Source organism: Pseudorhodobacter sp. (assembly GCF_034675685.1).
Classification (GTDB): Bacteria; Pseudomonadota; Alphaproteobacteria; order Rhodobacterales; family Rhodobacteraceae; genus Pseudorhodobacter.
In genome coordinates, this window is sequence record NZ_JAUCDA010000016.1 from 343,287 (window position 1) to 455,264 (window position 111,978).

At 59.7% G+C, this 111,978-nt stretch carries 105 protein-coding genes, 1 tRNA gene, 1 other RNA gene and 7 pseudogenes (2 of these 114 running past the window's edge); 52 read left to right on the plus strand and 62 right to left on the minus strand.

The window, feature by feature from the left end; translation table 11 throughout:
* The 3 genes from VDP61_RS13060 to VDP61_RS13070 form a co-directional block, all read left to right on the plus strand.
* Nucleotides 1-642, plus strand: partial view of a GNAT family N-acetyltransferase gene (locus tag VDP61_RS13060; protein ID WP_323007305.1) — the 3' portion only. Its footprint begins 75 nt before the window's first position; the window shows 642 of its 717 coding nt (coding positions 76-717); the start codon falls outside the window, past its left edge; the stop codon is at nt 640-642.
* A gap of 115 nt (nt 643-757) precedes the next feature.
* A complete protein-coding gene (locus tag VDP61_RS13065) occupies nt 758-1,468 on the plus strand; it encodes a hypothetical protein (protein ID WP_323007306.1) in 711 nt (236 codons plus the stop codon).
* Entirely contained in the window at nt 1,458-1,799 is a 342-nt protein-coding gene (locus VDP61_RS13070) for an OmpA family protein (RefSeq protein WP_323007307.1), read from the plus strand. Before VDP61_RS13065 ends, VDP61_RS13070 begins: the two co-directional genes overlap by 11 nt.
* Before the next feature lie 205 nt (nt 1,800-2,004).
* Here the strand turns inward: VDP61_RS13070 and VDP61_RS13075 are convergent, their stop codons facing one another.
* The 3 genes and pseudogenes from VDP61_RS13075 to VDP61_RS13085 all read right to left on the minus strand — a co-directional run bounded on the left by VDP61_RS13075 (nt 2,005) and on the right by VDP61_RS13085 (nt 4,457).
* A complete protein-coding gene (locus VDP61_RS13075) occupies nt 2,005-2,691 on the minus strand; it encodes an HAD-IA family hydrolase (protein ID WP_323007308.1) in 687 nt (228 codons plus the stop codon).
* Nucleotides 2,688-3,254 carry a 16S rRNA (guanine(966)-N(2))-methyltransferase RsmD gene (rsmD, locus tag VDP61_RS13080; protein WP_323007309.1) on the minus strand — a complete coding sequence of 189 codons (567 nt, stop codon included), beginning with the start codon at nt 3,252-3,254 and terminating at the stop codon, nt 2,688-2,690. The genes VDP61_RS13075 and rsmD overlap by 4 nt, the downstream gene beginning before the upstream one ends.
* A pseudogene (locus VDP61_RS13085) lies at nt 3,254-4,457 on the minus strand (NAD(P)/FAD-dependent oxidoreductase). The gene rsmD and the pseudogene VDP61_RS13085 overlap by 1 nt, the downstream one beginning before the upstream one ends.
* A gap of 115 nt (nt 4,458-4,572) precedes the next feature.
* Here VDP61_RS13085 and VDP61_RS13090 point away from each other — a divergent pair.
* Entirely contained in the window at nt 4,573-5,061 is a 489-nt protein-coding gene (locus VDP61_RS13090) for a peroxiredoxin (protein WP_323007310.1), read from the plus strand.
* A 115-nt stretch (nt 5,062-5,176) separates the two neighbouring features.
* A complete protein-coding gene (rnd, locus tag VDP61_RS13095) occupies nt 5,177-6,334 on the plus strand; it encodes a ribonuclease D (protein ID WP_323007311.1) in 1,158 nt (385 codons plus the stop codon).
* A gap of 104 nt (nt 6,335-6,438) precedes the next feature.
* On the opposite strand, the gene VDP61_RS13100 is transcribed toward rnd, so the two are convergent.
* The 8 genes from VDP61_RS13100 to VDP61_RS13135 form a co-directional block, all read right to left on the minus strand.
* The gene (locus VDP61_RS13100; protein ID WP_323007312.1) at nt 6,439-6,726 is read right to left on the minus strand and encodes a 4a-hydroxytetrahydrobiopterin dehydratase; all 288 of its coding nucleotides are present in this window, start codon (nt 6,724-6,726) and stop codon (nt 6,439-6,441) included.
* Nucleotides 6,723-7,325, minus strand: a complete 603-nt coding sequence (locus VDP61_RS13105; protein ID WP_323007313.1) for a glutathione S-transferase family protein — start codon at nt 7,323-7,325, stop codon at nt 6,723-6,725. The genes VDP61_RS13100 and VDP61_RS13105 overlap by 4 nt, the downstream gene beginning before the upstream one ends.
* A 48-nt stretch (nt 7,326-7,373) precedes the next feature.
* Nucleotides 7,374-8,558: a GNAT family N-acetyltransferase gene (locus VDP61_RS13110; protein ID WP_323007314.1), complete on the minus strand. Its 1,185-nt coding sequence runs from the start codon at nt 8,556-8,558 to the stop codon at nt 7,374-7,376.
* A 56-nt stretch (nt 8,559-8,614) separates the two neighbouring features.
* Nucleotides 8,615-9,385, minus strand: coding sequence for a glycerophosphodiester phosphodiesterase family protein (locus tag VDP61_RS13115; RefSeq protein ID WP_323007315.1), 771 nt, complete (start codon nt 9,383-9,385; stop codon nt 8,615-8,617).
* 122 nt (nt 9,386-9,507) lie between these two features.
* On the minus strand, nt 9,508-9,969 hold the full coding sequence (locus VDP61_RS13120) for a RidA family protein (RefSeq protein ID WP_323007316.1): 462 nt from the start codon (nt 9,967-9,969) through the stop codon (nt 9,508-9,510).
* A gap of 141 nt (nt 9,970-10,110) precedes the next feature.
* Nucleotides 10,111-11,427, minus strand: coding sequence for an HlyD family type I secretion periplasmic adaptor subunit (locus VDP61_RS13125; RefSeq protein ID WP_416236543.1), 1,317 nt, complete (start codon nt 11,425-11,427; stop codon nt 10,111-10,113).
* A gap of 89 nt (nt 11,428-11,516) precedes the next feature.
* Nucleotides 11,517-13,253, minus strand: a complete 1,737-nt coding sequence (locus VDP61_RS13130) for a type I secretion system permease/ATPase (protein WP_323007317.1) — start codon at nt 13,251-13,253, stop codon at nt 11,517-11,519.
* Between the two features lie 167 nt (nt 13,254-13,420).
* On the minus strand, nt 13,421-15,643 hold the full coding sequence (locus VDP61_RS13135) for a PBP1A family penicillin-binding protein (RefSeq protein WP_323007318.1): 2,223 nt from the start codon (nt 15,641-15,643) through the stop codon (nt 13,421-13,423).
* A gap of 322 nt (nt 15,644-15,965) precedes the next feature.
* On the opposite strand from VDP61_RS13135, the gene VDP61_RS13140 reads away from it, so the two are divergent.
* Nucleotides 15,966-17,273, plus strand: coding sequence for an ammonium transporter (locus tag VDP61_RS13140; RefSeq protein ID WP_323007319.1), 1,308 nt, complete (start codon nt 15,966-15,968; stop codon nt 17,271-17,273).
* Nucleotides 17,274-17,346: 73 nt separating this feature from the next.
* Here the strand turns inward: VDP61_RS13140 and VDP61_RS13145 are convergent, their stop codons facing one another.
* Nucleotides 17,347-19,260, minus strand: coding sequence for a bifunctional 2',3'-cyclic-nucleotide 2'-phosphodiesterase/3'-nucleotidase (locus VDP61_RS13145; protein ID WP_416236534.1), 1,914 nt, complete (start codon nt 19,258-19,260; stop codon nt 17,347-17,349).
* Nucleotides 19,261-19,491: 231 nt separating this feature from the next.
* On the opposite strand from VDP61_RS13145, the gene nudC reads away from it, so the two are divergent.
* On the plus strand, nt 19,492-20,448 hold the full coding sequence (gene nudC / locus VDP61_RS13150) for an NAD(+) diphosphatase (RefSeq protein ID WP_323007321.1): 957 nt from the start codon (nt 19,492-19,494) through the stop codon (nt 20,446-20,448).
* 123 nt (nt 20,449-20,571) lie between these two features.
* Nucleotides 20,572-21,045 carry an SRPBCC family protein gene (locus VDP61_RS13155; RefSeq protein WP_323007322.1) on the plus strand — a complete coding sequence of 158 codons (474 nt, stop codon included), beginning with the start codon at nt 20,572-20,574 and terminating at the stop codon, nt 21,043-21,045.
* Between the two features lie 86 nt (nt 21,046-21,131).
* On the opposite strand, the gene VDP61_RS13160 is transcribed toward VDP61_RS13155, so the two are convergent.
* Nucleotides 21,132-21,962 carry a prephenate dehydratase gene (locus VDP61_RS13160; RefSeq protein WP_323007323.1) on the minus strand — a complete coding sequence of 277 codons (831 nt, stop codon included), beginning with the start codon at nt 21,960-21,962 and terminating at the stop codon, nt 21,132-21,134.
* A 120-nt stretch (nt 21,963-22,082) separates the two neighbouring features.
* On the opposite strand from VDP61_RS13160, the gene VDP61_RS13165 reads away from it, so the two are divergent.
* From VDP61_RS13165 to VDP61_RS13190, 6 genes and pseudogenes are all read left to right on the plus strand, one after another.
* Nucleotides 22,083-22,598 (plus strand): cytochrome c family protein, encoded by a 516-nt coding sequence (locus tag VDP61_RS13165; RefSeq protein WP_323007324.1) that lies wholly within the window; start codon nt 22,083-22,085, stop codon nt 22,596-22,598.
* Nucleotides 22,599-22,884: 286 nt separating this feature from the next.
* Nucleotides 22,885-24,737 (plus strand): annotated as a pseudogene (locus VDP61_RS13170) (extracellular solute-binding protein).
* Nucleotides 24,738-24,762: 25 nt separating this feature from the next.
* Nucleotides 24,763-25,839 carry a microcin C ABC transporter permease YejB gene (locus VDP61_RS13175; RefSeq protein ID WP_323007325.1) on the plus strand — a complete coding sequence of 359 codons (1,077 nt, stop codon included), beginning with the start codon at nt 24,763-24,765 and terminating at the stop codon, nt 25,837-25,839.
* A complete protein-coding gene (locus VDP61_RS13180) occupies nt 25,839-26,939 on the plus strand; it encodes an ABC transporter permease (protein ID WP_323007326.1) in 1,101 nt (366 codons plus the stop codon). Before VDP61_RS13175 ends, VDP61_RS13180 begins: the two co-directional genes overlap by 1 nt.
* Nucleotides 26,936-28,543: an ABC transporter ATP-binding protein gene (locus tag VDP61_RS13185; protein ID WP_323007327.1), complete on the plus strand. Its 1,608-nt coding sequence runs from the start codon at nt 26,936-26,938 to the stop codon at nt 28,541-28,543. The genes VDP61_RS13180 and VDP61_RS13185 overlap by 4 nt, the downstream gene beginning before the upstream one ends.
* The gene (locus VDP61_RS13190) at nt 28,543-29,793 is read left to right on the plus strand and encodes a glycosyltransferase (RefSeq protein WP_323007328.1); all 1,251 of its coding nucleotides are present in this window, start codon (nt 28,543-28,545) and stop codon (nt 29,791-29,793) included. The genes VDP61_RS13185 and VDP61_RS13190 overlap by 1 nt, the downstream gene beginning before the upstream one ends.
* 135 nt (nt 29,794-29,928) lie before the next feature.
* Here the strand turns inward: VDP61_RS13190 and hemN are convergent, their stop codons facing one another.
* Nucleotides 29,929-31,284: an oxygen-independent coproporphyrinogen III oxidase gene (gene hemN, locus VDP61_RS13195; RefSeq protein WP_323007329.1), complete on the minus strand. Its 1,356-nt coding sequence runs from the start codon at nt 31,282-31,284 to the stop codon at nt 29,929-29,931.
* 62 nt (nt 31,285-31,346) lie between these two features.
* On the opposite strand from hemN, the gene fnrL reads away from it, so the two are divergent.
* Both fnrL and VDP61_RS13205 read left to right on the plus strand, forming a co-directional pair.
* On the plus strand, nt 31,347-32,093 hold the full coding sequence (gene fnrL, locus VDP61_RS13200) for a transcriptional regulator FnrL (RefSeq protein ID WP_323007330.1): 747 nt from the start codon (nt 31,347-31,349) through the stop codon (nt 32,091-32,093).
* 83 nt (nt 32,094-32,176) lie between these two features.
* A pseudogene (locus tag VDP61_RS13205) lies at nt 32,177-32,275 on the plus strand (PhzF family phenazine biosynthesis protein); the annotation flags it as partial.
* Nucleotides 32,276-32,359: 84 nt separating this feature from the next.
* Here the strand turns inward: VDP61_RS13205 and VDP61_RS13210 are convergent.
* Genes VDP61_RS13210 through VDP61_RS13220 form a run of 3 tightly spaced genes read right to left on the minus strand, consistent with a single transcriptional unit; the run spans nt 32,360 to nt 34,673 of the window.
* Nucleotides 32,360-33,106, minus strand: coding sequence for a lysophospholipid acyltransferase family protein (locus VDP61_RS13210; protein WP_415234656.1), 747 nt, complete (start codon nt 33,104-33,106; stop codon nt 32,360-32,362).
* Nucleotides 33,106-33,981, minus strand: coding sequence for a cell division protein FtsX (locus VDP61_RS13215; RefSeq protein WP_323007550.1), 876 nt, complete (start codon nt 33,979-33,981; stop codon nt 33,106-33,108). Before VDP61_RS13215 ends, VDP61_RS13210 begins: the two co-directional genes overlap by 1 nt.
* Before the next feature lie 20 nt (nt 33,982-34,001).
* The gene (locus VDP61_RS13220) at nt 34,002-34,673 is read right to left on the minus strand and encodes a cell division ATP-binding protein FtsE (RefSeq protein ID WP_323007331.1); all 672 of its coding nucleotides are present in this window, start codon (nt 34,671-34,673) and stop codon (nt 34,002-34,004) included.
* A gap of 195 nt (nt 34,674-34,868) precedes the next feature.
* On the opposite strand from VDP61_RS13220, the pseudogene VDP61_RS17895 reads away from it, so the two are divergent.
* Nucleotides 34,869-34,925, plus strand: a pseudogene (locus VDP61_RS17895) (MJ0042-type zinc finger domain-containing protein); the annotation flags it as partial.
* A gap of 471 nt (nt 34,926-35,396) precedes the next feature.
* Nucleotides 35,397-35,936: a hypothetical protein gene (locus VDP61_RS13225; RefSeq protein ID WP_323007332.1), complete on the plus strand. Its 540-nt coding sequence runs from the start codon at nt 35,397-35,399 to the stop codon at nt 35,934-35,936.
* An 80-nt stretch (nt 35,937-36,016) separates the two neighbouring features.
* On the opposite strand, the gene VDP61_RS13230 is transcribed toward VDP61_RS13225, so the two are convergent.
* The 6 genes and pseudogenes from VDP61_RS13230 to argH form a co-directional block, all read right to left on the minus strand.
* Nucleotides 36,017-38,554, minus strand: coding sequence for a DUF4175 domain-containing protein (locus tag VDP61_RS13230; protein ID WP_323007333.1), 2,538 nt, complete (start codon nt 38,552-38,554; stop codon nt 36,017-36,019).
* A 26-nt stretch (nt 38,555-38,580) separates the two neighbouring features.
* A complete protein-coding gene (lysA, locus tag VDP61_RS13235) occupies nt 38,581-39,846 on the minus strand; it encodes a diaminopimelate decarboxylase (RefSeq protein ID WP_323007334.1) in 1,266 nt (421 codons plus the stop codon).
* 92 nt (nt 39,847-39,938) lie between these two features.
* Nucleotides 39,939-40,257 (minus strand): annotated as a pseudogene (locus VDP61_RS13240) (DUF2834 domain-containing protein).
* The gene (locus VDP61_RS13245) at nt 40,257-40,382 is read right to left on the minus strand and encodes a hypothetical protein (RefSeq protein ID WP_323007335.1); all 126 of its coding nucleotides are present in this window, start codon (nt 40,380-40,382) and stop codon (nt 40,257-40,259) included. Before VDP61_RS13245 ends, VDP61_RS13240 begins: the two are co-directional and overlap by 1 nt.
* 29 nt (nt 40,383-40,411) lie before the next feature.
* On the minus strand, nt 40,412-40,564 hold the full coding sequence (locus tag VDP61_RS13250) for a hypothetical protein (RefSeq protein ID WP_323007336.1): 153 nt from the start codon (nt 40,562-40,564) through the stop codon (nt 40,412-40,414).
* A gap of 115 nt (nt 40,565-40,679) precedes the next feature.
* Complete coding sequence (gene argH / locus VDP61_RS13255) at nt 40,680-42,083, minus strand: argininosuccinate lyase (protein ID WP_323007337.1); 1,404 nt, start codon at nt 42,081-42,083, stop codon at nt 40,680-40,682.
* 23 nt (nt 42,084-42,106) lie between these two features.
* Here argH and VDP61_RS13260 point away from each other — a divergent pair, with 23 nt between their 5' ends.
* Nucleotides 42,107-42,658 (plus strand): TlpA disulfide reductase family protein, encoded by a 552-nt coding sequence (locus VDP61_RS13260; RefSeq protein ID WP_323007338.1) that lies wholly within the window; start codon nt 42,107-42,109, stop codon nt 42,656-42,658.
* A 33-nt stretch (nt 42,659-42,691) separates the two neighbouring features.
* Here VDP61_RS13260 and VDP61_RS13265 read toward each other — a convergent pair.
* Nucleotides 42,692-43,264, minus strand: a pseudogene (locus VDP61_RS13265) (DNA-3-methyladenine glycosylase I); the annotation flags it as partial.
* Between the two features lie 154 nt (nt 43,265-43,418).
* On the opposite strand from VDP61_RS13265, the gene VDP61_RS13270 reads away from it, so the two are divergent.
* The 5 genes from VDP61_RS13270 to VDP61_RS13290 all read left to right on the plus strand — a co-directional run bounded on the left by VDP61_RS13270 (nt 43,419) and on the right by VDP61_RS13290 (nt 47,355).
* A complete protein-coding gene (locus VDP61_RS13270; protein ID WP_415234671.1) occupies nt 43,419-44,240 on the plus strand; it encodes an EAL domain-containing protein in 822 nt (273 codons plus the stop codon).
* A gap of 147 nt (nt 44,241-44,387) precedes the next feature.
* Nucleotides 44,388-45,563 (plus strand): acetyl-CoA C-acetyltransferase, encoded by a 1,176-nt coding sequence (locus VDP61_RS13275; RefSeq protein ID WP_323007340.1) that lies wholly within the window; start codon nt 44,388-44,390, stop codon nt 45,561-45,563.
* A gap of 92 nt (nt 45,564-45,655) precedes the next feature.
* A complete protein-coding gene (phbB, locus tag VDP61_RS13280; protein ID WP_323007341.1) occupies nt 45,656-46,378 on the plus strand; it encodes an acetoacetyl-CoA reductase in 723 nt (240 codons plus the stop codon).
* A 118-nt stretch (nt 46,379-46,496) separates the two neighbouring features.
* On the plus strand, nt 46,497-47,021 hold the full coding sequence (locus tag VDP61_RS13285) for an EamA family transporter (protein ID WP_323007342.1): 525 nt from the start codon (nt 46,497-46,499) through the stop codon (nt 47,019-47,021).
* Nucleotides 46,933-47,355 carry an EamA family transporter gene (locus tag VDP61_RS13290; protein WP_323007343.1) on the plus strand — a complete coding sequence of 141 codons (423 nt, stop codon included), beginning with the start codon at nt 46,933-46,935 and terminating at the stop codon, nt 47,353-47,355. Before VDP61_RS13285 ends, VDP61_RS13290 begins: the two co-directional genes overlap by 89 nt.
* 3 nt (nt 47,356-47,358) lie before the next feature.
* Here VDP61_RS13290 and VDP61_RS13295 read toward each other — a convergent pair whose 3' ends face one another.
* The 3 genes from VDP61_RS13295 to VDP61_RS13305 form a co-directional block, all read right to left on the minus strand.
* Entirely contained in the window at nt 47,359-47,523 is a 165-nt protein-coding gene (locus VDP61_RS13295) for a YdcH family protein (RefSeq protein WP_323007344.1), read from the minus strand.
* Nucleotides 47,524-47,623: 100 nt separating this feature from the next.
* Nucleotides 47,624-48,382, minus strand: coding sequence for a tRNA1(Val) (adenine(37)-N6)-methyltransferase (locus VDP61_RS13300; protein WP_323007345.1), 759 nt, complete (start codon nt 48,380-48,382; stop codon nt 47,624-47,626).
* A 9-nt stretch (nt 48,383-48,391) separates the two neighbouring features.
* On the minus strand, nt 48,392-48,607 hold the full coding sequence (locus tag VDP61_RS13305; protein WP_323007346.1) for a DUF2007 domain-containing protein: 216 nt from the start codon (nt 48,605-48,607) through the stop codon (nt 48,392-48,394).
* An 84-nt stretch (nt 48,608-48,691) separates the two neighbouring features.
* Between VDP61_RS13305 and VDP61_RS13310 the strand changes: the two genes are divergently transcribed.
* On the plus strand, nt 48,692-49,687 hold the full coding sequence (locus tag VDP61_RS13310; RefSeq protein WP_323007551.1) for a polyprenyl synthetase family protein: 996 nt from the start codon (nt 48,692-48,694) through the stop codon (nt 49,685-49,687).
* Here the strand turns inward: VDP61_RS13310 and VDP61_RS13315 are convergent.
* From VDP61_RS13315 to VDP61_RS13330, 4 genes are all read right to left on the minus strand, one after another.
* Nucleotides 49,680-50,558 carry a 4-(cytidine 5'-diphospho)-2-C-methyl-D-erythritol kinase gene (locus VDP61_RS13315; RefSeq protein ID WP_323007347.1) on the minus strand — a complete coding sequence of 293 codons (879 nt, stop codon included), beginning with the start codon at nt 50,556-50,558 and terminating at the stop codon, nt 49,680-49,682. The two genes, VDP61_RS13310 and VDP61_RS13315, sit on opposite strands and share 8 nt — an antisense overlap.
* Nucleotides 50,548-52,251, minus strand: a complete 1,704-nt coding sequence (locus tag VDP61_RS13320) for a tetratricopeptide repeat protein (protein WP_323007348.1) — start codon at nt 52,249-52,251, stop codon at nt 50,548-50,550. The genes VDP61_RS13315 and VDP61_RS13320 overlap by 11 nt, the downstream gene beginning before the upstream one ends.
* A gap of 138 nt (nt 52,252-52,389) precedes the next feature.
* Nucleotides 52,390-54,039, minus strand: a complete 1,650-nt coding sequence (locus tag VDP61_RS13325) for an electron transfer flavoprotein-ubiquinone oxidoreductase (protein ID WP_323007349.1) — start codon at nt 54,037-54,039, stop codon at nt 52,390-52,392.
* Nucleotides 54,040-54,106: 67 nt separating this feature from the next.
* The gene (locus VDP61_RS13330; protein WP_323007350.1) at nt 54,107-54,244 is read right to left on the minus strand and encodes a hypothetical protein; all 138 of its coding nucleotides are present in this window, start codon (nt 54,242-54,244) and stop codon (nt 54,107-54,109) included.
* A 106-nt stretch (nt 54,245-54,350) separates the two neighbouring features.
* Here VDP61_RS13330 and greA point away from each other — a divergent pair, with 106 nt between their 5' ends.
* On the plus strand, nt 54,351-54,821 hold the full coding sequence (greA, locus tag VDP61_RS13335; RefSeq protein ID WP_323007351.1) for a transcription elongation factor GreA: 471 nt from the start codon (nt 54,351-54,353) through the stop codon (nt 54,819-54,821).
* 46 nt (nt 54,822-54,867) lie between these two features.
* The gene (locus VDP61_RS13340; RefSeq protein ID WP_323007352.1) at nt 54,868-55,884 is read left to right on the plus strand and encodes a hypothetical protein; all 1,017 of its coding nucleotides are present in this window, start codon (nt 54,868-54,870) and stop codon (nt 55,882-55,884) included.
* A gap of 112 nt (nt 55,885-55,996) precedes the next feature.
* On the opposite strand, the gene VDP61_RS13345 is transcribed toward VDP61_RS13340, so the two are convergent.
* The 6 genes from VDP61_RS13345 to VDP61_RS13370 are packed head-to-tail and all read right to left on the minus strand — an operon-like array spanning nt 55,997 to nt 60,672.
* Entirely contained in the window at nt 55,997-56,581 is a 585-nt protein-coding gene (locus tag VDP61_RS13345; RefSeq protein ID WP_323007353.1) for a GNAT family N-acetyltransferase, read from the minus strand.
* On the minus strand, nt 56,578-57,195 hold the full coding sequence (locus tag VDP61_RS13350; RefSeq protein ID WP_323007354.1) for a hypothetical protein: 618 nt from the start codon (nt 57,193-57,195) through the stop codon (nt 56,578-56,580). The genes VDP61_RS13345 and VDP61_RS13350 overlap by 4 nt, the downstream gene beginning before the upstream one ends.
* Before the next feature lie 51 nt (nt 57,196-57,246).
* Entirely contained in the window at nt 57,247-57,381 is a 135-nt protein-coding gene (locus VDP61_RS13355) for an aa3-type cytochrome c oxidase subunit IV (protein WP_323007355.1), read from the minus strand.
* A gap of 42 nt (nt 57,382-57,423) precedes the next feature.
* Nucleotides 57,424-57,930, minus strand: coding sequence for a DUF6173 family protein (locus VDP61_RS13360; protein WP_323007356.1), 507 nt, complete (start codon nt 57,928-57,930; stop codon nt 57,424-57,426).
* Nucleotides 57,923-58,957: an MBL fold metallo-hydrolase gene (locus VDP61_RS13365; protein ID WP_323007357.1), complete on the minus strand. Its 1,035-nt coding sequence runs from the start codon at nt 58,955-58,957 to the stop codon at nt 57,923-57,925. The genes VDP61_RS13360 and VDP61_RS13365 overlap by 8 nt, the downstream gene beginning before the upstream one ends.
* Before the next feature lie 5 nt (nt 58,958-58,962).
* Nucleotides 58,963-60,672 (minus strand): acyl-CoA dehydrogenase, encoded by a 1,710-nt coding sequence (locus VDP61_RS13370; protein WP_323007358.1) that lies wholly within the window; start codon nt 60,670-60,672, stop codon nt 58,963-58,965.
* A 132-nt stretch (nt 60,673-60,804) separates the two neighbouring features.
* Here VDP61_RS13370 and VDP61_RS13375 point away from each other — a divergent pair, with 132 nt between their 5' ends.
* On the plus strand, nt 60,805-61,761 hold the full coding sequence (locus tag VDP61_RS13375; protein WP_323007359.1) for an L-threonylcarbamoyladenylate synthase: 957 nt from the start codon (nt 60,805-60,807) through the stop codon (nt 61,759-61,761).
* Between the two features lie 144 nt (nt 61,762-61,905).
* Complete coding sequence (mscL, locus tag VDP61_RS13380; protein WP_323007360.1) at nt 61,906-62,340, plus strand: large conductance mechanosensitive channel protein MscL; 435 nt, start codon at nt 61,906-61,908, stop codon at nt 62,338-62,340.
* Nucleotides 62,341-62,403: 63 nt separating this feature from the next.
* Here the strand turns inward: mscL and ald are convergent, their stop codons facing one another.
* Nucleotides 62,404-63,522: an alanine dehydrogenase gene (gene ald / locus VDP61_RS13385; RefSeq protein WP_323007361.1), complete on the minus strand. Its 1,119-nt coding sequence runs from the start codon at nt 63,520-63,522 to the stop codon at nt 62,404-62,406.
* Nucleotides 63,523-63,658: 136 nt separating this feature from the next.
* On the opposite strand from ald, the gene VDP61_RS13390 reads away from it, so the two are divergent.
* Entirely contained in the window at nt 63,659-64,117 is a 459-nt protein-coding gene (locus tag VDP61_RS13390; RefSeq protein WP_323007552.1) for an Lrp/AsnC family transcriptional regulator, read from the plus strand.
* A gap of 57 nt (nt 64,118-64,174) precedes the next feature.
* Here the strand turns inward: VDP61_RS13390 and pssA are convergent, their stop codons facing one another.
* Both pssA and VDP61_RS13400 read right to left on the minus strand, forming a co-directional pair.
* Complete coding sequence (gene pssA, locus VDP61_RS13395; RefSeq protein ID WP_323007362.1) at nt 64,175-64,927, minus strand: CDP-diacylglycerol--serine O-phosphatidyltransferase; 753 nt, start codon at nt 64,925-64,927, stop codon at nt 64,175-64,177.
* Entirely contained in the window at nt 64,924-65,622 is a 699-nt protein-coding gene (locus VDP61_RS13400; protein WP_323007363.1) for a phosphatidylserine decarboxylase, read from the minus strand. Before VDP61_RS13400 ends, pssA begins: the two co-directional genes overlap by 4 nt.
* Nucleotides 65,623-65,769: 147 nt before the next feature.
* On the opposite strand from VDP61_RS13400, the gene VDP61_RS13405 reads away from it, so the two are divergent.
* Both VDP61_RS13405 and VDP61_RS13410 read left to right on the plus strand, forming a co-directional pair.
* Nucleotides 65,770-65,979 (plus strand): DUF2945 domain-containing protein, encoded by a 210-nt coding sequence (locus VDP61_RS13405; protein ID WP_323007364.1) that lies wholly within the window; start codon nt 65,770-65,772, stop codon nt 65,977-65,979.
* Entirely contained in the window at nt 65,976-66,521 is a 546-nt protein-coding gene (locus VDP61_RS13410; protein ID WP_323007365.1) for a DUF488 domain-containing protein, read from the plus strand. Before VDP61_RS13405 ends, VDP61_RS13410 begins: the two co-directional genes overlap by 4 nt.
* A 105-nt stretch (nt 66,522-66,626) precedes the next feature.
* Here the strand turns inward: VDP61_RS13410 and VDP61_RS13415 are convergent, their stop codons facing one another.
* Both VDP61_RS13415 and rpsU read right to left on the minus strand, forming a co-directional pair.
* Nucleotides 66,627-67,055, minus strand: coding sequence for an EamA family transporter (locus VDP61_RS13415; RefSeq protein WP_323007366.1), 429 nt, complete (start codon nt 67,053-67,055; stop codon nt 66,627-66,629).
* A 149-nt stretch (nt 67,056-67,204) separates the two neighbouring features.
* Complete coding sequence (gene rpsU, locus VDP61_RS13420) at nt 67,205-67,411, minus strand: 30S ribosomal protein S21 (RefSeq protein ID WP_050523985.1); 207 nt, start codon at nt 67,409-67,411, stop codon at nt 67,205-67,207.
* Between the two features lie 106 nt (nt 67,412-67,517).
* Between rpsU and VDP61_RS13425 the strand changes: the two genes are divergently transcribed.
* Entirely contained in the window at nt 67,518-68,252 is a 735-nt protein-coding gene (locus VDP61_RS13425; protein ID WP_323007367.1) for a COQ9 family protein, read from the plus strand.
* Between the two features lie 15 nt (nt 68,253-68,267).
* Nucleotides 68,268-69,260: an NAD(P)H-quinone oxidoreductase gene (locus VDP61_RS13430; protein WP_323007368.1), complete on the plus strand. Its 993-nt coding sequence runs from the start codon at nt 68,268-68,270 to the stop codon at nt 69,258-69,260.
* A 153-nt stretch (nt 69,261-69,413) separates the two neighbouring features.
* Here VDP61_RS13430 and VDP61_RS13435 read toward each other — a convergent pair whose 3' ends face one another.
* The gene (locus tag VDP61_RS13435; RefSeq protein WP_323007369.1) at nt 69,414-70,058 is read right to left on the minus strand and encodes a ribonuclease T2; all 645 of its coding nucleotides are present in this window, start codon (nt 70,056-70,058) and stop codon (nt 69,414-69,416) included.
* A gap of 126 nt (nt 70,059-70,184) precedes the next feature.
* Between VDP61_RS13435 and VDP61_RS13440 the strand changes: the two genes are divergently transcribed.
* Nucleotides 70,185-70,949 (plus strand): DUF1013 domain-containing protein, encoded by a 765-nt coding sequence (locus VDP61_RS13440; protein ID WP_323007370.1) that lies wholly within the window; start codon nt 70,185-70,187, stop codon nt 70,947-70,949.
* Between the two features lie 230 nt (nt 70,950-71,179).
* On the opposite strand, the gene recR is transcribed toward VDP61_RS13440, so the two are convergent.
* From recR to VDP61_RS13455, 3 genes are read right to left on the minus strand one after another with little or no spacing between them, the layout of a single operon-like run.
* Nucleotides 71,180-71,779, minus strand: a complete 600-nt coding sequence (recR, locus tag VDP61_RS13445; RefSeq protein WP_323007371.1) for a recombination mediator RecR — start codon at nt 71,777-71,779, stop codon at nt 71,180-71,182.
* Between the two features lie 3 nt (nt 71,780-71,782).
* Complete coding sequence (locus VDP61_RS13450; RefSeq protein WP_323007372.1) at nt 71,783-72,127, minus strand: YbaB/EbfC family nucleoid-associated protein; 345 nt, start codon at nt 72,125-72,127, stop codon at nt 71,783-71,785.
* Between the two features lie 51 nt (nt 72,128-72,178).
* Entirely contained in the window at nt 72,179-73,939 is a 1,761-nt protein-coding gene (locus VDP61_RS13455; RefSeq protein WP_323007373.1) for a DNA polymerase III subunit gamma/tau, read from the minus strand.
* Nucleotides 73,940-74,059: 120 nt separating this feature from the next.
* On the opposite strand from VDP61_RS13455, the gene VDP61_RS13460 reads away from it, so the two are divergent.
* Complete coding sequence (locus VDP61_RS13460) at nt 74,060-74,506, plus strand: protein-tyrosine phosphatase family protein (protein ID WP_323007374.1); 447 nt, start codon at nt 74,060-74,062, stop codon at nt 74,504-74,506.
* Here VDP61_RS13460 and rsgA read toward each other — a convergent pair.
* The 8 genes from rsgA to dapA all read right to left on the minus strand — a co-directional run bounded on the left by rsgA (nt 74,503) and on the right by dapA (nt 81,104).
* Nucleotides 74,503-75,600 carry a ribosome small subunit-dependent GTPase A gene (gene rsgA / locus VDP61_RS13465; RefSeq protein ID WP_323007375.1) on the minus strand — a complete coding sequence of 366 codons (1,098 nt, stop codon included), beginning with the start codon at nt 75,598-75,600 and terminating at the stop codon, nt 74,503-74,505. The genes VDP61_RS13460 and rsgA overlap by 4 nt on opposite strands.
* Nucleotides 75,601-75,632: 32 nt before the next feature.
* Nucleotides 75,633-75,728, minus strand: an RNA gene (gene ffs, locus VDP61_RS13470) — signal recognition particle sRNA small type.
* A 37-nt stretch (nt 75,729-75,765) separates the two neighbouring features.
* Complete coding sequence (locus VDP61_RS13475) at nt 75,766-76,398, minus strand: HAD family phosphatase (RefSeq protein ID WP_323007376.1); 633 nt, start codon at nt 76,396-76,398, stop codon at nt 75,766-75,768.
* 3 nt (nt 76,399-76,401) lie between these two features.
* Nucleotides 76,402-77,586, minus strand: coding sequence for an amino acid aminotransferase (locus VDP61_RS13480; protein WP_323007377.1), 1,185 nt, complete (start codon nt 77,584-77,586; stop codon nt 76,402-76,404).
* Nucleotides 77,587-77,613: 27 nt separating this feature from the next.
* A complete protein-coding gene (gene sseA, locus VDP61_RS13485) occupies nt 77,614-78,474 on the minus strand; it encodes a 3-mercaptopyruvate sulfurtransferase (RefSeq protein WP_323007378.1) in 861 nt (286 codons plus the stop codon).
* Nucleotides 78,475-78,595: 121 nt separating this feature from the next.
* Nucleotides 78,596-79,072: an SsrA-binding protein SmpB gene (gene smpB, locus VDP61_RS13490; protein WP_323007379.1), complete on the minus strand. Its 477-nt coding sequence runs from the start codon at nt 79,070-79,072 to the stop codon at nt 78,596-78,598.
* 57 nt (nt 79,073-79,129) lie between these two features.
* Entirely contained in the window at nt 79,130-80,044 is a 915-nt protein-coding gene (locus VDP61_RS13495; RefSeq protein ID WP_323007380.1) for a DMT family transporter, read from the minus strand.
* Between the two features lie 184 nt (nt 80,045-80,228).
* A complete protein-coding gene (dapA, locus tag VDP61_RS13500; protein ID WP_323007381.1) occupies nt 80,229-81,104 on the minus strand; it encodes a 4-hydroxy-tetrahydrodipicolinate synthase in 876 nt (291 codons plus the stop codon).
* A gap of 183 nt (nt 81,105-81,287) precedes the next feature.
* Between dapA and VDP61_RS13505 the strand changes: the two genes are divergently transcribed.
* Nucleotides 81,288-83,252 (plus strand): lytic transglycosylase domain-containing protein, encoded by a 1,965-nt coding sequence (locus tag VDP61_RS13505; RefSeq protein WP_323007382.1) that lies wholly within the window; start codon nt 81,288-81,290, stop codon nt 83,250-83,252.
* A gap of 62 nt (nt 83,253-83,314) precedes the next feature.
* Here the strand turns inward: VDP61_RS13505 and VDP61_RS13510 are convergent, their stop codons facing one another.
* Together VDP61_RS13510 and VDP61_RS13515 are read right to left on the minus strand one after the other, a co-directional pair.
* The gene (locus VDP61_RS13510) at nt 83,315-84,964 is read right to left on the minus strand and encodes a thiamine pyrophosphate-binding protein (protein WP_323007383.1); all 1,650 of its coding nucleotides are present in this window, start codon (nt 84,962-84,964) and stop codon (nt 83,315-83,317) included.
* An 84-nt stretch (nt 84,965-85,048) separates the two neighbouring features.
* Complete coding sequence (locus VDP61_RS13515) at nt 85,049-86,092, minus strand: FAD-dependent oxidoreductase (RefSeq protein WP_323007384.1); 1,044 nt, start codon at nt 86,090-86,092, stop codon at nt 85,049-85,051.
* Nucleotides 86,093-86,192: 100 nt separating this feature from the next.
* On the opposite strand from VDP61_RS13515, the gene mnmD reads away from it, so the two are divergent.
* Together mnmD and VDP61_RS13525 are read left to right on the plus strand one after the other, a co-directional pair.
* Entirely contained in the window at nt 86,193-86,873 is a 681-nt protein-coding gene (gene mnmD, locus VDP61_RS13520) for a tRNA (5-methylaminomethyl-2-thiouridine)(34)-methyltransferase MnmD (RefSeq protein ID WP_323007553.1), read from the plus strand.
* A complete protein-coding gene (locus VDP61_RS13525) occupies nt 86,870-87,766 on the plus strand; it encodes a DMT family transporter (RefSeq protein ID WP_323007385.1) in 897 nt (298 codons plus the stop codon). Before mnmD ends, VDP61_RS13525 begins: the two co-directional genes overlap by 4 nt.
* A gap of 55 nt (nt 87,767-87,821) precedes the next feature.
* Here the strand turns inward: VDP61_RS13525 and VDP61_RS13530 are convergent, their stop codons facing one another.
* Together VDP61_RS13530 and VDP61_RS13535 are read right to left on the minus strand one after the other, a co-directional pair.
* The gene (locus VDP61_RS13530) at nt 87,822-88,274 is read right to left on the minus strand and encodes a GNAT family N-acetyltransferase (protein ID WP_323007386.1); all 453 of its coding nucleotides are present in this window, start codon (nt 88,272-88,274) and stop codon (nt 87,822-87,824) included.
* A gap of 182 nt (nt 88,275-88,456) precedes the next feature.
* Nucleotides 88,457-88,675 carry a hypothetical protein gene (locus tag VDP61_RS13535; protein ID WP_323007560.1) on the minus strand — a complete coding sequence of 73 codons (219 nt, stop codon included), beginning with the start codon at nt 88,673-88,675 and terminating at the stop codon, nt 88,457-88,459.
* Between VDP61_RS13535 and smc the strand changes: the two genes are divergently transcribed.
* Together smc and VDP61_RS13545 are read left to right on the plus strand one after the other, a co-directional pair.
* Nucleotides 88,607-92,062, plus strand: coding sequence for a chromosome segregation protein SMC (smc, locus tag VDP61_RS13540; RefSeq protein ID WP_323007387.1), 3,456 nt, complete (start codon nt 88,607-88,609; stop codon nt 92,060-92,062). The two genes, VDP61_RS13535 and smc, sit on opposite strands and share 69 nt — an antisense overlap.
* Before the next feature lie 593 nt (nt 92,063-92,655).
* Complete coding sequence (locus VDP61_RS13545; protein ID WP_323007388.1) at nt 92,656-93,714, plus strand: LacI family DNA-binding transcriptional regulator; 1,059 nt, start codon at nt 92,656-92,658, stop codon at nt 93,712-93,714.
* Between the two features lie 204 nt (nt 93,715-93,918).
* Here the strand turns inward: VDP61_RS13545 and mtaB are convergent, their stop codons facing one another.
* Together mtaB and dapF are read right to left on the minus strand one after the other, a co-directional pair.
* On the minus strand, nt 93,919-95,187 hold the full coding sequence (gene mtaB / locus VDP61_RS13550; RefSeq protein WP_323007389.1) for a tRNA (N(6)-L-threonylcarbamoyladenosine(37)-C(2))-methylthiotransferase MtaB: 1,269 nt from the start codon (nt 95,185-95,187) through the stop codon (nt 93,919-93,921).
* Nucleotides 95,184-96,023 carry a diaminopimelate epimerase gene (gene dapF, locus VDP61_RS13555; protein WP_323007390.1) on the minus strand — a complete coding sequence of 280 codons (840 nt, stop codon included), beginning with the start codon at nt 96,021-96,023 and terminating at the stop codon, nt 95,184-95,186. Before dapF ends, mtaB begins: the two co-directional genes overlap by 4 nt.
* Before the next feature lie 103 nt (nt 96,024-96,126).
* On the opposite strand from dapF, the gene VDP61_RS13560 reads away from it, so the two are divergent.
* The 6 genes from VDP61_RS13560 to VDP61_RS13585 all read left to right on the plus strand — a co-directional run bounded on the left by VDP61_RS13560 (nt 96,127) and on the right by VDP61_RS13585 (nt 102,966).
* Nucleotides 96,127-96,202 (plus strand) — tRNA-Lys (locus VDP61_RS13560).
* Nucleotides 96,203-96,884: 682 nt separating this feature from the next.
* Nucleotides 96,885-97,748: a universal stress protein gene (locus tag VDP61_RS13565; RefSeq protein ID WP_323007391.1), complete on the plus strand. Its 864-nt coding sequence runs from the start codon at nt 96,885-96,887 to the stop codon at nt 97,746-97,748.
* Between the two features lie 90 nt (nt 97,749-97,838).
* Nucleotides 97,839-100,352: a cation:proton antiporter gene (locus VDP61_RS13570; protein WP_323007392.1), complete on the plus strand. Its 2,514-nt coding sequence runs from the start codon at nt 97,839-97,841 to the stop codon at nt 100,350-100,352.
* Between the two features lie 204 nt (nt 100,353-100,556).
* A complete protein-coding gene (locus VDP61_RS13575) occupies nt 100,557-101,372 on the plus strand; it encodes a cyclase family protein (RefSeq protein WP_323007393.1) in 816 nt (271 codons plus the stop codon).
* 204 nt (nt 101,373-101,576) lie between these two features.
* Nucleotides 101,577-101,987 carry a carboxymuconolactone decarboxylase family protein gene (locus VDP61_RS13580; RefSeq protein ID WP_323007394.1) on the plus strand — a complete coding sequence of 137 codons (411 nt, stop codon included), beginning with the start codon at nt 101,577-101,579 and terminating at the stop codon, nt 101,985-101,987.
* A gap of 4 nt (nt 101,988-101,991) precedes the next feature.
* Nucleotides 101,992-102,966: a quinone oxidoreductase gene (locus VDP61_RS13585; RefSeq protein ID WP_323007395.1), complete on the plus strand. Its 975-nt coding sequence runs from the start codon at nt 101,992-101,994 to the stop codon at nt 102,964-102,966.
* Between the two features lie 156 nt (nt 102,967-103,122).
* Here the strand turns inward: VDP61_RS13585 and VDP61_RS13590 are convergent, their stop codons facing one another.
* Nucleotides 103,123-104,079, minus strand: coding sequence for a LysR family transcriptional regulator (locus VDP61_RS13590; RefSeq protein ID WP_323007396.1), 957 nt, complete (start codon nt 104,077-104,079; stop codon nt 103,123-103,125).
* A 431-nt stretch (nt 104,080-104,510) separates the two neighbouring features.
* Here VDP61_RS13590 and VDP61_RS13595 point away from each other — a divergent pair.
* The 4 genes and pseudogenes from VDP61_RS13595 to VDP61_RS13610 all read left to right on the plus strand — a co-directional run.
* Nucleotides 104,511-105,251 (plus strand): annotated as a pseudogene (locus tag VDP61_RS13595) (extracellular solute-binding protein); the annotation flags it as partial.
* A 91-nt stretch (nt 105,252-105,342) separates the two neighbouring features.
* A complete protein-coding gene (locus VDP61_RS13600) occupies nt 105,343-107,058 on the plus strand; it encodes a putative 2-aminoethylphosphonate ABC transporter permease subunit (RefSeq protein ID WP_323007397.1) in 1,716 nt (571 codons plus the stop codon).
* 52 nt (nt 107,059-107,110) lie between these two features.
* Nucleotides 107,111-107,932 carry an inositol monophosphatase family protein gene (locus VDP61_RS13605; RefSeq protein ID WP_323007398.1) on the plus strand — a complete coding sequence of 274 codons (822 nt, stop codon included), beginning with the start codon at nt 107,111-107,113 and terminating at the stop codon, nt 107,930-107,932.
* Complete coding sequence (locus VDP61_RS13610) at nt 107,916-109,052, plus strand: putative 2-aminoethylphosphonate ABC transporter ATP-binding protein (protein ID WP_323007399.1); 1,137 nt, start codon at nt 107,916-107,918, stop codon at nt 109,050-109,052. Before VDP61_RS13605 ends, VDP61_RS13610 begins: the two co-directional genes overlap by 17 nt.
* Nucleotides 109,053-109,695: 643 nt before the next feature.
* Here the strand turns inward: VDP61_RS13610 and VDP61_RS13615 are convergent.
* Complete coding sequence (locus VDP61_RS13615; protein WP_323007400.1) at nt 109,696-110,565, minus strand: hypothetical protein; 870 nt, start codon at nt 110,563-110,565, stop codon at nt 109,696-109,698.
* A 179-nt stretch (nt 110,566-110,744) separates the two neighbouring features.
* Here VDP61_RS13615 and miaB point away from each other — a divergent pair, with 179 nt between their 5' ends.
* Nucleotides 110,745-111,978, plus strand: the 5' portion of a protein-coding gene (gene miaB, locus VDP61_RS13620) for a tRNA (N6-isopentenyl adenosine(37)-C2)-methylthiotransferase MiaB (RefSeq protein ID WP_323007401.1). Its footprint extends 80 nt past the window's final position; the window shows 1,234 of its 1,314 coding nt (coding positions 1-1,234); its start codon is at nt 110,745-110,747; the stop codon falls past the right edge of the window.

Sequence of the window (111,978 nt, forward strand, 5' to 3'; positions counted from 1 at the left end):
CTGATTCGCGAAGGAAGCGGCGGCGGCCAAAGGGTTTCGGCGGCAACGCCAGAGGCCGCATTTGAAGCCAGCGATATCCCACAGGCCGAAGCAGCAATGACAGCCCTTGGCCAAGCGCCGCTGTTCATGCTGCGCCATGGCGATGGCCGTCTGGATGCCATGCTTGCGGCACGGGGGTATCTGCGCCACGATCCGGTGGTGCTGTATGCCGCTGCGCTGGCTGATCTGGCTATGCCTGCGCCTTCGGCCATGTCGGCTTTTTCCATCTGGCCGCCATTAAGCATCGCGGTTGATCTGTGGGCCGAGGCGGGCATAGGGCCGGGCCGGTTGGCGGTGATGCATCGGGTGAAGGGCCCCAAAACCAGTATTCTGGGCCGCGTGAATGATCGCGCATCAGGCGTTGCCTTTGTTGCCTGTCATCACAAAATCGCGATGCTGCATGCGTTGGAGGTGTCTCCCACGCAGCGCAGACAGGGCTCTGCCATCAATATCATGCGGATGGCGGCAATCTGGGCGCAAGATCATGGAGCCGAAAGCCTGTGCCTTGCGGTTACCGAAGAAAACGTGGCGGCGCGCGCGCTTTATGCCGCGCTTGGCATGCAAGCCGTGGGCACCTATCATTACAGGGTAAGACACAGCTAAGGCTTTTTGCGTAGGATATGACGCGGGATGCCGCGAAACCAAATGCGTGAACCTTTTGCTTCGCAGGCGATCCGTTCAAGATGGAAGGCCAACAACCCTGAAGGGGGCCGCAGTATTGACCCGACCCGACCGCCTGGCACGATCAGTCGCACCATCGGTGCCCTTGTGGGTGTGCAGCGCCGCAATGCTGTGCCTGTTCGCCGGTTCTACTGCGGCGTTCACATTGGAATTTCCTGGCCCGGCCACGGCCACGGCGAAACCGGTGATGGCGCGGGCCAGCTATCCGATGCCCACCGGGCGTTGGGTGGATGGCGATGTGCCCGTGCAGGTGGTGGATGGCATGGTAGAGCGGGCAGCCTGGCAGGTGGATGTACCCCGGCTGAGCAGCCTGGACCTGATGCAGCCCTTGCGGGCGCAACTGATTGCGGCGGAATTCGTGCCGGTTTTTGAATGTGAGACTATGGGCTGTGGCGGGTTTGATTTTCGGTTTGCAACCGATGTGCTGCCCGAACCGCAGATGCATGTTGATCTGGGCGACTATCGGTTCTTGTCTGCCGAACGCAAGAGAGCGGGCGGGCGCGAGGTGGTGGGCCTGATGGTCAGCCGCTCGGCCAGTAAGGGCTTTGTGCAAATCACCCGTGCGGTAGAAGATGCGGGGCTTGCGCTGTTTGCAGCAACCAACAAGGCGACGGATGGGTTTACCGCGGGCGGCGGTGCCAGCGTTGCGCTGAGCACATCAAACCGGCCCGCGCTGTTGCCCGCAGAGGGGGGGGGCAAAGGGGGCCGCAGTTGCGCGGCTTGTTGCTGGGGGCGCTATGGTGCTTGATGGCCTTGATTTTGGCACCGGCGCCGCCGACCTGACCGAAGGGCGCTATGCATCCCTGGCCGAATTGGCCGAGTGGCTAAAGGCAAACCCGGACAAAACCGTGGCGCTGGTTGGCCATACCGATACCTCGGGCGGTCTGGATGGCAATATCGTGATTTCCAAACGTCGGGCGGCCTCGGTGCGCGCGCGGTTGATTGAGGCGTATGGTATCCCGCCAAAGCAGGTTGAGGCGCAAGGGGTTGGCTATCTGTCGCCGATTGCAAGCAACCTGACCGAAGAGGGCAGGCAAAAGAACCGCAGGGTTGAGGCTGTCCTGACCGCAACCCAATAGGTTTTGCGGCAGGGGGGCGGTGCCAGCCCCAAGTATTTTCGAAACATGTCAGAGCGTTTCGCCTTAGGCCTGCCTCATATATCGCGGCCTGAAATCATAGGTTTCGACGCGTTCTGTGACAGGCCTTGTTTCAAGTTGAAGGCTACAGGCAAACGCTGGCGCGGGGCGCTGGCTGAATACGTGGCTTTGACGGGGCGCAATGTCCCTAACGCGTCAGGCCAATTCTGGCCGGAATATCGCGCAAACTGGCAATTACCTCGGCCCCGGTGGCGGCAAGTCGCGCGCCATCGTCATGTTCTGCCAGCCCAAGGCAACGCATACCCGCGCGCGCGGCCCCGATGCAGCCCGTCGGGCTGTCATCAATCACCACGCAATCGGCAGGGCTGACGCCAAGCGCACGCGCGGCATGCAGCCATAGGCCGGGATCGGGTTTCGGGCAGCCAAGCGTCTGGCCGGAAAACAACTGCCCGTTGAAACGCGCCAGGATGGCGGGGTGTTGGCCCAGCGTGATCTGCATCTTTTGGTCGGACCCATTCGACCCGATCGCATAGCTGATTTCGGCCGCGTCCAGCGCATCAAGCACCTCAACAACCCCGTCAATCAGCGCCGTGCCTTGCGCCAATCGCGCATACATCCGGGCATAGAAAACATCCACCCAATCATCGGGCAGCTTTGCGCCAAGCCCACGCGCCGTGGTGAACAGGCCACCAATCGTGCCGCCCAGAAACTTCTGCTCCATCTCGGCGCGGCTCAGGTGCAGCCCGTGCCCGGCAAGGTCGGTGGCCAACAGGTCAAAGACAATGGCTTCGCTGTCAACCAGCACACCGTCACAATCAAACAAAATGGCTTTTGGCGGCATGTTGTGACCTTTTGCAATGGGTGCGGGGTTCATATGGGGGCCCGCAAGAGGGTGATGCTGGTGTCGCCGTATTTGCGGGCATCAAGTTTGGTGAAGCCGGCGGGGGGGGCAATGGCCATGCTTTCCTCCCACACCACAACTGCGCCGGGGGCGACCCAATTGCCTTTAAGTGCACTTGTCAAGGCGGCCTCTCCCATTTGCTTGCCATAGGGGGGGTCAAGGAAAATCAGCGTAAAGGGGGCGGCGGTGTTGGGCGGCAGTTGCGTGGCGTTCTGGCGCAAAACCGTGGCGGTTTGGCGCGTAATCTCCAGATTGCGTTTGATCAGGGCAAGGGCGGTTTTGCCATCCTCAACCAGCGTCGCGCTGGCGGCGCCGCGGCTTAACGCCTCTAACGCCAAGGCGCCGGTGCCCGCAAACAGGTCCAGAACCCGCGCGCCGGCAACCGGGTTGGGGCCGCCATCCAGACGCCCGTTGATCAGCAGGTTAAAGATCGACTCGCGTACACGGTCAGACGTGGGGCGCAGATGCGCCACTGTGTCGCCTTTGCCGATATCGGCCAGATGGGTGCCGCGATTGCTGCCGCCAATGATGCGCATTATTTCAGCAGGGCCTTAAGATCGGTTTCCGGATTGGACACCTGATCGGGGCCAGGTGATTTACCCATGGAAAGCAATCGCTTGGCGACCATGAAGGCGCGCGGGTCATTCATCGCATCGACCGCAAGCAAATGATCACCCTTGTAGTACCAAAAGGAAATCGCGCCTTCGGTATGCCGCGTGGCGATGGTGTCATAGCCCGTATTCAGGCCTGCAATTTGCAGCTTGATGTCATATTGATCTGACCAGAACCACGGCTCTGGCACATAGGTTTTGGCTGCGCCCAAAAGATTGGCTGCGACACATTCAGCCTGATCAATCGCGTGGGGCACGGATTCAAGCCGCATCTGCCCCAAGGCTGTCGGAAAGCTGGCGCAATCGCCCGCCGCCCAGACATGCGGGGCCGAGGTGCGCCCCAAAGCATCTGTGGCGATACCGTTGTCCAGCGCGATACCCGCCATTTGCGCCAGCGCGGTATTGGGCGCGATGCCAACGCCGACCATCACGAAATCAGCCGGAATTTCACGGCCATCGCTCAGGCGTGCGGCGGAAACATGGGGGTCGCCAATCAGCCGGTCCAGCCCGGTAGCTTCGAGAAATCTTGACGCCGTTGCCGCGGTGGAGGTCACGAAAGAAATCGGATGTTTCAGGCGCAGCCACACGTTGCAAAATGCGCGGGGCCATTTCAACCACCGTTACATCAAGCCCCAGCTTGGCCGCCACAGCCGCCCCCTCCAGCCCGATATAGCCGCCGCCAACAATCACCACCCGCTTGCCAGCGGTAAAATAGGGCTGCATCGCATCCACATCCGCCAGATCACGCAGGGTGAACACGCCTTTCAGGTCGCCGCCACTACTGGCCGGCAGGCGGCGGGGGCTGGAACCAGTGGTCAGCACCAGATCATCATAGGCCAATGTATCCCCGCCCACAGTGACGGTTTGCGCAGTGGTATCAATTGCCGAAACGGGTTCGCCCAGCCGCAGGGTGATGTTTTGCTCGGCGTAAAAACTTTCGGGCCGCAGGAAAAGACGCTCTAGCGGCATGTCCCCCAGCAGATAGGCTTTGGACAGGGGCGGGCGTTGATAGGGCAGTGCGGCTTCGGCACCGATCAGGGTGATCGCCCCGGTCTCGCCCAAAGCGCGGAGTTTGGCGACCAAGGACGCCCCGGCCTGACCGGCCCCGATAACAATTATGTGCTTCATCTTTGGCCCTTTGATCCGCGCCCGAACAGGTTTTTGTCAGATGGTGACTGGTCGGGCAACCGTCGGCAGCCTATATCTGGCAGCAATGGAAACGCAACGCACGAGGATGAATGATATGACGATTTCTGTAGGCGACACATTGCCAGAGGCGAATTTGCTGCGTCTGGGCGCGGCCGGGCCTGAGCAAGTGAGCGTGTCCGAGCTGACAAAAGACCGCAAGGTCGTGATCTTTGCCGTACCCGGTGCGTTTACGCCCACCTGCCATTCGGCGCATGTGCCCAGCTTTATGCGCACCAAGGACGCGTTTGCCGAAAAAGGCGTGGACGAAATTATCTGCGTTTCGGTCAATGACCCCTTTGTGATGAAGGCCTGGGGCGAGGCAACCGGGGCCGCTGCGGCAGGCATCAGCTTGCTGGCCGATGGCGCAAGCGAATTCACCAAGGCGATGGGCATGACCTTTGACGCGCCGCCTGCGGGGTTGGTGGCGCGGTCCAAACGCTATGCGCTGTTGGCTGAAAACGGGGTGGTAAAGGCGCTGCATCTGGAAGAAAGCCCCGGCACCTGTGAGGCGTCGGGCGGTGAAGCGCTGCTGGCTGCGATCTGAAAAACCTTGAAGAAAGCCTTGTATCCTTGTGTTGCAGGGCTTTCTTTTGCCGCAAAGCGGGCCTATAGCAATCGTGCGGGATGACCCCGTGCGATTGGCTGACAGCAGGATTCCGATGCGAACCATTACGACAACCGATGATCTGGCCGCGTTTTGCAAGGCCGCCAAGACCGAACCTTACGTTACAATTGACACCGAGTTTTTGCGCGAACGGACCTATTGGTCCAAGCTGTGCCTGATCCAGATGGCGCTGCCGGGAGACAAGGGAGACGCGGTTCTGGTTGATCCGGTTGAAGGCGATACGATGTCGCTTGAACCGCTCTATGATCTGTTTCGGCATGAGGCGACGGTCAAGGTTTTCCACGCGGCCCGTCAGGATCTTGAGATTTTCTTTGTCGAGGGCGACGCCTTTCCCAAGCCATTGTTTGATACGCAGGTAGCAGCGATGGTTTGCGGCTTTGGCGAACAGGTCGGCTATGAAACCCTTGTCCGCAAAATCGCGCATCACCCGTTGGATAAGACCAGCCGTTTCACCGACTGGTCGCGGCGCCCCCTGAGCGATGCGCAAAAGACCTATGCCTTGGCAGATGTAACGCATCTGCGGGTGATTTATGAGACGCTGTCAGAGCAAATTGTCGCCAGTGGCCGCCAGAAATGGGTTGAAGAAGAGCTGGCCGTTTTGACCGACCCCGAAACCTATACCGTGCGCCCGTATGAGGCGTGGCAGCGCATCAAAACCCGTACCAATTCGGGGCGGTTCTTGGCTGTTGTAAAGGAATTGGCGCGGTTTCGCGAGGAATATGCCCAACGCAACAATGTGCCGCGCAGCCGGGTAATCAAGGATGACGCGCTGTTGGAACTGGCCTCGACCAAGCCTGCCAATGTCGAGGAGTTGGGCCGTTCGCGGCTGTTGCTGCGCGAAGCACGGCGCGGCGATATTGCCGATGGCCTTTTGGCCGCAGTGAAAACCGGGATGGAGGCAAAGCCCGAAGATCAGCCCAAGCCCGATACCAGCAAGGACCAGGTGCAGGTAAACCCGGCGCTGGCCGATTTGCTGCGCGTGCTGCTAAAGGCGAAATCGGAAGAGCTGGGGGTGGCGGCGAAGCTGATCGCCTCGGCCTCGGACCTTGATCTGATTGCAGGCGGGCTGCGCAAAGTTCCGGCGCTGGCAGGTTGGCGAAATGAGGCCTTTGGCGAGGATGCTTTGCGCCTGTGCCGGGGGGAAATTGCGCTATCAGCCAAGGGAAATAATATCAAGGTGGTGCGGCTCTAAGCGCTTGTCCGCTGCCGTGGCGTTTGGCAGGCAAAAGGATTCAGGCATTTTCAAGGGTTCAGGTATTTTTACCAAGATGAACGCCAAGTGTCGGCGCCTTGGCGTCAGGCCAGGCTGTCCAGCTTGGTTGCCAGCTTGATATCCAATTCTGTCAACCCCTCCACGTCATGTGTGAGCAGTGTGACATGTACGGTTTTATAAACATTTGACCATTCGGGGTGATGATCCCATTTTTCGGCCCAAAGGGCGGCGCGGGTCATAAACCCGAACGCCTCGATGAAATTGCGAAAGATGAAGGTTTTGCTGATGGCATCGCGCCCGGCATCCATGGCCCAACCATTCGCCAACAGGGGTGTCAAGGCGCTGCGATCTTGTAGCTTTGGAACCTTCATTGGGGCATCAACGCGGTATCGGCGGCATCCGCCCGTAGACGGGCCGGGCGGTTTTTGATCCGATCCCAATAGGTGGTCAGCGCCGGGGTTTCGGGAATTGTGCCAAATTGCAACCCCCAGCCGATCTGAGAGCCGACATAGACATCGGCAGCGGAAAAGGTTTCGCCTGCGATATAGCCGCTGTGGTTGATCGCATGGTCCAGCGTTTGGCAAGCCGCCTGATAACTGCCATAGCCGACCATTTGTTGCCGATCGGGGGGCGGTATCAGGCCTAGCGCGGTGTTGGTCACAGCGGCCTCCAATGGGCCTGCCGCAAACAAAATCCATCGGTAATAGGCGGCGCGGTCCTGGCCGACCATGCCTGCGTCTGGGAAAGCCTCGGCAAGGTACAGGCAGATTGCGGCACATTCGGTTATCACCTTGCCGTCATGTACCAGCACCGGCACTTTGCCCATCGGGTTAAGCGCCAAAAATTCGGGCGCTTTCATTGTGGTGCCATAGTCCAGCACCGTGACATTGTAGGGCACGCCAATTTCTTCCAGCATCCAACGGGCAATACGACCGCGCGACATCGGGTTTGTGTAAAGGGTCAGACTCATGTGGGCCTCCATGCGTTGCCGTTAGTCTGGCAGGTTTGTTGTGGCTTGTCAGGTCCCGGTGTTGTCATCAGGCAGGCTTTGGCGAAACGGGCCGTAGCTGGTGAGGATGTCGATATCCTCGGTCACGGCCCTGCGCTCGGCCTCCAGATATTCACCAACGGCGCGGGCAAAGCCGGTATTGGCGATCCAATGCAAGGAATGTACGGGCGCGGGCAAATAGCCACGTGCAAGCTTGTGGTCGCCTTGTGCACCCGCCTCGACCCGCTGCAAACCATTGGCGATTGCCCATTCGATGGCGCGGTAATAGCACAGTTCAAAATGCAGGCAGGGGTAATCGGCGCTACAGCCCCAATAGCGCCCATAAAGCGTGTCGCGCCCGATGAAATTCAGCGCCCCGGCGATGGGCTGGCCGCTGTCAAAGGCCAGAACCAGCAAGATGTCATCGCGCATGCTGTCGTGAAATTCGGCAAAAGCGGCGCGGGTCAGATAGGGCGTGCCCCATTTGCGGGCGCCAGTGTTTTGGTAAAACTGCCAGAACGCATCCCAATGCGCGGGTTGAATGGCCTTGCCTGTCAGGGGCCGAATATCCAGCCCCGCACCATTGGCGGTTTCGCGTTCCTTGCGAATGGCTTTGCGCTTGCGCGACGAAAGCTGGGCGAGGAAGGCGTCAAAGCTGGTGTAATCCTTGTTATACCAATGATATTGCTGGGTAATACGTTGCATCAGGCCCAATGCAGCGCCGCGCCGGGCCTCGTCTTCGGTGCAAAAGGTGATGTGGAGCGAAGAGAGGTTGTTTTGCGCAGCAACCTGTGTTGCGGCGGCGATCAGGGCAGCGGTGCCTTCGTCCTCGGCACCCGGCAAGGTTAAAAAGCGGCGGCCTGTGGCGGGGGTAAAGGGTGCGGCCACTTGCAGTTTCGGGTAATAGCTGCCCCCCGCATTTTCAAACGCCTGCGCCCAGTTGTGGTCAAAGATATATTCACCCTGGGAATGGTGTTTGACGAACATCGGCATTGCGGCAATCGCCACCCCATGCCTGCGCGCAACAAGCGGGCGGGTTTGCCAGCCGCTACGCCCGCCAATAGAGCCGGAACGCTCCAACGCCATCAAGAACCGATGGGTGGTAAAGGGGTCCTTTGGGCGACCTGAAGCAGCTTCGGGGCAGGCCAGCGCGTCCCAGTCCTGTGCCGGAATTTCGGTAAAGGCGGCGTGCAGGGTGATTTCAATCTCGGCCATGGGGCATCCTTAGCGCGGCGCTTATCCCCGGCTAACTGGGGCCTGCTGGCGCGAAATCAAGCCGGAAAGGCCGGCAGGTATTTCTCGAACGTGATGTTTTGTGCGTATTCGCGCGCTTTGGCCTCGGCCTCGGGCGAGGTGATGGTCCAGCTCAGGATTGTGGCACCGGCATTGCGCAGCTCGGTTACGCGCGGGCGGTCAAGATCGCGGACGTCATGCGAGATGAAACAGGCCTTGGCATGGTCATAGTCAGGGATTTCGCGCAGCCGGTCACAGACGGCGGGGGCGATGGGGTGCCAATCGGCCGGATCAAAGGCGGCTGTGGTAAGGCCGCGGGGGATATGCGGCATCAGCCGTGCCATGACGATCACCGAATTCGGGTTGAACGACATCAGCGCCACGGGGCCTTCATAATCAGCCAGCGCTTGCGCGGTTGCGGCCTCTAATTTGCCATCGGTGGGGCCCAGTTCGCCCTGCTGATCCTTGAGTTCGATCAAAAGCGGCCCGCGACCCGCGACCAGTTTCAACACCTGTTTCAGGCTGGGGATGTTTTCACGCCCGCCGCGCAGCGGAATATGCGACAATTCTGTGGCCGAGCGCTGATTGATTGGGCCGGTTTCCATCGTCAGCCGGTCCAGCCGTTCATCGTGAAAGACCATCGCTTGGCCATCGCGTGACAGTTGCAGATCAATTTCAATGGCATAGCCTGCCTTGATCGCCGCACGAATTGCCGCGCGGGAGTTTTCGGGCCTGCCATCGCTGACATCATGCAAGGCGCGATGGGCGATGGGTTTTGTCAAGAAATCTGGATGCAGGGCAGAGGACATGATGTTTCGCTTTTGGGCTGACGGGGGGCTGACTGGGGGGCGGCGGCTTTCGATGCCGCTTTAGCGCCGCTAGACCATTCCCCCCGGAGGATCGTTTCAAACAGATAAAACTGCCCGCTGCTTCAGGCCGAGAGTTCGAAGATACCCTCGATCTCGACGGCAACGCCCAAGGGCAGGGCAGCAGCAGAAACGGCTGACCGCGCGTGGCGGCCCGCATCGCCGAGGATTTCAACCAGGAAATCAGACGCGCCGTTGATGACCTTTGGCTGGTCGGTGAAATCGGCGGTCGAATTGACAAAACCGGTCAGTTTGACCACCCGCTTCAGGCGGGTCAGATCGCCGCCACAGGCCGCGTTGACCTGTGCCAGCAGCGAAATCGCGCAGCGCTGGGCGGCAGCCGCGCCATCTTCCACGCTCATCGTGTCGCCCAGACGACCTTTGATCAGGCCATCAGGGCCTTGGCTGATCTGGCCCGAGACATAGAGCGTTGTGCCGATCTGGACGAAAGGCACATAATTGGCGGCGGGGGCAGGGGCGTTGGGCAGGGTAATGCCACGCTCGGCAAGGCGGGAGAGGATGGTCATGGGCGTCCTTTCAACTGTTTGTACGAAACTAGCCCCTTTTGCCCGATAGGTGAAATGGAAAGTGACACAAAGGCATTTTGCCTTGTGCGGGTGTGGTTTATGCTGCGCCTTGGCTGTTGGCATGATGCCGGCCTGCATGGCTTACTCCTCGCGGAAGGCACGGGCAAAGTAATCGGTGAAGGGCTTTATCAGATAGGCCAGCGGCGTGCGTTCATCGGTGCGGATAAACGCCTCTACCGGCATGCCGGGGATCAAGGTCAGGCCTTTCAGCTTTTCCATCTCGCCCGTATCGGGCACGATTTCGGCGCGATAGTAAGGCATTTGGGTGCGTTGATCAATCAGCGCATCGGCGGAAACCCCGGTGATATGGCCCGATAATTCCGGGGTGCTGCGTGCCGGAAAGGCCGAGAAAACCAGTTTGACCGGCTGGCCCACGGTGACTTGGTCAATGTGGAACGGTTGCACCTGCGCCGCAATCACCAGCGGGCGATTTTGTGGGATCAGGTATAGCAGCGGATCGGCGGGGCGCAAAACCGCGCGCGGCGTCGTGACTTGCAACCCCAGCACTACCCCCGACACCGGCGCCAGAATATCCAGCCGCGCAACCCTCTCAATCAGGGCGCGGCGCCGCTCGGCCAGTTCCAACTCGCGGTAGCCGATATCGCGAAGCTGGGTGTTGGCCTCCTCACGGCGCGATGCGGCAAGTTTCAACACTTCAATCGCAAGCTCGGTCATGCGGCCTTCGGATTGCGCGCGGGTGGCGGCCAGTTCGCCCACTTGCCCATCAAGGCGTGCGGTTTCACGTTGCAGCGCCAGCACGCGGCTGGCCTGCGCCAAGCCTTTGTTAAGCAATTCCTGCTGTGTTTCAAGCTCTTGACCGATCAGGTCAAGTTGCAGCCCCAGCGCACGCGATTGCGCATCAACCCCGGTGATCTGGCTGGCGATCTGGCCGCTGCGTTTGGAAAGTTGGTCTATCTGCTGCGCCATGCTGTCTTTGCGGGCGGCAAACAAGCCGCGCTGACCTTCGGTCAATTCCGCCACATCGCTGCGGGTTTCGGCCACGGAAAGCAGCTCTGGCACAAAACTGATACTGTCTTTGTCGTCGCGCTCGGCCTCCAGCCGCCCGCGGCGGGCCAGGATTTCAAAGAATTGCCCCTCGACAATCGCGAGTTCAGATTTCACTGCGGCCCCATCAAGCCGCAGCAACAGCGCACCGGCGGCGACCATCTGCCCCTCGGCCACATGGATAGAGGCAACCACGCCGCCATCGGGATGTTGCACGATCTGACGGTTTTGTTCCACCTCGATCCGCCCCGAGGCGACAATGGCCCCGGTGATCGTGGTCATCACGCCCCACCCGCCAAGGCCGATGACAAGAAAAAGCACGGTCACCATGCCAATGATGACAGGTTTACGCACCGACCAGCCAGCATCCGCCGACGGCGCGGGCCTTGCCAATGCCAAGACAGAGGGGGGCGCGGGTTTTGCGGTTCCGCACAATCTGGGGGGGCCTGCACCCGGTTTCAGCGCCGCCGGTTGCAATCTGCTCATGCCCCGCCTCCGGGCCCGACGGTTCGGGTGATTTCAGTATGGTTCTTGACCCTTTCGCGCAGCACCTGGTCACGCGGGCCAAAGGCGCGCCGCGCGCCGTCTTCCAGGACCAGCAACGTATCACATTCCTGAATGGCGGCGGGGCGATGTGCCATGATCAGCACCGCATTGCCAGCCGCCTTCATTTCCCTGATCGCCTGATTCAACGCCTGCGACCCGTCATTGTCGAGGTTGGAGTTAGGCTCATCCAGCACCAGCAGCACCGGGTCGCCATACAAGGCACGCGCCAACCCGATACGCTGAATTTGCCCGCCCGACAGCCGCCCACCGATGCTGGAAACACGGGTGTCATAGCCATCGGGCAGCTTCAGGATCATGTCATGGGCTGCGGCGCGGCGTGCCGCCTTGACAATCTTGGCCGGGTCGGGCTGTTCGGCAAGCCGCGCGATGTTTTCCGCAATCGTGCCAGCAAACAGCGCCACGCGCTGCGGCAAATAGCCGATATAACTGCCCAGTACATCGGGGTCATATTGGTCCAAGGTCGCGCCATCCAACCGTATTGTACCGCCAGCCGGGCGCCACAGCCCGATCAACGCGCGCGCCAGCGTCGTTTTGCCCGCGCCAGACGACCCGATTACCCCCAGCGCCTGACCGGGGTGCAGGTTGAACGACAGCAGGCGCAACGCTGCCTGTGATGCGCCGGGGGGCACGATGGTCAGCGCGTTGATATCAAGCACAGCGCGGGGGCGGGGTAGCGCTGTTCGCATGGCCTGTCTGGGCTGCTGCGACAGCAAGAACGATAACCGCCCCCACCCTTCTTGTGACCTTTGCACCAGCGCCCATTGGGCCACCAGCACTTCAACCGGTGCCAAGGCGCGCCCCAACAGGATAGAGCCTGCAATCATCGCCCCGGCGCTTAGCTGACCGTGAAGCGCCAGATAGGCACCCACCCCCAGCATTGCCGATTGCAAGAACAACCGGAAGGTTTTGGAGGTGATGGTGAACACACCGCCCAGATCGGCCGCCTTGATATTGGCGGCAAGTGCCGCCCCCCGCGCCTTGTTCCAGCGGTTAAAGCCCGCATTGGTCATGCCAAGCGCCTGCACGGTTTCCGCTTCGGATTTCAGGTTCTCGCCCAGACGGTCGGCATGGCCAGCGGTGCGATTGGCAAGCGTCAGCGCTGCGTGCGTAGCCGCGCGGTTCCAAATGCTCAGCACGATCAGGCACAGCCCGCCACCAAGCGCCAACCAACCCAGCGCGGGATGAAAGATAAAGATAACGGCAACAAAAAATGGTGTCCAGGGAAGGTCGAAAAACGCCAGATGTACCGGCGAGGACAGATAGCGCTGCACCGCTTCCAGATCGCGCTGCGCGGCAAGGGCATCGGGATCATTGGGCGCAATGGTCAGCCGGTGCAGCGCTGCCTGAAACACCCGTTTGTCCAGCGTATCTTGAAACCGTGCCCCGACGCGCGCCATCACGCGGTTTCTTGCATGATCCAGAAAGCCCATGGCAACAAACAGGGCCAAAACCAGAACCGACAGCGCGATCAAGGTTTCTTCAGACCGGCTGCCCAACACGCGGTCATAGACCTGAAGCATATAGAGCGGGCCGGTTAGCATCAGCAGGTTGACGAAAAAGCTGAACAGAAAAATCACGACATAAAGGGTCTGGCCTTTGCGCCGTGCCGCAGTCAGCTCTTTCAGGCCTGCGCGATTGTCTGGCGGTGTCATAAGCAAGCGATCCATTTCTACCCGAGCAGCGCTCTGGCAAGACTATGGGCCTGCGGGGGTTAATACCGCGTAAGGGGGCGCGGCCAAGCAGTCGCCCAGACCACGCAGGAGACGCCCCCTTGAAAGGTTATTCGCCAGCGCATCTGAGGCTTGGCGGCGCGATCCGGTCAGTTTCCGCCCAAGATCCCCAAAACTTCTTGCAAGATGCGATCTGCCAGGTCGTCTTGCGGCGGGGCGCTGGGTTGGCTTTGGGCTTGCGGCTGATAATAGGGGTCTTGTGGTGCCTGTTGGTATTGCTGGTTCTCGGGCGTTGGCGGCAAGCGCGGCTCGGGGATCAGCATCGGCAAGGGGCGCTCGGGCAGCCCTTCATGGACGCGCAGCATCACCTCATGCCAGATTTCAGCAGGCAGGCCCCCGCCGGTAACCCCGGCCAAGGGCGTGTTGTCGTCATAGCCCATCCAGACGCCGGCGACATAATCGGCGGTAAAGCCTATGAACCACGCATCGCGCGCGGCAGATGTCGTGCCGGTTTTTCCCGCGACTTGACGGCCCGGCAGCTTGGCGCGCCCGCCGGTGCCCTCTTCTACCACCTGATACATCATATAGGTCAGATAATGCGCGGCTTGTTCAGAGATCACCCGCTCACCAATACCGCCATCCTGACCCAGCAGCGGCGTATCATCGCCCTTCAACCGCAGGTCGACCAAGCCGTAGGGCCGCACCGACGAGCCGCCGTTCAGAATGCCGGCATAGGCGCCGGTCATTTCCAGCAGGCTTGATTCCGACGCGCCAAGCGCCAGCGCAGGCCCCGCCGCCAAATCGCTTTCGATGCCGAATTCCGACGCGACCTTGCGCACGACATCGCGCCCCATCGCCTCGGAGATGCGCACGGCGGCGGTGTTGACCGATTGTTCCAGCGCCTTGGTCAGCGTGATCATGCCCAGATATTTCTTGGTGTAGTTCTGCGGCGAATAGGGGCCAGAGCCTTTGATGTTGATCGTCAGAGGCTTGTCTTCAACATAATCGGCGGGGGTATAGCCCATATCCATTGCCGCAGCATAAACGAAGGGCTTGAATGCCGACCCGGTTTGCCGTTTCGCCATCGTCGCGCGGTTGAAACTGCCGGGGGGGGCCGGATACCTGCCGCCGACCATTGCCCGCACCGCCCCATCCGCCGACATCACAATCACCGCTGCTTCGGTTTTGGACCCGGCGCGCAGCTTGGCATCCAGCACATCGGTCAGCGCTGTTTCCGCTGCCTTTTGCAGCTTTTGGTCCAGCGTGGTGCGCATGATCACGTCTTCGGTGGTGTCTTTGGTCAAGAAGCTGGGGCCTTCGCCCATGACCCAATCGGCAAAATAGCCACCCGCCCGCGCTTCGGCGGCTTTTGACAGTGTGGCCGGGGTGCGCAGGGCCGCTTCGTGTTCGGCCAGCGTCAGATAGCCTTGTTCCTGCATCAGATCCAGAACCACCGCCGCCCTGTCCTGTGCCCGTTTCAGATTATTGGTCGGCGCATAGGTTGAGGGGGCTTTCAGTAGCCCTGCAAGCATCGCGCCCTCGGCCGCATCAACCTGACTGGCGGATTTGCCGAAATAGCGCTGGGCGGCCGCCTCGAACCCGCGGGCCCCGGCGCCCAGATAGGCCCGATTGAAGTAGATGGTCAGAATTTCTTCCTTGGAGTATTTCGTCTCCAGCGCCAGCGCAAAGGGCACCTCGCGGATTTTGCGAAACAAGCCGCCCTGGCGGCAATCGGATTCGTAATCGGCCTCGTTTTTCCATTGTGTCGCATCATAGGCGACCCCAAGGCACAGCAGCTTGGCGACCTGTTGGGTGATGGTGGAACCGCCATTCCCCGATAGCGGGCCGCGCCCCTCGCGTATGTTGATGCTGACGGCGGATGCGATGCCGCGCGGTGAAATGCCGTAATGCCAGTAAAACCGCTTGTCTTCGGTGGCGACCACTGCGTCATGCAGGTAATCCGACACGGCAGAGGCGCTGGTTGATGTGCCAAAGGTTTCACCGCGCCAGGCAAATACCTTGTCATAGCGGTCCATCAGCGTGACCGAGCCACGCGCCCGCGCGTCCAGCAAATCGTTTACGGGCGGCAGTTGCGCGTAAAAGTAAAAGGTGGCAGCCGCAAGTATAAGCGCGAACACGGCGCCGATGCGCCACGAAATCCCCCAGACAACCCGCCAGATCAGGCCAACAAAGGCCGCAATCCACCCCGAAAGGCCCCGCCTGCGGGCTGCTTGGCTTTTCCCGCCGCGTTTTTTCGGCGGCTGTCGCTTGGGCGGCAGGGCCGCCTTTTTGGACCCGCCAGAGGATTTGGCGGGGGTTTTATAGCGGCGGTCTGCCACCATCGGTGGGGGCTTGTTGCCTGATCTGCTCATCCGTCCTGTATCCCGTGTTTTCACGCATTATTGCGCGCAGAATAACCTGCCTTGTGCCGATTGTAGAGCGGTAAGGCAAAGCCAATCGACGGAATGTATGGCTATTTTTTAATCATTTACCACCGTATGTGCAAAAATTATGCACAATTTCGGTTTTGACGCCTTGGCATTTGCCCTTTTTCTTGTGCCAAGCCTGCAACCTGGCCCCACCTGAACGCAGGAAGTCAGGCCATGCGTCCTCCAGAACATGGGGCAAAAATGTGGTGCTGGCATCTGAAAACCAATGATCACGCGCTTTAACCAGCGGGAAAAGGAAGTGATGATGACGGATCGAAATTCAATTCTGGGGATGGCAATGCTTGCCACACTCGCAGCCTTGCCTGCTTGGGCGCAAGAGGCGGTGGCGGCCCCCGCAGTCAATACGGCTTTTATTTTCAATACCCTGCTGCTTTTGATTGGCGGCTTTCTGGTGTTCTGGATGGCCGCCGGTTTTGCGATGCTGGAGGCGGGCCTTGTACGGTCAAAGAACGTGACCATGCAGCTTACCAAGAACATTGCACTTTTTGCGATAGGGTCCATCATGTATTGGCTGGTTGGCTATAACCTGATGTATCCGGGCGATACATGGGCGATTGCGGGGCTTGTCGGGGGTTTTGGCCCTGCCAATATCCAGGGTGAAATTGCGCCAGATGCCGCCTATGCCACCGGCGCGGATTTCTTCTTTCAGCTGATGTTCTGCGCCACCACCGCCTCTATCGTGTCTGGCACTTTGGCGGAACGACTCAAGCTTTGGCCCTTCTTGATCTTCACCACCCTCCTGACCGGCCTTCTTTATCCGATAGAGGCGTCCTGGCAGTGGGGGGGCGGCTGGTTGCAGGTGCAGGGGTTCAATGACTTTGCCGGCTCGACGCTGGTGCATGCGGCTGGTGGGGCGGCAGCCTTGGCAGGGGCGCTGATTCTTGGGCCGCGTTTGGGAAAATTTGGCGGCGATGGCCGCGTGCATCCGATGCCCGGATCAAACCTTGCACTGGCCACTTTGGGGACGTTCGTTCTGTGGCTGGGGTGGTTCGGATTTAACGGCGCATCGCAATTGGCGCTGGGAACCGAAGCCGATGCAAATGCCGTGGCGATCATCTTTGCCAATACAAATATGGCCGCCGCCGGGGGGGCCATCGCCGCGATGGTTTTGACCCGGGCGCTGTTTGGAAAGGTTGATCTGACCATGCTGCTGAACGGTGCCTTGGCCGGTTTGGTCGCTATCACCGCAGGGCCGCTTGATCCGCCCTTGTTCGGGGCGCTGTGGATCGGGGCGATTGGCGGTATGCTTGCTGTGGTCGCGGTGCCGCTGTTGGACAAGGCCAGGATTGACGATGTGGTTGGCGCGATCCCTGTGCATCTGGTCGCGGGATTTTGGGGCACGATGGCGGTTCCATTCCATTCCAAGGGCGCGTCATTCGGCATGCAGGCATTGGGTTTTGTTGCGGTGGCGGGGTTTATGTTCGCTGCTGCGGGGCTTGTCTGGTCTATCCTCAAGGCCACGACGGGCCTTCGCCCCAGCCAGGAAGATGAGATATTGGGGCTGGACAAGGCCGAACTGGGGCTGGAGGCCTATCCCGAATTCCGGGCCTGACCGGCACAAACCGCGCAACTGGCCCGGACATATCGCATCCGGGCCTGACGCGCCGCCACAAGGCCGCAACGGATCAGCCCAACAGACGAAAGCGCCAGAACCCGCCGTCGGTCTCGCCCAGGGGGACCACCTTGAGGTCGGTCAAATCGGTGACAAGCTGTGCCGCATGGGGCGAGGTCAAAAACACAGCGCTTGTGCCGGGCATCGGCGTGAACTGCCAATTCGGCTCGGGCGTCACCTCTAGCGGAGAGCTGTTTGCAATCTCGTTCAGCAAGATATTGCGGATCGTGACCGAGGATTCAAACACCACCCCTTCGGTATCAGCAAGGCGAAGCGCCAAATGCGTGCTGGCGCGGTAGTTGTTGGTCGCAACCACAAACTCTGCCTCGGGGTCAACTGTCTGGCCCTGATACCGCAGGTTGCGGATACGCCGGGATTCGGGGTGCTGCAACACACCTGCAACTGAATAGCGGGCGGGTTGTGTCGGATCAATCTCATAGGTCAGGCCATAAATAATGTCGAAGTTATAGGATGGAAAGTCATCGTTCAGCAGGGGTTGGTCTTGCTGCCCCGGCACGATCTGATGAAATGCCACCGCCGAACGTTCCAGCCATTCCATGATATCGGCGCCGCGCAGCCGCAGCGCGCAGATCGTGTTTGGAAAACAATAGAGATCGGCCACGCTGCGCTGATACATGGGGCCCGCTGGAATTTGCGTGAAATTCCCGGCCCCCCCCCAGCCGCCAACCTTGAACGGTGCGGCCGCCGAAAGCAGCGGAAGGCGGGCATGTTCGGTTCCGGCCAGCTTTTTCGCGATATAATTGCGCTGGGCCCGGCAGACGATCTGCACTGTGGCGCAATCCTTGACCTGCGCGAAATAGCTGTGCAGCGGGCGTCGCGTGGCACCGATCGCAAACCGCATATATTCAAGTGTCGCCTCATGCTCTGCTTGCGCGGCTTTAAGCACGAAAGGCACCGACACGACCGACATGTGGTGTTTGCCTGCGGTTTTGGCCGTGGCGATCGGCAGCACATCGGACTGGCCATCCAGCACCTGCCAGCCAGCGCCGCCGCGTTGCAGTTTCAGGTCAATCACCCCCAGATGCGACCCCCAGAACCCCGCCATCACCGCAGGCGTGCCATCCAGCGTGCCGCGCACCGCGTCAATCCCCGGTCTGTTGGCAAATTGGGCCGAGGGGAACAGCATATGCGTATGCCCAAGCGCCACAGCATCTATGCCCGGCAAGCGCGCCAAGGGGCGGCCCGCGTTTTCCATCCCATCAAAATGCTGTTCTGCGCCTATGCCGGTATGGGCCAGCGCGATGATGATATCCGCCCCGGCCTCTTTCATTTCAGGGATCAGCGCGGCGGCGGTTTCCACCATATCGCGCGATTGAATGACCCCGCGCAACAAGGTTTCATCCCAGGTCACGATCTGTGGCGGCAACAGCCCCAACACACCAATGCGGATAGGGTGAAACTTGCCCGCACCATCGCGCAGCTTGCGATCCAGCAGCACATAGGGCGGCAGCAAACGGCTATCGCGGCGGGCATCGGCACCGCGTTTGGTCAAGGCATTGGCGCATAGATAGGGAAAGGCACTACGCTCTATCGCCGCGAGCAAAAACTCCAGCCCAAAGTTGAATTCGTGGTTGCCAAGGGCCGCCGCATCATACCCAAGCCTGTTCATGGCTGCGATAACGGGGTGGAGGTCGCCAGCCCGCAACCCGCGATCAAAGGCCATGTAATCACCCAGGGCGCTACCTTGCAGCACATCGCCACCGTCAAGCAACAGCGTATTGATGGCCTGCGCCCGCACGGCAGCAATCAGCGCCGCTGTTCGCGCCAATCCCGCCCCTTCAATCGGGCGGTCATTGTAATAATCATAGGGAAAAATATGTGCATGCAAATCCGTTGTCTGCATGATGCGCAAATGCGCCTGATTTTCGACAAGCATGGCCGAAAATGGGTGCGGATTGATCAACACGTTTCTGTCTGCTTCCCTGTTCTGCTGTGAGGTGATTTTCCGCACCGTTTCGCCGACTCTAACAACTCGGTTTGTCAGTTTCCACCTATGACGTTATGTTTGATCACTTTTATCAACGCTGGGTTGTTTTTGCCGATAAAGCATGAAGCTATGGCGGCGGCCGGATGATTGCCATAGTCAGCCTTGCATGGCATCACCAGATAAACAGGCGCGGGTTTCGGGAGGCAAAGAATGATTTTGGCGGACACACTGGCCTTTGCCGGCTCTACGCTTGATCGTGCGGCAGACCTGCGCAGTGATCCGCAAAAAATGGCAAGTTTGTTGGCGGATGGTGGGCAGGTGCTGCCAATCTGGCGCGGCAAGCCGCTGATTCAGGGTGGGGCAGAGCCTGGTTGGGTGCCAGCGGGCCATCCGGTGCTTGTGCATGGCAGGCCGCCTTTGTTTCTGGGGCTGGATGAAGGTATCGCCCGTTTTGCCCAGGATATCTCGGACTGGTCGCCTGCGGTCGGGTCCGAGGCGCTTGAGTCCGGGTTTTTTGACGGCTCCACGCAATTTCACCCCAGCCTGCCCGATACCCATGCCTTTCTGGAATTGCGCGGCGTCATGAACCAGCTGTCACCCAGTGCAGCCGAAATGGTTGCCACCGCCAAGGCCGTTTTGCAATGGCACATCAGCCATCGCTATTGTGCGGTATGCGGCGCGCAATCGGTTGCCATCAACGCGGGCTGGCAGCGGGTTTGTGGCACCTGTGCGGCGCAGCATTTTCCACGCAGTGACCCGGTGGTCATCATGCTGATTCAGCGGGGCAACAAGCTGCTGCTGGGCCGCTCGGCGGGGTGGCCGGATGGCATGTATTCCTGCCTTGCGGGTTTTGTCGAACCCGGTGAAACCCTGGAGGCCGCCGTGCGCCGTGAGGTGCTGGAGGAAACCAGTATCACCGTCGGCGATGTGCGCTTTGTTGCAAGCCAGCCTTGGCCCTTTCCGGCATCCCTGATGATGGGCTTTATCGGTGAGGCCACCAGTGAAGACATCACTATCGACCCCAAAGAGCTTGACGCGGCCATTTGGGTCACGCGTGAAGATATGATGGAGGTCATGGCAGGTCAGCACCCCACCATCCGCCCCGCCCGCAAAGGTGCGATTGCCTATCACCTGATTGCGCAATGGCTTGCGGGTAGGCTCGAATAACCACACAGGGTCAAAAAACGTCGAACCGTTACTGAATTGTAATGGAAATGCGTCTAGGGACAGTTCACAAACCATCCGTATAGCAACAATAGCCAACAACCGGCGATTGGATAAGGCACCGGCATGAAACTGACAGCCACTGAAAACATCGAAGCCCCGATTGGGTTTGTCTACGCAGCCCTCGCGGATTTTGAGAACTGGGAACGCTCTGCCCTGCGCCGTGGCGCCGAGGTGGAACGCCTGGACCGTTTGCGCCAGCCGGGGGCAGGCATGGAGTGGAAAGTCGGTTTCGATTACCGCGCCAAGAAACGGCATGTTGAAATCAAGTTGCTGACACTGACACCCGGACAAACCCTGGTGTTTGATTGCATGGGCCAACCCGCCGAAGCGATCTTGAAGGTTGAACTGGCCGAAATGGGCCCGCGCCGAACCCGCGTGGTGGTAGAGGTTGAGGTGAAGCCCCGCACCCTTGCGGCGCGTTTGTTCCTGCAATCCCTGCGCCTTGCCAAAGCCAAGGTGAACCGCCGCTTTGCCCTGCGCCTTGCCCAAACCGCTGCCGACATCGAAGATCGCTACAAGGCGCAGGCCAAGACCTGAGGGGCAGTTCGGACCAAAAGGTCAGGTCTGGCAAAGCCCCCCCCTGAAAGCTGTGTGATCAGCCATCCAAACCCGCGCCAATGGCTTTAATTCCGGCGCGGGTCTGCCGGATATACCCCCAGAATATCGTGTTCTGAGGTGAAATATTTCAACTCATCCAGCGCCAGCCTTACATTTTCGTCCTCGGGGTGGCCTTCAATATCGGCATAAAATTCGGTTGCGGTGAAAGATCCACCGACCATATAGCTTTCCAACTTGGTCATGTTGACCCCATTGGTCGCAAACCCGCCCATCGCCTTGTAAAGCGCGGCTGGAATGTTTCGGACCCGGAAAGTAAAGGTTGTCATCATTTTTGCCGCCCGTCGCGCATGATTGGCCTCGCGCGACATCACCAGAAAGCGGGTGGTGTTATTGGCCTGATCTTCAATGTGGCGGGCCAACACGTCCAGCCCGTAAATCTCGCCCGCCAGTTCTGACGCCAATGCGCCCAAAGCGGGCTCTCCGCGCGCGGCAACCGCTTTGGCAGAGCCGGCCGTATCGGCACCGGTGATTGCCGTGATCGCATGGGCTTTCAGAAAGTCGCGGCATTGGCCCAGCAAAACTGTATGGCTCATCGCCCGTTTCACATCCTTCAGGTGGGTTCCCGGCACCGCCAGCAAATTGATGTGAACCCGGACAAAGGCTTCATCAACGATCCGCAGCCCCGAGCCGGGCAACAGCGCGTGAATATCGGCCACCCGCCCATAGGTCGAATTCTCGACCGGAAGCATCGCCAGATCGACGTCCCCTGACCGGCAGGCTTCGATCGTATCTTCAAAGGTGTGGCAAGCAACTGCTTCCATTCCGGGCCGGGCCTGACGGCAGGCTTCATGTGAATAGGCGCCCAATTCCCCCTGAAAAGCGATGCGTCCGGTCATATTTGGCAGTCTCCGTCGATAAAATAGGCCTCAGGGCGTTTGATAATGCTAGTATACCTTGAATTGGGACGTGGGAAGCGGTTAGAAGCGCCACAGGAAAACGCTGAAGCGAGGCGCGACATGTTCGACACGATGACAATGACCAAAGTTGTGGGGGCCCTTTGCGGGTCGCTTCTGGTATTCCTGCTGGGGGGCTGGGCCGCGCAGGCGCTTTACAGCACCGGCGGCGGGCATGGCGAAGGGGCAACCCAAGCCTATACCATTGACACCGGCGCAGATGCGCCAGTCGAGGCCGCAGTTGAAGGCCCGAGCTTTGAAGAGCTTTACGCCTCGGCTGATGCGGCCGCAGGCGAGAAGGTGTTCTCAAAATGCAGGGCCTGCCACAAGGTTGATGGCAGCAACAGCACCGGCCCGCATCTTGATGGCGTCGTTGATCGCGCCAAGGCGCATGTTGAAGGTTTTGGCTATTCTGATGTGCTGGTGGGAATGGCCGAAGAAAGCTGGACACCCGAGAACCTTGACGCATTCCTGGCCAACCCCAAAAAATACGCCCCCGGCACCAAGATGAGCTTTGCCGGCTTGCCCAAACCAGCAGATCGCGCAAACCTGATCGCCTGGTTGGCAACGCAGCCATAAACCGGCCCGAATTTTGTGCAAAGGCCGTCCGTTTGGGCGGCCTTTTGCGTTGGCCCGCGTGAAATCACGCAATCGCAACTTGTTGCCACACCACGTTACATTCTAGCATGGGGCAAGGACACGGGGTTCACTTCGGTTCGGCATATTGGCTTTCGCAAAGCCATCGGCGCAGACCCCCGGAACAACCGGGGCAGCTAGCAGGGAGAAGACAATGCGGGTGACACAGACAGCGACCAAAGCGGCGCAGCGACCAGTGACTTTGCCAGGCTTTGATCTGGCGGTGAAGATGGGGCTGATGGGGGGGGCTGTGGTTTTGGCGCTGGCGGCCTCGGCGGTTGCTGCGCGGTCTGAAACCATCACGGTCGCGCATGGCATTTCAACCTTTGGCGAATTGAAATACCCCGCCGATTTCATGCATCTGGCCTATGTGAACCCTGATGCGCCCAAGGGGGGGGAAATCTCGGAATGGACCTCGGGCGGGTTTGACAGCATGAATCCCTATTCGATCAAGGGCCGTGCTGCAGCGCTGTCATCGGCTGCCTTCGAATCGATTCTGGAAGGCACAGCGGATGAGATCGGTGCCAGTTATTGCCTGCTGTGTTCAACTTTGGAATATCCCGAAGATCGCTCTTGGGTGATTTTCAACCTGCGCGAAGATGTGACGTTTTCGGATGGCAGCCCGATGACTGCGGCCGATGTGATTTTTTCCTATGAAACCTTTCTTGCCAAGGGCCTGACCGATTTTCGCACCATCTTTGCCACCAAAGTCGAGAAGGTCGAGGCGCTGGATCGCCATAGGGTAAAGTTTACCTTCAAACCCGGCATTCCAACCCGCGATTTGCCACAAGATGTGGGCGGTTTGCCGATTTGTCCAAGACACAATATGAGGCCGAGGGGCTGGACCTGGAGAACAGCACCCTGACACCGTTTCTGGGCACAGGGGCCTATCGCCTGGACAAAATGCGCATTGGCAAATCCGTGAGCTATCAGCGCAACCCGGAATATTGGGGCAAAGACCATCCGCTGCGCATCGGAACGAATAACTTTGACACGATCCGCATCGAGTATTTTTCTGATTATGATGCCGCGTTTGAAGGGTTCAAAGGTGGCACCTATACGTTTCGCAATGAGGCGTCTTCGATCAAATGGGCCACGGGGTATGATTTCCCGGCAGTGGTGAATGGGCAGGTTATCAAGGCAGAATTGGCCTCGGGCGAGAAGACCACGGGCCAGTCATTCATTTTCAACCTGCGGCGCGAAAAGTTCCAGGACCCGCGTGTCCGCGAAGCGATTGGCTTGATGTTCAATTTTGAATGGTCGAACGCGACGCTGTTTTATGGCATATATGACCGGATCAATTCCTATTGGGGCAACAGCTTCATGGAGGCGAAAGGCACCCCGAGCGCGGCTGAGGCCGCCTTGCTTGAACCGCTTGTGGCTGACGGGCTTTTGGATGCTGCGATTTTGACGGAGGAGGCGATCATGCCCGCGGCTTCGGGCGTGCGCCAGTTGGACAGGGGCAATTTGCGCAAGGCATCAAACCTGCTGGCCGATGCTGGCTGGATTGTCGGCAATGACGGCATGCGCCGCAATGCCAAGGGTGAGATGCTGCGGGTCGAATTTTTAGAGGATAGCCCGACCTTTGATCGCGTGATCAACCCCTTTGTCGAAAACCTGCGCAGCCTTGGCGTGGATGCAGTGCTGACACGGGTAGACAACGCCCAGATGGAAGACCGCACCCGCCCGCCGAAATATGATTTCGACATCACCAACCATTTCAACAGTACCAACTATTTCTCAGGGACAGAGCTAAAGCAATATTACGGCTCAGAAACCGCCGATGTCTCATCCTTCAACGCGATGGGGCTGAAAAGCAAAGCGGTGGACCGGATGATTGATGTGGTGCTGGCCGCCACGACCCTGGAGGGCCTGACCACGGCGACAATGGCGCTTGACCGGGTGATGCGGGCCGAGCGTTTCGGCATTTTCCAATGGTTCAAGGCAAAACATACCGTCGCCTATTATGATATTTTTGAGCATCCCGAAACGCTGCCGCCCTACGCACTGGGCGAATTGAGCTTCTGGTGGTACAACGCGGAAAAAGCCGCCGTTCTCAAAGCCTCTGGTGTGCTGAAATAACGATAAAAAACGGCAGGTAAGCAGTATGGGTGCCTATATTCTTCGGCGGTTGTTGCTGATCATTCCAACGCTGCTTGGGATTATGATCATCAACTTTGCCATGGTTCAATTCGTGCCCGGCGGCCCGATTGAACAGGTTTTGGCGCGGCTCGATGGCGGCGGTGATGCGCTGCAAGGGATATCGGGGTCAGGCGATGCGGGCACTGAAAACGCCGGCAACAGCGAATATCTGGGCGCGCGGGGCCTGCCGCCCGAATTTATTGCCGAATTGGAAAAGCAGTTCGGGTTTGACAAGCCGCCGATGGAGCGTTTCCTGAACATGCTGTGGAATTACGCGCGGTTTGACTTTGGCGAAAGCTATTTCCGGTCTATTTCCGTGACCGATCTGGTGCTGGAAAAGATGCCGGTTTCGATCAGCCTTGGGTTGTGGTCGACGCTGATTGCCTATCTGGTTTCCATCCCCCTGGGCATACGCAAGGCGGTGCGGGATGGCACGCCGTTTGATACATGGACGTCCGGCGCAATTATCGTGGCCTATGCGATACCGGGGTTTTTATTCGCCATTTTGCTGTTGGTGCTGTTTGCAGGCGGGTCATATTGGAAGATTTTTCCGCTGCGGGGGCTGACTTCCGAAGGGTTTTCGGACCTGTCCTTGCTGGGTAAGGCGTTGGATTATATGTGGCATATGGCGCTGCCAATCCTTGCCTCGACCATCGCCAGCTTTGCCACGCTGACCTTGCTGACCAAGAACAGTTTTCTCGATGAGATCGGCAAGCAATATGTGATGACGGCCAAGGCCAAGGGCCTGTCGGAAAGTCAGGTGCTGTATGGTCATGTGTTCCGCAACGCGATGCTGATCGTGATTGCGGGATTCCCGGCGGCGTTCGTTTCGATCTTCTTTGGCCAAAGCCTGATTATCGAGACGATCTTTTCGCTGGATGGTTTGGGGCAAATGGGGTTCAAGGCCGTGGTGGAACGCGATTATCCGGTGATGTTCGGCACGCTTTATGCCTTTGGTATCATGGGGTTGCTGGTTGGGATCGTGTCGGACCTGATGTATGTCTGGATTGACCCGCGCATTGACTTTGAGGGGCGCGGCTGATGGCACTTTCCCCGCTTAATCAACGCCGCTGGCGCAATTTCAAGGCCAACCGCCGGGCGTTCTGGTCGCTTTGGCTGTTGCTGGTCCTCTACGGGTTGTCGATTTTTGCCGAGGTGTTGGCAAATGACAAACCGTTGCTGGTCAGCTATCGCGGCGATATTCGCGCACCGTTTTTGCAGTTTTACCCCGAAACCGCCTTTGGCGGCGATTTCAGGACCGAGGCAAAATACCGCGACCCCGAGGTGCGCTGCCTGATCCGGTCGGGCGGGGTAGAGGCCTGTCTGGATGACCCGGAAGCCTCGCTTGCCGCACTGAACGCAGGCACGCTGGAAGGGGCGCAAATGGGCTGGGTGCTGTGGCCGCCGATCCCGTATAGCTTTAACACGATCAACGATATTGGCCGCGCCGCCCCCAGCCCGCCCGATGCCAACCACTGGCTCGGCACCGATGATACCGCGCGCGATGTGACGGCGCGGGTGATCTATGGCTTCCGGCTGTCAGTGTCTTTCGCGCTGATCGTGACCTTTCTCACCTCGGTCATCGGGGTCGCGGCGGGGGCGGTGCAGGGCTATTTTGGCGGTTGGGTCGATTTGATTTTCCAGCGCGTGCTGGAGATTTGGGGCGCAACCCCCAGCCTTTACATCATCATCATCGTCGCCGCGATCTGGCGAATGAACTTTTGGCTGCTCGTGGGTTTGATGGTGTTGTTTGGCTGGACCTCGCTGGTTGGTGTGGTGCGCGCCGAATTTCTGCGGGCGCGGAATTTTGAATATGTTCGTGCGGCAAAGGCGCTGGGTGTATCGGACCGGGTGATCATGTTCCGCCATGTGCTACCCAATGCGATGGTCGCCACGCTGACCATGTTGCCGTTCATCATCACCGGTACCATCGGCTCCCTTGCCGTGCTGGATTTTCTGGGATTTGGTCTGCCCGCCTCGGCCCCCAGCCTTGGTGAGCTGACCCTGCAAGCCAAGCAAAACCTGCAGGCGCCCTGGCTTGCCTTTACTGCCTTTGGCGTGTTTGCGACCATGCTGTCACTGCTGGTGTTCATCTTTGAAGGCGTGCGCGATGCCTTTGACCCGCGAAAGACCTTTCAATGACTGACACTGTTCTTACCGTCGAAAACCTGTGCGTCGGCTTTCGTCAGGATGGCCGCATCATTCAGGCTGTGCAGGGGGTTTCCTTTACCGTGGCCAAGGGGGAAACTGTGGCGCTGGTGGGGGAAAGCGGGTCGGGTAAATCGGTGACAGCGCTTTCCACCGTAGCGCTGCTGCCGTCCAGTGCGCAGATTTCGGGCTCGATCCTGTATAACGGCACCCAGATGATCGGCGCGCCGGAACCGGATCTGCGCCGGGTGCGTGGCAATGATATCAGCTTTATTTTCCAAGAGCCGATGACCAGCCTTAACCCGCTGCACACGATCGAGAAGCAACTGGCCGAAAGCCTGGCGCTGCATCAGGGGTTGGGCGGCCCTGCTGCGCGGGCGCGGATATTGGAGCTGTTGGACAAGGTGGGCATCCGCGATGCCGAAAGCCGCCTTGGTGCCTACCCGCATCAGCTTTCGGGCGGGCAACGCCAACGGGTGATGATTGCGATGGCGCTGGCCAACGGGCCAGACCTGCTGATCGCGGATGAGCCGACGACAGCGCTGGATGTGACCATTCAGGCGCAAATCCTTGAATTGCTGGCTGAATTAAAGCGCGCCGAGGGGCTGAGCCTGCTGTTCATCACCCATGATCTGGGCATCGTGCGCCGCATCGCCGACCGGGTCTGCGTGATGCAAGGCGGCAAGATTGTGGAACAGGGCCGCACAGCCGAAATTTTTGACAACCCGCAGCACCCCTATACCAAAACCCTGCTGGAGGCAGAACCCAAAGGCCGCCCCGAACCTGCACGCGAGGGCGGCGAAGAGATTGTGCGAACCGAAAACCTGCGTGTCTGGTTCCCCATTCACCGCGGCTTTCTGCGCAAGGTGGTCGGGCATGTGAAGGCGGTGAATGCCGCCAGTATTTCGGTGCGGGCCGGGGAAACCCTGGGGATTGTGGGCGAAAGCGGGTCGGGGAAAACCACGCTGGCGCTGGGAATTTTGCGGCTTATCCCATCAGAAGGCACGATTGTCTTCATGGGCCAGAACATTCAGAACCGGTCCACAAAACAGATGCGCGATTTACGCAGTGAAATGCAGGTGGTGTTCCAGGACCCCTACGGCAGCCTGTCGCCGCGCATGACGATTGAACAGATCATAGCCGAGGGTCTGGGCGTGCATGGCACCGAAAAGGGCAAGGACCATCGCCAGATGGTTGCTGATATCATGGTTGAGGTGGGTCTGGACCCGGCAACCATGGGCCGCTACCCGCATGAGTTTTCGGGCGGTCAGCGGCAGCGTGTGGCGATTGCCCGCGCGATGATCTTGCGGCCAAAGCTGGTCCTGCTGGATGAGCCGACAAGCGCGCTGGATATGACGGTGCAGGTGCAAATTGTAGAGCTATTGCGCAATTTACAGCGCAAACAGGGCTTGGCTTATCTGTTTATCAGCCATGATTTACGGGTTGTTCGGGCTTTGGCGCATAAGGTCATTGTGATGAAACAGGGCGATGTGGTCGAATCGGGCGTGGGGTCGCAGGTATTTGACGACCCGCAGACCGAATATACCAAAACCCTGATGGCAGCGGCGTTTGGGCGGGGCAATACCAAGGCGATGTGATGAAAATCTTGTTCGTACATCAGAACTTTCCGGGCCAGTTTTTGTATCTTGCGCCCGCGTTGCAGGCGCGTGGCCACGAATGCCGGGCGCTGACCGATGCCGGGAACAAGCGCGACAGCAAAATTCCGACCCTGCGCTACCGCCATGAGATGCCGCCACCCGACCCCAAAGCCACGCGTTTGGGGCGCAATTTCACCCAGATGTCGGACCGGGGTGTCACGGTGGCCCGCGCCTGCCTGCAATTGCGTGACACGCATGGCTATTGCCCCGATGTGATCTTTGGCCATTCCGGCTGGGGGGAGACGTTGTTTTTGAAAGAGGTTTGGCCTGATGCCAAGCTGATCGTCTATGCCGAATTTTATTATCGTGGCGTGGCGCGGGATGTTGGCTTTGACCCGGAATTTTCGCGCGCGGGCTTTGATGCGGTGATGACAGCGCAGGCCCGAGCCGCACATCTGGGGCAATCCTTGTTGCATGCTGATGCTGCCCTTGCGCCGACACAATGGCAGGCCAGCACTTATCCGCCCGCGTTGCAGCCATTGATACGGGTAATATTTGATGGCGTGAATACGGCCGTTATGGCCCCGAACCCGCAGGCCAGCATCACGCTGCCCAATGGCAAGGTTTTGCGCGCAGGGGATGAGGTTTTGACCTTTGTGAACCGCAATCTTGAACCGTATCGCGGCTATCACATCTTCATGCGCGCGCTGCCCGAGGTGATGGCGGCGCGACCCGATGCGCAGGTGGTTATCGTTGGTGGCGATGATGTCAGCTATGGGGCCGGGGCCGGTGCGGGCGAAACCTGGAAACAGATCTTTCTGGAGGAGGTGAAGCACAGGCTTGATCTTGGCCGCGTGCATTTCCTTGGCAAGGTGCCCTATCCGCAATTCGTGGCGCTGATGCAGATCAGCCGGGCGCATGCCTATCTGACCTATCCGTTCGTGCTGTCCTGGTCGATGCTTGAGGCGATGTCGGCGGGGGCCTATGTTGTCGCGTCCAAAACTGCCCCGGTCGAGGAGCTGATCACGGACGGGCTGAATGGCCGCTTGGTTGATTTCTTTGATATCCCGGCATGGTCGGCGGCGCTGACCGAGGCCCTTGCAAGGCCGGAACGCTTCACACCGCAGCGCCGTGCGGCACGGCAGACCATTTTGGATGGTTTCGACCTGCAAAATATCTGCATGCCGCGGCTGGTGGATTTTGTCGAAGCCTTTGCGCCAAAAGTTCAAAACGTTTCAGGAAATACATGATACATCGTTGATCCCAATGACCCAAGGGCGCGTAGCGTGGCGGGGTATTGGCGACTCGGGCCTCTGCCGAAACGCTGCAAGGTATTTGCGCCTGATCTGATGCAGCAGAGCAGGCGCAACCTGTTGGGAAATCCGTTATACGGCGGCGGAGTGCTGCGCCTTGGCGTGATCATAGGCGTCAAACGCGCGTGCGATGATACGGGTCAGGGGGCGCGCCTGAAGCGGAATGGCCAGCCCGTCATCGCTTAACGATACCATATCGCCAAAGGTGGTTTTGGCGGCCTGGAACATCGACTCAAGCGTTTCGGGGGCGGTGTCAAAATCGCGCAACAACTCTGCCCGGTCGACGCGGAAATCACACATCAGCGCCTCGATAATTCGGGCGCGCAGCAGGTCTTCACCCGCAAACACATGGCCGCGATGCACCGAGAACCGGCCTTCACGAATCGCTTTGGTATGCGCCGCCGTGGCGCTGGCGTTCTGCGCAAACCCCTGCGGAAAGCGCGAGATGGACGAGGCACCAAGCCCGATCAACGCGGTCGCGGTATCATCGGTATAGCCCTGAAAGTTGCGGCGCAGCAGGCCATTTGCCTGCGCCACGGCCAAGCCATCGGTCGGGCGCGCAAAATGGTCAATCCCGATTTCGGTATAGCCATCCCAGGCGAATAATTCCCGCGCGGTTTCAAACAATCCCAGCCGCTCTTCGGGCGTTGGCAGCTTGTCAGAGGGGATCAATTGCTGGCGGCGGCTCATCCACGGCACATGCGCATAACCGTACAGAGCCACCCGGTCGGGCGACAGGGTCAGCAGCTTTTGTACCGAATCAGCGATTCGGGTATTTGTCTGATGCGGCAGGCCGTACAGGATATCGGCGTTCAAACTGTCCACGCCCCGCTCACGAATCATGTCGACCGCTTGCTTGGTCAGCTCATAGCTTTGTTCGCGCCCGATGGATTTTTGGATTTCGGGGTCGAAATCCTGCACCCCGACCGAGGCGCGATTCATCCCGGATGCGGCCAATGCATCCAGCCGCGCGGCGTCAATTTCGTTGGGGTCAATCTCTACCGAAAACTCACCACCCGATGCCAGTGGCACGGCATCAAACACCTGATCGGCCAGCGCACGCATCAAATCGGGCATCAGCAGGGTTGGTGTACCCCCCCCCCAATGCAACCGTGACAGGGTAACGCCCGGGGCCAAATGGCGGCGTAAAAGGGCTATTTCATCGCGCAGCATCTCGGCATAGGCGATAACCGGCGCATCCGACGATGTGCCCTGGGTGCGACAGGCGCAAAACCAGCACAGGCGGCGGCAAAACGGAACGTGAATATACAAGGAAATCGACGCGCCTGCGGGCACCGCTTCTATCCACTCGATAAACTGGCTTGGCCCTACGCCCGCGGCAAAATGCGGGGCGGTTGGGTAGCTGGTATAACGCGGGACGCGCGCGTCAAATAGTCCGAGACGCTTGAGATCTGATTGTGTGTTCATATTTGTAGCTGTGACGTATAACCTCGATGGAAACATTGACACAGATCAAATCGGAACCTGATATGCCGAAACTCGACACGCTGTCCTTTACCCATGATTGTGGCGATTGCCCAATCCGCCACCGCGCCGTGTGCGCGCGGTGCGAAGGGGATGAAATTTTACGGTTGGAGCAGATCAAGTATTACCGCAGCTATGAGGCTGGCCAAACCGTGATCTGGTCGGGCGATCGGATGGATTTCGTGGCTTCGGTGGTCAGCGGCGTGGCCACCCTTAGCCAGACAATGGAGGATGGTCGGCGGCAGATGGTGGGTTTGCTGTTGCCGTCTGATTTTGTGGGCAGGCCGGGGCGTGCAACCGTGGCCTATGATGTGACTGCGGCGACCGATCTTGTGATGTGTTGTTTCCGCAAGAAGCCGTTTGAGGAATTGATGCTCTCTACCCCCAGTGTCGGCCATCGTTTGCTGGAAATGACACTGGATGAGCTTGATTCAGCGCGGGAATGGATGCTGCTGTTGGGGCGCAAGACCGCGCGGGAAAAGATTGCCAGTCTGCTGTCGATCATTGCGCGGCGCGATGCCAGCCTGTCGCTGAAGCAGGCCTCGGGGCGGCTGGTGTTTGATCTGCCTTTGACGCGAGAGGAGATGGCGGATTACCTGGGGCTGACCCTGGAAACCGTGTCGCGGCAAATGTCGGCGTTGCGCAAGGATGGGGTGATTTCGCTTGAGGGAAAGCGCCACGTTACAATCGAGGATTTCGACGTGCTGCAAGAGGCGGCGGGTGATGATAGCGATGGCGGTATGCTGGTGTAATCGTGCGGCAAGGGCGTGTGGTGGCGCGGTATTTCGCGCGGTGATTTGACCTGAAGGGAGGCGCGCTATGTCAGGTATCCGGGATGCTGGCGTTTCATACGCTGGATGTGTTCACCAACACCCCATTTTCGGGTAATCCTTTGGCCGTTGTTCTGGGCGCCGATGATTTAAGCGATGCGCAGATGCAGGCTATCCGACCATTGGCTGCGCGATCTTGTTGGCTGAGGCGTGCGGAACGTGCTGGAGAAAGAGGCCGGGCTTTTCCCCTACGCCCCGGTATGAAACCCGGCCTCTGCCATCAGCCGATCCGAGGCGGTTTCCACCTGTTCTTCCAGCCGTGCCATGAAGGCCGGTGTTTTCAGCCCCGGCGGGATCACCGGCAAAAACTCCACCACTGCCAGGCCGCGTTTGCGCAATATCCCGTGTTTGGGCCAAAGCACGCCGACATTGGTTGCAACCGGCACGCAATCCTGGCCCAATTGCAGATAAAGTGCTGCGGTTCCTGTCTTGTAGGGGGCCTTGACGCCGGGGGCGACACGGGTGCCCTGACTGTAGATTATCAACTGCCCGGCCTGTTGCGCGCCGGTTTTCACATCTGCCATCATTCTGGTTATCGCAGCGCCGCGTTTCCCGCGATCAACCGGAACGCAACCAATCCGCAGCGCAAACCAGCCCAGAATAGGGGCATAGATCAGCTCTCGTTTCATGATGAACTTTCCACGCGGAACGGCGTGAAAGATCATCAGAATATCCAGAAAACTCTGATGTTTCGCGGCGATCAGAACCTCATGCCTGGGCGGTGTGCCGCGCACTTCGGTTCGCATCCCGGTAAGCCAGCGCAGGGAAAACATTACCCAGGCGCAAAATGCATGGCAGGCGGCCAGCGCGCCATCACGGCTGAAAAGCGCATAGGGCAGGTATAAGATGCCGATCACCAGCATCGCCAGATACATCTGTACGATGAAAACCAGCGACAAAAGCCATTGGACTGTGTGACAAATTACAGGGCGCATCAGGTCAATTCCTTGAGTTTACGAAAAGCTGCAAAGCGGGTGGCAAAGAAGGCGACGCTGGCGGCCAGCGGTGGCAAGAGAAACGGCAAAAGCCAGCCAGCGCCCTGAAAGCCCAAACCCGTCAGAAAACCACCCGCAACATCAGCCGAGGGCAGGAAGGCCACGCCAATCAGCCCCACACCCGCCCCCACGGCTGATCCGCCCAGGGTGCGCAGGGTGAACCGACGCACAAAGGCGCGGGCGATATAGACATCTCGTGCGCCGACAAGCCGCAAAACGCGGATCACCTGCGCATTGGCCGCAAGGGCGGCATTGGCCGCAAGCGTAATCATCGCCGCCATAGTTGCCCCGATCAGCAAGATGGAGGTCATCCCCAGCAGCCGCAATCGTCCCGCCGCCAAGGCCAGCGGTTTGCGCCAGCGCGTATGGTCATCCAGCACCGCACCGGGCGCCTCGGCGGCAAGCCGTTGCCGCAGCCCTTCGCTGTCATAGCCAGAGCCGTCCTCGGTCACCTCGATCAGGCGCGGAATCGGCAAGGCATCCAATGGCAGGTCTGGGCCGAACCACGGTTCCAGCAAAGCGCGCTGTTCGGCATCGGTCATGGCGCGGGCCTGTTCAACGCCGGGGGTGGTGGACAATACCTCCAGCACGGCACGGGTTTGCGCATCCATTTGCCCGGCGGGGGCTGAAATGCGGATTGTGGCGCTGCGGGCCAGTGCATCGCCCCACCGCTCGGCCAGCCGCCCCGAGGCCAGTGACAGCGCCAAGGCAAACACCGCCAGAAAGGTCATGGCCGCTGCGGTGAAACTGGTCAGCCAGGCCGTATGCCCCGAAGGCGGCACCACCCGGTCGGCCTGGCGATCACCGCGCAACATATCCGTAATGGCCTGCAGTTTCACAGATCGGCCCCCGCAAGTTGCACCCGACGCTTGGCAATCCGCAACACGCGGGCGGGCACCTGTTGCTTTGCCGCGCGGATCAGGTTCAGGTCATGGGTGGCGATCAAAATGGTCTTGCCCATCTTGTTCAACTCTACCAACAAGGTCAGCAACCGCAATGACATTTCCCAATCAAGGTTTCCCGTCGGCTCATCCGCCAGCACGACATCGGGTGACATGATAACCGCGCGGGCAACGGCGGCGCGTTGCCTTTCGCCCCCCGACAATTGCGGCGGCAGCGCATCGGCCAGTTTGGCCAGCCCTACCCAGTTCAGCAAATCCTCCAGATCCGCCATGACCGAATGGCGCCCCGAAACCATGCCCGGCAGGGTTACATTGGCAGCCAGCGGCAGATGGTCCAGAAACTGGCAATCTTGATGCACCACGCCAATACGGCGGCGCATCATCGCCACCTCATCGCGGCTCAGGCTGCGCACTTCGCGATCAAACAGCGTCACCCGCCCGGCGGTTGGTAGCAGTTCGGCATAGCACAGTTTCAGCAGGGTCGATTTGCCCGCACCCGATGGCCCGGTCAGAAAGTGAAACGACCCGGGCGCCAGCCGCAAGCTGACCTCGGATAGCAATTCCCCCCCGCCATAGGAATAGGCGACATTTTCAAAGGCGATCACGCGGTGCTCCGTTCTATGCGGCGTCTTGGGCGGCATCTTGTGCGGCCGGTGCCGCGCGTTTGTGGCAGTTTTGCCCAGAGTGGGAGAGGTTTCAACGCCCTATTGCACTCAGATAGAGTACAAAGGCTTGGATATACCGTATTTCACGGTTACAAACCAAAAGCGACGTGTGGTTATGGGGGGCGAGGAGAGTAGATGCGGCTGGTGTGCCCAAATTGCGACGCGCAATATGAAGTTGATGACGGCGCTATCCCCGAAGCGGGGCGCGATGTTCAATGTTCAAATTGCGGTCACGCTTGGTTTCAGATGCCCGCTGATCCAGACGCAGAAGATCTGGCGTTCGAGCCGGCTTTGCGCCCACCATTGCCGCAACAGGGTTCTGCCCCGCCGCCCCCGACCATAGCCCCCACGCAAGCTGCCGACCCGGCGACAAAAGGGCGCGCTGTCGATCCCGATGCCACTGGGCCGGTTGCCAACGCTGATCGCGTGGCAGACACCCCTGCGCCCGCCATAATCCCCGCCAATGACAAACCGGCCGGGGCAAGGCCCGGTAGCAGCGATATATCCAAGACCCCGCCGCCATCCAGCGCGGCCCCCCCCTTTGCGCCTAATAAAGCTGAGACTGTCAGCCCCCCCGCCCAACACCCCCAGGCGGCCTCGGCTGCCGATGGTCCCCAGGGGGCACGGCCGGTTGCGCCGCGCCGTGGGTTGGATGAAAGCCTGATGGCGGTGCTGCGCGAAGAGGCAGAGCGTGAAGCTGCGGTTCGACGCTCTGAAACGCCGCGCGCGTTTGAATCGCAAACAGAATTGGGGCTGGAAGAAACCGCAGGCGCGGCCAGTGCCGCCAAGGCCGCACGCGACCGTCTGGCCCGTTTGCGCGGCCCCGAACCCGCGCCAGAACCAACCGACAAACCAACCGCGCGGCGGGATTTGCTGCCCGATATCGAAGAGATAAATTCAACCCTGCGGGCGAGCACGGAGCAGCGCAGCGGCGATGACTATGCAAGGGCGCATCCGGCATCTGCGGATGAGTCCGCCTCGAACACCGGCTTTCGCAGCGGGTTTTCTCTGGTGATGCTGATCGCGGTCGTCTTGATCGCAACCTATCTGGCCGCGCCAAGGATTGCCGAGCAATTGCCTGCAACCAAAGACGCGTTGGAAGGGTATGTCGCGGCGGTTGATGCCGCCCGGGTCTGGCTTGATGCTGCCATGGGCAAGGCTATCACCGCGCTGCAAGGTCTGGCCGGCGGCGATAACGGTTGAAGCGGCTCACGTCTGGTTTGTCTTTCGCCCGTAGCTGATACAGCACAATCTGCCGCCTATAAAGCCGCCGTGCCTTGCGATCAATACAGGTCCAACAGCCGTTTAAGATAGTCGCGTTCACTGTCCGGGCGCGATTGGTCGCCCTGACGGCGGCGAATCTCATCCAGCAAATCCTGTGCGCGGCGGTAGACATCATCGCCTTGCAGCAGGTTGCGGTCCGACCCGATTCGTGCGCCTTCGCCCGGTTCACGCCCCAACGGGTCGCGGGCGGAGTTCGGGTCGGCGCGGCCCACGGCCTCGCCTTGCCCGTCAGTGCCGTTTTCGCGGCGTTCCTGGGCCATTGCCTCGCCCAGATTGCGCATGCCTTCGCGCATGGACCGCATGGCATCGGCCTGCCGGTCAAGCGCGCCGGGCAAATCGCCCTCGCGCAGCGCATGTTCGGCCTCTTCCATCGCGCGGCCGGCTTCATCCAGCGCGCGACGGCCAGCCTCGCCCTGTTCCGACCCGGCACCGGGCAGCATATCGCCGTTCAAGCCGCCCAAGCGGTTGCGCAAATCCCGCTGGCGATCCTCCAGGCTTTTGCCTTGCCCCTGACCGCCATCCCCCACGCCTTCTTGCGCCTGACCCTTTTCACCTTGCTGGCCGTCCTGTTCGCCGGGGTGCTGGCCCTGTTCGCCTTGCTGATCACCCTCTTGCTGGCCGGGGTTCTGCAATTCGGAAAAGCTGTCATCCGACAGGTCTTGCTGGTCGCGCAGCGTGTCGCCAAGGTTTTTCATGGCCTGTTGGCCGGGGCCACCCTGACCGCCTTCGCCCTGCGTCACCTGCATGTTTTCCATCAACTGCCGCAGCATTTCCATCAATTCGGCGGCCTCTTCCATCCGGCCCTCTTCCAGCAGCTTTTGCAATTCCTCCAGCATCTTTTGCAACTGGTCGCCGGTTATTTCCATCGACTCCTGCTCATTCGCGGCGTCTCCTTCTGGGTTGCGCTCGGCCTCTTGGGCCAACAGGCGCATGTAGTCATCCATCGCTTCGCGCAATTCTTGCATCAGCTTGTCAATCTCGGCGGGGTCGGCGCCGTTGCGAATGGCCTCATCCAACTGGTCCTGCGCGCGTTTCAAGCGTTCACGCGCCCCTTGCAAATCACCTTCTTCGATCAGCAAGGCGATTTCCCAGAACGCCTCGGCCAGGTCATCGCGGGCCGCAACCGTCAGCGTATCGGCATCCGCATCCAGCCGCCGCAAGGCCACGCGCAGCCGCAGATAGGCCTTTTCATTGGGGATAAGCCCCTCGGGGCGGTAGGTCAGCGCCTTGAAAATCTGTGCCGCGCGCGGCGCGTTGCTGCGCGACCACAGCAAATCCCGGCGCATCTCTATTATCGCAGCCGCCAGCGGGTCAAAAAAGCGTTTGCCGGGCAGGGTGACGTGCAGCGGTGCCGCCTTGCCCGTTTGCCCCGGCGCGTCACTGACCGACAGCGCGATGATCACCGGCAGATTGGCAAAGACATGTTTGGACAGATCATCGACCAGCGTTTCCGCAAAATCCCTGCGCTGCCCGCTGATCGGCAGCGGCAAATCCAGCGTCACCGGATCGGTATTTTCCGGCGCAACCGCAAGGCCATAGCGGCGGTCAAGCGCTGCCATATCCAGCGCAATAACCGCCTTGCCGCCGGTCACGCCGTAGTCATCCGCAGCCGCAAACGGCAGTTTCAGCCTGCCATCGGCTTCGCGCGTCAGATCACCCTTGGCGCTTATGCGGGGCGGGGCGTCACGGCTGGCGGTGATGTTCCATTTGCTGCCATTCGGGCCGTTGATCGCCAATTCACCGCTTTGCGTGATCTCAAAATCCTGCGCGGGTGCGGTGGGGTCGGGGGCCTCCTCCCGGCCTGAAACGGATTCGGCAAGCGATAGTGCCCCAACTGCGCCGTAAAACCGCACCTGCACCCGGCTACCGCGCGGCACCTCAAAGGTCACACGGTCAATATCGTTCAGATAAAGCGCGGGCTTGCCGGTATAGGGCGGCGGTTGCACCCAGCCTTCCCAGCTTGGGCCATTGGCAAGTGCCTGCGCCGGGGTCGGGCCAAGCCCCGCTATCGAGGCCACCCGCCAGAGCGAGCCAAACATCAACGCCATCACCAGCCCCGTCAGCGCGATATAGCGCAGCCCGTAGGGGTCACGCCGTGCCAGCCGCAAATCGGGCGCGACAGCGCGGGCACTTGCCGCCGCGCGGGCCATGCGGGCCAGATGCGCGGCCCAAACCGCCTGCGATGCGGGGTCATCGGCCCCGATCGCTTGGCTATCGGCCAGCGTGGCAATGGGGCGCCCCGGCAGGGTGGCATCCAGCCGATCCAGCGCGTCTTGCTGAACCGGCCGCACAAACTGCCGCCAGCCCCACCAAGCCGCATAAAGCGCCGCAACCAACGCCACGGCCAGCCCGGCCCAAACCGCAGGCAATGGCGCAAAATCCTGCACCCCAAAGGCAAGAGTCGCCAGCGTCGCAATCAGTACCGTCCACAGCGGCCAAAAGCTGCGGGCCAGCCGTTCGGCCCATAGCCCCGCCTGTGTCAGCGCCAGCGGGCGTTTCAATTTGGCCTTGACTGTGTCGCGCTGCGTTTGCGTCATTTACCTTGCCTTCGGGCTGCGCTGTGTCACAGCCATTCAGGTATGGTATCGCGAGAAAGCATTTCGTCAAAGGTCGGGCGCGCCCGGATGACCGCAAAGTGATCATCTTTCACCAGAACCTCGGGCACCAAGGGGCGCGAGTTATATTCCGACGACATCACCGCGCCATAGGCCCCCGCCGACCGAAACACGATCAGCGCCCCTTCGCGCAGGGGGGGCAGATTGCGGGATTTGGCAAAGGTGTCCCCCGATTCGCAGATCGGGCCAACAACGTCATAGGGCTGTTGCTCGGCCCCGGCTGCGGCCTCATTCACAGGGATGATATCGTGGTGGGCGCCGTACATTGCCGGGCGGATCAGGTCATTCATTCCGGCATCAACGATCAGAAAATCACGATCCTCGCCGTCTTTCACATAGATCACCGAGGCGACCAATATCCCCGCATTGCCGGAAATCAGACGCCCCGGCTCAATCTGAATCTCGCAGCCCAGATCACCCACGGTGCGCTTTACCATTGCGCCGTATTCGATTGGCAAGGGGGGCGCGTTATTGTCGCGCGCATAGGGAATACCCAATCCGCCGCCAAGATCCAGCCGCTCGATACTATGCCCATCGGCACGCAAGGCGTGGGTCAGCTCGGCCACCTTCTGATAGGCCGCCTCAAACGGTTCAAGCGAGGTCAACTGGCTGCCGATATGCACGTCAATGCCAACGATTTTCAGGCCGGGCAGGGTGGCAGCTTCGGCATAGACTTCACGCGCCCGCGAAATCGGGATGCCGAATTTATCGCCTTTTTTCCCGGTTGAGATTTTTTCATGGGTTTTGGCATCGACATCGGGGTTCACGCGAATGGTGATGGGCGCGACAAGGCCCAGACCCAGCGCAACCTCGGATAGCGCCCGCATTTCCGGCTCTGATTCGACGTTGAACTGGCGGATGCCGCCAGTCAGCGCCAGCCGCATTTCCGCGCGGATTTTGCCAACGCCGGAAAACACGATCTTTTCCCCCGGAACGCCCGCCGCGCGCGCGCGCATGTATTCGCCGCCCGAGACTACATCCATACCCGCGCCCAGATCGCCCAGCACCTTCAGCACGGCCACATTCGACAGCGATTTGATCGAAAAGCACACCAGATGCGGCAGCGGTGACAGGGCCTCGGTGAATAGCTGGTAATGGCGGGTCAGGGTGGCGGTGGAATAGCAGTAAAACGGCGTGCCAACCTGTGCCGCGATATCGGCAAGGGCCACATCTTCGGCATGAAGCACGCCGTTCTTATAGAGAAAATGATCCATCCCATGCCCTTTGTTTACCCGCCTGCAAAGCGTCTATCACGAATGGAAAGCCAAGGAAAAGCCACCCGATTGGGCCGCGCAGTATTTGGGGGTCAGGCCACGGGCCGCGTGCGCAAAAACAGGTAAAGCGGCAGGCCGCAAGACACACCGATACAAAACGTGGCCGGAATGGCGATCAGCGCCGACCAGTTTTTACGGACCGTGGTTTCGGCACATATCCATAGCGTCAGCGCGATTGCTGCGATGGTCAGATCCCATGTCAGCCCGGTGGTTGCGGCGTTTGCATACCACGCGTCGATCACCCCCCCCCAGCCCGGTTCCAGTGTCGCGCATATGGGCCACGAACCAATACATCGGATGCACCGCACCCCAGACCGCAAGGGCAAGATAGGCTAAGCGCAGGGGTGACATCATCTGCGCAGCACAACGCCTGTCTTGGCCTCGCCTGAAACCTGCACCCCCGGCGCAGTAGGCTCTCCATCGGCACCGCAGGCGGCGAGTGTGGCAAGGGCAAGGACAGCAAAAACGAGGCGCATGGGGGGAACCTTTGGGTTAGGGTGAAGGGTTACCGGCGAAGAGACACCGTTGCGCCGCCCAGGCGGGCGGTTGCAACCGGCGAAACCGTCACCCCGCCGGGGCCAATGCCGATATTGGTATGCAGGCTGGGATTGCCACAGCCGGCAAGCACAAGCACGGCAATAAGGGCGGCCAGACGCATCAGAATTTCACCGATGTTTCGCTGCGCCCTATCCCCGTCACAACAGGTTCGGCACCCCGGCGCGGTTCCAGATCACAGCCAACGCTCAGCAACAGGGCAAGGGCAAGCAGCAGTTTCATTTCAACGTGTCTTTCCAGCGGGCGATCTGGGCGCGCACCTGTTCCGGCGCAGTGCCGCCATAAGACATACGGCTGCGCACCGAATTTTCCACCCCGAGCACGTCAAACACATCGGCGCGAATACCGTCATGCACCGATTGCATCTGCGCCAGTGTCAAATCCGGCAGGTCGATGCCAGCTTTTTCAGCCATCGCCACCAGCGTTCCGGTGACATGATGCGCATCACGGAACGGCAGATTCAGCTCTCGGACCAGCCAATCGGCCAGGTCGGTCGCGGTGGAAAAGCCCGAGGCGGCGGCAACCTTCAGGTTTTCCCGCAGCGCCTCCATATCCCCCACCATCCCGGTCATCGCGGCAAGGCCCAGCATCAGGTTATCGGCAGCGTCAAAGGTCAGCTCTTTGTCTTCTTGCATATCCTTGGAATAGGTCAGCGCAAGGCCCTTCATCACAGTAAACAGCGCCACCGTCGCCCCCAATATCCGCCCCAGCTTGGATCGCAGCAATTCGGCAGCATCGGGGTTTTTCTTTTGCGGCATGATCGAACTGCCGGTTGTCCATTTGTCTGACAGCTTCACAAACCGGAACTGCGCCGAAGACCAGATCACCAATTCCTCGGCAAAACGGCTAAGATGCATCGCGGTGATGCTGGAAGCCGACAAAAACTCCAACGCGAAATCGCGATCGGATACCGAATCAAGGCTGTTTGCTGTGGGCCGGTCAAAGCCCAAGGCGGCGGCGGTTGCGTGCCGGTCAATCGGAAAGGACGTGCCAGCAAGTGCGGCGGCCCCCAACGGGCATTCATTCATCCGCGCCCGCGCGTCGATGAACCGCGAGCGATCCCGCGCGAACATCTCGACATAGGCCAGCATATGATGCCCCCATGTCACCGGCTGCGCGGTTTGCAGATGGGTAAAGCCGGGCATCACCCAATCGGCCCCTGCCTCGGCCTGCGCCAGAAACGCGGCCATCAATGCCTCCAGCCCGGTAATCGCGGCGTCACATTGGTCACGCACCCACAGCCGGAAATCTACCGCAACCTGATCATTGCGCGACCGCCCTGTGTGCAGCCGGCCCGCAGGCTCGCCGATAATCTCTTTCAGCCGGGCCTCCACATTCATGTGGATATCTTCCAATTCCACCCGGAACGGAAACTTTCCGCCCTCGATTTCTGACAAGACTGTGAGAAGGCCTTCCCGGATCGCCTGCGTATCACTAGACGTCAAGATACCCTGCGCGCCCAACATGGCGGCATGGGCGCGCGACCCTGCAATGTCTTGCGCGGCCAAGCGGCGGTCAAACCCGATAGAGGCGTTGATTGCCTGCATGATCGCGTCGGGCCCGCCTTCAAAGCGGCCGCCCCACATGGTATTGGCGGATGCAGGTTTGGAAGTTTTGGTCATGGGCTTGCCCCTGAGGAGATAAAATGCTGCGGATTGTACTTACCGTCCTTTATACCGGCTTGGCCCTTGGTGCAAATGCTGCGCAGGCCGATGTAGCGGCGGCCCAGACCGCCCTTGCAGGCGAGATGCGCAAGCTGGTGTTTCACGACACCGCCAAAGCCTTGCCTGACGAGGGGCTGAGCGACCTGGAGGGGGCAGAGCGCAGATTATCCGAATGGCAAGGCCGCTGGGTCGTGCTGAATTTCTGGGCAACCTGGTGCGCGCCCTGCCGCAAGGAAATGCCCAGCCTTGACCGCCTTGCCGCAACATCCGGCGACAGTGTGGCGGTGGTTACAGTGGCCACCGGCCGCAACCCACCCCCCGCCGTCAAACGCTTTTTTGAAGAGATCGGCGTGCAAAACCTGCCCGTGCTGCTGGACCCGAAATCGGCGCTCGCACGGAAAATGGGCGTTTTCGGCCTGCCCCTGACCGTCATCCTGAACCCAGAGGGGCAAGAGGTGGCGCGGCTGATCGGTGATGCCGAATGGGACAGCGCCGACGCCCGCGCCATGCTGGACGCGCTGATCGGGCATTAGCGTTTGTTGCGGCGTTATCGGGGGGGGGTATTGGGGGCGGGCCGCCAGCGCCGCCACTTTTGCATGGCAGGGGCAGCCGGTGATATGGTCATTCACCATCCCCGTCGCCTGCATGAAGGCATAAACGATCGTTGGCCCGCAAAAGGTAAACCCCGCCTTTTTCAGATCCTTGGAAATTTGCGTCGACAGGGGCGTGAAGGGCGGCACCTCGGCCATGCTGGCAAAGTGGTTTTGCAGTGGCGCGCCACCAACATAGGCCCAAAGCCAGTTGGAAAACCCGGTTTCTTCCTCAATTTTCAGATAGGCGCGGGCGGATTTGATCGCGCCTTCAATCTTGCCGCGATGGCGCACAATGCCGGGGTTTGCCAGCAAACGCTGCACATCTTCCTCACCCCAACCGGCAATCACCTCGGGGTCAAACCCCTTGAACGCCATGCGAAAGGCATCGCGTTTCTTCAAAATCGTGATCCACGACAGCCCCGCCTGAAAGCCATCCAGTATCAGCTTTTCCCATAGGGCGCGGCTGCCCCATTCGGGTACACCCCATTCGGTATCATGATAGGCAAGATACATCGGGTCGGTGCCGGGCCAGGTGCAGGTTGTCATGGACGCGCCTTCATTTGGGGCTGGGAGGAGGCAGAAACTAGCTAAAATTGGAACAGCCAGCGAATTTTTACCAGCCCTTTACGTTGAACCTGTCAAGGTAGCGACGTGTATTCGGGGGATTCCCCATTACCTGCGGGGGCATGCTGTGGCATTTATCAATCGGATTGACCGACAGGCGGGCGATGAAAGCCCGCTGGCTGCGGCTATCGCGGCCCGCGATGGGGAAACCATGGCAATGGTGCGCCGCGCTGTCCATGAAAAACGGATGCGGCTTGCCTATCAACCCGTGGTTGTCGGGGCCGACCCGTCACGCATCGCTTTTTACGAAGGTTTGATGCGGGTGATTGACCCCACTGGCCGCGTCATTCCCGCCCGTGACTTTATCGGTGCGATTGAGGCGGATGAATTGGGGCGCCAAATCGACTGTCTTGCGCTGGACATCGGGCTAACCACCTTGGCCCGTTTTCCCCACGTGCGGCTGTCCATCAACATGTCGGCCCGCTCGGTCGGTTATCCGCGCTGGATGAAGATTTTGCGCAAAGGATTGGCTGCCGAAAAAACCATCGGTGAACGATTGATCCTGGAAATCACGGAAAGTTCGGCAATGCTGGTGCCGGAACTGGTGATCGCCTTCATGGATGATTTGCAGGCGCATGGCGTCTCTTTTGCGCTGGATGATTTTGGCGCGGGCCAAACCGCCTTTCGCTATTTCCGCGACTTCCTTTTTGATGTGATCAAGATTGATGGGCAGTTCATACGCAACATCCACAGCGACCCGGACAATCAGGCGCTAACCCGTGCGCTGATGTCCATCGGCCAGCATTTTGACATGCTGACCATCGCAGAATCGGTTGAAACCGTGGCCGATGCAGAATGGCTGCAAGCGGCGGGGATAGATTGTATGCAAGGGTATTTGTTTGGCGCACCCACGGTCCGTCCTGCATGGGTAAGCGCGCATAAGTCCAAATCAGGGTAAACGATTGCCCTTACGTCAATCTTGCCGCCATGAAAACCCGCGAAAACCTTGCTTTTTGGTCCCGCTCGGCTTAACCCATGCTGCAAAGCGGCGCGGGCACTCTTCGCCGCAAATCGGCAAAGGTGCCGAAACAGGGGAAGGATCAACATGACCAATGTCGTAATTGTTTCAGCAGCACGGACTGCCGTAGGCAGCTTTAACGGTGCGTTTGCCAACACTCCGGCGCATGAGCTGGGCGCAGCGGTAATCGCCGAAGTCGTCGCACGCGCAGGCGTTGACAAGGCTGACGTTGAAGAAACCATTCTGGGCCAGGTGCTGACCGCTGGTCAGGGCCAAAACCCGGCGCGTCAGGCACATATTCTGGCAGGCTTGTCGCAGGAAAGCTCGGCCTGGTCTTTGAATCAGGTTTGCGGCTCGGGCTTGCGGGCTGTCGCCTTGGGCGCACAGCATGTGCAGCTTGGCGATGCTGCGATTGTCGTCGCGGGCGGTCAGGAAAACATGTCGTTGTCGCCCCATGTTGCGCATCTGCGCTCGGGCACCAAAATGGGCGACATGAAGATGATCGATTCGATGATCAAAGACGGGCTGTGGGACGCGTTCAACGGCTATCACATGGGCCAGACTGCTGAAAACGTTGCCGAAAAATGGCAGATCAGCCGCGAAATGCAAGATGCCTTTGCCGTTGCCAGCCAGAACAAGGCGGAAGCCGCGCAAAAGGCAGGCAAATTTGCCGATGAAATCATCGCCTTCACCATCAAGACCCGCAAGGGCGATGTTACCGTAAGTGCAGATGAATATATCCGCCACGGTGCCACGCTTGAATCAATGCAAAAACTGCGCCCTGCTTTCACCAAAGACGGCACCGTCACAGCGGCGAATGCCTCGGGCCTGAACGATGGCGCGGCGGCAGTTTTGTTGATGTCCGAGGCAGAGGCCGCCAAGCGCGGGCTGACACCTTTGGCCCGTATCGCGTCTTACTCCACCGCAGGTCTGGACCCGGCGCTGATGGGCGTTGGCCCGATCTATGCCAGCCGCAAAGCCCTGACCAAGGCTGGCTGGAACGCCGCCGACCTTGATCTGGTTGAGGCGAATGAGGCGTTTGCCGCCCAAGCCTGCGCTGTGAACAAAGACATGGGCTGGAACCCCGATGTCGTAAACGTCAATGGCGGCGCAATTGCCATCGGCCACCCGATCGGCGCCTCGGGTGCGCGTATTCTGAACACCTTGCTGTTTGAAATGAAGCGCCGCGATGCGAAAAAGGGCCTTGCAACCCTGTGCATCGGTGGCGGTATGGGCGTGGCCATGTGCCTTGAGCGTCCATAACCGCTTAGGTTGAAAATATGGGCGCAACATTGTTGCGCCCAAGACTTCCTTTCGATAACACTATTTCAAAGCAATCTCTTGGAGGAGTTCATATGTCCAAAGTCGCCCTTGTCACTGGCGGGACGCGCGGTATCGGCGCAGCCATCGCCACAGCCCTCAAAGCTGCGGGTTATACCGTTGCCGCCAATTATGCTGGCAATGATGAGGCCGCCGCCAGCTTCTCATCCGAAACCGGTATCAAGACCTACAAATGGAACGTCGCCGATTATGAGGCCTCCAAAGCCGGTATCGCGCAGGTTGAGGCCGATCTGGGCCCGGTTGAGATTGTCGTCGCGAATGCGGGCATCACCCGTGACGCACCTTTCCACAAGATGACGCCAGAGCAGTGGCATCAGGTGATCGACACCAACCTGACAGGGGTTTTCAACACCGTTCACCCGATCTGGCCGGGCATGCGTGACCGCAAGTTCGGGCGTGTCGTCGTGATCTCCTCGATCAACGGCCAAAAAGGCCAGTTCGCGCAAGTGAACTATGCCGCGACCAAGGCGGGCGATCTGGGTATCGTGAAAAGCCTCGCTCAGGAAGGCGCGCGCGCAGGCATCACCGCAAACGCAATCTGCCCCGGCTATATCGCAACCGAAATGGTGATGGCCGTACCGGAAAAGGTGCGCGAGTCGATTATCGCAGGCATCCCCGCTGGTCGTCTGGGCGAGCCAGAGGAAATCGCGCGCTGCGTCGTTTTCCTCGTCTCTGATGATGCAGGCTTTATCAATGGCTCTACAATCAGCGCCAACGGGGCGCAGTTCTTCGTCTGAGCCTGACATATTAACCAAGAAAGGGGCGGGCATTGTGCCGGCCCCTTTTTCGCGATTGCGGCGTCATCTTGGTCCAAATACCTAAACCCCAACACGTCCACACAGGCAGGCCCCCGAAATGACGCGCAGCCGTGCTACCACTATCGGTTTTTCCGCCGTGCTGATGTGGGCGATCCTGGCGTTTCTGACGATCGCCTCGGCCCCCGTTCCACCCTTCTTGCTCAGTGCGATGTGTTTTGGCATTGGCGGCACCATCGGGCTGGTCTGGACGGCCAAAGGGGCGGGGCTTGGCCTTTTGAGAATCGTACCTTTAAAGGCCTATCTGCTTGGTACTATTGGTCTTTTCGGCTATCATGCGCTTTATTTCACCGCGTTTCGTTTGGGGGCAAATGCCTCAACCGGGTTGATTGCCTATCTGTGGCCGTTGTTTATTGTGCTGTTCTCAGGCCTGTTACCCGGCGAGAAACTGCGTGCGGGGCATATCCTTGGTGCGCTTATCGCTTTGTCAGGCGCCGCGCTGATCGTGCTTACGGGGGGGGGAGGCGGGGGTATCGTTGATTGCCCTTGCGCTTGCGTTTCTGTGCGCGCTTACATGGTCCGGTTATTCGGTCATCTCTCGCCATTTCGGCGCAGTTCCGACTGAAAGCGTTACCGTGCTTTGCCTTGCCACCGCGCTGCTGTCGCTGCTTGCCCATCTGGCGGTCGAGCAAACGCAATGGCCCAATGGTGCGCTGGGCTGGGCGGCTGTTGTGGTTCTTGGCATCGGCCCGGTTGGCGCGGCGTTTTTTACCTGGGATGTGGGGATGAAGCGCGGCGACATTCAGTTGCTTGGCGTAGCGTCTTATGCAGCGCCCTTGCTGTCGACGCTTGTTTTGGTGCTTGCGGGAATCGCCAAGCCGACGTGGCATCTGGCGCTTGCAACCCTGCTGATCACAGCAGGGGCGGCACTGGCGGCACGCGCCAGCGCCGCGCGTTAGGCCTTATTGGGTCAAACGCTCAATCTCTTCTTTAAGCTTCAGTTTTTGCTTTTTCAACTCAGCGATTTTCAGCTGGTCGGTGCCAGGGCTGCGTTGTTCTTTTTCTACCGTGGTCGAAAGGGTTTCATGTTTGCGGCGCAGTTCCTGCAAATGCGAAGCGACAGACATTCAGATCCTCCTATGATCGGTTGCCGTTCCACCAGTCCAGCACACTGCGCACGCGTTGTCACGGAAAACCGGACAGGCTCGGCCAGAGTTTGCCGACAATTCAGTTAAACAAGGCCCCAAGCCCGGCGCCGCGGCGAAAAACGGCTTCGGCCTGGGGGGAATGGTTGTTGCGGTCGCCGGGATGTTTGGCCCCGTCATGCAGCACAAAAGGCGCTAGCAGCCGCATCGCCGCGCGCCCCCCTTTGCGGGCCCGGATCACCACGCGCCCCGCTTCTCGGCCATCGCGTGCGCAAAAAGGCAAGATGGTCACTGACCCCATATTGCGCCCCAATCCAGCCAGGGCGTCGCCCATCCGATCGGCCCGCACGATCAACGTCAGCCAGCCCAATGGCGCCACCCGTCGTTTGGCCGCCGCAATCCAATCGGCAATCGAAACAGCTTCATGCAGGGCCACATTGCGGCCGGGATCGGCGGCGGGGGTGCCAACGGTTGGGTAATAGGGCGGGTTGGTGATTACATGATCAAAATCAAGGCGTAGCGCTTTGGGCATATCCAGCACCGAGCCTTCCACCACTGTCAGCGCCACGCCCGCGCGCGCCGCATTGCGCCGTGCAAGATCGGCATAGGCGGTCTGTAACTCCAGCCCAGACAGTGCCAGATTTTGCACCCGCACCCCAAGACATAGCGATGCCGCCCCAGCGCCGCAGCCCATATCCAGCACAGATTGCCCCGGCAGTGCCGGGCAGCATGCCGCCAGCAAGACCGCATCGGTTGCGGCCCGGTATCCGTGCCGGGGCTGCCACAAGTGCAGGCGTCCCCCCAGAAAGGCATCATCCGTCAATGCATCATCCCGAAACATGCACGCCCTCTACTGCCCTGTCGGGATATCGTTATCCTTTAACACTGCCCGCGCCATGAACATATCGCTGTCCAGCACCATCAGCCGCCGCGGCAATATGCCTATAGAGCCGTCAAGCACGCTCATATGGACGTCGAACTCAAAGGTCTTTATACCTTCACCCTGCAGGATGGCGGTGGCCCATGCGATGATTGTCGGATCGGTTGTGCGTAAAAGCTCTTTCATACATTGGACATAATCGTTAGGCGCTTGTCTGTCGAGGTCGCTGTCAAGGGTGTGACCATGCGAGACGTTAAGACAGAGGAAAACATGGGGCAAGATATCATAAAACCGCAAGATCGGCTGGCAGCATGGTTGGCCGCCGATATGGAGGCTGTGAACGATCTGATTCGTACGCGGATGGCATCACAGCACGCGCCCCGTATTCCCGAAGTGACGGCGCATCTGGTTGAGGCAGGCGGCAAACGCCTGCGCCCTTTGCTGACCTTGGCGGCCGCGCGGATGTGCGGCTATGATGGCCCCTACCATGTCCATCTGGCGGCAACGGTGGAATTTATTCATACCGCAACCCTGCTGCATGATGATGTTGTTGATGAAAGCAAACGTCGCCGGGGCCGCCCCACGGCCAACCTGCTGTGGGATAATAAAACCTCGGTGCTGGTTGGCGACTACCTGTTTTCGCGCAGCTTTCAATTGATGGTTGAAACCGGGTCTTTGCGGGTGCTGGATATTCTTGCCAATGCTTCGGCCACGATTGCCGAGGGCGAGGTGCTGCAACTGACTGCCGCGCAAGATCTGGCGACGACCGAGGCAATCTATCTACAGGTTGTGCGCGGCAAAACCGCCGCCCTGTTCTCTGCGGCAACCGAGGTGGGGGGGGTGATCGCCGGTGCGCCCGAAGCGCATGTTCGTGCGCTTTATGCTTACGGCGATGCCTTGGGGGTAGCATTCCAGATTGTGGATGACCTGTTGGATTACGGCGGCACGGCCGATGCGATCGGCAAAAACACCGGCGATGATTTTCGCGAACGCAAGCTGACTCTGCCGGTCATCAAGGCTGTAGCACTGGCTGATGCAACCGAGCAGGCCTTTTGGCAGCGCACCATCGCCAAAGGTGATCAGCGCGACGGCGATCTGGAGCAGGCGATGGCGATCATGGCACGTCACGGCAGCATGCAAGCCGCCCGCAGCGATGCGCTGGATTGGGCGGCCAAGGCGCGCGCATCACTGGCCGACCTGCCCGACCATAGGTTGCGCGACATGCTGCAGGATTTGGCAGATTATGTGGTTTCCCGGATCAACTGATCCGCGGGGGCGCGACAACGCCGGGGAAAACCACACTCGCCGCGACCCACCAAGTGGGGTTTGCTGCGCGTAGCGCGTCGGCAATCGCCTCTGCCTTATCCTGACTGTCCGACAGCGCAAAACACGTCGCCCCCGAGCCTGACATCCGCGCAATCAAGCTGCCGGGATGGGCACGCAGGGCGGCCAGAACATCGGCAATCACCGGCGCAATCACAAGGGCAGGGGCTTCAAGGTCATTGCGTTGTCCCTGCAACCAGTCGGCCAGTGTCGCAGCATCGGGCCAATCAGGCAAAACCTCTGGCATCGCGGCGTTGGTTTTTGTCGCCAGGCGCGCAAAAACCTGCGGTGTCGGCACCTCTACCCTAGGGTTTACCAGCGTGATCCAGCACTTGGGGCATTTGACCGTTGTCACCTCATCGCCAATTCCCCGCATGCGCGCGGGGCGCGACATCAAGCAAATCGGAACATCAGCGCCAAGGCTCAGCACAGCGTCTGGAAATGGTTCTTTTGGTGGGGCGCCGACCCGCTCGGCGTGCAGTTTCAAAATCGCCCGAATGGCCGCCGCGGCATCGGCCGACCCGCCGCCGATGCCAGAGGCAGGAGGCAGATGCTTTTGCAATGTAAAGGCTATGCCTTGCCTTGGTGAAAACAGCGCCGCCGCCCGCGCGACAAAGTTCGTCTTGTCGTTGGGAATGTCGGCCCCAAATGGCCCCGCAAGCGTCAGCGATGTCGTGTCTGCCAAGCTGGCATGCAATACATCGCCCACGCCCGCAAACACCACCAAACTATCCAGCAAGTGATAGCCATCAGCGCGTTGCCCGGTCACATGCAACGCCAGATTTATCTTGGCAAGGGCCTGCTCAGTTACCATTCGCCACATCTGACAGTGATTTTGCGCCTTCTTCCTTCAAAACCTCATCCAGCCCGATTTCCAGCTTGCGCCGGATGCGCGTCGCCAGTTCCTCGGTCGGATCAAATGACAAGGCGCGCCGCCATTGAAAATTCGCCTCAAGTTTGCGCCCGACGGCCCAATAGACATCGCCCAGATGGTCGGTCACGGTCGAATCCACAGGTTCCAGCAAGGATGCCCGCTCCATCGGTTCGACCGCATCGGCGTAACGCCCCGCAAGGAAATAGCCCCAGGCAAGGCTGTCGATGATGTAGCCGCTGTCGGGGCGCTGGGCCACGGCGCGTTCAATCATCGACAGCGCCTCGTCAAAATTCTCGCCGCGTTCCAGATAGCTGTAGCCCAGATAGTTCAGCACTTGTGGCTGATCCGGTGCCAATTCCAGCGCGCGGCGAAAATCTGCCTCGGCCCTGTCCCACAGTTTTTGACGCTCCAACGCGATGGCGCGGCTGTAATATATCGGCCAATACCCTGCTGTTGCGGGCTGCGGGATCAGCCCGATCGTCGTGTCATAGGCGGCGGTCGCCTCGGCCCAGCGTTCCGCACCGCGCAACGTATCGGCAAGCGCCAGGTGCACTGAAAGCTGGTCTGGATGGCGTCTGATCTGGCCGTTCAGCACCTCCAGGGCGGCGTCCAGTTTACCCGCACCTTGCAAGGCGCGCGCCCGGCCAATCTCGGCCGCGAAAAACCCGCCATCGCTTTGCGGCACCATCGCATAGGCTTCGGTTGCAAGATCAAACTGTTTTTGATTCTCCAGCATCGCGCCGGCCAGCAAAATCGCCTCGGCATGTTCGGGGCGCAGATAGATCGCAACGCGGGCATATTGCAGCGTGAACGCGTCCGAGGCCTCGCCGCTTAGCGCCAGCGCCAGGGTAAAGAAAACCTCGGCCAGGCCGTCTGTCACGTTGCGCACAATATCGAACGGCACCGGCTCGCCCGCCTCCAGCCGCAACCGCAGGGCGTGAATGGCCGGGTCCGTATCGCCGGGAAAGGCGCTGTCCAGCAGGGCGATTGCATCGGGGTTCCGTTCAAGCTGGCTTAGAATCTGGGCATGGGCAACGGTGCCACGGCGCAGCGCAGATATTGCCCCTGCGGCATCGCCCGACATAATCGCCTCGGCCCCTTCAAAATCACCGGCAGAGGCCAGCGCCAAGGCCTGGTGAAACAGTGCAAATCCCTGCAAACCCTCGGTCTTGCCCAAGGCGTCAAAGTCGGCTTGCGCCTCGGACATGCGGCCCGCGCCCAGTTCGGACCAAGCGGTCACCAGCCCGTCAAGCAGCATCGCCCCGGTGCGCCCGTCTTTGGGGTTGATCTGCAAGGCGTCATAATCGCCGCGCTTGGCCTCATCCGCGATCAGCACCAGTTCGGCGGTGGGGGAATCGACGCCCGCTGCCTTTAGCCGCCCTGCAACGGCAATCGCGGCATCCAGATTGCCCGCACCAAGCTGCGCGGCCATCGCCCCTTCCATCAAGGATTGGTCATCAGGCGCCGCAATCAACGCGCGGGTATACCAATGTGCCGCCTCGCGGTAATCATCATGGGCCCCCGCAACCCGCGCTGCCAGATAGGCCCCGCTATCTACGCTTTCGGCGCGCAGGGCGAGGGGCTGCGCCCAGAGTGCCAGCAACGTGGCGGCGAGAACGGGGCGAAATTGCATAAATGGTCTCCCATGGATTTGCATCAGGCTAGTGCGTGGGGCAGGGCAAGGCAATGCGAGGCAAAGCCAAAAGGCGGGGATTGCCCCCCGCCTCGCGCGATTGTTAGCGCCATTGCTCGCCTCTGGGCGGCCCTGGGTTTACATGTTCGGATAGTTCGGCCCGTCACCCCCCTGCGGTGTGGTCCAGTTGATATTCTGGCTTGGGTCTTTGATGTCGCAGGTTTTGCAATGCACGCAGTTTTGAAAGTTGATCACAAAGCGCGGGTCTTTGCCGTCTTCGGTCACCACCTCATACACCCCTGCCGGGCAATAGCGCTGCGCGGGTTCGGCATATTCGGGCAGGTTCACCGCGATCGGGATCGAGGCATCTTTCAGATGCAGGTGGCAAGGCTGGGATTCTTCGTGGTTGGTAAAGGAAAACGCCACATTGGTCAGCCGATCAAACGACAGCACGCCGTCCGGGCGCGGATAGGCGATGGGCGCAAAATCGCGGGCCTTGCCGGTTGCCGCAGCATCCGTCTTGCCATGGCTCAGCGTACCGAATAGCGAAAAGCCAAACGTATTCGTCCACATATCGAACCCGCCCCCCATCAGTGACGCAATCAGCCCGAACTTGGACCACAGTGGCTTGACGTTGCGCACCTTTTTCAGGTCTGCCGCAATCGCGCCACCGCGAACTTCGGCCTCATAGGCGGCCAGCTCATCACTTGCGCGGCCTTCACCGATCGCGGCAAAGGCCGCCTCGGCCGCCGCCTTGCCCGAAAGCATCGCGTTATGGTTGCCCTTGATGCGCGGCACGTTGACCATGCCAACCGAGCAGCCCAGCAAGGCCACGCCCGGCGCCACCATTTTAGGCATCGACTGATAGCCACCCTCGGAAATCGCCCGCGCGCCATAAGCCACGCGTTTGCCGCCCTTCAACAGCTCTGCCACCATCGGATGATGCTTAAATCGCTGGAATTCCATATAGGGGTACAGATGCGGGTTTTGATAGTTCAGATGAACCACGAAACCGACATAAACCTGATTGCCTTCAATATGATAGATGAAAGACCCGCCGCCTGCATTGCTGCCCAGCGGCCAGCCCATTGTATGCGTCACGGTCCCCAGCTTGTGCTTGGCTGGGTCAATCTCCCATATTTCTTTCATGCCAAGACCGAATTTCTGCGGCTCTTTGCCCTTGGACAGGTCGTATTTGGCAATCACTTCCTTGGCCAGCGACCCGCGCACGCCTTCGGACAGAAACACATATTTGCCATGCAGCTCCATCCCCGGCTCATAATTCGGGCCGGGGGTGCCGTCAGATGCCAGACCCATTTCACCGGCGACAACGCCCTTCACCTCGCCCTTGTCGCCATAAACCAAGGCGGAACAGGACATGCCGGGAAAAATCTCTACCCCCAAACCTTCGGCTACCTCGGCCATCCAGCGGCAGACATTGGCCATCGACACGATGTATTTGCCGTGGTTGTTCATCAACGGCGGCATCGGCCAGTTCGGAATCCGGATTTTGCCGCCTTCGCCCAGCATATAAAAATTGTCAGCCGTCACCGGAGTCTTGATCGGTGATCCCATATCGCGCCAATCGGGCAGCAGCGCATCCAGCCCGCAAGGGTCCAGCACCGCGCCAGAAAGAATATGCGCCCCGACCTCAGACCCTTTTTCCAAGACGACCACATTCAGATCAGCGTCCAACTGCTTTAGCCGGATCGCCGCCGAAAGCCCCGCAGGCCCGGCACCCACGATCACAACATCATATTCCATCGCTTCGCGCGTCATCTCGGCCATCTGGCAACTCCCTCGCTTCATTCATGGCGCAAACCTGCGCGGATATGGCATAATCTTTCGTGTCTGGCTACTGTAGCTGCGGCGCAGTTTCAATCAATACTGCAACAATATCCATGCCGGAATCGCGCAATTCGGCGGGCAACGTGGCGTCTTGGTGACGCAGCTTGGCCAAAACCATACCAGAGGAGGGCTGTCGGTGCGCCATTGTGCTTGCATTTGCCGCGTGGCTGCTGTTGGGTAAGGGCAAGCAAACCTGAAACGAGGTCATGGCCCCCAAAGGCTGTGGCTTTCTTACTTTTATGTGTAGGCATATGGAAAAAATTCCGATGACACGCGCGGGCTTTACCGCGCTAGACGAAGAACTGAAGCTGCTGAAATCGGTGGAGCGCCCGGCTGTGATCCGCGCGATTGCCGAGGCGCGCGAACATGGCGACTTGTCGGAAAACGCCGAATATCATGCCGCCCGTGAAAAGCAGAGCTTTATCGAGGGCCGGGTGAAAGAGCTTGAGGCCTATCTGTCGCTGGCCGATGTGATTGACCCCAGCAAATTTACCGGCACCGTCAAATTCGGGGCTATTGTAACGCTGGTCGATGAAGATACGGATGAAGAGCGTACTTATCAGATTGTCGGCGAACCCGAGGCCGATCTGGAAAAAGGGCTGCTCAACATCAAATCGCCTTTGGCCCGCGCCCTGATCGGCAAAGACGAAGGCGACACGGTAGAGGTGAAAACCCCCGGCGGCCAGCGCAGCTACGAAGTGCTGTCGATCAAATTCGCCTGAGTGGCGCGTTTGGCGGCCCCAGGCGACGATAAGGCGAGACAGACGGATGAGCGAACGAGCGGCACCAACCAGAACAACCGGGGCAAATGCACAGCCAGACCGCAGTAAAATGCCGCTGTCTGAAATTGTTGCCTTGGTTTTGGCGCTGATCTGGGTCGGTGCTGTTTCCGCTCAACTCGTCATTTCGCCTGATACGGTGATTACGGGGCCGTTATCCATGTTGATGCTGTTGTTGATGGTGTTTTTGCCACTGGCCCTGCTTTGGGGCATCGTTTCCACCGCTCGCACCATCCGTGCCTTGCGTGAGGAGGCATCGCGCCTGCAAGTGGCTGTCGATGCCATGCGCCATGCCTATGTTGTGAGCCAGCAAGGCGGCGCCACGGGCCAGCCGTCAGTTGAAAGAAAGCTGGATGAGATTGCGGAAGCACAGCGCAAGACCGAAACCGCGCTGGCGATGTTCACCTCGCGCCGCGACACAGCGCTTAGTGTGCCATCGGCGGATCGCAAAGCGGCATTGACCATGCCGATCAAGGTGGCCAGTGACGAACAACCCACGCTTGCGCTTGGCACCCCCGCCGAAGAATTGCGCGCCCCCCTTTCGGTTGGTGATTTCGTGCGCGCTCTGCATTTCCCCGAAAGCCCCGAGGATAAGGCCGGGTTTCGTGCCTTGCGGTTGGCATTGGAAGACCGCAAGACCTCGCGCCTGATCCGTGCTGCGCAAGATGTGCTGACCCTGCTCAGCCAAGAGGGCATCTATATGGATGACCTGAAACCAGAGCGCTGCCGCCCCGAGGTCTGGCGCCGTTTTTCCAGCGGAGAGCGTGGCCGCGAAATTGCCGGTCTTGGCGGGATTCGTGATCGTTCCAGCCTTGCACTTACCGCAGCGCGTATGCGCGAAGACCCGGTTTTCCGCGATGCCGCGCATCATTTTTTACGCAGTTTCGACAAAACCTTTGCCGAGTTCGAGAAGAACGCAACCGATGCCGAATTGGCCGATCTGGCCGAAACCCGCACCGCCCGCGCCTTCATGCTGCTGGGCCGGGTAACAGGGACGTTTGATTGAAGCGGTTTGCATGCAATCTGATTCAGGTTGGCCGCAAGCCAAGACAAGCAAACATTCGGTTTCGCCCCGGTGTTGCGTTCGATCCGCCGCATCTTGTCAAACGCAACACGCGCTAAAGCTCTTTCACCATGGCGCTTGACGCCGCAAAGCCAAAAATATGCTGTAACGGCCCCAGCTTTTCGGTCTTGATGACGGCAAAGCCAAAGCGCTCATAAAGCGCCCGCGCCCGCAGATTGCCGGAAACCACATCCAGCCGCACAGCGGAATAGTTGCGCGCCCGCGCCTCCTCACAGATTGCGTACAGCAGTTTGGTGCCTATTCCCCGGCCGCGCGCGGCAGGGGCGACACAAATTCCATCCAGCAAGAAGCGCTCATTCTCGACATCCCGCTCCAGCAGCGATAAAAGGCCAGCCCGCCAGGCCGCCCCAAACCAGCCGTATATCGCGCGCAAATCCGCCAAATCCCCCCCGGCGAAGGAGCCGGTATAGGTCTTGAACCCAACAAGGCCAAGCAATTCGCCCTTATCGGACAGCGCCACAATCACATGATCCGCGCGCAAGGCCTTGTGTAAAAAGGCCAAGGCCTTGGCCCGTGGCCCCATGACGCGCCCCAATTTGCCGCCAAAGGCATCCCAGTATAGACAGGCCGCAGCCGCGCGTAACCCATCAGGCAGGCCATGGCGCAGGACTACGGTCATTTCAAGCGCGGATCGCCTGCCTGTACCAGCAAAACGCCGTGGTTGTCATTGGTATCCGTGTCGGTGATCCGTTTGGTTTTTACGCCCGGCAGCTTGCCAAAGGCAGTCATCATGGATTTCGGGAACCAAGTGCTTGGCAGGCTTTCAAAGCCGGGCAAGCCGCGCAGAATACCCGAAATCGCTATGGTGCATTGCGCCTTTGGCACCGCACCATGCGCCATCGCCCTGCGCAGGGCCAGCTCTGCCACCTCGGGCGACACGATGATGGTTTGTTCAACCACATCAAAGGTTTCGCGCGCGTGGTAATCAAGGTAGAAATCTACCATCAACGGGGTCATGCCAAAATGCACATCGTTGCGTTCCGGCAGGCGCGGATGGTGCCATGTGCCCGCGGGATCAAAGATCACGCGTTGCGACCCGTTGATCAAAAGGCCCGCATGGGCGCCCGACCCGTCTCGGGTTGCCAATACGGTGTAAAGCGTGATGGAGGGCGGGCCATCATGTACATAGCGTGCCCGCGCCACATCGGCATCGGGTGCCCAGATTGGTTCAGCGGGGCCTCCACAGGCGGCCAAAAATAAAACAGCAACAAAGCATAAATAAAAATGGCGCATGCATATCCCTTGGGCGCGAAATCACACGCCGTTCAATCCATTAAAGAAAGATCAGCCGTTCGCCAGTGCCAAAAAGATCAGCGTGCCGATCGAAATTGCCGCACCCCAGGTCGTAAAGCGGATAAAGCCGTCAAAGGTCTTTTCCTGCACTTTGGTATCCATGCTGCCATGCTTGTGTTCGGCCATAATGGTGGTCCCCCTAAAAATCGCGTTCAATTGTCGTTTAGCCTATTCATCTTGCTCTGTCACGGGGGGGATAGGCAAATCGCTTTCCGCCTCTCCCAAATCCTGAGCCAGCCGAAATCCAATGCGCCGCGCCGGCTCCTCATCGGGTGTTTGCTTGGAAACCGCCCGTAAAACCACGTTCAATTGCGTGACATGCTGGATAAGCTGCATCTTGGTGCCGGTTTCATCCTTGCCGTAAAAGGTCAGGATATCGGGGTCGAAATAGCCAACCCCTTCAATCCGCAGCACCCCGGCAGAGCTGCCGGTAAACCCCATCGCAACCTCGTGATTCTTGTCGAGTTGTTCCTCGAAATGCTTCAGATACAGGATCAGCCGCTCGTAAGCCCATTCCGCCGGGCCTTTCTGGGATACTGGCTTTTTCGCCACCGCATAGGGCAGCGGCATCTGTTCCGGCGTGGCAGGGGTTTCGTCATCGCAATGCACCGCCCGCGCGCAGGGCATTGCACTGGCCTCCATCGCCTCGGCGGCGGTCATTATCTCATCAGCCATGCATCATCACCCATTGCCAAGCGCCATCGGCCCCCATGGTCCGGGAAACTTCGCCGCGATGCAAGAGGTGGTTCAGATGCGCCATCGCCTCTACCAGCGCCAATCCGTAAGCAGGGCCGATAATATCGCGTTTGAACACCGGCATAAAGCACTGGGCCGCCGTGTGGGGGGTGGCCAGATGCTTGCGCAACCGGTCCAGTGCGCCGATGTGGTTTTCCACCATCTGATGCAGGCGCAAGGGCAACCCGGTAAAAGGCAGCTTATGCCCCGGCAAAACCAAGTGATCGGCCCGCGCAAGCGGTTGAAACGCTGCACAGCTTTCCAGCCACTCGGCCAAAGGATCGGCGTCGGGCTCGGTCGGGTACACCCCGATATTGGCGGAAATAGAGGGTAGCAACTGATCGCCGCCCAGCACCAGATTATCATCCTGTGACCAGAATGTCGCATGTTCCGGCGCGTGACCATTGCCGATGCGGATGGTCCAGCGCCGCCCGCCCATCACAATTTCACCGGCCTCTTGCAGGCGGGTAAAGCCCAGCGGCAAGGGGGCCACCACATCGGAAAAGTTGAAGGGGCGTTCCGCCAGCCTTTGCGCCAGCAAATCGGCAGGCATCCCCGCCGCGCGCCAAAAATCCATCTGCTGGGGCAGGGGGGTGGCTTGCACATCCAATGTCAGCATCCGGGCATAAAGCCAGGCGGTGCGGGTGGTCAGCAATTCCGCCCCCTGCATCTGCAACCAGCCCGCAAGGCCGATATGGTCGGGGTGGTGATGCGTCACCACAACCCGCGCCACCGGCTTGCCCGCCAATGGCCCCGTCAGCAAGCGCTGCCAAATCACGCGGCTGCGTTTGCTGTCAAACCCGGTGTCGATCACCGTCCAACTGTCGCCCTCATCCAGCGCGAAGATGTTGACATGGTCCAGCGCCATCGGCAGTGGCAGGCGCATCCACAAAACACCGGGCGCAACCTCTGCCGCGCACCCCTCGGGGGGCGGTTCCGCAACCGGATAGCGGATTCCCTGCGCCATCACGGTCATGCCGACAGGTCGGCATCCGACAGCGCATAAAGCCCCGCAGCGCCAATCCGTACCTGTGCCAAAAGCGCTGCATATTCTGGCAGTAACCGCTTTATCGCCACCCGCGCCAAGGCGGTGCGGGGGCCATCAACGCCTTCGGCCATGGCGGCGCAGAGGTGGTAATGGCTGCCAAGGACCCGTGCAAAAGCCCGCTGATAGGCAACGGCCCCGGCAAACCTGTCGTTCATATCTTGTGCCAACAACCCTTCCGTCGCCTCGCGCAGGCTTTCGGCGGCATCCCAAACGGCGGTTGCGATATTGGGGTATTGCGCCCGCACGCCATGCGCGTTGGCTTGAATTTCCTCGATCAGGCGAAATGCCGCCTCGCCGCCATCCAGCATCTTGCGGCCCACAAGGTCCATCGCCTGAATGCCGTTGGTGCCCTCATAAATCGCGGTTACGCGCACATCGCGCAAATACTGCGCCGCCCCGGTTTCCTCGATAAACCCCATGCCGCCATGTACCTGAATGCCCATATCGGCGACCGCAATCCCGGTTTCGGTACCAAAGGATTTGTTGATCGGCGTCAGCAGCGCCGCCCGTGCTGCCCAATCGGCCGAACCCGTGGCCGATGCCATGTCAATCGCCACAGCACAAGAAAGCGCAATGGCACGCGCCGAGAAAACCTCGGCCTTCATCGTGGCCAGCATGCGACGCACATCGGCATGGTCGGAAATCACGCCAACATCGTTTGGCGTTTTGCCCTGCTTGCGCTCCATCGCATAGGCCAACGCGTGTTGATACGCCGCCTCGGCCACCGAAATGCCCTGTACGCCCACGCCCAGCCGCGCGTTGTTCATCATGGTGAACATCGCGGCCATGCCCTTATGCGGCTCGCCGATCAGCCAGCCTTTGGCCCCGTCATATTGCATGACTGCGGTGGGTGAGCCGTGCAGCCCCATCTTATGCTCAAGGCTGACCACTTGCAGGCTGTTGCGCTCGCCCAAATTCCCGTTCGCATCGGGAATGACCTTTGGCACCATGAACAGGCTGATCCCCTTGGTGCCCGCCGCACCGTCGGGCAAGCGCGCCAGTACCAGATGGCACACGTTTTCGGTGAAATCATTGTCGGCCCAACTGATATAGATCTTTTGCCCGGTAATTGCATAAGATCCGTCGCCATTGGCTTCGGCCTTGGTGCGCAATGCGCCGACATCGCTGCCCGCCTGCGGCTCGGTCAGGTTCATCGTGCCACACCATTCGCCCGAAATCAGCTTGGGGATATACAGCGCCTTGATCGCGTCAGAGGCGTGATGTTCCAACGCCTCTATCTGGCCTTGCGTCATCAACGGGTTCAACTGCAACGACAGACAGGCAGAGCCCATCATCTCATTCACCGCCGTGGTCAGTGCCATCGGCAGGCCCATGCCGCCAAATTCCGGGCTGGCGGCAATGCCTACCCAGCCGCCCTCGACAATCGCGCGATAGCCTTCGGCAAAACCGGGCGAGGTGCGCACAACCCCGCTTTCCAACCGCGCCGGGTGCAGATCTCCTTGGCGCTGCAAGGGGGCCAAAACCGTTTCACACAGCTTTCCCGCCTCGGTCAGAATCGCCTCGACCGTGTCGGGGGTGGCCTCGGCGAAACCCTCGGTGCCAGCGACCTGCGCAAAGCCGACAACATGATCGAACAGAAATTGAAACTCGGCAATCGGGGCGCGGTAAGGCATAAATTTCTCCATCGGCATTATCTGCTGGCAATATGAGCCACCGACTTGGCAAAGCAATCCTGCACAAGTATGTCGGTGACAGATAAACTTTACCCGTCCCCCCGGTGCCTTCAAGGTCAACGCTGCGTCACAATGCCCATCAAAACCCAAATCCTTGACGCAACGTCAGATGGTATCGCCGCAGCGGCAGAAATTTTGCGCGGTGGTGGGCTGGTCGGCTTTCCAACCGAAACGGTTTACGGCCTTGGTGGTGATGCCCGCGATGACCGCGCTGTCGCCCGGATATTCGAGGCCAAAGGCCGCCCGCATTTCAACCCGCTCATCGTGCATGTGCCGGATGTGGAAACCGCCCAAACCTATGCAGTTTTCAGCGATCAAGCCCGCGCCCTTGCTGCCAGCTTCTGGCCCGGCCCGCTGACGATGGTGCTGCCGTTGCGTGCGGATGCCGGCCTTTCGCCGCTTGTCACCGCAGGTTTGGCGTCTGTTGCGCTCCGCGTGCCGGCCCATCCTGTTGCCCGCGCTTTGCTGCTTGCGTTTGATGGCCCGCTGGCGGCGCCATCGGCCAACCCCTCGGGCCGCATCTCGCCCACCCGCGCCGCGCATGTGCTGGCCGGACTTTCGGGCCGGATAGAGGCGGTGCTGAACGCTGGCCCCTGTGCGGTGGGGGTAGAAAGCACTATTGTCGGGCTGGCTGGCGCGCCGCTTTTGCTGCGCCCCGGTGGCCTGCCGCAAGAGGCGCTGGAGGCAGCGCTTGGCGCCCCGCTAAGTTTTGGCGGCAGCGCCGAAAAACCAAATGCGCCGGGGCAGCTTGCCTCGCATTACGCGCCCGAGGCGGGGGTGCGGCTGGGGGTGACAAACCCGACGCCGGATGAGGTCTGGGTAGGGTTTGGCCCCGATTGCCCGGCCGCCGTCCTGAACCTGTCACGCAGTGGTGATCTGATCGAAGCGGCGGCGGCCTTGTTTCACACGCTGCGCCTTGCGGATGCGATGGCGGGGCAGGGCGGCATCGCCTTTGCCCCTATCCCGGAAACCGGGCTTGGCCGGGCGATCAACGATCGGCTTCGGCGCGCGGCAGCCCCCCGCAATTGACCTTGTTGCGGCACGCGGGTGAAAAAACAGCCAGATTTTTCCGCTGCACCCTGCGACAATTTGTGCCAATCAAGGGGAATACATGCGCATTTTGGGGGCGCCGATACGGCCCCGGCCAAACCGCAATAAACTGGGAGACATAAAATGCTTAATGAATTCAAGACTTTCATCGCCAAGGGCAATGTTATGGACATGGCCGTGGGCATCATTGTCGGCGCAGCGTTTACCGCGATTGTGTCGTCGCTGGTTGGCGATCTGATCAACCCGATCATCGGTTTGATCATCGGCGGCATAGATTTTTCCAGCATGTATCTTGTGCTTAGCGGTGAGGTTCCGGCTGGTGTCGGGTTAGAGGCGGCGCGCGAAAGCGGCGCTGCGATCTTTGCTTATGGCGCGTTCATCATGGCAGTTATCAACTTTTTGATTATCGCTTTCGTGGTGTTCATGCTGGTGAAAATGGTTAACCGGGTCAAAGACGCCGCCATCAAAAAGGAACAGGCCGTTCCGGCAGCCCCCGCTGGCCCGACCCAGGAACAGCTGCTGGCCGATATTCGTGATCTGCTGAAGGCGCGCGCCTAAGCGGGCATGACCCAACCAAGGCGGCCCGTCGGATGCCCCGGCGGGCCGCTTTGCGCTTTGACATCAAACTTTCAGCGCATCCGCGGCGGTCATTACGGGCAAGCCAAGCGCCTCGCCCACCGCCGCATAGGTCAGATGGCCTGCATGTGTGTTCAGGCCTGCCATCAAATGCGCGTCCTCGGCGCAGGCCATTTTCCACCCCTTGTTGGCAAGGGCCAGCATGAAGGGCATGGTTGCATTGCCAAGCGCGATGGTCGAGGTGCGCGCCACCGCCCCGGGCATATTCGCCACGCAATAATGCATGATGCCGTCCACCTCATAAATCGGGTCTTGATGGGTGGTGGCATGCGATGTTTCAAAGCAGCCGCCCTGATCAATCGCCACATCCACCAGCACCGCGCCGGGCTTCATCGTTGCCAGCTGCGCGCGAGATACCAGTTTGGGCGCTGCGGCCCCCGGCACCAGAACGGCACCCACAACCAGATCGGCGGTCTTGATCTGCTCGGCGGTGGCGGCTGCCGAGGCATATTGCGTCATCAATCGCCCTTGCCACAGATCATCCAGCCAGCTGAGACGGGCAAGCGACTTGTCCAGCACTGTCACATTGGCCCCCATGCCAATCGCAACCCGTGCCGCTGCCGTGCCAACGACACCGCCCCCAATGACCACGACATTGGCAGGCAAAACCCCTGGGACGCCGCCCAGCAAAACACCGCGCCCGCCATTGGCCTTTTGCAACGTCCACGCGCCGACCTGCGGTGCCAAACGCCCCGCAACCTCTGACATCGGCGCCAAAAGCGGCAAGCCGCCACGCGCATCGGTGACGGTTTCATAGGCAATCGCGGTGACGCCTGATTTCAGCAGATCCCGGGTCTGCGCAGGGTCTGGCGCAAGGTGCAGATAGGTGAACAAAATCTGCCCCTCCCGCAGTTGTGCCCGTTCTGCGGCTTGCGGTTCCTTGACCTTCACGATCATTTCCGACTGGGAAAAAACATCCGTGGCGCTGCTTGCGATCCTGGCACCTGCCGCGATGTAATCCGCATCGTTAAAGCCGGCACCTGTTCCGGCGCCGGTTTCAACCACTACACTATGGCCATGGGCCACGGCCTCACGCGTTGCACTGGGCGTGAGGCCAACACGAAATTCTTGGGGTTTTATTTCCTTTGGACAGCCGATTTTCATATGAACCTCCCATGTTCTGTTCAGGAACTATCGCGCGGACAATCCGCAGATACTTTGAAATCTGGGTGGTGTTTGGGCGTTATTGGCGTATTATCTTCGGCAAAACCGCGCATTTCCCGAAAGAAACCCCGTTATGTTGGACCTCGATGCAACAGACCGCCGAATCCTTACCGTGTTGCAAAAGGAAGGCCGCGTCACCAACGCCGAGCTTTCCGAACGGATAAACCTATCGCCCTCGGCCTGCCACCGCCGCGTACAACGGTTGGAGGAGGAGGGGTATATTGCGGGCTATGTGGCCCTTCTTGATGCCCGCCGCATGGGCCGCCCGACAACCGTGTTCGTGGAAATCACGCTGCAGGGGCAGGCCGATGATCTGCTGGACAGGTTTGAAAAGGAAGTGGCGCGGGTGCCTGACATATTGGAATGTCACCTGATGGCAGGGTCGGCGGATTACCTGTTGAAAATCATCGCGCAAGATACAGAAGATTTTGCGCGAATTCATCGTCAATATCTGTCACGCTTGCCCGGCGTTGCGCAAATGCAGTCCAGCTTTGCCCTGCGTACCGTTGTTAAAACCACCGCGATGTCGGTGTGAACAGGCTACGAATTTTCTGCGAAAATTCTGATTTTTCGACGAAAAATCGAAAGCTTGCTAAGTCCTTTCTGCCCGTGGCTTGCGAAAATAGCGCAGTACGGCAACAGCAATGATCGCCGCATAGGCCAGATCCAGGATCACCAGCAATAGCCAGAATCGTGACACCATCAACCCGACGACAACCGCACCCGCCAGCAGCACCACCACTTGCCATTCGCGCTTGACCCGCACCGCCTTGGAGGAAAGCGTCGGCACCTTGCTGACCATCAGCCAGGCCACGACCAGGGTCCAAACCCCGAAAAGCACTGGAAACGCGCGTGCATCGACAATGCCTTGCTGGGTCAAAAACACTGGCAACAATGCCAACATCGCCCCCCCCGGTGCAGGCACGCCGATGAAATGCGGCTTGCCCACCGGCGGCGGCTCATCGCGGGCCACGTTGAAACGGGCCAAGCGCAGGCAGGCGCAGCACACATAGATCAGCACAAACATCCAGCCCGTCGCAAAGTCGCGGGCAAGTGCGTATTGATAGACCAAAATGCCGGGTGCCACGCCAAAGCACAGAAAGTCTGACAAACTGTCCAGCTCGCCGCCAATTTCGCTTGCGGCATTCAGCCGCCGCGCCAGCAACCCATCCAGCCCATCAATCAGCGCGGCAAAAATAATCAGGGCTGCGGCAATGTCGAACCGCCCCATCAGCACATAACGGATAGAGGTCAGCCCCGCGCACAACCCCAAAATCGTCACCATATTCGGCAACATCAGGATCAGCGACAGGCTGTCGCGTTTGCGCTGTGGCGTGTCAGTCATCGCGTCCGTCCTGCCCGTGGCGGCTCTGTTGAGGTTAGATCGGCCAAGACGGTTTCGCCCGCCACCATCGTCTGCCCAAGGCAGACCAGCGGCTGTACCCCTTCGGGCAGATACACATCCAGCCGAGAGCCAAAGCGGATCATGCCAAAACGCTCTCCGGTTTGCAAACGCGCCCCTTCCGGCACCTCGCACACGATCCGTCGCGCCACCAGCCCCGCAATCTGCACCACCGCCAAATCGCGCCCGTCCGCCATGCGCACAACTAGCGAATTACGCTCATTATGCTCGCTGGCCTTATCCAGCGATGCATTCAGGAACTTGCCGGGACGATACGAGATTTTTGTCACCTGACCGGCAATTGGCAACCGGTTCACATGGCAGTTGAATACATTCATGAACACCGACACGCGCATCATCGGATCCGGCCCCAGCCCCAGTTCCGCAGGCGGCACCGCAGGTTCCAACAGCGAAATCACGCCATCGGCGGGGCTGATGATCAAGCCCTCACGCGTTGGCGTCACCCGCTGGGGGTCGCGGAAAAAATAATAGCACCAGATCGTCAGCCCCAGCCCGACCCAGCCCAGTGGCTGCCAGACAAAGAACAACACCAGCGCCACGACCGCAAAAATCGGGATGAAACGCCAGCCTTCACGGTGGATCGGTTTGATAACGGTCGACATCATGGAAGCAGACATATGCAGGCCCTTGGGTTAATATGAACATAGCTTTTGGCATATAAAACCCGCCCCGACAATCCGCCCCGGATATCTGGCAGCCCCTGGGGAACAAAGTGGCAGCGCGTGCGTTGGTCAGATGCCGGTAGCAGACAAATGGAGGCCAGGATGACAAAATTTTTGATCGGCGACCATGTGGCGTGGAACTCGGAGGCCGGGCATGTCAGCGGCAAGATCATCAAAATCCACGAAAGCGATTTTGATTACAAGGGCCACACCCGCCGCGCCAGCAAGGACGACCCGCAATATGAGATCAAAAGCGACAAGACCGACCATATAGCGGCCCATAAAGGTGCCGTCCTGACAAAAATACCGTGACGGGCTTTGCCACCATCGGCCATTCCAATCGCCCGCTGGGGGCATTTCTAACCCTGTTGCGCGAGGCGCGGGTGGAGCTGTTGGTCGATGTCCGCTCTTTCCCGCGTTCGCGCAGCACTCCCGATTATAATATCGACCACCTGCCGCACGCATTGGAGCCGCTGCAAATCAACTATCTTCACATGCCCGATCTGGGGGGCCGCCGCCCGCGTCAACAAGGTATTGACCCCGAAACCAACGCCCATTGGCGCGTGCAAAGCTTTCATAACTATGCCGATTACGCCCTGACAGCCCCCTTTTCGCAGGCTTTTTCCGAACTGCTTATCCTTGGAAAATCCCGCAAACTGGCCTTGATGTGCGCCGAGGCCGTCTGGTGGCGCTGTCATCGCCGCATCATCACCGATTACCTGCTGCTGAACGGTCATCCGGTGCAACATCTGATGGAACCGGGGCGAATGGATGCCGCAACACCCACGCCGGGTGCCAGGCTGCGCGCTGATGGCAAAGTCATCTATCCGAAGGCCGAACTCTCAGACCCGTAACCCAATAGCGTTTCGCCGTTGATTTGAAACAAGGCCTGTCACATACCACGTTGAAATCTTTGATTTCAGGCAGCGATGTCTGCGGCAGGTTCAAGGCGAAACGCGTTAGCCCCGCCAAGCCAGCAGCCCTGCGCCCAGCGCAATCAGCCCAACGCCCATCCAATTCGGCAAGCTCAAATGTTCGCCCAGAAATACGGCGGCGAACACCGCGACCAAGACAACACTCAGCTTGTCAATCGGTGCGACTTTGGCAGCATCCCCCAATTGCAGCGCCCGAAAATAACACAGCCAGGAGGCGCCGGTCGCCAACCCCGACAAGATCAGAAACACATAAGATCTGGCAGGAATTTTACCTGGCGAAAACCCTTCACGCCCCAAAACTGCGATCAGCGCCACCAGCACCAATATCACCACGGTTCGCACCAGCGTTGCACTGTCAGCTGGCACATCTGCCACGCCAAGCTTGGCCAATATCGCTGTAATTGCCGCAAATCCGGCCGAGGCAAGCGCCCAAAACAGCCATGTCATCTGCATCGCATTCCCCTTTTGCGCCAAACCTGAACCGGCTACGGCAAAAAGGCAAAGAAAAACCCCCCGGCTTGCGCAAGGGGGTTGATCAAAAAAGCGGGTTACCCCGCCCAGTGTTCGCTGACGTCGGTTCAAAGGACCGCTTGAAGACCGGCTTAAAGACCGTTCTCGCGCTGGAGCTTCTTGCGTGCTAGCTTGCGCGCACGCCGGATTGCTTCGGCTTGCTCACGGGCTTTTTTGACGGAGGGTTTCTCGAAATGCTGCTTGAGCTTCATTTCGCGGAACACGCCTTCGCGCTGGAGCTTTTTCTTCAAAGCCCGAAGGGCTTGTTCGACGTTATTGTCGCGGACGCTGACCTGCATGTGGTTTTCACCACCTTTCTAGGTTAAATTTGCACGGATGTGCAGGCAAGCGGCCTATAACAAAAGGAAGGGGGCTTGTCCACCGTTCCGAACAGCGGAGGCTATGATGACAACAGCGCAAACGACCAAAAACCCCGGTGAAAGCGGGGTAGAGCAGGCAAAACAGGCCATTTTGCAGGCCGCCCTGCCGCATGTGCCCTTTGATGGCTGGACTGATACGAGCTTTCGCGCGGCGGTTGCTGATTCGGGGGTGGCGACAGGCTTGGCGCAGGCGCTTTATCCGCGCGCAGGCCTTGACCTTGCGCTGGAATTTCACCGCAGCGGTGATGCCGCGATGATTGAGGCAATGCAAGCCGCTGATCTGGCCACGATGCGCTATTCGAACCGCGTGGCTTTTGCCGTGCGCAGCCGTCTGGAATTGGTTGAGGATAAAGAGCTGGTTCGCCGTGGCACCACGCTGTTTTCCCTGCCGCAAAACGCAGCCGAGGGCGCCAGGGCGATCTGGGGTACTGCCGATGCCATCTGGAAGGCGCTGGGCGATACCAGCACCGATTTCAACTGGTACACCAAACGCGCCACGCTTTCGGGGGTCTACGCCTCTACCGTGCTGTTCTGGCTTGGGGATGACAGCCCCGGCCATGCGGCCACATGGGACTTTCTGGATCGCCGCATCGCCAATGTGTTGCAGATAGAAAAACTCAAGGCCGGCCTGCGCGACAACCCCTTGTCTCGGGCCTTGCGTTCAGGGCCGTTTTCAGGTGCGGTGAATGCAATGGAAAAGTTCAAGATGCCAGACATGCCGAAGATGCCCGATGACCTGCCCGGCAAATTCCGCCCCTAAGGAAAAGTACCTGATATGTCCGTCCCTGATGCGATGCTCGCGATAGAAATCACCCAACCCGGCCCGCCCGATGTGCTGGCACCTTGTTCCGTCCCTGTTCCTGTTCCCGGCCATGGCCAGATTCTGATTCGCGTGGCTTATGCGGGTGTTAACCGCCCCGATGCGCTGCAACGCGCGGGTGCCTATAATCCGCCCGCCAACGCCTCGCCGCTGCCGGGGCTGGAGGCGTCGGGCCATATCGCCGCCATCGGCCCCGGCGTTACCCGCTGGATGGTGGGCGATGCGGTTTGCGCCTTGCTGCCGGGTGGTGGCTATGCCGAATATGCGCTGACCGCCGCCGACCACGCCCTGCCGATCCCCGAGGGCATGGGGCTGAGAGAGGCTGCCTGCCTGCCTGAAACCTGCTTCACCGTCTGGTCAAATATGGTCATGCGCGGCGGGTTGAAGGCGGGAGAGCGGTTCTTGGTTCACGGAGGCAGCTCTGGTATCGGCACCACCGCGATTCAGATCGCCCGTGCTTTGGGTGCGCGCGTCTTCGCTACCGCCGGCTCTGATAAAAAATGCGCTGTCTGTACCGATCTTGGCGCCGAGGCTGCATTCAACTACAATGATCAGGATTTCGTGACCGAAATGAAGCCCATGGGCGGCGCGAACCTGATCCTTGATATGGTTGGCGGTAAATATCTGCCCCGCAACATCCGCACCCTTGCCGATGAGGGGCGGCTTGTACAAATTGCCTTCCTGACCGGTGCCAAGGTTGAACTGAACTTTGCCGAGCTGATAATTCGCCGCCTTACGATCACCGGCTCTACGCTGCGCCCACAATCCGATCTTGCAAAGGCCCGGATCGCGGCGCAAGTCGAACACCATGTCTGGCCAATGATCGCCCGCGGCGCTTTCAACCCGGTTATGGATAGCGAATACCCCTTGGCTGAGGCCCCCGCCGCCCATTGGCGCATTGAATCGCCGGGCCATATCGGAAAAATTGTACTGAAAGTGGCGGAATAGGGCATTTTTGAAAAAACTTTACCCGCCACTATCTCGCCGCGCTTGGCACCGTAAGGGATAGGGGTATTGGGCCGGGTGCCTGTGATCGCCTGCGCAACCTTCAGTGGGGCACGAATGACTGGCCGCACGCTAGCAAAAAGGGCGGCCGGGGTTTTAGCGCACCGCGCCCAGAACCGCGTCTGTCATTTTGCAATCGCGGATCGTATCGTTCCCACAGCGGCGCGGCTGCAAATCCTTGGTCAGGCACAACCGTACTTCCTGAATCATTCCGGCCTTGCAGGTGACGGTGACCATATCCTTGCCAAGCTGCGGGTTGGCGGCCAGAAATGCTTCCTCCACCACAGCAGCAGGCACATTCAATGCCTTGTTTATCTTTGAGAAAACCTCGGGCTGCTTTACAGATTCAAGGGCCTTGCGGGCTGTTGCAAAATACTCGGCGGCGCTTAAGCCCGTACAGCGCCCGTGTTTTTTCCACTGATACCACGCCAGCCCTGCGCCGCCCATGATATCGGCCATCGCGCCGGATTGCGTGCGTGACGGGTCGCGCATCTCGGTCCGGCAATAGGCGGGCCAGCCGCTTTCATACTGCGGCCAAAGCCCGTGCAGCGTGAAGGTCAGCCCCTGTCCGGGCAGGCATTGATCCTCGCCGCGGGCATCGCCTTCCAATGCGCACCAATTCGATGACCAGCTTAACGCCATCACATAATAATCAAATTCCCCGGCCTTTTCGCCATCTGCGCGCGCCATGGCCCCTGAAAAAGCCATCACAAACCCGATCACAACTGCAAAAACACGCATTTTCTCTTTCCTCTGGCGGCTTGGCCTATTATACGAACGCCTGACTTCCCCGAAAACGAGAAGACGCGAGGCCCCGGCCCGCAGCCGTTTTCCCGGCATGGAAGGGATATATAAAGGAGTGTTGCGATGAACAAGCCACTGATGTCCAAAGCAACCGCCGTCTGGCTGGTGGACAACACAACCCTGACCTTCAAGCAGGTCGCCGATTTTTGCGGGTTGCATGAACTCGAAGTGCAGGGCATCGCTGATGGGGATGTTGCCACGGGTGTCAAAGGGTTTGATCCGGTTGGCAATAACCAGCTTGACCCCGGCGAGATTGAAAAAGGCCAAAAAGACCCGTCTTACCGGCTGAAACTGAAATTCAACGCCTCGGCCGTTGGCGAAGAAAAACGCCGTGGCCCGCGCTACACGCCGCTTTCCAAACGTCAGGACCGCCCGGCAGCTATCCTTTGGCTGGTGAAATTCCACCCAGAGCTGACAGATGGTCAGGTGGGCAAGCTGGTCGGCACCACCAAGCCAACGATTCAGGCGATCCGTGAGCGCACACATTGGAACATCAACAACATCACCCCGATTGACCCCGTAGCGCTTGGCCTGTGCCGCCAGACCGAGCTTGACGCCGCCGTGCAGGTTGCGGTGCGCAAGAAGGCCTCGGAAGGCAGCGTGATGTCGGATGATGAACGGCGCAAGCTGGTTTCGACCGAGCAATCGCTGGGCATGCCGGATGAACCGAAAATGCCATCTTCCATCGCCGGGCTTGAAAACTTTACCCTGACCGAAAAAGAAGAAAAATCAGCCGATTATTCTGATGCAGACAGCTTCTTCAACCTGCCCGAGGCAGAGGATGAAGACGATGAGGATGACGATGATATCGACCCGCGCCGCAAGTAAGGCTGGACGGTTTTGAAAAAAAGCACCCCGCAAGATAGGCTAGCGGGGTGCTTTTTTATATACGGGCTGCGCCGGGCTTCAACGCCCTGTTTGACGATTGATCAGCACGAAAACAACGGCTGCACCTAGCGCGTTTCAACTTCAGCCGTAAACCACGGCCCATGACATAACGCGTCGAAATCTTTCGATTTCAGGCAGCGATCTGTGGGGCAGGTTCAAGGCGAAACGCTTTAGAACTTTCGTCGCGCCCGCAGGGCGGCCCCGATGGTGCCATCATCCAGATAATCCAACTCGCCGCCAATCGGTACACCTTGGGCAAGGCTGGTGATCGAAACGCCGGTCCCTTCCAAAACTTCGGCGATATAATGCGCCGTGGTTTGCCCATCCACCGTGGCATTCAAGGCAAGAATCACCTCGCGCGCGTTTTCAGAAGTGACCCTCTCGACCAAGGCTGGAATGCGCAACTGCTCTGGCCCGATGGCATCCAGGGCCGAAAGCGTGCCCCCAAGCACATGATAGCGGCCTTTGAACGCTTGTCCGCGCTCCAGCGCCCATAAATCGGCGACATCCTCTACCACGCAAATCTCACCGGTGGCGCGCCGGTCATCGCTGCAAATCTCACAAGTCGTGGCCCCGCTGATATTGCCGCAAGTCTGGCAGTTATGTGCGTTTTCAGCAACTTCGGCCATGATCCGTGCCAAGGGGGCCATCACGGTTCCGCGCTTTTTCAGCAGCATAAGCACGGCCCGGCGTGCCGATCTTGGCCCAAGCCCCGGCAACCGCGCCATCAGCCCGATCAACTGTTCAATATCCTGCGGGGCCTGAGACATGGGTCAGAACGGCAGCTTCATACCTGCGGGCAGGCCCAGGCCTTCGGTCAGCTTGGCCATTTCTGCCTGCGCCCGCTCGGTTGCTTTGCCCTGAGCATCTTTGATCGCGGCCAGAATCAGGTCTTCGACCACTTCTTTCTCAGAGGCGACAAAGATCGACGGGTCAATTTCCAGCCCCGTCAACTCGCCCTTGGCTGTGGCCCGCGCCCGCACCAGGCCCGCGCCGCTTTCACCGATCACCACAATCCGCTCCAGCCCCTCTTGCATCTCGGCCATCTTGCTTTGCATTTCCTGCGCCGCTTTCATCATCTTGGCCATATCGCCAAGCCCACCCAAACCCTTTAGCATTCCATATTCTCCAACTGATTTATCCTGACCTAAGCTGCGGCCTTGCAGGCTTCAACCCTCCTCAAACGGGTCCCATTCATCTTCGACCTCGGGCAGGGCCTCAAACGCGGCGTCAACCTCGGGCTTGCGCATTGCGGTAATTTTGACGCCGGGAAAGGCGGTGAACACGGCCTGAACCAGCGGGTTTTTCATCGCCTGTGCCTCGGCTTCCAGCCGATCCCTGTCCTGATCTTCAGCCACTGTGGCACCGCCGCCGGTATTGACCACCGTGACCGCCCAGCGTGCGCCGGTCCAGCCCTGAAGCCGTGCGGCAAGCCGTGCGGCAAGATCACGCGGGGCGTCGGCTGTTGGTTCAAACTCTATCCGGCCAGGGGTGTATTTCGCCAGCCGCAGCGTGGTTTCAACCTCGACCAGCAGCTTCATATCGCGGCGTTCACGGATAAGATCAATCACATGTGCAAAGGTCACATAGTTTTGCAAAGCACCGGGGGCCAATGCCACCGCCGCTGATTGCCCGCCTTGCATCTGGGCCTGCATCGTCGGTGCGCCATGTGCTGCGCCCATCATGGGGGCGTGCAGGCGTGTGGTTGCCTGCCCCCCCCGCCGCCGCCGCCTGCAGGCGCCCCCCCCCGGCATCGGCGCAGGCTGTGCGGTTTGCAGTTTGCGGATCAGGCTTTCCGGGTCGGGCAGGTCGGCCACATGCGTCAGGCGGATCACGGCCATTTCAGCGGCCATCATCGCATTTGGGGCCAGTGCCACCTCTTCCAGGGCTTTCAGCAGCATTTGCCACATCCGCGTCAGCACCCGCATCGGCAAGCGCCCGGCCATATCCAGCCCACGTCGCCGCTCATCCGGGGGGATTGTGGGGTCTTCGGCAGCTTCGGGGGTGATCTTGATGACCGACAGCCAATGCGTGATCTCGGCCAGATCGCGCAGGACTGCCATCGGGTCGGCCCCATCGGCATATTGGCCTGCAAGCTCGGTCAGTGCTGCCGCCGCATCACCGCGCACGATCATATCAAACAGGTCCAGTACCCGGCCCCGGTCGGCCAGCCCCAGCATTGCGCGCACTTGTTCGGCAGTCGTTTCGCCCGCGCCGTGGCTGATCGCCTGATCCAGCAGCGATGTTGCGTCACGGGCCGACCCTTCGGCGGCGCGGGTGATCAGCGCCAGCGCATCATCCGAGATGTTTGCCCCTTCGCCCTTGGCAATTTTTTGCAGCAGGGCAATCTGCACCTCTGGCTCAATCCGTTTCAGATCAAAGCGTTGGCAGCGTGACAGCACCGTGACCGGCACTTTGCGAATTTCGGTGGTCGCAAAGATGAATTTCACATGCGCCGGCGGTTCTTCCAGCGTTTTCAGCAAGGCGTTAAAGGCGCTGGTGGACAGCATGTGCACTTCGTCGATGATATAAATCTTGTAGCGGGCCGAAGTGGCGCGATAGGCGACCGAGGCGATGATCTCGCGGATGTCATCAACCCCGGTACGCGAGGCCGCGTCCATTTCCATCACATCGACATGGCGGCCTTCCATGATCGACTTGCATTGGTCGCACAGGCCGCAGGGTTCGGTGGTGGGGCCGCCCTTGCCGTCGGGGCCAACACAGTTCAGCCCCTTGGCGATAATCCGCGCGGTGGTGGTTTTTCCGGTGCCACGAATCCCTGTCATGATAAAGGCTTGCGCGATGCGGTCGGCGGCAAAGGCGTTTTTCAGGGTGCGCACCATGGCCGTTTGCCCAACCAGATCGGCAAAGGTTTCGGGCCGGTATTTCCGGGCCAGAACCTGATAGGCGGGTTTGGTGGTTTCTGACATGGCTGTCCCCTGAGTTTCGCCGCTGGATTACCCTTTGGATTCGGCGCTGGGGCCAATCTAAGCACTCGCTTGCTGCGCGTCCACCCGTGGGGGTACAGTCGGATGAATTGGAGGGGGCGAATGGCTATTTCGATTTGCAACATTGCAGTGGGTGGTGGGGTGCTGGGGCTGTGCTCTTTGCCGCAGGCCGCGGATGTGGCGGCGCTGCGTGATTGGCGGCCCGATCTGGTGCTGACCCTGGTCGAGGCCGAGGAGGCTGCGGCCTTGTCGCCTGATCTGGCGGCGGCTTTGGCGGCGGCGGGTATCGCGCAACGGCTGTATCCAATTGCGGATTATGGCGTGCCGACCGGCGGTTGGGCTGCGCTGTCGGTGGATTTGCATGCAAAGCTGGCACAGGCTGCGCGCATGATTGTGCATTGCCGGGGGGGCTGTGGCCGCACGGGCATGATTGCACTGCGGTTGATGATAGAGGCGGGCGAGGCGCCACAGGCGGCCCTGGCACGTTTGCGCGCGTTGCGGCCCTGCGCGGTGGAAACCGAGGCGCAAGGGATCTGGGCGGGGCTTTAACGCTTTTTGTGTTTCTGCGCGGATTTGATCTGCTTGGTCAGCGCTTTGCCCTTGCCGCGTTTGGTGATGCCATAGCCCTTGCCCATTGCAGCACCTGAACTGGCGGTGTTCACCGCATCCTCGGTGGACAGTTTGCGCCAACGGTCCAGGCGGTCGGCCTCTATGTCGCCGCTGGCAATGGCGGCTTGTACCGCACAGCCCGGCTCTGCCTCATGCGCGCAATCACGGAATTTGCACTGGCTGGCCAGCTCGGTAATCTCGGCAAAGGTCACGTCGATGCCGGTGGCCGCATCGGAAACGCCAAGGCCGCGGATGCCGGGGGTATCAATCAGCCAGCCGCCTTGGGGCAGGGGGTGCAGGCTGCGGGCGGTGGTGGTGTGGCGGCCGCGGGTGTCGTCGCGCACGCCTTGCGTTGCTGCATCCATGCCGGTCAACGCGTTGGCCAGCGTGGTTTTGCCCACGCCCGATGACCCTGACAGCGCGATGGTTTTGCCCGGCCCGCACCATTGCGCCAGTTTTTCGGCCACATCGGGCGCATGCGCATCCAACACCAGAACCGCCAGATCGCGGCCAAGCTTTTGCGCCTCGATCGCATAGCTTTCGGGGGCCTCCGCCATATCTGCCTTGGTCAGCAAGATCACGGGTTCCACGCCCGCGTCATGCGCCAGTGTCAGATAGCGTTCCAGCCGCGCCACGTTGAAATCGGCATTGCAAGAGGTGGTGATGAACAGCGTGTCGATATTCGCGCCGATCAGGCGGTATTCGCCGATATTGCGGCTGCCCGCGCGCGAATGGACCCGGCGTTGCAGCAGGCTGCGGCGTTCAAGCCGGCGACGCATCACGGATTGGCTGGTGGAAACCATCACCCAATCGCCAACCGCGAAGCTGCCCGAAGGGTGGCCATTGGGCAGCGCCACTTCACGCGCGCCATCGACCGCCAGCACGGCAAGGCGGTCACGGTGTACCTGGGCCACGCGGGCGGGCAGGCTGCCTTCATCCTCGGCGGTGATCTGGCGCGCAAAATCATCGCCCCACCCTAGGGTTTCCAGCGGGGTAGAGGGCTGCGGATCGGTGGAAATGACTGAATATCCCATATGCGGCGGTCTAAATGCACCGCGTGGGGTTGGGTGAGAGGCTGACATCGACCCAAGTGGGGCTCGTTGTGGCTGCTTCCTTCCGGACCTGACCAAGTTGGCGAGGCACTCGCCCGCGCCAACCTCTCACCCTTGATATAGGGGCTGGCGCAGGGATTCGCAAGATCACTTGGGCAAAAGTCCGATTTCGCGCGCCCCGGTCAAAAGGTCGGGGGCAATCAGATGCGCAAACCGGCCAGAGGCAGGGTTGATATCGGGCACTTGCACCACGGTCATCCCGGCGCGATGCGCGGCTTCGGCCCCGGCTTCGCTGTCTTCAAAGGCCAGGCAACGCGCCGGGTCCACCCCCAAAAGCGATGCTGCCAGCAAGAACGGTTCGGGTGCCGGCTTGGCCAGTGTTACATCGTCAAAGGTCACGAAATGGCGGAAATAGGCGGCGATGTCGGTCACGCCCAGCTTGAAATCCAGTTGCGCGCGGGTTGAGGATGTCGCCATCGCCACGGGCAGCGTGATTGCGCCCAGCAGTTCATGCGTGCCGGGTTTCAGCGGGATGCCCTGGCCATAGTATTCCAAGACGGTACGCTTCCAAATTACTGAAAATGCATCGAAATCCATTTCCGGGTAATGGGCGCGAACAATGCTCGCACCGGTTACATCATCCCGACCGATCAAGCTGTGCAGGAAGGCAGGTTCAACCGTCAGCCCACATTCGGCAAAGGCAAAAAGCCCCGCCGCCTGTGTCAGGCTTTCGGTATCCAGCAAAGTGCCGTCAAGATCGAAAATGACTGCGTCGAACATGGCCTATATACCCGTGTCTATGATGGCTTTTGCCAAAATTGGCACCGTGCGGGCATTCAGGCCTGCAATGTTCATCCGGCTGTCACCGACCATATAAATCCCATGCTCGCGGCGCAGGGTTTCGACCTGTTCGGGCGTAGCCCCAAGGCGCGAAAACATGCCGCGATGCTGTGCCAAAAACCCGAACCGATCCGAGCCGGACAGGCGGCGCAGCTCGGCCGCGAGGGCTTCGCGCAGGGTCAGCATGTTCTTGCGGATATCTTCCAGTTCCGCCTGCCAATCGGCACGCAGGGCCGGGTCATTCAGGATCATCGTCACCAGGCGCGCGCCATGGTCGGGCGGGAAACTGTAGGTTTGGCGGTTCAGAAAGGCGAGATTGTCTTGCACCACGGCCCGCATCTCGGGCTTGGGCGAAACGGCGATCACAATGCCGGTCCGTTCGCGGTAAATCCCGAAGTTCTTGGAACATGAGGCCGCGATCAGCAGTTCCGGCAACCGCCCCGCCAACAGGCGCAGGCCCGCCGCATCTTCCGCCAGCCCATCGCCAAAGCCCTGATAGGCGATATCGACAAAGGGTATCGCCCCGGTTTTTGCCAAAAGGTCAGCAACGGCGGCCCATTGTGGCAACGTCAGGTTGGCGCCGGTGGGGTTGTGGCAGCAGGCGTGCAACAGCACCACATCGCCCGCCTTGGCCTGCGCCAGATCGGCCAGCATGCCGTCAAAATCAACGCCGCGGCTGTCTGCATCAAAATAGCGGTAATCGGCCATTTTCATGCCAAGGTATTTGATGATCGACGGATGGTTTGGCCAGGTAGGGTTTGACAGCCAGATCGTCGCCTCCGGGTTGGCAAGCTGAACCAGCCCCAATGCCTGACGAATTGCACCCGTGCCGCCGGGGGTGGCAGCCGCCGACAACCGATCAGCAGGCACGGCACCATCCAGCAGCAGCGCCTGCATCGCCTCGGCATAGGCAGGATCACCCGCGAGGTTGGTATAGGTTTTGGTCGTCTCTACTTCCCAAAGCTGTTTTTCCGCCGCCTTTACCGCCCGCATCACCGGGGTCAGGCCGGTTGCATCCTTGTAGACGCCTACGCCAAGGTCAATCTTGGTTTCGCGCGGGTCATCCTTGTACAGTTGGATCAGTTGCAGGATCTTGTCTTGCGGTTGGGCGTGCAGGGCGTTCAGCATTTGGTTTACTTTCAGAAAGTTGCGTGGTCAGCCTTTGGCGATGGGCAGATCATCATACATGCCCCATTCCGCCCAGGATCCATCATAAAGCGCGTGATTGCGGTGGCCGATCCGTTCCAGCGCAAGGTTCAGGATTGCGGCCGTTACACCCGATCCGCAGGTGGTGATTGCGGGTTTTGACAGGTCAATACCAGCCGTTTCAAACGCGGCTTTCAAGGCTGGCACCGCCTTCAATGTGCAATCGCCGTTGAGCAGATCAACAAAGGGCAGGTTCTTGGAATTGGGAATATGGCCCAAACGCAGGCCGGGGCGCGGCTCGGGTGCCTCGCCCATGAAGCGGGCAGCGGCGCGGGCGTCGATAATTTCGGTTTCTGCCAGCTTTGACGCCTGCGCGACCTGGGTTACGTCTTTCACAAGGCCGGATTGGCGCTGCACGGTGATGTGGCGATCACGGACCATGGGGGGCATATCTTCAACCTCATGCCCTTCGGCCTGCCATTTCGGCAAGCCGCCATCCAGCACGGCGATATCCATCTTGCCCATCAGCCGGAACGTCCACCAGACGCGGGCGGCAGAAAATACCCCGGTGCTGTCATAGACCACCACCTGATGCCCGTCACCGATGCCCATCGCGCGCATGCGGCTGATGAATTTTTCCACCGGCGGGGCCATATGCGGCAGTTCGGACCTGTGGTCTGCAATCTCATCAATATCAAAGAAACGCGCGCCGGGGATATGGGCGCTGGCATATTCGGCCTTGGCATCGCGCCCGGTGGCGGGCATGTGCCACGAGGCGTCTATGATCCGCAGATCGGGGTCGTTGATATGTTGGGCCAACCACTCGGTTGAAACCAGCGTTTTAGGGTCATCTTGCGGTGCGGGGGTCATGTTCAGGCTCCTGATCTGCACGGCTTGGGTATAGCGGATAGGCAGGGTGAGGCAAGGCCAGAGGCGCCGCAAACCGTAAATCTGCGCAGGCACCACAGTGGCCGGGCCAAAGAATCGCGGGTTATTGGTGGTTTTGCTTCATCAGCCGGGCTTTTTGCCGATCCCAATCGCGCTTGGCCGAGGTTTCGCGCTTATCCGCGCTTTTCTTGCCCTTGGCGATTCCGATCTTCAGCTTAACCTTGCCGCGTTCGTTGAAATACATCTTCAGCGGCACGATCGTCATGCCCTCACGCGCGGTGGCGTTCCAAAGGCGTGACAATTGCTTGCGTGACACCAGCAGCTTGCGCTTGCGGCGTTCTTCATGCCCCCATGTCTTGGCCTGCAGATAGGGCGCGATATAGCCGTTGATCAGCCACAGTTCACCCTCTTCGACGCTGGCATAGCTTTCCGCGATATTCGCGCCACCCTGCCGCAGCGATTTCACTTCCGAGCCATGCAGGATGATTCCCGCCTCGATGTCGTCTTCAATCGCGAAATCATACCGCGCGCGGCGGTTTTCGGCGATGAGTTTGGAATTTGGGTCACTGTGTTTTACCATGGTTTCCATCAGATAGGGGCTGACGCGGCAACTGTCCAGATGCGCGCGGGGGTGCGTTTACGATTGGCGCGTGGATTTGGCATCGGAATCGCCGTTTTCCAGATCGCCCGCTTGGCGTGCCCTGCGCCCCCGCAGCAGGGTATAGATACCCGACCCCACGATGATAGCGCTGCCCAAAAGGGTGGCGGCATCGGGGCGCTCGGCAAAGACGATCACACCGAGGATCAGTGCGAACAACAGGCGGCTGTAGCGAAAGGGCGTTACCAGTGATACTTCGCCCACGCGCATCGCTGCCGTCAGGGCGTAGTACCCGGCCACACCAAAAAGGGTTGCGGCCCCAAGGGCAAAGCTGGCAGGACCATCGGGCATCACGGCGCCGCCGGTCCACATCAGCAGGCCGGCCCCGGTTGGCACCATCATCGCAAAGCCGTAAACTCCAAGCGTCAGGTTTGACAGGGTTTTGGGCGCGGCGCGGGTTGCCAGATCGCGCCCGGCAAAGCCCAGCGTTCCAAGCACCGCCAGAATCGACAAGGGCGTAAAACCGGCAAGCCCCGGACGCAAGATGATCAGCACGCCCACAAACCCCGCCATGATCGCAGACCAGCGCCGCCACCCCACCTTTTCACGAAACACCAAGGCCGCGCCCGCCACCACGACCAAAGGCGTGGCCTGAAGGATCGCCGAGGCCGAAGACAGCGGCGTCAGCGCAATGGCTAGCGTGTAGAACAGACGGCCCATTACCTCAAACACCGCGCGGATCAGAATTGGGGGGGACAGAATATCGGGGCTTAACAATCGCGCGCCCTGCGATTTCGCAAGGATGGCAAAACAGACCATCCCCGCGCCGCCAAAGATCATCAGAATTTGGCCAACCGGCACCAGCTGCGCGGCGGTTTTCAAAAACATGTCCTCGACGGCAAAGCCCGCCATTGCGGCAATCATCAACAGGCCACCGCGCAGATTGTTGTTCATGGTCGGGCCTTTTATGGAATGCGACCCTGTTTAGGGTGCTGCCAGCCAATAGGCCAGTGCCGCTGCGCTCTTTTGCCATTGGCAAACGCGTCAGCACCATTAGGCAAAGAAAAACCCGGCCAGAGCCAAAGGGCGGGCCGGGTTTGTTGTATCAGGCGGGTTTGTTGTTTCAGGGGGGCTGGGCTCAGTTGATCAGCCCGGCAAACCGCATGGCGGCATCCATTTTGGCCTTGGCGCCCTCGGTCAACCCGACAAGCGGCAAGCGCACCTCATCCGAGCAATGGCCAAGCACAGACAGGCCGTATTTCACCCCGACCAGACCCGGCTCAATAAAGATCGCCTCATGCAGCGGCATCAAACGGTCCTGAATTTCCAGCGCCAGCTTGTAATCACCTGCCAGCGTTGCTTCCTGGAATTGCGCACACAGGCGCGGGGCGATATTGGCCGTGACGGAAATGCAGCCCACCCCGCCATGGGCATTATACCCAAGTGCTGTGGCATCCTCGCCCGAGATTTGCAGGAAATCCTTGCCGCAGGTGATGCGCTGCTTTGGTACCCGTGCCAGATCGCCGGTGGCATCCTTGACCCCGATGATTCGCGGCAGCTTGGCCAACTCGCCCATCGTGGCGGGTGACATATCAACCACTGAACGGCCCGGAATGTTATAGATGATGATCGGCAGGTTGCAGCATTCATGCAAGGCGGTGAAATGCGCAATCAGGCCCGCTTGGGTCGGCTTGTTGTAATAGGGCGTCACCACAAGGGCGGCATCTGCCCCGACGTTTTCCGCATGCTGGATCAATCTGATCCCTTCTGTGGTGTTGTTTGAACCGGCCCCGGCGATCACCGGAAGGCGGCCCGCTGCAGCTTTGACCACTTCTTCAATCACTTGCCCATGTTCGGCATGGCTTAGCGTCGGGCTTTCGCCAGTGGTGCCAACAGGGACAAGGCCGTGGCTGCCCTCGGCGATATGCCATTCAACAAGTTTTTTAAGCGCGTCAAAGTCAACTTGGCCGTTCTTGAACGGCGTGACCAGGGCAGGCATAGACCCTTTGAACATGGTGCGCTTCTCCTCTTGCGAATGGGCGGGCTGATGAGTCGCCCGTTGGTTTCCGCGTCTTCCTAGCGCTATGCGTGGCGCTTGCCAAGTCTGGGCCAAGTCTGGCGCAAACTTGCCAGGGGGCGGGCAAACACGCGCGGATGTGAGTTGCGCCTTGGCGGCCACAATGGCAAGTTAAGGGTTATGAAAACAGCACGCCCCCCCCGCCTTGCCCCATTCCTGCGTATTTGCGGGATTTCGCTTTTGTTGCTTGGGTTTGGCCCGGCCAGCATGGCCCGCGCCGATGCCACAAGTGATTTGCGGGGGGCCCTTGCCGCGGCAGAGGCGCGCGATTGGGAAAAGGCACTTGGCTTGGCCCCGATGGGCGTGGCGCGCGATATCATCGAATGGCAGCGGCTTCGCGCCGGGGACGGGGTGCTGGGCGATTATGAAGGCTTTCTGGCGCGTCGAAGCGATTGGCCCGGCCTGCCGTGGCTGCACCAAAAGGGCGAGGTGGCGGTGGCCCGCTCTACCACCCCCAGCCGCGTGATCGGCTATTTCAAAAGCGATAAACCTGCGCTGGCGGAAGGGGCGATTGCGCTGGTCAAGGCTTATGCGGCGATTGGAAATCCGGATGCGGCGGCAGCCGAGGCACAGCGCGCCTGGGTGCAGCTGCGGTTTGATGCGGTGTCACAGGCCGAAATGCTGGGGCTGCAAGGTGCGGCGCTACAAGCGGTTCATGCCAAGCGGCTGGATATGTTGCTTTGGGCGGGGCGCGAGGCGGAGGCGTTGCAAATGCTGCCCCTGGTTTCGCCGGGTTTGCAAGCGCTGGCCCGTGCCCGGATCGCCCTGCAAGGCATGAAAGACGGGGTTGATGGCTTGATCGCGGCCGTACCGCAGGCCGAGGCGGGCAATGCAGGGCTGGCCTATGACCGCTTTGTCTGGCGCGCACGCAAAGGCAATGTCGATGGTGCGGTATCGCTGATTCTTGAGCGGTCCATTTCACCCGCTGCCCTTGGCCGACCCGCTGCCTGGGCCGATCGACGGGCGCGCCTGACCCGTGATCTGGTGCAGGTCGGGCGGATGCAAGAGGCGTATAAAGTTGCCGCCTCGCATCACCTGACCGAAGGCGGCGATTATGCCGAGTTGGAATTTTTGGCCGGCTTTATCGCATTGCGCAAGCTGAATGACCCGATGACCGCCCGCCGCCATTTCCAACATCTCAAACAAGGGGTCAGCACCCCGATCAGCCTGAGCCGTGCTTTGTATTGGGAAGGCAGGGCCGAGGAGGCGCTGGGCAACCTCGCCGCCGCCCGCGTGGCATTTGAAGCGGGGGCCAAGCACCAAACGGCCTATTACGGGCTGCTTTCGGCAGAAAAGCTGGGCCTGGCGCTGGATGCGGCGCTGTTGTCTGATGCGGGGCCTGCGGATTGGAAAACAGCGGCTTTTGCGAAATCTTCTGTGCTGGAGGCGGCAAAGCTGTTGCTGGCTGCCGGTGATCTGGATTTGGCCAAACGCTTTGTGCTGCACCTGGCCGAAGGTTTGGGGCCGGTTGCCCTTGACCAGCTTGCCGATTTTGCCTTGCAAAGCGGTCAGCCGCATATTGCGGTGCTGGTGGGCAAACAGGCGGCGTCACGCGGGGTGATCTTGTCGCGGGCCTATTTTCCGGTGGTGGGTTTGGTGCCTGACGGGCTTGCGGTCAGTCGAGCATTGGCCCTGTCCATCGCGCGGCGGGAAAGTGAGTTCAACGTGGGCGTGATCAGCCCCGCCGGGGCGCGCGGATTGATGCAGGTGATGCCGGGAACTGCCAAGCTGATGGCCGAGAAAACCGGCAAACCCTATGCGCTTGGGCAATTGACGCAAGACCCGGCCTATAATGTCGGTCTTGGCGCGGCCTATCTGGCGCAATTGGTCGAGGAGTTCGGCCCGGCGGTCGCCCTGATCGCATCAGGCTATAACGCCGGGCCGGGCCGTCCGCGCCGTTGGGTCACCGAGTTTGGCGACCCCAGGCAAGACGGTGTGGATGTCGTCGATTGGGTTGAAACGATTCCCTTTGGCGAAACCCGCACCTATGTAATGCGTGTGGTGGAATCGCTTGTGATCTACCGCGCCAAGCTGCGGGGGGCAGTTGGCGCGGTCAATGTCAGGTCCGAGCTGACCGGACGGTAGGACCAGCAGTTTTCGAATTTTCGACGAAAATTCAGATTTTTCGTCGAAAAATCGAAACTGCATCACTGCTTGAGCGAGGCTGCGCGTACCTGGCTCAAGGATTGGCCGGTCGTCAGCATATCGGGGTCAAGCTTCAATTCGATAACGGCCAATTTACCGCTGGCTTGCGCGCGGGCAAAAGCGGCCGGGAAATCTGCCTGATTGCTGACCGTTTCACCATGCCCGCCATAAGCCTGTGCAAGCGCTGCAAAATCGGGATTGGCCAAGTCGGTGCCAGAGGGGCGGCCCGGATAGTGGCGTTCCTGATGCATCCGAATCGTGCCATAGCGGCCATTATTGGCAACTATCACGATCGGTTTGGCTCCATGTTGCACGGCTGTTGACATCTCATTACAGGTCATCTGAAAACAGCCATCGCCTGCCATGCAAACCACGGTCTTGTCCGGGTTTTGCAAGGATGCCGCAACCGAGGCGGGAAACCCATAGCCCATAGAGCCAGAGGTGGGCGCAAGTTGGGTGCCAAACTGCCGGAAACGGTAATAGCGATGCAGGAAGGCGGCATAATTGCCCGCGCCATTGGTCAAGATGCTGTCATGTTGCAGATTGGCCGCAAGCCACGCCACGACCTGCTCCAGCTTTACCGCGCCGGGTGTTGCAGCGGGGGTTTGCCATGCCTCATAGTCCTTGCGGGCCTGTGCTGACCAATCGGTCCAGTCGCCTTTGCCGGAAGTTTCGGCAAGCGCTGTCACAATCTCGGCTGTGGGGGCTGCAATCGCAAGGGCTGGATGAAATACGCGGCCCAATTCATCCGGGTCGGCATGAATATGCAAAATGCGCGGGCCGGGGCGGGTAGGGTCAAGGATCGCATAGCCATCGGTGGCAATATCGCCCAAACGCGCCCCCAGCACCAACAAAGTATCCGCCTGCGCCAAGCGCTGGCCCAGTTTCGGGTTCATCCCGACGCCCAAATCCCCGGCAAAAAGCGGATGGTCATTGTTCATCCGGTCTTGACGGCGAAAGGTTACCGCGACCGGCAAGTTCCAGTTCTCGGCAAACGTGGCCAGGCTTTCGGTTGCGGCTTGCGACCAGCCGGGGCCACCCGCAATCACCAAAGGGCGTTGCGCGGTGTGCAGCGCTTCGGTGATGGCGGCAATCTGGGCTGCACTTACCGCAGCAGGGCGCGGCGCGGGCGCGGGCAGGTCGGCCACATCGGCATGGCCCGAAAGCATATCTTCGGGCAGGGCCAGAACCACCGGGCCGGGGCGGCCCGAACAAGCGACATGAAATGCGCGGCTGATATATTCGGGCAGGCGTTCGATTTGATCCACCTCTGCCGTCCATTTCGCCAGGGTGCCAAAGACGGCCCGGTAATCCACCTCTTGAAACGCTTCGCGGTCCCGATGCGCCCGTGCGATCTGGCCGACAAAGACCACCATCGGCGTGCTGTCTTGCTTGGCAATGTGGATGCCGGCGGATGCATTCGTGGCCCCAGGCCCGCGCGTTACAAACACGACCCCCGGCTTGCCGGTCATTTTGCCCTGCGCCTCGGCCATCATGGCTGCCCCGCCTTCCTGACGGCAGACGATATTCTCGATTCCGCTGTCATGCAGCCCATCCAGCGCGGCCAGAAAACTTTCACCCGGAACCGAAAATACGCGTGTGACGCCTTGGGCCACCAGTTGATCTACCAAAATTTGCCCGCCGTGCCGCATGAGTGTTCCTTTCCGAAGCTGTGTTGCGGCTGACACTGCGCTGACGCGGCTTTTGGTTCAAGGGGGGAAGGCGCAAGTTCTTGGTTAAAGGTTTGCGTCAATGCGAAAGTCGTTCGGGATTGTATCGCGCCCCTCCAAGACCAGGTCAGCCATTGCTTCCGCAATGCCAGACGCCATGCCAAAGCCGATTTTGAACCCGCCATTGGCGATGAAATGGCCGGGTCGGTTGGGCCAGGCGCCCAGCATCGGTGCCCGACTGCGGCTGCGTGGGCGGATGCCGGCCCAGCGTTCTACCACGGGTGCATGCGCAAGGCAGGGCAGGGCCGCGCGGGCTTTGGCGATCAGGACGTCAAGCTGCGCATCGGTGCTGGTCGCCTCCTCCCAGTAGCGCTCGGATGTAGAGCCGATTGCGACCGTGCCGTCACCATGGCCGATAACATGCAGCCCATCGGTGAAAATCTGCGGCAGCGTTGCCGCTTCATAGCGGAATGCAGCAGCTTGCCCCTTGACGCCGCTGCCAACCGGCCGCGCACGCCCCTGTGACATCTCGATCAGCCCGGCATAGCCGGTTGCCCAAACCTGCGGCCCATCTGCTGCGCTTTGTGGGCCGATACCCACATCAGCCCCTTTGGCCTTGATCGCTGCCAACAGCGCAGCCCCTGCGGCCCGCGGATGCAAGCGCGCCGTCAGCGTGTCATGGACCAGCCAGCCGCTTGGGCTATGCGGCTCCCAATCAGCCCCGGTGGCGGCGATAACCTGCCATGCAGCGCGACCTTGCCAAAGGGTTTTGGCGGATTGCGCGCGGGTCTGTGCCAGGGCCAGGCCTGCCTCATCCATGATGGCCTGCAAGCGGCCTGTGCGCCGGTAAAGCGGGTCCACGCCCCCCACCGATTGCACCTTGTGCCACCAGCTTTCAGCCTCCAGCAGGCAGTCAAGCTGAAAGGCTTTCTTGCTGTTCCAAAGTTCCGGCACATGCGGGGCCAGCGCGCCGACGATGCCGCCAGAGGCCCCCGCACCGGGATGCGCTATATCAATCACGCGCACCTTTGCGCCGCGTCGGGCCGCTGCCCAGGCAATTGACAGCCCAAAGATGCCCGCGCCATGTACTGTCAAATCTGACGTTGCCATTTCCGGCCCCTATGCCCATTGTCCCCCGCGAACCCTTTCCATAGGCGATTTGACTGTGCCCGACCAGAGGCCCCTACAGACCCAGCCCGAAACGCAACCCATGTTGGAATGGCGCGATGGGGCATTGCCGATCTCGACCCAATTCGATGACCCTTATTTCAGCCTTGCCAACGGGTTAGAGGAAACCCGGCATGTGTTTCTGGCCGGAAATGGCCTGCCCGCCCGCCTGCGCCCCGGTTTTCACATCGCCGAGCTGGGTTTTGGTACCGGGCTGAATCTGTTGGCCACGCGGATTGCTGCGGGCGATATACCCATCCGCTATACGTCGTTCGAGGCGTTTCCGATGGCCGCCGCCGATATCGCGCGGGCCTTGCAGGCCTTTCCCGAAGCCGGGGCGGTGGCGGGTGACTTTCTGGCGCATTGGGCCACGGGCGCGCGGCAGTTCCAACTTGGCGCAATCTTGGTCGAGGTGATCATCGGTGATGCCCGCACCACCCTGCCCGCATGGCAGGGCCGCGCCGATGCGTGGTATCTGGATGGCTTTTCCCCCGCCAAAAACCCCGAACTGTGGAACGCGGCGCTGATGGATCAGGTTGCACGGCACACGGCCCCCGGCGGCACATTCGCCACCTATACAGCGGCAGGTTTCGTGCGCCGGGGCTTGCAAGCTGCCGGTTTTGCGGTAGAGCGGCGCAAAGGCCACGGCCACAAGCGCCATATGGCCACAGGAGAAATGCCAGCAAAAATGTCAGAAAAAATGTCAGAAAACCTATCAGAATGACCGTTCAAAATACCCGCCTTGGCATATGGCTGATGATCGCCACCGTTTTTGTTTTTGCCGTGCAAGATGGGTTTTCGCGCTATCTGGCCAGTGGCTACAGCATTTTCATGATTGTGATGGTGCGCTATTGGGTGTTTGCAATTTTTGTAACGACCCAGGCGGCATTGAAGGAAGGCGGGTTGCGCAGGGCCGTGCGCACGCGCCACCCCTGGCTGCAAATCGCGCGGTCGGTTCTGTTGATCGCAGAGATTTGCGTGATGGTTTTGGCCTATACGCGGATCGGCCTGATCAACACGCACGCGATCTTTGCGGTTTGCCCTTTGCTGATTGCCGGGCTTGCGATGCCGATTCTGGGCGAAAAGGTTGGTTGGCGCAGATGGACGGCGATTGTCATCGGGATGGTCGGCGTTGCGATTATCTTGCAGCCCGATGGCGGCGTGTTCTCACTTGATAGTTTCCTGCCGCTGATCAGCGCGTTCATGTTCGCGCTTTACAGCCTGCTGACGCGACTGGCCACGCGCGATGAACCTGCGTTCATCTCATTCTTTTGGTCGGGCATTATCGGCTGTGTGTTGATGACGGCTATCGGGCTGCCCTACCTGACCGTGATGCCCGGCTTCGATCTGTTGATGATGGGAATTTATTCGTTCCTTGCGCTGTTTGGCCACTATCTTTTGATTCGCAGCTATTCGATAGCCGAGGCAAGTGCGCTGCAACCCTTTGCCTATTTGCAGATTGTCTTTGTTACCGCCATCGCCATGACCGTGTTTGATGAGGTGCTGCGGCCAAACGTGATTATCGGCGGCGGGATAATTGTTCTGGCAGGGTTGTTTACGGTGATCCGCAGCCGCCAGAAAAATCAGGGCAAGGGGCTGCGCGTGTCGCAGCGGTGACAGTTCAGACCGTGTCAGGCCAAGATGGGGGCCTTGGCTGCCCCCCGTCGCGGCATTATAGCGCCTTGGTAAAGACCAAAGAGGTAGGGCTGTCAAAACCCGGATGGGTGGTGGCGCCTGTCTGCTCAAACCCAAGCGCGAAAAAGATGGCGTGGTTTTCGACCAACTCGATTCGCGATTGCAGTTCCAGCGCCGGAAGACCAAGGGCACGGGCCCGTGCCTCGGCATGGTTAATAAGGATATGGGCATAGCCTTTACGCTGCCAGCGCGGATCTACCGACAAGCGGCCCAGATGCAGCGCATGCGGTTTCGGGGTCAGCACCATACAGGCGCGCGCGGGGCTGCCGATCACCCAAACCTCGCCTTTGTGGGTCGCCAGATCTTTTGCGGTCATCTTGTTCAGCGAGGTTGGCGGATCAATCCGCCCTTCCATCCCCGCAAATGCCCGCCTGATCAGCGCAAACAGCGCATCCCAGTCATAAGGTTCTTGCGGTTGAAACGGGGTCATTGTGCTTTCCTTTGTCGCCACGACTTTCTGTATCTGATTGCGTCCGGTCAAGTGGTTTCAACAGGTTTCAACGGCCCCAACCTGTTTTTGTCCGATGGCCGTGATTGCCCAAATTGCCCCGGCCTTTTGGCCCCCTTGGGCCGCGTGCAAAAGGCCCGCATCTGCCATGATGGCCCGTTGCGTCAACGCATGCTGGGTTCTGTCGGCGTGATCTTGCCAAGATGTTGTGGATAAGCTGCCAATGCCCCCATGATGCAGGGGGTTAACGGGTTGACACATAGCGTGATGGCACAGACCATCGCGGCGCACACAGAATCATCGGTAGCAAAGCTTTGCGTTTCAACCGCCTCCGTCTCAATGGCTTCAAAAGCTTTGTAGATCCCACGGATTTGATCATCCATGAGGGGCTGACTGGCGTGGTTGGCCCCAATGGGTGCGGTAAATCCAACCTGCTGGAGGCGCTGCGCTGGGTGATGGGCGAAAACCGCCCTACGGCGATGCGTGGCGGCGGGATGGAAGACGTTATCTTTGCCGGCACCTCCAGCCGCCCCGCCCGCAATTTTGCCGAGGTCGCGCTGATCATCGACAACCAGGACCGGCTTGCCCCTTCGGGTTTCAATGAGGCCGACACGATCGAGATTACCCGCCGCATCACCCGCGATGCAGGCTCGGCCTATAAGGTGAACACCCGCGACGTGCGCGCCCGCGATATTCAGATGCTGTTCGCTGACGCCTCGACCGGCGCACATTCCCCCGCGCTGGTGCGGCAAGGCCAGATTGCCGAGCTTATCAACGCCAAGCCCAAGGCACGGCGCCGGATATTAGAGGAAGCCGCGGGAATTTCGGGCCTTTATCAGCGCCGCCATGAGGCAGAGCTGCGTCTGAACGCAACGGAAACCAACCTGGCGCGGGTGGATGATGTGCTGGACGCCCTGGCCAGCCAGCTTGGCACGCTTGCCCGTCAGGCCCGTCAGGCCGCGCGCTACCGCGAGATTGGCACCGAGTTGCGGCGTGCCGAGGGTATGTTGTTGTTTCGCCGCTGGCGCGAGGCAGATATCGCGGTGAAAGAGGCTGAAACGCTGCTGCGAGAACGTCTGATTCAGGCGGGCAAGGCCGAAACCCTGTCCCGGCTGGCACAAGGCACCCGTGCCGCCGCCGAAAATGCGCTGCCGCCCAAGCGCGAGGAAGAGGCGATTGCGGGCGCTGTGTTGCAACGCCTGACCGTGCAGCGCGACACCTTGAACGATGCCGAAACCCGCGCCCTGCAAGCTATCGACACGCTGCGCGGCCGCATCGACCAGCTTACCCGCGATATGGAGCGTGAGTCGGGTCTGAACCGCGACGCACAAGACACAATCGAGCGGCTTGACTGGGAGGCCGAACAGCTTGCCCGTGCTGCCGATGGCCATGACGACAAACTGGCTGCGGCTGCCGAGGCCGCGCGGGAAGCGGGTGCCGTGCTGACCGAACGCGAAGCCGGCATGTCGGATATGACCGAAGACGTCGCCCGCCTGGCAGCCCGCCACCATTCGGCGGGCCGCTTGCTGGCAGATACGCAAAGCATGGTTGAAAAGGTTGAAAACCAGACGGCGCGCGCCAAAGAGGCGTCGGTTGAGGCTGTGGAGTTCGAGGCCAGCTCTGCCGAAGCCTATGAGGCCGCCCAGATCATCCAGGAAGAGGCAATGGCGCTGGCCGAGGCCACCGAGGAGGCGCTGCTGAGCGCCGAAGAGGCCCGTGCCGAGGTGCAAATCCGCGAAGCCAACGCCCGCGCGATGCGGTCCGAGGCCGAGGGCGAGGCCAACGCGCTGCGCGCCGAGGTATCCGCCCTGGGTCGGTTGGTGGACCGCGAAGCTGCGGCGGGCTCGCAGGTGCTGGATCAATGCGCGGTAGAGCCGGGGTATGAGGCCGCCCTTGGGGCTGCGCTTGCGGATGATCTGCGCGCCCCTGCGGTGGCGGCTGATGCGGTTTCGGGCTGGGTTGTGTTGCCCGGTTATGACGAGAGTGCAGCCCTGCCTTTGGGGGTTGCGGCGCTGGCGGATTGGGTCAGGGTTCCCGCAGTGCTTGGCCGCCGGATAGGGCAGATTGGGCTGGTGGCGCGCGCGCAAGGGGCCGCCCTTCAGCCCGCTTTGCGCCCCGGTCAGCGTTTGGTCAGCGTTGAAGGCGATCTTTGGCGTTGGGATGGGTTTCGCGCGGGGGCGGATGATGCGCCTTCGGCCGCTGCCTTGCGACTGAAGCAGTTGAACCGGCTGGTGCAGCTAAAGCGTGACCTTGAAGATGTGGCGGCGCGCGCCGATGGTGCAAAGCTGGCGCATGAAGCGTTGCAGAGGCAGGTCTCTGACCTGACCCGCGCCGAACAGGCGGCCCGCGATGCCCGTCGGGCCGCCGATGGCCGCGTCACCGAGGCCAACCGCGCGCTTGCACGTGCCGAGGCAGATCGTTCCATCGCGGGCGGCAAGCTGGAAGCTGCGCGTCTGGCCGTGACCCGCTATGATACCGAGGCAACCGAGGCCCGTGCCGCCCTGCGCGATGCCAGAAATACGGTAGAGGCGCTGCCAGATCTGGCTGCCGCACGGGCCACGGTGGAGGCGCTGAAAACGACTGTCGAAGCCGCGCGGATCACGATGATGACACGGCGCTCGGCGCATGATGAATTGCGGCGCGAGGGCGAAGCGCGGCTGAAGCGCCGGCAAGAGGTAACCAAGGAAATCTCGGGCTGGCGGCACCGGCTGGAAACGGCAGAAAAGCGCAATCAGGAACTGGCCGACCGTAAGGCGCTGACCGAGGAAGAGTTGGAAGATGCCCAAGCTGTGCCCGAAGACATCGCACTTCAGCGGGAAGAGCTTGCCGATGCGATGACGCAGGCCGAAATCCGTCGCGCCACTGCTGCCGATGCTTTGGCCGCAGCGGAAACCGCCCTGCGAGAGGCGACCATGCAAGAGCGTGAGACCGAGCGGTTGGCCGGCGACGCCCGCGAAGCCCGCGCCCGCACCGAGGCCCGGCATGAGGCCGCCGTGGATGCACGCGACGCAGCCGCCTTGCGGATCCAGGAAGAGGCAGAAGTTGCACCCGCCAAGCTGTTGGAAACGCTGGATGCCGACCCGGACACTATGCCCGATGTGGCGCATCTGGAAACCGAGGTGAGCCGCTTGAAGCGCCAGCGCGAGGCTTTGGGTGCGGTGAACCTGCGCGCCGAGGAAGACGCGAAATCGGTGCGTCAAGAACATGACACGCTGGCATCCGAAAAGAATGATCTGGAAGAGGCGATCAAAAAACTGCGCAGTGGCATTGCCGGCCTGAACCGAGAAGGGCGCGAGCGGCTTTTGACGGCGTTTGAACAGGTCAACACCTCATTCGGGACGTTGTTTTCGCATCTGTTTGGCGGTGGTGAGGCGCGTCTGGTCCTGGTAGAATCGGACGACCCGCTGGAAGCAGGGCTGGAAATCATGTGCCAGCCGCCGGGCAAGAAGCTGGCAACCCTGAGTCTGCTTTCGGGGGGCGAACAAACCCTGACAGCCATGGCGTTGATTTTTGCGGTTTTCCTTGCCAATCCAGCCCCGATCTGCGTGCTGGATGAAGTGGACGCGCCTTTGGATGATGCCAACGTGACCCGGTTTTGTGACCTTTTGGATGAGATGGCCCGCAGAACGGAAACCCGTTTTCTGATCATCACCCACCATGCCGTCACAATGGCCCGGATGGACCGGCTGTTCGGGGTCACCATGGCCGAGCAAGGGGTCAGCCAATTGGTCAGCGTCGATCTGAAACGGGCCGAAGCGATGGTGGCTTGATCGGCACACAGGGGCGGTCATCGCCAAGCGCAACCGACGCCCGCGAGAGGCGGTCAAGGGCCGGGAACGGTTGTCGGGAAACGAATGAAGGAAAATGGTGTCCACGGCGGGATTCGAACCCACGGCCCCAGGATTCATACCACTTCGACTTTCGCCGCCGCCCGATCGGGCGTTCGTGGTCTGGACTGTCCCTTCACCCTAGGCCGGTTGGCCCGTAGGTGCTGCCCTACCAGTCTCTACACCTTCCCTTTTCAGGGCTTGGCTCGGGATCGGCAAGGTGCAAGCCGCACCGTAGCGTTCCCCGAATTTGAGCAGATCCGTTGCGCAGTTTCCAAACACAACGCCCAATTTGTTACCAGGAATCCTGTGCTCTATCCAGCTGAGCTACGCAGACGCATTTTCCTTCTGCGGTTTTCATACACTGCTCTGGGCGGTTCGGCAACATCGGACCGGATCGGTTTGCGCGCTTGCGTGACGGGGCAGGCAGGATTGGCGGCGGGAAGGGAGGGGGAGGCGGGGCGATAAGCGTTAGCGATACCAAAAAGTGATAGACAGGCTTGGACAAGCCGAATCTTTGGCAGTAACGTCGAAATATGTCCCAATCAAAAGGCCGATCAACGGTGACCCAAGTAACCCGCACTGACTTACGCCGCCCATTGACCCTACGTGATGTATCAGAAGCCTCTGGCGTGTCAGAGATGACGGTGAGCCGCGTGTTGCGCAGCCGGGGGGATGTGTCGGAGGCTACGCGGGAACGGGTGCTTTTGGCAGCGCGGACCCTGGGCTATGTGCCGAATAAAATCGCGGGGGCGCTGGCCAGTCAGCGCGTGAACCTTGTGGCGGTCATTATTCCGTCTTTGTCGAACATGGTTTACCCCGAGGTCATGACCGGGATTTCGCAGGTGCTGGAAGATACCGGATTGCAGCCGGTTGTCGGGGTTACGCATTATCAGCCCGAGCGTGAAGAATCCGTGCTGTATGAAATGCTGTCCTGGCGGCCCTCGGGGGTGATTGTGGCTGGGTTGGAGCATACCGATTCGGCGCGTGCCATGCTGGAAAATGCCGGCATCCCCATTGTTGAGACGATGGATGTGGACGGGGTGCCGGTTGATTCGGTGGTTGGGATTTCGCACCGGCGCGCCGGGCTGAAAATGGCCCAGGCGATACTGGCCGCCGGGTATAAGAAAATCGGTTTTCTGGGCACGATGATGCCCGATGATCACCGCGCACGAAAGCGGTTGGAGGGGTTGGAAGAAGGGCTTGCTGAGGCCGGGATCAGCCTGGCTGACCGAGAGTTTTATTCAGGTGGCTCTGCCTTGCTGAAGGGGCGTGAGATGACGGCCGCAATTCTGGCGCGTAGCCCGGATCTGGATTTTCTCTATTACTCCAATGATATGATCGGGGCAGGGGGGTTGCTCTATTGTCTGGAAAAGGGCATCGACGTGCCCAATCGGCTTGGGCTTGCCGGATTTAACGGGGTGGAGCTGCTGGACGGTTTGCCGCGACGTTTGGCAACGATGGATGCCTGCCGCCTGGAAATCGGTCGCACGGCAGCGCAGATCATTGCCGGGGTGCATCCTGGTGGTTTGATTGGCGGCGAGCGGGTCGAGTTGTCGCCGACGCTTGATTTGGGCGATACGATTCGGCGATAGGATTTTCTTGGGGCTGCGTGAGAGTTTTGCCAAAGCGCCGGCGGCGGCCGGGGCAAGGGGGGCTGTCTGCCCCCCAAACAGCTTTGCGAGACGCAAAGCTGACCCCCCGAGGATATTTCAACCGAACAGAAAGCGGTATGGCGTTTCGATTTCGCCGTGAAGCATCAGGCCGCGGTCTGGGATTCGGGGGCAAATCGAAAGGCGTTAGGCCAGCAACTGTGTTGCCAAGACGCCTGTGACAGGTGCCGTGATGATCTGCCCCTCTGGCTGGTCGGTCGTGAAAAGAACTTCGGTGAATTGCTCGGTTCGGCCCATGCGGGGGCTTTCCAGCAAAATATGATGGGTTTGGCCGATCTGGGCCACCAAATGCCGCTGCAAGGCCAGGTCACCCATGGCGCGCAACCGGGCGGCGCGGGATTTGATTTCGGGGCCTCTGACGGGGGGCATGCGGGCGGCGGGGGTGCCTTTGCGGGCGCTGTAGGGAAAGACGTGCAGAAAGGTCAGGTCGCAGTCACTGACCAGTTTCAGTGAGTTTTCAAACATTTCCTCGGTCTCGGTCGGGAAGCCTGCGATGATATCGGCGCCAAAGACCATATCGGGGCGAAGTTTGCGGGCCTGTTCGCAAAACGCAATGGCATCGTCGCGCAGATGGCGGCGTTTCATCCGTTTCAGAATCATGTCATCGCCGGCTTGCAGGCTGAGGTGCAGATGCGGCATCAGGCGGGGCTCGGTGGCGATGGCTTGCATCAGGTTGTCATCGGCCTCGATCGAATCAATCGAGCTGATGCGCAGGCGGGCCAGATCGGGGATCAGCCGCAAGATCCGCATGACCAGATCACCGAGGCGGGGCGTGGCGGGCAGATCGGCCCCCCAAGAGGTGAGGTCAACACCCGTCAGCACCACCTCTTGAAACCCCTTGTCGACCAGCCGCTTGATTTGGTCGATCACCACCCCGGCAGGGACGGAGCGGGAATTGCCACGGCCATAGGGGATGATGCAAAAGGTGCAGCGGTGGTCGCAGCCATTCTGGACCTGCACATAGGCGCGGTGACGGCCAAAGCCGTCGATCAGATGGCCTGCGGTCTCTTTTACCGACATGATGTCATCGACCATCACCTTTTCGGTCACGCCGATCAGATCGGGGGCGCGCAGGGTTTGCCAGGTTTCGGCCTGCATCTTTTCGGTATTGCCGATGACGCGGGTCACTTCTGCCATGGCGGCAAAGGTTTCGGGTTCGGTTTGCGCTGCGCAGCCTGTCACGATCACCGCCGCGCCGGGGTTTTCGCGGGCCAGTTTGCGAATCTCTTGTTTGGCCTTGCGCACGGCTTCGGCGGTAACGGCGCAGGTGTTGATGACGACGGCACCGGACAGGCCAGCGGCCGCAGCCAATTCCTTCATGGCTTCGGTTTCATAGGCGTTCAACCGGCAACCGAGGGTGGAGAATATGGGGGCTTTCAAGACGGGGGTGCTCATGTGTTTGCGGCCAAGAATTCGGGTGGCAGCATGCCGTCGAAGACATGCGCCACGGGGCCAGTCATCCAGACGCCATCGTCGCGCCAGTCAATCTCTAGCTCGCCGCCATCTACGGTTACCCGCACGCACCGCCCGGTCAGGCCGCGCAGATGGGCGGCCACCCCCACCGCACAAGCGCCAGAGCCACAGGCCAGCGTAACGCCGGCCCCGCGTTCCCAAACACGCATGCGCAGATGGTCGGGGGCGATTACCGACACAAATTCCACATTGGTTTTTTGCGGGAACAGCGGATCACCCTCAAATCGGGGGCCATCGGTTTGAAGCGCGACAGTTTCGGCATTGGGCACGAAGAACACGCAATGCGGGTTACCCATACCAACGCCAACCGGATCGCCGGGCAGGGGCAGATATAGCGTATCCACCGCATGTGACAGCGGAATTTCGGCCCAATCAAGCTGCGGTGCGCCCATGTTGACCGAGACGAGGCCATCGGCGCGGCGCAGCGCAGAGAGGCTGCCGCGTGCGGTCAGCAGGCTGATGCGGGCCTGCCCGGTTTGCCGCATCACCAGATCCGACACGCAGCGGGTGGCATTGCCGCAAGCCCCTGCGCGGCTGCCATCCGCGTTCCAGAAGTCCAGCGTGAAATCGGCCCCCTGCGCATCGCGGATTTCGGCCAGTTGGTCAAACCCAACGCCGCGATGCCTGTCACCCAGCGCCCGCGCAAGCGCAGGCGTCACCACCGCCCCGCGTGTGCGCGAGTCGATTACAACGAAATCATTGCCCAGCCCATGCATCTTTACAAAAGCGAGGCCGCGAGGGGGAGTTATGCGATTCATTCCGCGCCTATACGCCAGCGAACAAGTTTTTGCCAGAGAGTCGAAAAATATGCTTTTTTGCGCTTGACCCTCCGCGCCATAGTTTCTAGGTAGCACCCAGTGTGGGCCGGTAGCTCAGTTGGTAGAGCAACTGACTTTTAATCAGTAGGTCTCGGGTTCGGATCCCGACCGGCTCACCATTAATTTCAAAGGTTTGTGATCCGTCAGGTCTTGCGGGCCGTGGCGTTAAGGTTGTGTCATTTCAGTCACAGTTTTTGCCCTTTGGGTCTTTTTTGGTTTTCCGAAGGGGGAAGCGGCTGATTTTATAGGGTTGTTTGCGGGCAAACCAAAATCACCAATATGCAAGGCGATCCCGACCGGCACTACCGGACAGTTTTGGAAAGCGACAATCCGCATATCGAAACGCAGACGACCGCCTTGGCGCGTGTCTATCAGGGTGCAAATTTGGCCCGCTGTGTATAGACATCGCAGTTTGGCGGAGTCCCCCGAGACAATGCGGCTTTTGCAAACTCCCGCTTCTCTGGCCCCCGCGCCAAATCGCGCTTCAGACGACGGGCATCATCGGTTTGGGCATTGACCTCAGGGATCAGCTTTGCAGGCTGTGAAAACTGCCGCAGCCATCTATGGGCCAACTTGGTGCTGCCCCCCAATCGCTCGGCCATCTTGCGCACTGCATAACCCCGATTCTGGATCTGAGCGCCCCCTGCGCGTTTGGCCGCAGCCATAGGGTGCGCCTGCAACGCTTGGCCCAACGGCCCTCGCGTGGAGGCGAAAACCATTTGTAGCCCGATATTGCGGGTGGCCTATCAAAAAGGCTGCGCGCAGGTTATTTTGGGCGAGGTTTTATTCTGGAGGGATAGGATGGATAAGATAGTTGTTGCGACGGATTTCTCTGAACGCTCAGATCTTGCTATCGCCCGTGCGGCGATGATTGCCGTAAAGACGGGTGCCGGCCTGCACCTGATGCATGTTGTCGATGATGATCAGAAATACCGCATCGTCAAAGCCGAGACCGCGCTTTCTGAACAGCTTTTGCAAGAAGAAGCTGTGCGCCTGAAGCAGACCGATGGGCTGGTTTGCGCAAGTGAGGTTGTGCTGGGTGATCCGTTTGATGGGATTGGCAGTTCTGCCGATGCGCTCAGGCCCGATCTGGTGGTTCTTGGTGCGCATCGCCGCCATCTGTTGCGCAACGTGTTTGTCGGCACAACGGCCCAACGCACCATCCGGCGGGCGAATTGGCCCGTCCTTATGGTCAATGCGCCCCCCAAACAGACCTATCGCAATGTGTTGCTGGCTACCGATCTTTCGGAAACCTCAGGCAAGGCGGCCGCGCATTTTTCGGCACTTGAACTGGCGGACTCAGCGCATTGCACTCTTTTGCATATTTTTCGCGCGCCCGCCCAGCAATTGCTGATGAGCAATATGCTGCAAGAGGGGCAGATGGACCGCTATCTCGTCGAGCTTCAGGTCGAGGCCGAACAGGCGCTTTTCGAATTTGCTGAACCATTACCCTTTCAAAACAGCAACAGGATGGTTCGGCATTTCAATGGGGCAACCTCGGCGGCCATATTGGCTACGGCAGCGGATGTGCAAGCAGACCTGATTGTCGTTGCCAGTCAGGGCCGCGTGGGCCTGAGCAAAACCTTCCTTGGCAGCGTTGCAGAGGAGGTGTTGCGACGCGCCGAGGTGGACGTTTTGGCGATCCCGCCAAATCTGCTGGCATGACCCGCGCATGCTGCCGACATCCCGCAAAATAGCCATGCAGGCGAATTGCCGGGACTGTCCTGTCGGAATTATTCTGGTAAGTCATATCCCATGGATATAATTCTGATCACAACCATAATTGCATCGCTGTTCCTGCTGATCGGGGCGGCGGAGCCTTTGGCGCATTATCTGCGGCTGCCTTATGCGGTGATCATTGCCAGCCTTGGTATTTTTGTCGGGGTTGCAGCAACTTTTTTTCTGCGCACCGATCTGACCGATGCGCTTAATCCGGTCGCCGTGGCCATTCTGGCATTGCCGATCCGCTCGAACGTGTTTCTTTACGTTTTCCTTCCGACACTGGTGTTTCAGGTAACGCTTGGCCTGAACCTGCGGCGAATGGCGGATGATTGGGTGCCGATTCTTGTGCTGGCCGTGGTGGCGGTGTTCGTTGCAACCTTTGTTGTTGGCTATTCGCTGGCTTTCGTCAGCACATTGTCACTTTCAGCGGCCCTGCTTGTCGGCGCTATCGTTTCCACAACCGACCCTTCGGCGGTGGTCAGTATTTTCCGTTCCATCTCGGCCCCGCGCCGCCTTGCGCGAATTATCGAAGGGGAAAGCCTGCTCAATGACGCCGCTGCCATCGCGCTGGCCGCATTGTTCATGGAATATGTGAAGGCAGGCGTGCCCGACCCATCGGTGCAAAGCGCGTTGGCGCGCTTTCCCGTTTTGCTGGTGGGCGGCGTTCTTGTTGGCTGGATCGCCGCGCGGATCGCTATCTGGATCATGGCAATCTTTGGACGGTTTGAACTGGCGGTGATCTCCGTTTCCATCGCGCTGCCCTATCTGGCCTATATTGTGGCCGAACAATCCGTTGGCGCCTCGGGTGTTATCGCAGTGGTCGTTGCCGCAATGACATTGCAGCTTACAGGGCCGGGCCGGCTGCCACCTTCGACTTGGGTCAGCCTGCGCGAGGTGTGGGATTTGTTGGCGCATTGGGCCGGCGCGTTGATCTTTATTCTTGCCGCGCTTTTGATCCCCCGCATGCTGGAGACGATCCAACTGAAGGATATAGGCCTGATCATGGTCGTGGTCATCGCAGCAATCGTGGCCCGCGCAATCATCCTTTATGGATTGCTGCCATTGCTGACCCGGTTAGGCCTGTCGCCGGTGGTGCAGCAGCCCTACCGCGTGGCTATCATGTGGGGCGGTTTGCGCGGCGCGGTCACCTTGTCACTGGCATTGGCGGTGACGGAAAGCATATTGGTGCCGGTTGATATCAAACGACAAGTAGCGATTTTGGCGACGGGCTTCACGCTGTTCACATTGCTGGTCCAAGGCACGACATTGCGAACAGTTATCGGCTGGCTGGGGCTGGACAGGCTCTCACCTCTTGACAATGCGCTTTACAATCAGGTGATCGCCGTCGCTTTGCAAACCGTCCGTGAGGATTTGGCAAAAGTCACCAATAACTATGAGTTGAACAAGGACACCGTGCGCGCCGAGGCCAAAAGATTCGGTGACCGTCTGAATGTAGCAATCAAAGCCGCGGATGAGAGTATCGACGTTCTCGACAAGGACCGGATCACGCTGGGTCTGATTGCCTTGGCCAGCGCCGAACGCGATTCCATCCTTGCGCGATTTCGTGACAGGACCATTTCCTCTGCGTTGTCAGAGCAATTGCTGTCAGATGCCGATGCGCTGATCGAAGGTTCGCGGTTCGGCGGTCGCAGCGGTTACAAAAAGGCCGCAACCCGCAGTCTTGGGTTCAACCGCTGGCTTCGGCCCGCGATTTTTCTGCACAATCGCCTGCGCTTTTCCTTGCCTCTGGCCCAGATTACCGCGACGCGCTTTGGTCTTTTGCTGGCGCAGCGGCTGATCTTGCGCGACTTGCATGGCTTCATCAACGGGCGCATCCGGCGTATCCACGGCCGCCGCGTGGCGGAATTGCTGCACGAAATGCTGGACCGCCGCATTGAAACTGTCGAACAGGCGCTTGAAGGGCTGCGCTTGCAATATCCGGGCTATGCCGAGGCGATGGAACGCAGATTCATCCGGCGCACGGCCTTGCGGCTGGAGGAACGTGAATATGACAGCCTGCTTGAGGACGGCTTGATCGGGGAAGAGGTCCACAGCGCCCTGAACCGTGATGTCAGCATGCGCCGTGATCTTGCAGAAGCGGCACCGCTATTGGACCTTACCCTGCAAAAAGCTGAATTGGTTCGGCAGTTTCCGTTGTTTTCTGAAATGGAGGACGCGGTTCTGAACCGTCTCGCCCGATCCTTGGTAACCCGTTATGTCAACCCCGGCGAACGCATCTTGCGCCGCGATACCGTGCCGCGTCGGGTTTTCTTTGTCGCGTCAGGGGCGGTCGAGCTTGAGGTTGCGGGACAAACCTGGCGATTGGGGCGGGGTGAAATGTTTGGTCAAATGAGCCTGCTCATGCGCCGCCCGCAGCGGGCCGAGGTCCGCGCCATTGCCCCTTCCACGCTGCTTGTTCTTGACGAGGCAAAGTTTCTGCGCCTGCTCAAACGCAGCAAGGCTATCCAAAAAGCAGTGCAGGAAAGTGCCAGCCGGCGCGGTATTCCAATTGAAAAGCTGTCAACCGATCTTCAAAATCAGGATTGACCGCGCGGGCTGGGGTCGTAAGGGATGACGCGATTAGGGATGGCAGGCCCCAAAGACATCGCCCCCCGCAGATGCCGGCTTTTGTGGGCGGTGGCGAACGCAAGCCGCATCCCGCCAAGCCCAGGGAATTGCCGGCCTTCCGACAGATTGACAGGATCAAAAAGCAAGTGATAGCGTTGCGTGAAATCTAGGGAGGATTAGCCAATGTGCAACGCTTGTTTGATTGAAAGTGTGAAGGACCGCATGCTTTCGCGACGCGGCCTCTTTTTGGGCGCAGCAGCAACCGCTGCCGCCGGTGTTGCGTCGGGGGCGTTCAATGCCAGGCCCGCATTGGCCGCATCTACAGGCCGGGTGATTGATTTGACGCATGCCTATGATAGCGATTTCCCGACGTTCGACGGCAAACCTGGCATCCTTTATGACGTTGATAAAAAGTTTGATGCTGACGGCTATCATCTGTTCAAGCTGACCATTTTTGAACATACGGGAACGCATATCGACGCGCCGCTGCATTTTTCCGAAGGCGCTACCAGCGTAGATGCGCTTCCGGTCGAGAATTTGATCGCCCCGCTTTGTGTCGTGGACATATCGGCAAAAGCGGCGGAAGACCCGAATTCCATGGTTGAAGCCAGCGATATCGAGGCGTGGATTTCGGCGAATGGCGCGATTCCGGCGGGGGCTTGCGTTGCAATGAACTCTGGCTGGACGGCCAGGATCGGTGATCCTTCATGGCGGAACCTGCCGGATGGAACAATGGCCTTTCCCGGTTTCTCCAAGACGGCGACTGATTTGCTTGTCGAGGCAGGCGCAGCTTCGATCGGCGTGGATACGATGTCGCTTGATCCGGGAAATTCTGCAGATTTCGCCGTACATTATTCCTGGCTACCTTCGGGCCGCTTTGGCATTGAGGGGCTGGCAAATCTTGATCAGCTACCTGCATCAGGCGGGACAATCTTCATCGGTGCGCCCAAGCATCGTGGCGGCACCGGTGGCCCCGCCCGTATCATTGCCATGGTTTAACACTTTGCGCCCCTGGCAGGCAGGCAGAGTTCCGGCAGTGCGTTCAAACCTGGTATCTGCATCGGCATGATGCATTTTATTCGCCTGCCCTATCGCTTGGTCAATAACCGCCGGGCGAAAACGGGCAGGCTTTTTTACCTGACGCAGCCCTTCGGTCCTGGGCAAAGTCGGTATTATATCTTGAATGGGTAAAGGAGTTATCCGATGGCAACAGTGAAACTGCTGACCGACGCAGAGGCGGAGGCCATTCCAGAAGTCAGGGCCGTGTTCGATGACATTCGCGCCACCCGCAAGTCGGATTTCGTAAATAATTTCTGGCGCGGGCTGGCCAATGATCCGCCAGCATTGGCGCGGGTCTGGGGCCAACTGAAATCGGTGATGACGGGGCAAACCGTGCTGGACCCGGTGGTTCAGGAAATGATCTATATCGCTGTCTCGACCGCCAACACCTGCGGCTATTGTGTGCATTCCCACACCGCCGCCGCACGCAAAAAGGGGATGACCCCGCCCCAGCATGCAGAGCTGCTTGCCATTATTGCGCTGGCGGCACAGACCAACCATCTGGCCACGGCGATGCAATTGCCGACCGACCCCGACTTTCTGGTTGAAGGTTGATCCGATGACCAAGGGTATCCTTGTGCGCAAGGCCGGCGGCCCCGAGGCGATGGAATGGGTGGATATGCCCTGTCTGCCCCCCGGTCCGGGCCAGGTATTGCTGCGGCAAACGGCAATCGGCGTGAATTTCATCGACGTGTACTTCCGTTCGGGTCTTTATGCGTGGCCGGAAGAGACTATCGTTCCGGGGGCCGAGGCAGCCGGCGTAATTGAGGCGCTCGGCCCTGGTGTAAAAGATTTTTGCATTGGTGACCGCGTGGCTTATGTGATGGCTCATGGGGCTTATCGCGAAAGCCGCGTGATGCCTGCACATCGGCTGGTCGCTTTGCCGGACGGCATCACAGATACCGCGATTGCGGGCGCATTTCTCAAGGGTCTGACCGCGCAATATCTGGTGACGGCATCTTATGTGGTGCGACCCGGTGATACGGTGTTGGTGCATGCGGCAGCGGGTGGGGTAGGGCTGTTATTGGGGCAATGGCTGCACGCGCTTGGCGCAATGGCACTGGGCACAGCGGGTACAGACGCGAAATGTGCGCTTGCCCGCAGCCATGGCTATGCGCATGTCATCAACTACCGGACACAGGATTTTGTTGCCGAAGTCGCGTCGATTACCGGCGGCAAGGGCGTGGCGGCGGTTTACGATTCGGTTGGGCATGACACTTGGCGCGGCTCGCTGAAGTGCCTGTCACCGCGGGGTATGTTTGTCAATTTCGGCCAGTCCTCGGGGATGATGTCGGGGTTTTCGATGCAAGATTTGGCAAGCAACGGCTCTTTATCCGCGAACCGCCCGGTTTTGTTCGATTATATTGCAAGCCGGGCCGAGTTGGTGCAGCGGGCAGAGGACCTGTTCGGCAAGATTTTGTCAGGCGCGTTGCGGCTGGATACGGCCATGACGCGGCCCTTGCAAGACGCTGCCAAAGCGCATCAGGCTTTGGAGGCGCGCCAGACAACCGGATCCACCGTTTTGCTGCCCTAAAGCGTTTCAGCTTAAAGCCTTCCTCACATATCGCGGCCTGAAATCAAGGATTTCAACGCGTTATGTGATAGGCCGTGTTTCAAGTCAAAGGCGAAAGGCTGTAAACCAGCAGTGTGGCTGTGCCGGTGATGATCATTCAAGTTGGGTGGCTACTGTTTAGGAGCGCTCGGGTGTGAAATAGGATGTCATGTACTCTACGTCTTGGCAAACCTTGTTCAATTCTTCCTCGAACATGCCTAAAAACTGTTGTGCAGCCACCGAAAGCGGCGTTTCTGGCGATGATATTATGCACATTTCGAACGGGATGGGCACTTGCAGGGGCCGCACCACGATCCCGTTCGGGACGCAGTGTTTTGCGGTGAACGGATCAACAATCGCGATGCCGACCCCTTGCGCCACCAACGCACATGCGGCGATAGATTGATGCACCTGAATCCGCAATCTTGCCGAAAGCGCATTATAAAGCTCGGCCCCCGGTGCATAGCGCGAAAGAAATCCTTGCTCCAGCCCGATCATGTTCTCGTTCAAGAGTTGTTCGGTTGTGATCATTTCGCTTGACGCCAGCCGATGCCCTTCAGGCATGATACAAACGCAGCGGAATTGCCAGCGGCGTTCGACACGGACCGCGCTGGTGACAGCGATGGGGTCAACGATACCCAAATCTGCGAACCGCGAGGAAATCAGATCGGCGATTTGACGTGACTGCGCGGTCGTGCAGGAGATGTGAATTTGCGGATGTGCGCTGTTGAAGCGTTTGATCGCGGCAGGCGTGATGGTGATGGCAAGCGCGATGAACGCGCCAAGCCGCAACTGGCCACGCGCAAGCGCGCGGATATCGGCTGCGGTGTGCGCCAGCCTTTGCACATTGCGGAAATACTTTTGAATCTCGTCATAAAACAGGGTGGCTTCGGGGGTTGGCACCAACCTGCCTTTCCTGCGTTCGAATAAGTCGAATTCAATGCTTTCTTCCAGGCTTCGCAGCAGGCGGCTGACGCTGGGTTGCGATACATGCATGCTTGCCGCGGCAGCAGTGACAGATGCGGTTTCCATAATCGCTTTGAAGGCTTCGATTTGCCGGGTGCTGATGGTGTCGGGTTTTGGTGGCTTGTGCATTCGGTTTCCCCCCGTGAAAGCCATAACATTTGTGTATGGCCTGTGTAAATATTGGTCTTTGACTTAATAGCCGAGTCTACCAATACTCAGGGCAGAGGGTTCACAAAAACGGGAGAAACTAGCAATGAGACAGTTCAAGATTCCGACCCAACTGAAGGGACTGGGCGCTGCCCTGATGCTTTCAGCAGCCACATTTTCCGGCGCGTTCTCTGCACAGGCGGCAGAGCTGACCGTCTACAGCGCCATGGCCAAAGAACATTTTGCCGAGCTGATTGCCGCTTTTGAGGCGCAGGAGCCGGGTATCAAAGTGAACCAGCTTTTGGATTCAAATGGTCCAATCATTGCGCGCCTTCTGGCCGAACAAGCCAATCCGCGCGCCGATGTGATTCTGGGGGCCTCTGTGCCGGGGCTGATCATGCTGGAAGAAAAAAGGCATGCTGACGCCCTATGCGCCCGCAGGCCTCGACCAGATCAAGGATCGCTTTTACGACCGGCGAAGCGAGACGCCGCATTGGGTCGGAACCGATGCCTGGGCATCCGCCGTGTGTTTCAACACCGCCGAGGGCACCAAGCTGGGTGTCGCGGCACCCGCAAGCTGGGCCGATCTGATCAAGCCTGACTACGCGAACATGATCACCATGCCGAACCCCAACTCTTCTGCTACCGGGCTGTTGGCGATTGTCGGCTGGATGAAAATCATGGGCGAGGATGCGGCCTGGACCTATATGGATGCGCTGCACCAGAACGTCTCGCAATATGTTCATTCGGGCAGCAAGCCTTGCCGTATGGCCGCCGCAGGTGAGGCGGTTATCGGCATTTCCTACCCGGCACCGGGGGTCAAGGCGATCAATGACGGCGCGCCGGTTGCCGTGATCATCCCCGAGGAAGGCGTGGGTTCGGAAGTTGAAGGTGTGGCCATCGTCGCCGGTTCAAAGAACCTTGACGATGCAAAAAAGCTTGCTGATTTTGCAGCCAGTCAGGCGGCCAATGAAATCCACAACAAATACTATGCGCTGGTGGCGCGTAAGGGTGTTTCCACCGCCGTTCCAAACTATCCGGCGGGTGAGGAAGACGCGCTTGTGGATATGGATTTCTACTGGGTTGCCGAAAACCGTGACCGTATTCTGGCAGAGTGGCAGAAGCGCTACGGCAGCAAAGACGAGCCGAAATAAGCCACAACCTGACGATTTCTGATCTGTGCAGCCGCCGGTCTGGGCCTTCCAGACCGGCACTTTGAAAAATACCGAAATGTAAGGTGGAATTATGGTCAGCCCAACCCAGACCATTCAGCCGGTCGCACAAAAAAACCGCTTTAATATCGGTGGAGAGGAGTTTTTTCTTCGGCTCTGCCTCATCGCGCTTGGCTTATTCCTGCTTTTCGGCCTTCTGTTGCCCGTCTACAGCCTGCTGTCCAAGGGCCTTCAAGATGCGAATGGCAACTTCGTCGGGCTCCAGAATTTCGCGAATTATTTCAGTGAACCGCGGGTATCCGTGGTTTTCTGGAACAGCATGCGGATTTCGGTTATTGCCACGCTGATCACCTTGACCCTTGCAAGTGTCTATGCTTTTGCGCTGACCCATTCCCGCATGCCGGGGCGCCCGTTCTTTCGCGCAATGACCTTGGTGCCCTTGCTTACGCCATCGCTGCTTCCGGGGATTGCGCTGATCTATCTGTTTGGCAACCAGGGGTTTTTCAAAGAGGCGCTGTTTGGCTACAGCCTTTATGGCCCGATCGGAATTGTCATCGGTGAGGTATTCTTTACCTTTCCCATCGCCCTTCTGATCATTCTTACATCGCTTTTGAGCATCGACAGCCGGCTCTATGAGGCAGCAACCACGCTGGGGGCAGGGCGGATGCGAACCTTCTTTACCGTCACCTTGCCCGCGATGCGCTTTGGCCTTGGGGCGGCGTTCTTTGCCACGTTTACCAAGGTCTTTACCGATTTTGGCGTGCCGGTTGTGGTCGGTGGTTCCTATCCCGTGCTTGCGACGGATCTTTATCAAAAGGTCATTGGCAGCTTTGACTTTCAGATGGGGTCTGTGGTTGGCATCTTGTTGTTCATCCCGGCAGCGCTTGCGTTTCTGGCGGGGCATCTGCTGCAACGTGGGCATAACAGCGGCATCGACGGTCGCGCCGTGATCTACATTCCGGCCAAAAGCCGTGTACGCGACATTTCCTGCTTTGTGTTTTGCTCTGCGATGGCGCTGGCGATTTTGGGAATACTTGTGATGGCGGTGTTTGGGTCGCTTTTCAAACTGTGGCCCTATAATCTCAGCCTGTCACTGGCGAGCTATAATTTCGCGGAACATGAGCCAAGCGGCTGGGGTGCCTATCGCAACAGCTTGCGGCTTGCAGGGTCTGTTGCCGTGTTTGGCACTGCCCTGATCTTTTTCGGTGCGTATCTGCTTGAGCGGATGCAGGGTGCGTCATGGCTGCGCGGGCTGATCAGCTTTTGCTGCATGATTCCGCTGGCGATGCCCGGCATGGTGCTTGGCCTGTCCTACATCTTTTTCTTCAACAACCCGTCAAACCCGCTGGGTGGTATCTATGGCACCCTGACGATCCTTGTTCTCAGCACGGTTGTGCATCTGTACACCGTTCCGCATCTGACGGCCCTGACCGCCCTGAAACAGCTTGATTCCGGGTTGGAGGCGGTAGGATCTTCGCTCAAAGTGCCGCGCCTCACAACCTTTTTGCAAGTGGTTGTGCCCGTGTCCCTGCCGACAATCCTGCGCATTGCCAGCTATCTGTTCATGAACTCAATGACGACCATTTCCGCCTTGGTCTTCCTTTACTCGGCAAACACCAAGGTCGCGACGGTCAGTATCGTCTTGCTGAATGACAATGCCATGCTTGGGCCTGCAGCGGCGATGAGCGTGCTTATCGTTGCGACTTCGGCCGCGGTTGTCAGCATGCAATGGCTGCTGATGCAAGGGTTGCTGCGGCGCACCCAAGCGTGGCGCGGTGTGGAAAAATAAGAATGAAAAAACCGGCTACGTCCTGTCGCCACCCCAAAATGAGGAAAAAATCATGACGGTTTCGTCAGCCACACCCAAAGAATTCATGCGCTTTGCCGAAGAACTTGCCGATGCCAGTCGCGCGCTGATCCGTAGCCGGTTTCGCCGCAATCTGGATGTTGTGATGAAGCCCGACAACACGCCGGTAACCTCTACGGATCTGGAGGTGGAGTCCCTGATCCGTGGCATGATCGCAGATCGCTACCCCAGTCACGGCGTGATCGGCGAGGAGCATCCGGCCAGTGCCGCAACTGCCGAATTTGTCTGGGTCATCGACCCGATTGACGGCACCCGATCCTTTATCGCCGGGCGGCCGGTTTTCGGAACCCTGATTGCGCTGACCCAAGCCACGTTGCCGGTGTTGGGGGTGGTTGATATTCCGATTACAAAAGAGCGTTGGCTGGGCGCAAAAGGCCATCCGACGCGGCTGAATGGTGAAGTTGCACGAACGCGGCCCTGTCGCGACCCGTCACACGCCATTTTGCTTGCGACCTCGCCCGAATATCTGGACGGTGATGCGGCCGAACCCTTTGCAAAGGTTGCCGCATCCTCTCGTTTCACGATTTATGACGCGGGCACCCAAGGTTACGGCTTGGTTGCCAGCGGCCATGCCGACATCATGATTGCCGCACGCTATGGTATCGTGGATTATCTTGCCGCGGTTCCGGTCATCGAGGGCGCGGGTGGCGTCATTTGCGATTGGAATGGCGCGCCGTTGACCCTGCATTCTGGCGACCGTTTCGTGGCGCTTGGCGACAGGTCAATGCTGCCCGGCACGCTTGATCTGCTTGGGACTATTGAAACGAAAGGCTTGGCCAATGCAGCGCATGCTTGAAACGGGCACAGGCACGGCCATGCCGCAGGGTGCCGACAGTGAAGGGGAAATGCAGGCGCTACAGATCAGGGGGCTGTCAAAGTCCTTTGGCACATTTGTAGCACTCAAAGATATTGATCTCGACATAAAACAGGGGGAATTCGTTTGCTTTCTCGGGCCTTCGGGCTGCGGTAAAACCACGTTGCTACGCGCGATTGCGGGCCTGGACATGCAAAGCTCTGGCACAATCCACCAGAACGGGCGCGACATTTCCTATCTGCCGGTGACCCAGCGCGACTTTGGTATCGTGTTTCAATCTTACGCGCTGTTTCCCAACCTCTCGGTTGAACGTAACGTCGGTTACGGTCTTCAGCGCAGTGACCTGTCAAAGCCCGCACGCCGGGCGCGGGTTGATGAGCTGTTGAAAATGGTCGGCTTGGAAAACCAAGCTACGAAATATCCCGCACAGCTTTCTGGCGGTCAGCAGCAACGCGTGGCCTTGGCACGGGCCTTGGCACCTTCTCCGGGCCTGCTTTTGCTAGACGAGCCGTTAAGCGCGCTTGATGCCCAGGTCCGCATTCACCTGCGCGATGAGCTTACGCAGCTTCAACGCACCATTGGCGTCACTACAATCATGGTCACGCATGACCAGAACGAGGCGCTGGCCATAGCGGACCGCATCGTTGTGATGAACCACGGCAAGGTCGAGCAAATCGGCACGCCAGAGGACGTATTCAAAAATCCTGCGTCGCCCTTCGTCGCTGGCTTCCTTGGCGATATGAATTTCATCCCTGCGGTTGTCAGCAATAATGAGGTTGTGGCAGGGGCGGGGATTAGGTTCACAGTGCCAAATCTGGGCGCATACGGTGATGGGGCAGAGGTTTGTCTTTGCATCAGGCCCGCCGATATCATGGTGGGACCGCAGGCTGAGGAACTGCCAAATACACTTGATGCACGGGTCGAAACGATATCGTTCCGAGGAAACTTTTATTATCTCGTGATGAACGTGCCGGCGCTCAATCAAAAGCTGGAAGTTGAAATTCCCAGCCCTGTATGGCCGAGCCTTGACCTTTCGGTGGATTCTGTGAGCAAGATCACCTTTCCCGCAGCCAAGCTGCATGTTTTTCCAAGGAAAGCATGATGCGCCGCGAACGCCGCTGTTGCGGAAATCCGGGGCTGGCCGCAACTCCGCTTTTCCGGCTACAGGCAGACGCCCTCATATGTGATGGTCCTCCATAAACGCCCGACAAAGCCGTTGTCGCGCCAAGCCCCTTTGCCATCTGTGACCGGCAGGGGATTGCTGATCTTGATTTCCCGGCTTGCCAGCACCTTGCTGAAACCCGGTCGCGGTAAGCTGGCAGCGCCCGCCGAAATCCCGGTCAAAACGAAGCACGATCTTCTTGCGCCTCTGTATTCCACAGGGGCCAGCGGCTCGCTTTCGCTTTCCCGCGCGCTGCACAGGCGGTCGAACGAAGGTCGGACAGGGGCAGGCCTGCCAGAAGGTTGGCGCTGAATTCAAGAATACAGCCCATGCTGACGTCTCGTTTTCCGTGAAATGTCTAAATACCACGCCGCTAATATGTCGACGGCAAAACAAGGGAAAATGATGGTCTTTGGCGATCACGAAAGGAGACAGTGATCGACGCGTCCTGACCGTGGTCAGGCTATGGCGCAAGAACCGGTCTGAGCCTGCAAGCCCGTGAACGCGCAGCGAAAATACGTTTGTGAACGTCTTGAATGGCAATTGCGGCAAGTTTGCCCGCAGATGATAGTGACAACCACCCTCAGAACCATTGGCCGGGTTCCATCAACCCCAGGTCCATCAATTGCTGGCTGTTCCACTGGAATTTGATTGAATTGTACCATTTGAAATCATGGATATCATAGCGCGATCCGGGATTGGATTTCAGCGCCTTGGCGGTGCGAAAAGAAACCACTGCCGTGGTGATGTTGTGATGCCATGGGCAGGCATATGTGTTGTACTCCTCATCCGAAAAGGTAAAATCCGGTCGCAATTGCAGCCCCGGTTTGGCGCGAAACAGCGCGATGCGGTCAATCTTGCGGCGTGTGGGGGGAACATGCTCTTCAAACCGCCAGCGCAGGCCGCCGAAAAAATCCAACTGCCGTTCGCGCGGATGGTTGTGGTTGGCTGCATCGGGCCGCCCAAGCGCGTAATAGCCCGACCGATCCAGCATGGCATTTTCCAAAGAGACGGCGCTGGGGTGCTTTTCCAGGTCATCGGCGTAAAGGTCGATCACATAAGACAGCAGGGCATCGCGGCGCTCTTCGGTGTGAAAGGCCAGCAATTCCCGGATGTTGCGGCTTTCGCAAAAGGGGTGGAACAGGTATTCGGCGTTGAACCCATAATACAGCCACGCACCGGGGGCCGCCGCTATCATCTGATTGACAGCCCGCTGCATGGCGTTGCGTTGATAGGTTTCAAAGTCGATACGGGTGATCTGCGCTGCGACCGAGGCCGACAATGCGATTTCACGATTGCTCAGCAGCAAGACCTTGCGAAAACCGATAGCGAGGTGGTGCAACAGTGTGCTTTCCACTTCTACATGGTCTTCTGCCATGATGATGGCAATGGGGCCTTTGCCAAGGCTGTCCCGCTCTTTGTCTAAAAACGCCGTCACACTTTTGTATTGCATGCTGTTCCCGGTGCGCGGCCCGGTTCAGGGGCCAGGTTTTCGTATCGAAGGTTACAGGGGTGCAGCGCGAAAACACAAGACCCGCTGGCATCGGCGACACAGTGCTGGCGCGAGGGTAGGGCGTTGCGGGTTCGGGCGGGCGGGTGTAAAGACCGGGCTTGATCGCAAAGGGGGCCGCCATGACCGAGCCAAAGAAACTGTTCATCAAAACCTATGGCTGCCAGATGAATGTTTATGACAGTGAACGGATGGCCGAAAGCCTGGGCGCGACCGGGTATGTGCAAACCGACACCGCAGAAGGTGCCGATATGGTGATGATCAACACCTGCCATATCCGCGAGAAAGCATCGGAAAAGCTGTTCTCGGATCTGGGGCGGTTACGCCCGGCCAAGGAAGCAAACCCAAACCTGAAAATCGCGGTGGCGGGCTGTGTGGCACAGGCCGAAGGCGCCGAGATCATGCGCCGGATGCCGCTGGTTGATCTTGTTGTCGGTCCGCAAAGCTATCATCGCCTGCCCGAGATGGAGGCCAGGATCCAGCAGGGCGAGCGTGCAATTGACACTGAATTTCCGCCCGAGGACAAGTTTGACCACTTGCCCGAACGCAAAGCCATGCGGGGCCCCGCGGCGTTTTTGACGGTGCAGGAAGGCTGCGACAAGTTTTGTGCCTTTTGCGTAGTGCCCTATACCCGCGGTTCCGAGGTCAGCCGCCCGCCCGAACGCCTGCTGGCCGAGGCACGCAATCTGGTATCGCGCGGCGTGCAAGAGTTGACGCTGCTGGGGCAAAACGTGAATGCTTATCAATCGGGGGGCTACGGCCTTGCCCGGCTGATCCGGGAACTGGCAGAGGTCGAGGGAATCAGGCGGCTGCGTTACATGACCAGCCACCCCAATGATATGGAGGATGACCTGATTGCCGCACATGGCGATTGCCCCGAACTGATGCCCTATCTGCATTTGCCGGTGCAATCGGGGTCTGATCGGATATTGAAGGCGATGAATCGCAAACATACTGCGGATGACTATCTGCGGGTGTTGGACCGGGTGCGCACGGCGCGGCCCGATATCTTGTTGACCTCGGATTTCATTGTCGGCTTTCCGGGTGAAACCGACGCGGATTTTGAGGCGACGCTAAGTCTGGTGCGCAAGGTGGGCTATGGCATGGCCTATTCCTTCAAATACTCGGCCCGCCCCGGCACCCCGGCGGCGGAAAAGCCCGATGTGGAAACGGTGGTGGCTGATGCGCGATTGCAAGAATTGCAGGCGTTGCTGACACAACAGCAACGTGCTGGCCAGGATGCGATGGTGGGGCGCGAAGTGGACGTCTTGTATGAGAAAACCGGGCGGCTTGACGGGCAGATGGTGGGAAAGTCGCAACATCTTCATGCGGTTCATGTAACCGACCCGGCCGGCA

What these genes read in the sequence shown, in the direction of transcription:
- VDP61_RS13070 (WP_323007307.1), top strand. Translation starts at nt 1,458, where the DNA reads ATGGTGCTTGATGGCCTTGATTTTGGCACCGGCGCCGCCGACCTGACC.
- VDP61_RS13075 (WP_323007308.1), bottom strand. Translation starts at nt 2,691, where the DNA reads ATGAACCCCGCACCCATTGCAAAAGGTCACAACATGCCGCCAAAAGCC.
- rsmD (WP_323007309.1), bottom strand. Translation starts at nt 3,254, where the DNA reads ATGCGCATCATTGGCGGCAGCAATCGCGGCACCCATCTGGCCGATATC.
- VDP61_RS13090 (WP_323007310.1), top strand. Translation starts at nt 4,573, where the DNA reads ATGACGATTTCTGTAGGCGACACATTGCCAGAGGCGAATTTGCTGCGT.
- rnd (WP_323007311.1), top strand. Translation starts at nt 5,177, where the DNA reads ATGCGAACCATTACGACAACCGATGATCTGGCCGCGTTTTGCAAGGCC.
- VDP61_RS13100 (WP_323007312.1), bottom strand. Translation starts at nt 6,726, where the DNA reads ATGAAGGTTCCAAAGCTACAAGATCGCAGCGCCTTGACACCCCTGTTG.
- VDP61_RS13105 (WP_323007313.1), bottom strand. Translation starts at nt 7,325, where the DNA reads ATGAGTCTGACCCTTTACACAAACCCGATGTCGCGCGGTCGTATTGCC.
- VDP61_RS13110 (WP_323007314.1), bottom strand. Translation starts at nt 8,558, where the DNA reads ATGGCCGAGATTGAAATCACCCTGCACGCCGCCTTTACCGAAATTCCG.
- VDP61_RS13115 (WP_323007315.1), bottom strand. Translation starts at nt 9,385, where the DNA reads ATGTCCTCTGCCCTGCATCCAGATTTCTTGACAAAACCCATCGCCCAT.
- VDP61_RS13120 (WP_323007316.1), bottom strand. Translation starts at nt 9,969, where the DNA reads ATGACCATCCTCTCCCGCCTTGCCGAGCGTGGCATTACCCTGCCCAAC.
- VDP61_RS13130 (WP_323007317.1), bottom strand. Translation starts at nt 13,253, where the DNA reads ATGACACCGCCAGACAATCGCGCAGGCCTGAAAGAGCTGACTGCGGCA.
- VDP61_RS13135 (WP_323007318.1), bottom strand. Translation starts at nt 15,643, where the DNA reads ATGAGCAGATCAGGCAACAAGCCCCCACCGATGGTGGCAGACCGCCGC.
- VDP61_RS13140 (WP_323007319.1), top strand. Translation starts at nt 15,966, where the DNA reads ATGACGGATCGAAATTCAATTCTGGGGATGGCAATGCTTGCCACACTC.
- nudC (WP_323007321.1), top strand. Translation starts at nt 19,492, where the DNA reads ATGATTTTGGCGGACACACTGGCCTTTGCCGGCTCTACGCTTGATCGT.
- VDP61_RS13155 (WP_323007322.1), top strand. Translation starts at nt 20,572, where the DNA reads ATGAAACTGACAGCCACTGAAAACATCGAAGCCCCGATTGGGTTTGTC.
- VDP61_RS13160 (WP_323007323.1), bottom strand. Translation starts at nt 21,962, where the DNA reads ATGACCGGACGCATCGCTTTTCAGGGGGAATTGGGCGCCTATTCACAT.
- VDP61_RS13165 (WP_323007324.1), top strand. Translation starts at nt 22,083, where the DNA reads ATGTTCGACACGATGACAATGACCAAAGTTGTGGGGGCCCTTTGCGGG.
- VDP61_RS13175 (WP_323007325.1), top strand. Translation starts at nt 24,763, where the DNA reads ATGGGTGCCTATATTCTTCGGCGGTTGTTGCTGATCATTCCAACGCTG.
- VDP61_RS13180 (WP_323007326.1), top strand. Translation starts at nt 25,839, where the DNA reads ATGGCACTTTCCCCGCTTAATCAACGCCGCTGGCGCAATTTCAAGGCC.
- VDP61_RS13185 (WP_323007327.1), top strand. Translation starts at nt 26,936, where the DNA reads ATGACTGACACTGTTCTTACCGTCGAAAACCTGTGCGTCGGCTTTCGT.
- VDP61_RS13190 (WP_323007328.1), top strand. Translation starts at nt 28,543, where the DNA reads ATGAAAATCTTGTTCGTACATCAGAACTTTCCGGGCCAGTTTTTGTAT.
- hemN (WP_323007329.1), bottom strand. Translation starts at nt 31,284, where the DNA reads ATGAACACACAATCAGATCTCAAGCGTCTCGGACTATTTGACGCGCGC.
- fnrL (WP_323007330.1), top strand. Translation starts at nt 31,347, where the DNA reads ATGCCGAAACTCGACACGCTGTCCTTTACCCATGATTGTGGCGATTGC.
- VDP61_RS13210 (WP_415234656.1), bottom strand. Translation starts at nt 33,106, where the DNA reads ATGCGCCCTGTAATTTGTCACACAGTCCAATGGCTTTTGTCGCTGGTT.
- VDP61_RS13215 (WP_323007550.1), bottom strand. Translation starts at nt 33,981, where the DNA reads ATGTTGCGCGGTGATCGCCAGGCCGACCGGGTGGTGCCGCCTTCGGGG.
- VDP61_RS13225 (WP_323007332.1), top strand. Translation starts at nt 35,397, where the DNA reads ATGGCGGTGCTGCGCGAAGAGGCAGAGCGTGAAGCTGCGGTTCGACGC.
- VDP61_RS13230 (WP_323007333.1), bottom strand. Translation starts at nt 38,554, where the DNA reads ATGACGCAAACGCAGCGCGACACAGTCAAGGCCAAATTGAAACGCCCG.
- lysA (WP_323007334.1), bottom strand. Translation starts at nt 39,846, where the DNA reads ATGGATCATTTTCTCTATAAGAACGGCGTGCTTCATGCCGAAGATGTG.
- VDP61_RS13245 (WP_323007335.1), bottom strand. Translation starts at nt 40,382, where the DNA reads ATGCGCCTCGTTTTTGCTGTCCTTGCCCTTGCCACACTCGCCGCCTGC.
- VDP61_RS13250 (WP_323007336.1), bottom strand. Translation starts at nt 40,564, where the DNA reads ATGCGTCTGGCCGCCCTTATTGCCGTGCTTGTGCTTGCCGGCTGTGGC.
- argH (WP_323007337.1), bottom strand. Translation starts at nt 42,083, where the DNA reads ATGACCAAAACTTCCAAACCTGCATCCGCCAATACCATGTGGGGCGGC.
- VDP61_RS13260 (WP_323007338.1), top strand. Translation starts at nt 42,107, where the DNA reads ATGCTGCGGATTGTACTTACCGTCCTTTATACCGGCTTGGCCCTTGGT.
- VDP61_RS13275 (WP_323007340.1), top strand. Translation starts at nt 44,388, where the DNA reads ATGACCAATGTCGTAATTGTTTCAGCAGCACGGACTGCCGTAGGCAGC.
- phbB (WP_323007341.1), top strand. Translation starts at nt 45,656, where the DNA reads ATGTCCAAAGTCGCCCTTGTCACTGGCGGGACGCGCGGTATCGGCGCA.
- VDP61_RS13285 (WP_323007342.1), top strand. Translation starts at nt 46,497, where the DNA reads ATGACGCGCAGCCGTGCTACCACTATCGGTTTTTCCGCCGTGCTGATG.
- VDP61_RS13295 (WP_323007344.1), bottom strand. Translation starts at nt 47,523, where the DNA reads ATGTCTGTCGCTTCGCATTTGCAGGAACTGCGCCGCAAACATGAAACC.
- VDP61_RS13300 (WP_323007345.1), bottom strand. Translation starts at nt 48,382, where the DNA reads ATGTTTCGGGATGATGCATTGACGGATGATGCCTTTCTGGGGGGACGC.
- VDP61_RS13305 (WP_323007346.1), bottom strand. Translation starts at nt 48,607, where the DNA reads ATGAAAGAGCTTTTACGCACAACCGATCCGACAATCATCGCATGGGCC.
- VDP61_RS13310 (WP_323007551.1), top strand. Translation starts at nt 48,692, where the DNA reads ATGGGGCAAGATATCATAAAACCGCAAGATCGGCTGGCAGCATGGTTG.
- VDP61_RS13315 (WP_323007347.1), bottom strand. Translation starts at nt 50,558, where the DNA reads ATGGTAACTGAGCAGGCCCTTGCCAAGATAAATCTGGCGTTGCATGTG.
- VDP61_RS13320 (WP_323007348.1), bottom strand. Translation starts at nt 52,251, where the DNA reads ATGCAATTTCGCCCCGTTCTCGCCGCCACGTTGCTGGCACTCTGGGCG.
- VDP61_RS13325 (WP_323007349.1), bottom strand. Translation starts at nt 54,039, where the DNA reads ATGGCCGAGATGACGCGCGAAGCGATGGAATATGATGTTGTGATCGTG.
- VDP61_RS13330 (WP_323007350.1), bottom strand. Translation starts at nt 54,244, where the DNA reads ATGGCGCACCGACAGCCCTCCTCTGGTATGGTTTTGGCCAAGCTGCGT.
- greA (WP_323007351.1), top strand. Translation starts at nt 54,351, where the DNA reads ATGGAAAAAATTCCGATGACACGCGCGGGCTTTACCGCGCTAGACGAA.
- VDP61_RS13340 (WP_323007352.1), top strand. Translation starts at nt 54,868, where the DNA reads ATGAGCGAACGAGCGGCACCAACCAGAACAACCGGGGCAAATGCACAG.
- VDP61_RS13345 (WP_323007353.1), bottom strand. Translation starts at nt 56,581, where the DNA reads ATGACCGTAGTCCTGCGCCATGGCCTGCCTGATGGGTTACGCGCGGCT.
- VDP61_RS13350 (WP_323007354.1), bottom strand. Translation starts at nt 57,195, where the DNA reads ATGCGCCATTTTTATTTATGCTTTGTTGCTGTTTTATTTTTGGCCGCC.
- VDP61_RS13355 (WP_323007355.1), bottom strand. Translation starts at nt 57,381, where the DNA reads ATGGCCGAACACAAGCATGGCAGCATGGATACCAAAGTGCAGGAAAAG.
- VDP61_RS13360 (WP_323007356.1), bottom strand. Translation starts at nt 57,930, where the DNA reads ATGGCTGATGAGATAATGACCGCCGCCGAGGCGATGGAGGCCAGTGCA.
- VDP61_RS13365 (WP_323007357.1), bottom strand. Translation starts at nt 58,957, where the DNA reads ATGGCGCAGGGAATCCGCTATCCGGTTGCGGAACCGCCCCCCGAGGGG.
- VDP61_RS13370 (WP_323007358.1), bottom strand. Translation starts at nt 60,672, where the DNA reads ATGCCTTACCGCGCCCCGATTGCCGAGTTTCAATTTCTGTTCGATCAT.
- VDP61_RS13375 (WP_323007359.1), top strand. Translation starts at nt 60,805, where the DNA reads ATGCCCATCAAAACCCAAATCCTTGACGCAACGTCAGATGGTATCGCC.
- mscL (WP_323007360.1), top strand. Translation starts at nt 61,906, where the DNA reads ATGCTTAATGAATTCAAGACTTTCATCGCCAAGGGCAATGTTATGGAC.
- ald (WP_323007361.1), bottom strand. Translation starts at nt 63,522, where the DNA reads ATGAAAATCGGCTGTCCAAAGGAAATAAAACCCCAAGAATTTCGTGTT.
- pssA (WP_323007362.1), bottom strand. Translation starts at nt 64,927, where the DNA reads ATGACTGACACGCCACAGCGCAAACGCGACAGCCTGTCGCTGATCCTG.
- VDP61_RS13400 (WP_323007363.1), bottom strand. Translation starts at nt 65,622, where the DNA reads ATGTCTGCTTCCATGATGTCGACCGTTATCAAACCGATCCACCGTGAA.
- VDP61_RS13405 (WP_323007364.1), top strand. Translation starts at nt 65,770, where the DNA reads ATGACAAAATTTTTGATCGGCGACCATGTGGCGTGGAACTCGGAGGCC.
- VDP61_RS13415 (WP_323007366.1), bottom strand. Translation starts at nt 67,055, where the DNA reads ATGCAGATGACATGGCTGTTTTGGGCGCTTGCCTCGGCCGGATTTGCG.
- rpsU (WP_050523985.1), bottom strand. Translation starts at nt 67,411, where the DNA reads ATGCAGGTCAGCGTCCGCGACAATAACGTCGAACAAGCCCTTCGGGCT.
- VDP61_RS13425 (WP_323007367.1), top strand. Translation starts at nt 67,518, where the DNA reads ATGACAACAGCGCAAACGACCAAAAACCCCGGTGAAAGCGGGGTAGAG.
- VDP61_RS13430 (WP_323007368.1), top strand. Translation starts at nt 68,268, where the DNA reads ATGTCCGTCCCTGATGCGATGCTCGCGATAGAAATCACCCAACCCGGC.
- VDP61_RS13435 (WP_323007369.1), bottom strand. Translation starts at nt 70,058, where the DNA reads ATGCGTGTTTTTGCAGTTGTGATCGGGTTTGTGATGGCTTTTTCAGGG.
- VDP61_RS13440 (WP_323007370.1), top strand. Translation starts at nt 70,185, where the DNA reads ATGAACAAGCCACTGATGTCCAAAGCAACCGCCGTCTGGCTGGTGGAC.
- recR (WP_323007371.1), bottom strand. Translation starts at nt 71,779, where the DNA reads ATGTCTCAGGCCCCGCAGGATATTGAACAGTTGATCGGGCTGATGGCG.
- VDP61_RS13450 (WP_323007372.1), bottom strand. Translation starts at nt 72,127, where the DNA reads ATGCTAAAGGGTTTGGGTGGGCTTGGCGATATGGCCAAGATGATGAAA.
- VDP61_RS13455 (WP_323007373.1), bottom strand. Translation starts at nt 73,939, where the DNA reads ATGTCAGAAACCACCAAACCCGCCTATCAGGTTCTGGCCCGGAAATAC.
- VDP61_RS13460 (WP_323007374.1), top strand. Translation starts at nt 74,060, where the DNA reads ATGGCTATTTCGATTTGCAACATTGCAGTGGGTGGTGGGGTGCTGGGG.
- rsgA (WP_323007375.1), bottom strand. Translation starts at nt 75,600, where the DNA reads ATGGGATATTCAGTCATTTCCACCGATCCGCAGCCCTCTACCCCGCTG.
- VDP61_RS13475 (WP_323007376.1), bottom strand. Translation starts at nt 76,398, where the DNA reads ATGTTCGACGCAGTCATTTTCGATCTTGACGGCACTTTGCTGGATACC.
- VDP61_RS13480 (WP_323007377.1), bottom strand. Translation starts at nt 77,586, where the DNA reads ATGCTGAACGCCCTGCACGCCCAACCGCAAGACAAGATCCTGCAACTG.
- sseA (WP_323007378.1), bottom strand. Translation starts at nt 78,474, where the DNA reads ATGACCCCCGCACCGCAAGATGACCCTAAAACGCTGGTTTCAACCGAG.
- smpB (WP_323007379.1), bottom strand. Translation starts at nt 79,072, where the DNA reads ATGGTAAAACACAGTGACCCAAATTCCAAACTCATCGCCGAAAACCGC.
- VDP61_RS13495 (WP_323007380.1), bottom strand. Translation starts at nt 80,044, where the DNA reads ATGAACAACAATCTGCGCGGTGGCCTGTTGATGATTGCCGCAATGGCG.
- dapA (WP_323007381.1), bottom strand. Translation starts at nt 81,104, where the DNA reads ATGTTCAAAGGGTCTATGCCTGCCCTGGTCACGCCGTTCAAGAACGGC.
- VDP61_RS13505 (WP_323007382.1), top strand. Translation starts at nt 81,288, where the DNA reads ATGAAAACAGCACGCCCCCCCCGCCTTGCCCCATTCCTGCGTATTTGC.
- VDP61_RS13510 (WP_323007383.1), bottom strand. Translation starts at nt 84,964, where the DNA reads ATGCGGCACGGCGGGCAAATTTTGGTAGATCAACTGGTGGCCCAAGGC.
- VDP61_RS13515 (WP_323007384.1), bottom strand. Translation starts at nt 86,092, where the DNA reads ATGGCAACGTCAGATTTGACAGTACATGGCGCGGGCATCTTTGGGCTG.
- mnmD (WP_323007553.1), top strand. Translation starts at nt 86,193, where the DNA reads ATGTTGGAATGGCGCGATGGGGCATTGCCGATCTCGACCCAATTCGAT.
- VDP61_RS13525 (WP_323007385.1), top strand. Translation starts at nt 86,870, where the DNA reads ATGACCGTTCAAAATACCCGCCTTGGCATATGGCTGATGATCGCCACC.
- VDP61_RS13530 (WP_323007386.1), bottom strand. Translation starts at nt 88,274, where the DNA reads ATGACCCCGTTTCAACCGCAAGAACCTTATGACTGGGATGCGCTGTTT.
- VDP61_RS13535 (WP_323007560.1), bottom strand. Translation starts at nt 88,675, where the DNA reads ATGGATGATCAAATCCGTGGGATCTACAAAGCTTTTGAAGCCATTGAG.
- VDP61_RS13545 (WP_323007388.1), top strand. Translation starts at nt 92,656, where the DNA reads ATGTCCCAATCAAAAGGCCGATCAACGGTGACCCAAGTAACCCGCACT.
- mtaB (WP_323007389.1), bottom strand. Translation starts at nt 95,187, where the DNA reads ATGAGCACCCCCGTCTTGAAAGCCCCCATATTCTCCACCCTCGGTTGC.
- dapF (WP_323007390.1), bottom strand. Translation starts at nt 96,023, where the DNA reads ATGAATCGCATAACTCCCCCTCGCGGCCTCGCTTTTGTAAAGATGCAT.
- VDP61_RS13565 (WP_323007391.1), top strand. Translation starts at nt 96,885, where the DNA reads ATGGATAAGATAGTTGTTGCGACGGATTTCTCTGAACGCTCAGATCTT.
- VDP61_RS13570 (WP_323007392.1), top strand. Translation starts at nt 97,839, where the DNA reads ATGGATATAATTCTGATCACAACCATAATTGCATCGCTGTTCCTGCTG.
- VDP61_RS13575 (WP_323007393.1), top strand. Translation starts at nt 100,557, where the DNA reads ATGTGCAACGCTTGTTTGATTGAAAGTGTGAAGGACCGCATGCTTTCG.
- VDP61_RS13580 (WP_323007394.1), top strand. Translation starts at nt 101,577, where the DNA reads ATGGCAACAGTGAAACTGCTGACCGACGCAGAGGCGGAGGCCATTCCA.
- VDP61_RS13585 (WP_323007395.1), top strand. Translation starts at nt 101,992, where the DNA reads ATGACCAAGGGTATCCTTGTGCGCAAGGCCGGCGGCCCCGAGGCGATG.
- VDP61_RS13590 (WP_323007396.1), bottom strand. Translation starts at nt 104,079, where the DNA reads ATGCACAAGCCACCAAAACCCGACACCATCAGCACCCGGCAAATCGAA.
- VDP61_RS13600 (WP_323007397.1), top strand. Translation starts at nt 105,343, where the DNA reads ATGGTCAGCCCAACCCAGACCATTCAGCCGGTCGCACAAAAAAACCGC.
- VDP61_RS13605 (WP_323007398.1), top strand. Translation starts at nt 107,111, where the DNA reads ATGACGGTTTCGTCAGCCACACCCAAAGAATTCATGCGCTTTGCCGAA.
- VDP61_RS13610 (WP_323007399.1), top strand. Translation starts at nt 107,916, where the DNA reads ATGCAGCGCATGCTTGAAACGGGCACAGGCACGGCCATGCCGCAGGGT.
- VDP61_RS13615 (WP_323007400.1), bottom strand. Translation starts at nt 110,565, where the DNA reads ATGCAATACAAAAGTGTGACGGCGTTTTTAGACAAAGAGCGGGACAGC.